The 109,962-nt window shown below is 71.5% G+C and carries 109 protein-coding genes and 1 tRNA gene (2 of these 110 only partly in view); 59 read left to right on the top strand and 51 right to left on the bottom strand.

Translation table 11 applies throughout. The features are described 5' to 3' along the window. On the bottom strand, positions 1-579 hold the 5' portion of the coding sequence (locus LH62_RS24955) for a tetratricopeptide repeat protein (RefSeq protein ID WP_043364780.1). 255 nt of this gene lie to the left of the window's left edge; only the first 579 of its 834 coding nucleotides appear in the window; it begins with the start codon at positions 577-579; its stop codon lies off the left edge, out of view. A 46-nt stretch (positions 580-625) separates the two neighbouring features. Here LH62_RS24955 and LH62_RS24950 point away from each other — a divergent pair, with 46 nt between their 5' ends. Continuing rightward, positions 626-1,474: an SDR family oxidoreductase gene (locus tag LH62_RS24950; protein WP_043364779.1), complete on the top strand. Its 849-nt coding sequence runs from the start codon at positions 626-628 to the stop codon at positions 1,472-1,474. 44 nt (positions 1,475-1,518) lie between these two features. Here the strand turns inward: LH62_RS24950 and LH62_RS24945 are convergent, their stop codons facing one another. The 5 genes from LH62_RS24945 to LH62_RS24930 form a co-directional block, all read right to left on the bottom strand. Then, on the bottom strand, positions 1,519-1,887 hold the full coding sequence (locus LH62_RS24945; RefSeq protein ID WP_043364778.1) for a type II toxin-antitoxin system RelE/ParE family toxin: 369 nt from the start codon (positions 1,885-1,887) through the stop codon (positions 1,519-1,521). Between the two features lie 128 nt (positions 1,888-2,015). After that, entirely contained in the window at positions 2,016-2,165 is a 150-nt protein-coding gene (locus LH62_RS31290) for a hypothetical protein (protein WP_160299887.1), read from the bottom strand. Between the two features lie 117 nt (positions 2,166-2,282). After that, entirely contained in the window at positions 2,283-2,756 is a 474-nt protein-coding gene (locus LH62_RS24940) for a hypothetical protein (RefSeq protein WP_144404620.1), read from the bottom strand. 313 nt (positions 2,757-3,069) lie between these two features. Next, positions 3,070-3,822, bottom strand: coding sequence for a carboxylesterase (locus LH62_RS24935; protein ID WP_043364776.1), 753 nt, complete (start codon positions 3,820-3,822; stop codon positions 3,070-3,072). Continuing rightward, positions 3,819-4,985, bottom strand: a complete 1,167-nt coding sequence (locus tag LH62_RS24930) for a fumarylacetoacetate hydrolase family protein (protein WP_144404691.1) — start codon at positions 4,983-4,985, stop codon at positions 3,819-3,821. Before LH62_RS24930 ends, LH62_RS24935 begins: the two co-directional genes overlap by 4 nt. Before the next feature lie 247 nt (positions 4,986-5,232). On the opposite strand from LH62_RS24930, the gene LH62_RS24925 reads away from it, so the two are divergent. From LH62_RS24925 to LH62_RS24915, 3 genes are all read left to right on the top strand, one after another. Continuing rightward, positions 5,233-6,510 (top strand): hypothetical protein, encoded by a 1,278-nt coding sequence (locus tag LH62_RS24925; protein ID WP_043364774.1) that lies wholly within the window; start codon positions 5,233-5,235, stop codon positions 6,508-6,510. Positions 6,511-6,592: 82 nt separating this feature from the next. Continuing rightward, positions 6,593-7,087 (top strand): GNAT family N-acetyltransferase, encoded by a 495-nt coding sequence (locus tag LH62_RS24920; RefSeq protein WP_043364773.1) that lies wholly within the window; start codon positions 6,593-6,595, stop codon positions 7,085-7,087. A gap of 86 nt (positions 7,088-7,173) precedes the next feature. Further along, the gene (locus tag LH62_RS24915; protein WP_043364772.1) at positions 7,174-8,649 is read left to right on the top strand and encodes an amidase; all 1,476 of its coding nucleotides are present in this window, start codon (positions 7,174-7,176) and stop codon (positions 8,647-8,649) included. Between the two features lie 23 nt (positions 8,650-8,672). Here the strand turns inward: LH62_RS24915 and pyp are convergent, their stop codons facing one another. Beyond that, on the bottom strand, positions 8,673-9,047 hold the full coding sequence (pyp, locus tag LH62_RS24910; protein WP_043366569.1) for a photoactive yellow protein: 375 nt from the start codon (positions 9,045-9,047) through the stop codon (positions 8,673-8,675). 134 nt (positions 9,048-9,181) lie between these two features. Here pyp and pcl point away from each other — a divergent pair, with 134 nt between their 5' ends. The 5 genes from pcl (at position 9,182) to LH62_RS24885 (ending at position 15,079) form a co-directional block, all read left to right on the top strand. Beyond that, on the top strand, positions 9,182-10,393 hold the full coding sequence (gene pcl, locus LH62_RS24905; protein WP_052214894.1) for a 4-coumarate--CoA ligase: 1,212 nt from the start codon (positions 9,182-9,184) through the stop codon (positions 10,391-10,393). Beyond that, positions 10,390-11,763 carry a methyl-accepting chemotaxis protein gene (locus LH62_RS24900; RefSeq protein WP_043364771.1) on the top strand — a complete coding sequence of 458 codons (1,374 nt, stop codon included), beginning with the start codon at positions 10,390-10,392 and terminating at the stop codon, positions 11,761-11,763. Before pcl ends, LH62_RS24900 begins: the two co-directional genes overlap by 4 nt. Positions 11,764-11,997: 234 nt before the next feature. Further along, positions 11,998-13,047, top strand: coding sequence for an Ldh family oxidoreductase (locus LH62_RS24895; protein ID WP_043364770.1), 1,050 nt, complete (start codon positions 11,998-12,000; stop codon positions 13,045-13,047). Next, positions 13,044-14,159: a glycosyltransferase family 4 protein gene (locus LH62_RS24890; RefSeq protein WP_043364769.1), complete on the top strand. Its 1,116-nt coding sequence runs from the start codon at positions 13,044-13,046 to the stop codon at positions 14,157-14,159. Before LH62_RS24895 ends, LH62_RS24890 begins: the two co-directional genes overlap by 4 nt. Further along, a complete protein-coding gene (locus tag LH62_RS24885; protein WP_043364768.1) occupies positions 14,156-15,079 on the top strand; it encodes a glycosyltransferase family 9 protein in 924 nt (307 codons plus the stop codon). The genes LH62_RS24890 and LH62_RS24885 overlap by 4 nt, the downstream gene beginning before the upstream one ends. Here LH62_RS24885 and LH62_RS24880 read toward each other — a convergent pair. Genes LH62_RS24880 through LH62_RS24870 form a run of 3 tightly spaced genes read right to left on the bottom strand, consistent with a single transcriptional unit; the run spans position 15,076 to position 17,018 of the window. Beyond that, positions 15,076-15,315 (bottom strand): DUF2188 domain-containing protein, encoded by a 240-nt coding sequence (locus LH62_RS24880; RefSeq protein ID WP_043364767.1) that lies wholly within the window; start codon positions 15,313-15,315, stop codon positions 15,076-15,078. The two genes, LH62_RS24885 and LH62_RS24880, sit on opposite strands and share 4 nt — an antisense overlap. A 6-nt stretch (positions 15,316-15,321) precedes the next feature. Then, complete coding sequence (locus tag LH62_RS24875; RefSeq protein WP_043366566.1) at positions 15,322-16,209, bottom strand: NAD(P)-dependent oxidoreductase; 888 nt, start codon at positions 16,207-16,209, stop codon at positions 15,322-15,324. Between the two features lie 53 nt (positions 16,210-16,262). Then, complete coding sequence (locus LH62_RS24870) at positions 16,263-17,018, bottom strand: SDR family NAD(P)-dependent oxidoreductase (RefSeq protein WP_043364766.1); 756 nt, start codon at positions 17,016-17,018, stop codon at positions 16,263-16,265. A gap of 128 nt (positions 17,019-17,146) precedes the next feature. Here LH62_RS24870 and LH62_RS24865 point away from each other — a divergent pair, with 128 nt between their 5' ends. The 3 genes from LH62_RS24865 to LH62_RS24855 are packed head-to-tail and all read left to right on the top strand — an operon-like array spanning position 17,147 to position 20,289. Further along, positions 17,147-18,355, top strand: a complete 1,209-nt coding sequence (locus tag LH62_RS24865) for an MFS transporter (RefSeq protein ID WP_043366565.1) — start codon at positions 17,147-17,149, stop codon at positions 18,353-18,355. Beyond that, positions 18,352-19,578, top strand: coding sequence for an anion transporter (locus LH62_RS24860; RefSeq protein ID WP_043364765.1), 1,227 nt, complete (start codon positions 18,352-18,354; stop codon positions 19,576-19,578). Before LH62_RS24865 ends, LH62_RS24860 begins: the two co-directional genes overlap by 4 nt. A gap of 21 nt (positions 19,579-19,599) precedes the next feature. Continuing rightward, positions 19,600-20,289, top strand: a complete 690-nt coding sequence (locus LH62_RS24855) for a glutathione S-transferase family protein (protein ID WP_043364764.1) — start codon at positions 19,600-19,602, stop codon at positions 20,287-20,289. Between the two features lie 218 nt (positions 20,290-20,507). Here the strand turns inward: LH62_RS24855 and LH62_RS24850 are convergent, their stop codons facing one another. Then, on the bottom strand, positions 20,508-21,407 hold the full coding sequence (locus tag LH62_RS24850; protein ID WP_043364763.1) for a LysR family transcriptional regulator: 900 nt from the start codon (positions 21,405-21,407) through the stop codon (positions 20,508-20,510). Positions 21,408-21,419: 12 nt separating this feature from the next. On the opposite strand from LH62_RS24850, the gene LH62_RS24845 reads away from it, so the two are divergent. Genes LH62_RS24845 through LH62_RS24820 form a run of 6 tightly spaced genes read left to right on the top strand, consistent with a single transcriptional unit; the run spans position 21,420 to position 27,571 of the window. Then, complete coding sequence (locus tag LH62_RS24845; RefSeq protein ID WP_201445581.1) at positions 21,420-22,361, top strand: CoA ester lyase; 942 nt, start codon at positions 21,420-21,422, stop codon at positions 22,359-22,361. After that, complete coding sequence (locus tag LH62_RS24840) at positions 22,358-23,563, top strand: CaiB/BaiF CoA-transferase family protein (protein ID WP_043364761.1); 1,206 nt, start codon at positions 22,358-22,360, stop codon at positions 23,561-23,563. The genes LH62_RS24845 and LH62_RS24840 overlap by 4 nt, the downstream gene beginning before the upstream one ends. 15 nt (positions 23,564-23,578) lie before the next feature. Continuing rightward, positions 23,579-24,934 carry an LLM class flavin-dependent oxidoreductase gene (locus LH62_RS24835; RefSeq protein WP_043364760.1) on the top strand — a complete coding sequence of 452 codons (1,356 nt, stop codon included), beginning with the start codon at positions 23,579-23,581 and terminating at the stop codon, positions 24,932-24,934. Then, positions 24,931-25,908 carry a tripartite tricarboxylate transporter substrate binding protein gene (locus LH62_RS24830; RefSeq protein ID WP_052214893.1) on the top strand — a complete coding sequence of 326 codons (978 nt, stop codon included), beginning with the start codon at positions 24,931-24,933 and terminating at the stop codon, positions 25,906-25,908. The genes LH62_RS24835 and LH62_RS24830 overlap by 4 nt, the downstream gene beginning before the upstream one ends. Continuing rightward, on the top strand, positions 25,905-27,260 hold the full coding sequence (locus LH62_RS24825) for an acyclic terpene utilization AtuA family protein (RefSeq protein ID WP_043364759.1): 1,356 nt from the start codon (positions 25,905-25,907) through the stop codon (positions 27,258-27,260). The genes LH62_RS24830 and LH62_RS24825 overlap by 4 nt, the downstream gene beginning before the upstream one ends. After that, positions 27,260-27,571, top strand: coding sequence for a DUF4387 domain-containing protein (locus LH62_RS24820; protein ID WP_043364757.1), 312 nt, complete (start codon positions 27,260-27,262; stop codon positions 27,569-27,571). The genes LH62_RS24825 and LH62_RS24820 overlap by 1 nt, the downstream gene beginning before the upstream one ends. Here LH62_RS24820 and LH62_RS24815 read toward each other — a convergent pair. The 6 genes from LH62_RS24815 to purL form a co-directional block, all read right to left on the bottom strand. Continuing rightward, positions 27,568-28,176 carry a cysteine hydrolase family protein gene (locus tag LH62_RS24815; RefSeq protein WP_043364756.1) on the bottom strand — a complete coding sequence of 203 codons (609 nt, stop codon included), beginning with the start codon at positions 28,174-28,176 and terminating at the stop codon, positions 27,568-27,570. The two genes, LH62_RS24820 and LH62_RS24815, sit on opposite strands and share 4 nt — an antisense overlap. Before the next feature lie 36 nt (positions 28,177-28,212). Then, the gene (locus LH62_RS24810; RefSeq protein ID WP_043364755.1) at positions 28,213-30,255 is read right to left on the bottom strand and encodes an NAD(+) synthase; all 2,043 of its coding nucleotides are present in this window, start codon (positions 30,253-30,255) and stop codon (positions 28,213-28,215) included. 33 nt (positions 30,256-30,288) lie between these two features. Then, a complete protein-coding gene (locus LH62_RS24805) occupies positions 30,289-31,791 on the bottom strand; it encodes an AAA family ATPase (RefSeq protein ID WP_043364754.1) in 1,503 nt (500 codons plus the stop codon). Positions 31,792-31,937: 146 nt separating this feature from the next. Next, a complete protein-coding gene (gene grxD / locus LH62_RS24800; protein WP_043364753.1) occupies positions 31,938-32,276 on the bottom strand; it encodes a Grx4 family monothiol glutaredoxin in 339 nt (112 codons plus the stop codon). Positions 32,277-32,294: 18 nt separating this feature from the next. Further along, positions 32,295-32,528, bottom strand: a complete 234-nt coding sequence (locus tag LH62_RS24795; protein ID WP_043337248.1) for a BolA family protein — start codon at positions 32,526-32,528, stop codon at positions 32,295-32,297. Positions 32,529-32,533: 5 nt separating this feature from the next. Further along, positions 32,534-34,738 carry a phosphoribosylformylglycinamidine synthase subunit PurL gene (gene purL, locus LH62_RS24790; RefSeq protein ID WP_369796813.1) on the bottom strand — a complete coding sequence of 735 codons (2,205 nt, stop codon included), beginning with the start codon at positions 34,736-34,738 and terminating at the stop codon, positions 32,534-32,536. Positions 34,739-34,834: 96 nt separating this feature from the next. On the opposite strand from purL, the gene LH62_RS28720 reads away from it, so the two are divergent. Then, the gene (locus LH62_RS28720; RefSeq protein WP_052214892.1) at positions 34,835-36,634 is read left to right on the top strand and encodes an LCCL domain-containing protein; all 1,800 of its coding nucleotides are present in this window, start codon (positions 34,835-34,837) and stop codon (positions 36,632-36,634) included. Between the two features lie 2 nt (positions 36,635-36,636). Here LH62_RS28720 and purQ read toward each other — a convergent pair whose 3' ends face one another. Genes purQ through purC form a run of 4 tightly spaced genes read right to left on the bottom strand, consistent with a single transcriptional unit; the run spans position 36,637 to position 38,635 of the window. Next, a complete protein-coding gene (gene purQ, locus LH62_RS24775; protein WP_043364752.1) occupies positions 36,637-37,335 on the bottom strand; it encodes a phosphoribosylformylglycinamidine synthase subunit PurQ in 699 nt (232 codons plus the stop codon). A 4-nt stretch (positions 37,336-37,339) separates the two neighbouring features. Further along, entirely contained in the window at positions 37,340-37,576 is a 237-nt protein-coding gene (locus LH62_RS24770; protein ID WP_236552624.1) for a hypothetical protein, read from the bottom strand. Between the two features lie 58 nt (positions 37,577-37,634). Then, entirely contained in the window at positions 37,635-37,874 is a 240-nt protein-coding gene (gene purS, locus LH62_RS24765) for a phosphoribosylformylglycinamidine synthase subunit PurS (RefSeq protein ID WP_043364750.1), read from the bottom strand. Further along, positions 37,871-38,635 (bottom strand): phosphoribosylaminoimidazolesuccinocarboxamide synthase, encoded by a 765-nt coding sequence (gene purC, locus LH62_RS24760; RefSeq protein ID WP_043364749.1) that lies wholly within the window; start codon positions 38,633-38,635, stop codon positions 37,871-37,873. Before purC ends, purS begins: the two co-directional genes overlap by 4 nt. 214 nt (positions 38,636-38,849) lie before the next feature. On the opposite strand from purC, the gene LH62_RS28715 reads away from it, so the two are divergent. Genes LH62_RS28715 through LH62_RS24745 form a run of 3 tightly spaced genes read left to right on the top strand, consistent with a single transcriptional unit; the run spans position 38,850 to position 45,451 of the window. Then, a complete protein-coding gene (locus tag LH62_RS28715) occupies positions 38,850-42,041 on the top strand; it encodes an Ig-like domain-containing protein (RefSeq protein ID WP_052214891.1) in 3,192 nt (1,063 codons plus the stop codon). 14 nt (positions 42,042-42,055) lie between these two features. Then, positions 42,056-43,336, top strand: a complete 1,281-nt coding sequence (locus LH62_RS24750) for a YcaO-like family protein (RefSeq protein ID WP_043364748.1) — start codon at positions 42,056-42,058, stop codon at positions 43,334-43,336. Positions 43,337-43,372: 36 nt separating this feature from the next. Continuing rightward, a complete protein-coding gene (locus LH62_RS24745; protein WP_052214890.1) occupies positions 43,373-45,451 on the top strand; it encodes a BTAD domain-containing putative transcriptional regulator in 2,079 nt (692 codons plus the stop codon). A gap of 7 nt (positions 45,452-45,458) precedes the next feature. Here LH62_RS24745 and LH62_RS24740 read toward each other — a convergent pair whose 3' ends face one another. Beyond that, the gene (locus LH62_RS24740; protein ID WP_043364747.1) at positions 45,459-45,881 is read right to left on the bottom strand and encodes a hypothetical protein; all 423 of its coding nucleotides are present in this window, start codon (positions 45,879-45,881) and stop codon (positions 45,459-45,461) included. Between the two features lie 21 nt (positions 45,882-45,902). Beyond that, positions 45,903-47,570, bottom strand: a complete 1,668-nt coding sequence (locus LH62_RS24735; RefSeq protein ID WP_043364746.1) for a peroxidase family protein — start codon at positions 47,568-47,570, stop codon at positions 45,903-45,905. A gap of 183 nt (positions 47,571-47,753) precedes the next feature. Between LH62_RS24735 and LH62_RS24730 the strand changes: the two genes are divergently transcribed. The 3 genes from LH62_RS24730 (at position 47,754) to LH62_RS24720 (ending at position 49,446) form a co-directional block, all read left to right on the top strand. Further along, a complete protein-coding gene (locus LH62_RS24730) occupies positions 47,754-48,776 on the top strand; it encodes a class I SAM-dependent methyltransferase (protein WP_052214889.1) in 1,023 nt (340 codons plus the stop codon). Next, positions 48,773-49,327 carry a hypothetical protein gene (locus tag LH62_RS24725; RefSeq protein ID WP_144404619.1) on the top strand — a complete coding sequence of 185 codons (555 nt, stop codon included), beginning with the start codon at positions 48,773-48,775 and terminating at the stop codon, positions 49,325-49,327. Before LH62_RS24730 ends, LH62_RS24725 begins: the two co-directional genes overlap by 4 nt. A gap of 37 nt (positions 49,328-49,364) precedes the next feature. Beyond that, positions 49,365-49,446, top strand: a tRNA-Tyr gene (locus tag LH62_RS24720). Positions 49,447-49,456: 10 nt separating this feature from the next. Here LH62_RS24720 and LH62_RS24715 read toward each other — a convergent pair. After that, positions 49,457-50,704 carry a Gfo/Idh/MocA family protein gene (locus LH62_RS24715; protein ID WP_052214888.1) on the bottom strand — a complete coding sequence of 416 codons (1,248 nt, stop codon included), beginning with the start codon at positions 50,702-50,704 and terminating at the stop codon, positions 49,457-49,459. 244 nt (positions 50,705-50,948) lie between these two features. Between LH62_RS24715 and LH62_RS28710 the strand changes: the two genes are divergently transcribed. Both LH62_RS28710 and LH62_RS31285 read left to right on the top strand, forming a co-directional pair. Then, positions 50,949-51,638: a calcium-binding protein gene (locus LH62_RS28710; protein WP_052214887.1), complete on the top strand. Its 690-nt coding sequence runs from the start codon at positions 50,949-50,951 to the stop codon at positions 51,636-51,638. Next, a complete protein-coding gene (locus tag LH62_RS31285) occupies positions 51,620-51,760 on the top strand; it encodes a hypothetical protein (RefSeq protein ID WP_160299886.1) in 141 nt (46 codons plus the stop codon). Before LH62_RS28710 ends, LH62_RS31285 begins: the two co-directional genes overlap by 19 nt. Before the next feature lie 15 nt (positions 51,761-51,775). Here the strand turns inward: LH62_RS31285 and LH62_RS24705 are convergent, their stop codons facing one another. The 4 genes from LH62_RS24705 to LH62_RS24690 are packed head-to-tail and all read right to left on the bottom strand — an operon-like array spanning position 51,776 to position 55,476. Next, a complete protein-coding gene (locus LH62_RS24705; protein WP_236552623.1) occupies positions 51,776-52,747 on the bottom strand; it encodes a tripartite tricarboxylate transporter substrate binding protein in 972 nt (323 codons plus the stop codon). Positions 52,748-52,799: 52 nt separating this feature from the next. Then, positions 52,800-53,162 (bottom strand): nuclear transport factor 2 family protein, encoded by a 363-nt coding sequence (locus tag LH62_RS24700; RefSeq protein WP_043364743.1) that lies wholly within the window; start codon positions 53,160-53,162, stop codon positions 52,800-52,802. Positions 53,163-53,196: 34 nt separating this feature from the next. Next, entirely contained in the window at positions 53,197-54,705 is a 1,509-nt protein-coding gene (locus LH62_RS24695) for an amidohydrolase family protein (RefSeq protein ID WP_043364742.1), read from the bottom strand. An 18-nt stretch (positions 54,706-54,723) separates the two neighbouring features. Continuing rightward, the gene (locus LH62_RS24690; protein WP_043364741.1) at positions 54,724-55,476 is read right to left on the bottom strand and encodes an SDR family NAD(P)-dependent oxidoreductase; all 753 of its coding nucleotides are present in this window, start codon (positions 55,474-55,476) and stop codon (positions 54,724-54,726) included. A gap of 144 nt (positions 55,477-55,620) precedes the next feature. Between LH62_RS24690 and rpmB the strand changes: the two genes are divergently transcribed. Continuing rightward, complete coding sequence (rpmB, locus tag LH62_RS24685; RefSeq protein WP_043337202.1) at positions 55,621-55,923, top strand: 50S ribosomal protein L28; 303 nt, start codon at positions 55,621-55,623, stop codon at positions 55,921-55,923. Positions 55,924-55,977: 54 nt separating this feature from the next. Here rpmB and LH62_RS24680 read toward each other — a convergent pair whose 3' ends face one another. Both LH62_RS24680 and LH62_RS24675 read right to left on the bottom strand, forming a co-directional pair. Then, positions 55,978-56,172 (bottom strand): hypothetical protein, encoded by a 195-nt coding sequence (locus LH62_RS24680; RefSeq protein ID WP_043364740.1) that lies wholly within the window; start codon positions 56,170-56,172, stop codon positions 55,978-55,980. Further along, positions 56,169-57,734 (bottom strand): FAD-dependent monooxygenase, encoded by a 1,566-nt coding sequence (locus LH62_RS24675; protein WP_052214886.1) that lies wholly within the window; start codon positions 57,732-57,734, stop codon positions 56,169-56,171. Before LH62_RS24675 ends, LH62_RS24680 begins: the two co-directional genes overlap by 4 nt. Positions 57,735-57,810: 76 nt before the next feature. Between LH62_RS24675 and LH62_RS24670 the strand changes: the two genes are divergently transcribed. The 9 genes from LH62_RS24670 to LH62_RS24630 all read left to right on the top strand — a co-directional run bounded on the left by LH62_RS24670 (position 57,811) and on the right by LH62_RS24630 (position 65,818). Then, positions 57,811-58,962: an aminotransferase class V-fold PLP-dependent enzyme gene (locus LH62_RS24670; RefSeq protein ID WP_043364739.1), complete on the top strand. Its 1,152-nt coding sequence runs from the start codon at positions 57,811-57,813 to the stop codon at positions 58,960-58,962. Next, entirely contained in the window at positions 58,959-59,924 is a 966-nt protein-coding gene (locus tag LH62_RS24665) for a tripartite tricarboxylate transporter substrate binding protein (RefSeq protein ID WP_160299885.1), read from the top strand. Before LH62_RS24670 ends, LH62_RS24665 begins: the two co-directional genes overlap by 4 nt. A 9-nt stretch (positions 59,925-59,933) precedes the next feature. Next, entirely contained in the window at positions 59,934-60,788 is an 855-nt protein-coding gene (locus LH62_RS24660; RefSeq protein ID WP_043364737.1) for a hypothetical protein, read from the top strand. Then, positions 60,785-61,978: a CaiB/BaiF CoA-transferase family protein gene (locus tag LH62_RS24655; RefSeq protein WP_043364736.1), complete on the top strand. Its 1,194-nt coding sequence runs from the start codon at positions 60,785-60,787 to the stop codon at positions 61,976-61,978. The genes LH62_RS24660 and LH62_RS24655 overlap by 4 nt, the downstream gene beginning before the upstream one ends. 73 nt (positions 61,979-62,051) lie before the next feature. Further along, positions 62,052-62,912, top strand: a complete 861-nt coding sequence (locus tag LH62_RS24650; RefSeq protein ID WP_043364735.1) for a CoA ester lyase — start codon at positions 62,052-62,054, stop codon at positions 62,910-62,912. Positions 62,913-63,006: 94 nt separating this feature from the next. Next, positions 63,007-63,354, top strand: coding sequence for a nuclear transport factor 2 family protein (locus LH62_RS24645; protein WP_043364734.1), 348 nt, complete (start codon positions 63,007-63,009; stop codon positions 63,352-63,354). A 3-nt stretch (positions 63,355-63,357) separates the two neighbouring features. Beyond that, positions 63,358-63,762, top strand: coding sequence for a hypothetical protein (locus tag LH62_RS24640; RefSeq protein WP_052214885.1), 405 nt, complete (start codon positions 63,358-63,360; stop codon positions 63,760-63,762). Positions 63,763-63,806: 44 nt separating this feature from the next. Next, positions 63,807-64,859: an Ldh family oxidoreductase gene (locus tag LH62_RS24635; RefSeq protein ID WP_043364733.1), complete on the top strand. Its 1,053-nt coding sequence runs from the start codon at positions 63,807-63,809 to the stop codon at positions 64,857-64,859. After that, entirely contained in the window at positions 64,856-65,818 is a 963-nt protein-coding gene (locus LH62_RS24630; protein ID WP_043364732.1) for a tripartite tricarboxylate transporter substrate binding protein, read from the top strand. The genes LH62_RS24635 and LH62_RS24630 overlap by 4 nt, the downstream gene beginning before the upstream one ends. A gap of 1 nt (position 65,819) precedes the next feature. On the opposite strand, the gene LH62_RS24625 is transcribed toward LH62_RS24630, so the two are convergent. Together LH62_RS24625 and LH62_RS24620 are read right to left on the bottom strand one after the other, a co-directional pair. Next, positions 65,820-66,140, bottom strand: coding sequence for a hypothetical protein (locus LH62_RS24625; protein WP_052214884.1), 321 nt, complete (start codon positions 66,138-66,140; stop codon positions 65,820-65,822). A 26-nt stretch (positions 66,141-66,166) separates the two neighbouring features. Beyond that, on the bottom strand, positions 66,167-66,622 hold the full coding sequence (locus LH62_RS24620; RefSeq protein ID WP_043364731.1) for a MaoC family dehydratase: 456 nt from the start codon (positions 66,620-66,622) through the stop codon (positions 66,167-66,169). Between the two features lie 96 nt (positions 66,623-66,718). Between LH62_RS24620 and LH62_RS24615 the strand changes: the two genes are divergently transcribed. From LH62_RS24615 to LH62_RS24575, 9 genes are all read left to right on the top strand, one after another. Next, a complete protein-coding gene (locus tag LH62_RS24615) occupies positions 66,719-68,299 on the top strand; it encodes an ABC transporter substrate-binding protein (RefSeq protein ID WP_043364730.1) in 1,581 nt (526 codons plus the stop codon). Positions 68,300-68,301: 2 nt separating this feature from the next. Continuing rightward, positions 68,302-69,021 carry a metallophosphoesterase family protein gene (locus LH62_RS24610; RefSeq protein WP_052215055.1) on the top strand — a complete coding sequence of 240 codons (720 nt, stop codon included), beginning with the start codon at positions 68,302-68,304 and terminating at the stop codon, positions 69,019-69,021. Between the two features lie 205 nt (positions 69,022-69,226). Next, positions 69,227-71,476, top strand: coding sequence for a hybrid sensor histidine kinase/response regulator (locus LH62_RS28705; RefSeq protein WP_052214883.1), 2,250 nt, complete (start codon positions 69,227-69,229; stop codon positions 71,474-71,476). A gap of 186 nt (positions 71,477-71,662) precedes the next feature. After that, positions 71,663-74,026 carry a helicase-related protein gene (locus LH62_RS24600; protein ID WP_043364728.1) on the top strand — a complete coding sequence of 788 codons (2,364 nt, stop codon included), beginning with the start codon at positions 71,663-71,665 and terminating at the stop codon, positions 74,024-74,026. A 75-nt stretch (positions 74,027-74,101) separates the two neighbouring features. Next, positions 74,102-75,766: a DEAD/DEAH box helicase gene (locus LH62_RS24595; protein WP_052214882.1), complete on the top strand. Its 1,665-nt coding sequence runs from the start codon at positions 74,102-74,104 to the stop codon at positions 75,764-75,766. Positions 75,767-75,807: 41 nt separating this feature from the next. After that, a complete protein-coding gene (locus tag LH62_RS28700) occupies positions 75,808-76,293 on the top strand; it encodes a HutD family protein (RefSeq protein ID WP_052214881.1) in 486 nt (161 codons plus the stop codon). Positions 76,294-76,342: 49 nt separating this feature from the next. After that, complete coding sequence (locus LH62_RS24585) at positions 76,343-77,401, top strand: LLM class flavin-dependent oxidoreductase (protein ID WP_043364727.1); 1,059 nt, start codon at positions 76,343-76,345, stop codon at positions 77,399-77,401. Then, complete coding sequence (locus LH62_RS24580; protein WP_043364726.1) at positions 77,398-79,074, top strand: M3 family oligoendopeptidase; 1,677 nt, start codon at positions 77,398-77,400, stop codon at positions 79,072-79,074. Before LH62_RS24585 ends, LH62_RS24580 begins: the two co-directional genes overlap by 4 nt. 121 nt (positions 79,075-79,195) lie before the next feature. Continuing rightward, entirely contained in the window at positions 79,196-79,699 is a 504-nt protein-coding gene (locus tag LH62_RS24575; protein ID WP_043364725.1) for a hypothetical protein, read from the top strand. Here LH62_RS24575 and mtnC read toward each other — a convergent pair. Genes mtnC through LH62_RS24555 form a run of 4 tightly spaced genes read right to left on the bottom strand, consistent with a single transcriptional unit; the run spans position 79,681 to position 81,800 of the window. Then, on the bottom strand, positions 79,681-80,397 hold the full coding sequence (mtnC, locus tag LH62_RS24570) for an acireductone synthase (protein WP_144404618.1): 717 nt from the start codon (positions 80,395-80,397) through the stop codon (positions 79,681-79,683). The genes LH62_RS24575 and mtnC overlap by 19 nt on opposite strands. After that, positions 80,387-80,923 (bottom strand): acireductone dioxygenase, encoded by a 537-nt coding sequence (locus LH62_RS24565; protein WP_043364723.1) that lies wholly within the window; start codon positions 80,921-80,923, stop codon positions 80,387-80,389. Before LH62_RS24565 ends, mtnC begins: the two co-directional genes overlap by 11 nt. Further along, entirely contained in the window at positions 80,920-81,531 is a 612-nt protein-coding gene (locus LH62_RS24560) for a methylthioribulose 1-phosphate dehydratase (protein ID WP_043364722.1), read from the bottom strand. The genes LH62_RS24565 and LH62_RS24560 overlap by 4 nt, the downstream gene beginning before the upstream one ends. Further along, complete coding sequence (locus LH62_RS24555) at positions 81,531-81,800, bottom strand: twin-arginine translocase TatA/TatE family subunit (RefSeq protein WP_043364721.1); 270 nt, start codon at positions 81,798-81,800, stop codon at positions 81,531-81,533. Before LH62_RS24555 ends, LH62_RS24560 begins: the two co-directional genes overlap by 1 nt. A gap of 300 nt (positions 81,801-82,100) precedes the next feature. Between LH62_RS24555 and LH62_RS24550 the strand changes: the two genes are divergently transcribed. Next, positions 82,101-83,063, top strand: coding sequence for a TerC family protein (locus tag LH62_RS24550; protein WP_043364720.1), 963 nt, complete (start codon positions 82,101-82,103; stop codon positions 83,061-83,063). 13 nt (positions 83,064-83,076) lie between these two features. On the opposite strand, the gene LH62_RS24545 is transcribed toward LH62_RS24550, so the two are convergent. Together LH62_RS24545 and LH62_RS24540 are read right to left on the bottom strand one after the other, a co-directional pair. Continuing rightward, positions 83,077-84,057 (bottom strand): tripartite tricarboxylate transporter substrate binding protein, encoded by a 981-nt coding sequence (locus LH62_RS24545; protein WP_043364719.1) that lies wholly within the window; start codon positions 84,055-84,057, stop codon positions 83,077-83,079. A gap of 71 nt (positions 84,058-84,128) precedes the next feature. Then, a complete protein-coding gene (locus LH62_RS24540) occupies positions 84,129-85,088 on the bottom strand; it encodes an AraC family transcriptional regulator (RefSeq protein WP_043364718.1) in 960 nt (319 codons plus the stop codon). A 160-nt stretch (positions 85,089-85,248) separates the two neighbouring features. Here LH62_RS24540 and LH62_RS24535 point away from each other — a divergent pair, with 160 nt between their 5' ends. Continuing rightward, a complete protein-coding gene (locus LH62_RS24535; protein WP_043364717.1) occupies positions 85,249-85,749 on the top strand; it encodes a cupin domain-containing protein in 501 nt (166 codons plus the stop codon). Positions 85,750-85,767: 18 nt separating this feature from the next. Here LH62_RS24535 and phnE (LH62_RS24530) read toward each other — a convergent pair whose 3' ends face one another. From phnE (LH62_RS24530) to phnD (LH62_RS24510), 5 genes are all read right to left on the bottom strand, one after another. Next, positions 85,768-86,598, bottom strand: a complete 831-nt coding sequence (gene phnE, locus LH62_RS24530) for a phosphonate ABC transporter, permease protein PhnE (RefSeq protein ID WP_043364715.1) — start codon at positions 86,596-86,598, stop codon at positions 85,768-85,770. After that, positions 86,595-87,398 carry a phosphonate ABC transporter, permease protein PhnE gene (gene phnE, locus LH62_RS24525; protein ID WP_255360029.1) on the bottom strand — a complete coding sequence of 268 codons (804 nt, stop codon included), beginning with the start codon at positions 87,396-87,398 and terminating at the stop codon, positions 86,595-86,597. The genes phnE (LH62_RS24530) and phnE (LH62_RS24525) overlap by 4 nt, the downstream gene beginning before the upstream one ends. A gap of 68 nt (positions 87,399-87,466) precedes the next feature. Next, a complete protein-coding gene (gene phnD / locus LH62_RS24520) occupies positions 87,467-88,447 on the bottom strand; it encodes a phosphate/phosphite/phosphonate ABC transporter substrate-binding protein (protein WP_052214879.1) in 981 nt (326 codons plus the stop codon). Between the two features lie 31 nt (positions 88,448-88,478). Continuing rightward, complete coding sequence (gene phnC / locus LH62_RS24515; RefSeq protein WP_236552622.1) at positions 88,479-89,363, bottom strand: phosphonate ABC transporter ATP-binding protein; 885 nt, start codon at positions 89,361-89,363, stop codon at positions 88,479-88,481. Positions 89,364-89,377: 14 nt separating this feature from the next. After that, the gene (gene phnD / locus LH62_RS24510; protein ID WP_052214878.1) at positions 89,378-90,364 is read right to left on the bottom strand and encodes a phosphate/phosphite/phosphonate ABC transporter substrate-binding protein; all 987 of its coding nucleotides are present in this window, start codon (positions 90,362-90,364) and stop codon (positions 89,378-89,380) included. A 152-nt stretch (positions 90,365-90,516) separates the two neighbouring features. Between phnD (LH62_RS24510) and LH62_RS24505 the strand changes: the two genes are divergently transcribed. From LH62_RS24505 to LH62_RS24495, 3 genes are all read left to right on the top strand, one after another. Continuing rightward, positions 90,517-91,482 (top strand): tripartite tricarboxylate transporter substrate binding protein, encoded by a 966-nt coding sequence (locus tag LH62_RS24505; protein ID WP_043364712.1) that lies wholly within the window; start codon positions 90,517-90,519, stop codon positions 91,480-91,482. Between the two features lie 231 nt (positions 91,483-91,713). Beyond that, positions 91,714-92,694, top strand: coding sequence for an ATP-grasp fold amidoligase family protein (locus LH62_RS24500; RefSeq protein ID WP_043364711.1), 981 nt, complete (start codon positions 91,714-91,716; stop codon positions 92,692-92,694). Between the two features lie 71 nt (positions 92,695-92,765). After that, positions 92,766-94,409, top strand: coding sequence for a long-chain fatty acid--CoA ligase (locus LH62_RS24495; RefSeq protein WP_082012759.1), 1,644 nt, complete (start codon positions 92,766-92,768; stop codon positions 94,407-94,409). Positions 94,410-94,418: 9 nt separating this feature from the next. Here LH62_RS24495 and LH62_RS24490 read toward each other — a convergent pair whose 3' ends face one another. Continuing rightward, entirely contained in the window at positions 94,419-94,892 is a 474-nt protein-coding gene (locus LH62_RS24490) for a GNAT family N-acetyltransferase (RefSeq protein ID WP_043366539.1), read from the bottom strand. A 121-nt stretch (positions 94,893-95,013) separates the two neighbouring features. On the opposite strand from LH62_RS24490, the gene LH62_RS28695 reads away from it, so the two are divergent. The 3 genes from LH62_RS28695 to LH62_RS24475 are packed head-to-tail and all read left to right on the top strand — an operon-like array spanning position 95,014 to position 97,387. Further along, positions 95,014-95,736: a transposase gene (locus tag LH62_RS28695; RefSeq protein WP_052214877.1), complete on the top strand. Its 723-nt coding sequence runs from the start codon at positions 95,014-95,016 to the stop codon at positions 95,734-95,736. Further along, on the top strand, positions 95,733-96,281 hold the full coding sequence (locus LH62_RS24480) for a nucleotidyltransferase family protein (protein WP_201445580.1): 549 nt from the start codon (positions 95,733-95,735) through the stop codon (positions 96,279-96,281). Before LH62_RS28695 ends, LH62_RS24480 begins: the two co-directional genes overlap by 4 nt. Next, on the top strand, positions 96,281-97,387 hold the full coding sequence (locus tag LH62_RS24475) for a DSD1 family PLP-dependent enzyme (protein ID WP_043364709.1): 1,107 nt from the start codon (positions 96,281-96,283) through the stop codon (positions 97,385-97,387). Before LH62_RS24480 ends, LH62_RS24475 begins: the two co-directional genes overlap by 1 nt. A gap of 53 nt (positions 97,388-97,440) precedes the next feature. Here the strand turns inward: LH62_RS24475 and LH62_RS24470 are convergent, their stop codons facing one another. Further along, on the bottom strand, positions 97,441-98,574 hold the full coding sequence (locus tag LH62_RS24470) for a D-alanyl-D-alanine carboxypeptidase family protein (RefSeq protein WP_236552621.1): 1,134 nt from the start codon (positions 98,572-98,574) through the stop codon (positions 97,441-97,443). A gap of 382 nt (positions 98,575-98,956) precedes the next feature. Here LH62_RS24470 and LH62_RS24465 point away from each other — a divergent pair, with 382 nt between their 5' ends. From LH62_RS24465 to LH62_RS24450, 4 genes are all read left to right on the top strand, one after another. Continuing rightward, the gene (locus tag LH62_RS24465) at positions 98,957-99,478 is read left to right on the top strand and encodes a phasin family protein (protein WP_043364708.1); all 522 of its coding nucleotides are present in this window, start codon (positions 98,957-98,959) and stop codon (positions 99,476-99,478) included. A 251-nt stretch (positions 99,479-99,729) separates the two neighbouring features. After that, on the top strand, positions 99,730-100,095 hold the full coding sequence (clpS, locus tag LH62_RS24460) for an ATP-dependent Clp protease adapter ClpS (RefSeq protein WP_043364707.1): 366 nt from the start codon (positions 99,730-99,732) through the stop codon (positions 100,093-100,095). A gap of 226 nt (positions 100,096-100,321) precedes the next feature. After that, a complete protein-coding gene (clpA, locus tag LH62_RS24455) occupies positions 100,322-102,676 on the top strand; it encodes an ATP-dependent Clp protease ATP-binding subunit ClpA (RefSeq protein ID WP_043364706.1) in 2,355 nt (784 codons plus the stop codon). Between the two features lie 88 nt (positions 102,677-102,764). Beyond that, entirely contained in the window at positions 102,765-103,103 is a 339-nt protein-coding gene (locus tag LH62_RS24450) for a carboxymuconolactone decarboxylase family protein (protein ID WP_043366533.1), read from the top strand. Here the strand turns inward: LH62_RS24450 and LH62_RS24445 are convergent, their stop codons facing one another. The 4 genes from LH62_RS24445 to LH62_RS24430 all read right to left on the bottom strand — a co-directional run bounded on the left by LH62_RS24445 (position 103,104) and on the right by LH62_RS24430 (position 106,658). Next, positions 103,104-103,544, bottom strand: a complete 441-nt coding sequence (locus tag LH62_RS24445; RefSeq protein WP_052214875.1) for an NUDIX hydrolase — start codon at positions 103,542-103,544, stop codon at positions 103,104-103,106. It abuts the gene before it with no gap. A 111-nt stretch (positions 103,545-103,655) separates the two neighbouring features. Then, positions 103,656-104,285 (bottom strand): uracil phosphoribosyltransferase, encoded by a 630-nt coding sequence (upp, locus tag LH62_RS24440; RefSeq protein ID WP_043364705.1) that lies wholly within the window; start codon positions 104,283-104,285, stop codon positions 103,656-103,658. A gap of 10 nt (positions 104,286-104,295) precedes the next feature. Next, a complete protein-coding gene (locus tag LH62_RS24435; RefSeq protein ID WP_043364704.1) occupies positions 104,296-105,411 on the bottom strand; it encodes a DUF1688 family protein in 1,116 nt (371 codons plus the stop codon). Beyond that, a complete protein-coding gene (locus LH62_RS24430; RefSeq protein ID WP_043364703.1) occupies positions 105,408-106,658 on the bottom strand; it encodes a GTP cyclohydrolase II in 1,251 nt (416 codons plus the stop codon). Before LH62_RS24430 ends, LH62_RS24435 begins: the two co-directional genes overlap by 4 nt. Positions 106,659-106,791: 133 nt before the next feature. Between LH62_RS24430 and LH62_RS24425 the strand changes: the two genes are divergently transcribed. After that, positions 106,792-107,883, top strand: coding sequence for a TRAP transporter substrate-binding protein (locus LH62_RS24425; protein WP_043364702.1), 1,092 nt, complete (start codon positions 106,792-106,794; stop codon positions 107,881-107,883). 9 nt (positions 107,884-107,892) lie between these two features. Here LH62_RS24425 and LH62_RS24420 read toward each other — a convergent pair whose 3' ends face one another. Both LH62_RS24420 and LH62_RS24415 read right to left on the bottom strand, forming a co-directional pair. Beyond that, positions 107,893-109,527 (bottom strand): GMC family oxidoreductase, encoded by a 1,635-nt coding sequence (locus LH62_RS24420; protein ID WP_043364701.1) that lies wholly within the window; start codon positions 109,525-109,527, stop codon positions 107,893-107,895. Between the two features lie 27 nt (positions 109,528-109,554). Next, positions 109,555-109,962, bottom strand: the 3' portion of a protein-coding gene (locus LH62_RS24415) for a 2-keto-4-pentenoate hydratase (protein ID WP_043364700.1). It continues 384 nt past the right edge of the window; 408 of the gene's 792 nt are visible here — the last part of the coding sequence; the start codon falls outside the window, past its right edge — the gene reads right to left on this strand; it ends in the stop codon at positions 109,555-109,557.

Here is a 109,962-nt window from a genome sequence, read left to right as displayed (position 1 = left end):
CCAGGCCTCTGCCCGCTGCGGATCGAGCACGACGATCCGGTTCAGGTCGTCCATCGCATCCGCGTAGCGCCTGAGCGTCCCGAGCGCGACGGCCCTGTCGAGCATCAGGTCCGCATCGTCCGGCGCCAGCGTCAGCCCCATGGTGGCGGCTCCATAGGCCCGCCCGGTCTCGCCCGCCATCATCCAGGCCTGCCCCGCCTGGGCGAAGACCGAGGCCCGCGTCGCCGCACTCGCCCGGCTCGCCCGGGCGAGCCCCTCCAGCCGCTCCGCCGCTCGCTCCGGCTCGTCCGCAGCCAGCAGGGCGAGGGCGCCGCAGTGCCGCGCCCCCTCGCCACCGCCGCCGATCTCCCAGCTCTCGGCGAAATTCCGCGCCGCGTCCGGGTCGGTCCGCACCAGACCGAGGCACCGTTCGTAATCCGGCCCCTCGGCGAGGCGCGGCACATCCGGCGGCAGGGGGAGGGGATCGCTCGCCGCCTCCGCCTCGGCCGGCGCCCGCAGGGCGACCCAGCCGACGCCGCCCGCACCCGCCACCAGGGCGGCGGCCGTCAGGGCCAGGAGAACGGGAGAGGCAGGCTTCACATTGCGTAGTCTAGCCGCCCGCCCCCAGCCACGCCAGATAAGCCACATGACCGAACCGACCCCGCCCCATCTCCTGATCGCCGGCCTCGGCTACACCGGCAAGGCTGTCGCGCGCGAGGCGTCGCGGCTCGGCTTCCGCGTCACCGGCACCAGCCGCACCGCTTCAGGCCCCGGCGTGATCTCCTTCGCCACGGCCGGCGAGGCCCTGGCGCAGGCCACCCACCTCCTCGTCACCGCCGCGCCGGGGGAGGGGGGCGACCCCGTCCTCGCCACCCACACCGATGCCCTAGCCGCCGCCCCCGCCCTCCGCTGGATCGGCTACCTTTCCACCACCGGCATCTATGGCGACCGAGCCGGCGCCTGGGTGGACGAGGCGACGCCCCCGGCCCCCGGCCAGGACCGCAGCCGCCGTCGCCTCGACGCGGAAGACGCCTGGCGCGCGGCCAGCACCGGCCGCGCCCTCGACATCTTCCGGGTGGGCGGCATCTACGGCCCCGGCCGCAGTGCCATCGAGGAGATGCGGGCCGGCACCGCCCGCCGCACGCTGAAGCCCGGCCACGCCTTCAGCCGCATCCACCGCGACGACATCGCACAGGCCGTCGCCGCCGCCCTCCGGCAATCCCCGCCGCCCGGCGTGCGCATCCTTCATCTGGTCGATGACGAACCCGCCGAAAGCGCCCTGGTGACGGAGGAAGCCGCCCGCCTCCTCGGCCTCTCCCCGCCGCCCGCCGTGCCCTACGAGGAAGCCGCCCGCACCATGTCCCCCATGGGCCGCAGCTTCTGGGCCGAGAACCGACGCGTGGCGAATGCCGCGACCAAGGCCGCGCTCGGCATCACTTGGCGCTACCCGACCTACCGCAAGGGCTTGGCGGCTATCTTGCGCGGCGAAGGTTGAGAGAGGGCAAGGTCGTTAGCCGCCTCAGCAGCCTCCTGCACCTCTCAGCCTTGGTCGGCTTCCCGGACGTTCCTACGAGCAGCACGGGAGAGCACCATGCGATCGTGAACCAGACCCAGGATCTCGACCATGCCGTCTGCTGCCAGACGGTAGATGACGAGGTGCCGGGGATTGGCGACACGCCGTGCGGGATCGGCGCGCCGCCGGCCGAGGCGGGTCGGAGAGGCACGGATGCCCGGGAGGCGGGCCACTTCGACCGAGCCTGTCATGAGCGGCTCCTCGCCGAGGGCCGCCATGACCGTCAGGATCAGATAGCCATACCGGTCCGCGGCCTCCAGGCCATGGTAGCGCGCGCTGTCGGGAAGAAGGGCGTCGATCTGCTGTTCCGCCGTCCTGGTGAGACGATAGGCCACTACTCGCTGGCAGGCAGGCGGGACCGGAGGCGTGCCATCATCTCCTCTCGCAGCCGCCGCTCGTCATCCGGCGTCGCTACCGTTCGATAGTGACCGGCCTCGATATCCGTCGAACCGGACTCGACGGTCTACCGGAGCGCCTCGTCCTCCGCCGTGGGTTCGTCCGCAAGGCGCATCACGGCCTCTTCCAGGAAGGCGGACGGGCTGGCGGCCCTGCCCTCGGCGACTTGTTGCTCGATTACGCGCTGCAACTCATTGGGTAGCTGAACCACGCCCATGAGGAACCTCCGAAGCCATTGTAGCGCTTGTGCGGGACAGGTGGCGCATCCCGAATGGGCCAGCGGCCCGTCGAAGCCGGGTCGGGCGAGCCAACCGGAGCGACACCCAAGCTTCGCCTACCGGGTTCGGGTGGGGGACGGTCGTCCGGATGCCGAACCTCCGTTCTGGAAGCGCTCAAAGGCCTCGGCAAATTCCGGCCGCATCCGCCAGCGGAAATGATCCTCCGAGCTGCGGTCGGGCGCCGCCGTCGCCAGGGTGTAGGTCCATGCGGACGGGTCCCGGGAGTCTGCCTTGACAGGCTGGTAGCCCAGCTCAAGCGACAGCTCCCTGGCGAAACTGCCGAGATGGGCATTCGCAGGCCCGTAGCTGTTCCATCCCGGCGCCTCCGCGAGTTCACCGGCGGTCAGGCTCCGTTCCGAAGCCTTGTGCAGGGCTGCAAGCATCGCTTTATGGTGCTTGCCGAATTCTTTCCTCCGCTCAAGCTGATGGAGTGCGTCGAGAAACTCATCGGCGGTCGGAACCCCATCCACCCGCGCTGCTTTCGCCGCCGCCATCCGCTCGGCCAAAGCGCGCTCGACGGTCGCCAGCACGTCCTGGAGTGTCTCACCCGCGGCATCCACGAAATCCCCTGGTCCGAGGATCGCTCGCCCCCGATATCCAGATGCGGTCCTCATCGTGCGGACCACATGACGTCCGAGGTTATGTGTCGCCGATATACTCACGAGGCATCTCCAACTCGTTCCGGACATACTACATGTCCGGTTCAGCGAGTGAAGAAGTATCGGACGCATTCGCAATGATGTTTCGGAGGGCAACAAAATGCGCGCCATCGCGGGCGCAAACCCTTCGGGCTGGGAACCGCCATCCTCGGCCGGCGCGCACTCCAAGGAAGGGCAGCGATCATCACCCAGGACTCGCCATGACCTCCTCCACCACCCGCCGCAACACCCGCAAATCCTCCGCCCGCGACAGCCGGTGATCCCCGTCCTTCACCAGCACCACCTGCACATCCCCGCCCGTCACCGCCTCCGCGATCCGTAGCGCCGTGTCCCACGGCACATCCGGGTCCTGCTGCCCCTGCAACAGCCGCACCGGCCCCTCGAACTCCAGCGCCCGGTCCAGCACCATCTGCCTGCGCCCATCCTCCAGCAGCCCCCGCGTGATGGGGTAGGGGTCGCCATAGGCACTTGGCCGATGCCACACCCCCTCTCGTTCGAGCGCCGCCCGCGCCTCCACCGTCAGTGCCGCCTCGATCCGCAGGGTGAAGTCTGGCGCCGCCGCGATGCCGACAAACCCCGCCACCATCTCTGGCCGCCGCCGCATCAGCAGCAGGCTGATCCACCCGCCCATCGACGATCCGACCAGTACCTGCGGCCCGGTGGTGAGCGCCCCGATCGCGGCCTCCGCATCCGCCGCCCAGCGCCCGATGCTCCCGGCTTCGAACGCGCCCCCGCTCGCCCCATGCCCCGAATAGTCGAAGCGCAGGAAGGCCCGCCCCGTCTCCGCGCAGAAGGCGGCGAGGTCCTCCGCCTTCGTCCCCGTCATGTCGCTGCGAAACCCGCCGAGGAAGACAACGCCGGGGCCACACCCGGCGACGCGCCGCCAGGCCAGCTCCACCCCGTCCCCGCGGTCGAGCCGCCCGCTCTCCTCCCTCACGCCCGCGGCAACCCGCGCCGCGCCAAGTTCCCCATCAGCGCGCCAGCGCCGAAGGTCCAGGGCGGGCAGGCATCCGTCCGGTCCACCTCGTTGACCAGCGCCCCGAGCCGCGCCGAGGCGATCCGCACCACGTCGCCCGGATGATGGGTGAAGCCCTGGCCCGCGACGCCACGGTCCTTGCTCGGCGAGAAGGGCGTGCCGAGGAACAGCACCGCGCCATCGGGGTACTGGTGATGCGGCCCGATCAGCTGGTCGACCACCTCCGTCGGGTCGCGGCTGATCGAGCCGACTGCCCCCGTCTCCTCGAGCCGGAAGCCGTCCCGCCCCTCGATGGTCAGCGCGATCTCCGCCCGCCTGACATCCTCCAGCGTGAACCCGCCATCGAACAGCCGCAGCACCGGCCCGAGCGCGCAGGCCGCGTTGTTGTCCTTGGCGCGGCCGAGCAGCAGCGCCGAGCGCCCCTCGACGTCGCGCAGGTTCACGTCGTTGCCGAGCATCGCGCCGAGAATTGCCCCGCGCGCATTGACCGCCAGCACCACCTCGGGCTCCGGGTTGCTCCACTCGCTTGTCGGATGGACGCCGATCTTCGCGCCCACGCCGACGGACGCCATCGGCTGGCACTTGCTGAAGATTTCCGCATCCGGCCCGATGCCGACCTCGAGATACTGGCTCCACCATCCGCGCTCGACCAGCGCCGCCTTCAGCCGCATCGCCTCCGCGCTGCCCGGCCTGACGGCGGAGAGCTCGTCGCCGATGATCCCCCGCACCTCGGCCCGCACCGCCTCCGCCTGGCTCGCATCGCCGCGGCAGCGCTCCTCGATCACCCGCTCCAGCATGCTCCGCACATAGGTCACGCCGCAGGCCTTCACCGCCTGCAGGTCGACCGGCGCCAGCAGCCACGGCTTCGCCGCGTCCCGCGCCGCATGGTGGCTGTTGGCAAGCACCGCCGGCAGGTCGAGCGGCACCGGCACGCCGCGGTTGCGGATCGCCGCCACCGGGTCCGCCTCGTTCAGCCAGGCGCTCACCGTGCCGAAGGCCGGCGTCATGTCGAAGGCCGCGCCGTTGAGCAGGCCGATGGCGCTCGGCCCCTCCGCCGTCATGATCCGCGCCGCATAGGCCCCGTTCGGCCAGTCCTGCGGCAGGGCCGTGTTGTCCAGGCGCATCATTCATCCTCTCCCTGATTGCCGGCCAGTCTAGCCGTCCCGGCGCCGACGCGAAGCCCCACCCGCGCAACGGGCCGGAACCCACGCCCTGCAAGTCTTTGCCGCCGGGGTGCATGGGTAGGCAGGGGGGCGTGACACACACGGCCCCGCTGCCCGGCCTCTGCCTGACGCGCCTGTCACCGTCCGGCCCGCAACCCGAACGACACGGCAGCGTTTCGGCCACGCTCAACCGACAGTCGAAGGACCGATGTCCGAATATCTGCGCCGCCTGTTCGCCCTCCTGGCCGCCATCCTGTTCTCGCTGAGCCTCGCCGCCTGCGGCACGGTCGACTTCACCCGCCCCGGCATCGCCGACCCGGAAGCCGGCTACGCCGCCGCCTTCCCCTGGTACGCCGAGTTCTGCGCCCTGTCCCAGATCAGGAAGCGCCCCGGCTTCGGCGCCGAGATCCGGGGCGATATCGGCGGCCATGCGGTGCTCTACCTCAACGGCGCCTGCCGCGGCCCCGACGGCACCCTCATCCCCTGCGACACGCCCGGCGCCGGGCTGGAAGGGGGCGTCGGCCTCTCGATGAACGCGCATTTCCGCAACGCCAAATGGGTCGCCATCCCCGGCCGCGACTTCTTCTTCGAGGGCAATCTCCGCCACGGCGAGACGCTGACCCGCGCCCGCTATGCCGAGGTCCTGGCCGAGGCCCGCAGCCTCGGCCTCTATGACGGCATCGCTTTCCATGACGCGGCCATGACCAAGGCGCCGCCCGGCCTGCCGCCCGAGATGGCGAAATACGAGGTGTCCATCGCCACCGACTATGCCGTCGGCCTCGGCCGCGGCCGGTACTGCGCGCGGGTGCCGATGACGCGGGCGCAGATGCTCTCGATGATCGCCTTCCTCAACGCCGAGAACGCGCCCTACCGCCGCGGCGAGCGTGAATTCCACTGGTCGCTCTTCCAGGACAACTGCATCCACCTGGCGCACAACGCCCTCGCCGCCGCCGGATTCTGGCGCCGCTGGCCGACGCACAGGCCGCTGCCGCTCGCCATCCTCGACTTCCCGGTGCCGAAGAACGAGTTCGTCAACCTCATGCGCCGCGGCAACGACGCTGCGCTGCTCAGCCCGGAAGCCGCCTTCGCGGACCCCGCCGCCCGCCGCGCCGTGCTGGATTTCGGCACGCTGCCCGTCCGCCCCGGCGCCATCGCCCTCAGCGCCCCCGCTTGGCCGGCGAACGAGGTCTACGAGACCGAACTCGGCCTCGTCTTCTACGACGAGCCGACCCTCGGCCCCTACCGCCACTGGCTCGCCGAGATCCTGGCGACGCCCCGCCAGCACGCGCTGGAGCCCAACCTCCACTGGTATGCCGCCCGCCTGCACCGGCTGCGGGAGGAGCGTCGCCCCCTGCCGCCGGAGATGGCCGATTTCGGCGACCGGTTCTACGCTGCCCTCGACCGCGAACTGGCCGGCATCGACAGGCGGCTCGAGCGCCTCCGCGCCGCGCGCACGACTCCGGCCACCGGCCTCGCGCTCCGCTGACAGGCTGCCCCAAGCGGAGTTGACGCCGCGCCCGGCACCGAGCCTTGTGCTGCCGGCGCCAGGGTCCAGCGGAGGGCACGACATGGAGATCAGGCCAGTGCGGGAGGGGGATGCCCTTGCCCTCGCCGAGCTGCTCAACACGATCATCTCGCGCGGCGGGACGACCGCCATGGAGGAGCCCTTCACCCCCGAGGCCCTGGCCAGCGCCCTGCTGACCGGCCCCGGCGTGATCTGCTGCTTCGTCGCCCAGGAGGAGGACGGCAGCCTGGCGGGCTTTCAATCCCTTCTCCGCTCCGACGACATGCCGGAGGGTGTCGGCGACATCGGTACCTTCAGCCGCGTCGGGCGGGTGCAGAGGGGAACGGGCTCGCTGCTCTTCGCGGCAACGCGGCGGGCCGCCGCGGAGCGGGGATTGTCCGCCATCAACGCGACCATCCGCGCCGACAACGCCGGCGGCCTCGCCTTCTATGCGCGACTGGGCTTCGAGGATCACGCCATCAGCCATGCGGTGCCCCTGCGTGACGGCACCCCCATCGACCGGGTCAGCAAGCGCTACAGCCTGGGGGCCGCAGCCTGACATCCGCCCGACAGGCTGCGCCATTCGCCCTGGCCCGGGCTTTGCCTTACCCTGTCCCCGCTGGGGCATGAGTTGGGGCACGGACGATGACGCTGAGCATGAGCTGGGACGAGTGGACGCAACAGGACGCCACGGGCCTCGCCGCCCTCGTCCGCCAGGGCGAGCTGACCCCCGGGGACCTCGCCGCCCAGGCCGCCGCCGGCATCGCCCGCCTCAACCCCACCCTCGCTGCCGTGGTCGAGGTCTTCGAGGATGCCGTCGCCGACCCTGCGACCGGCGGCACCGACCTCGCCGGCCCCTTCGCCGGCGTGCCCTGGCTGATGAAGGATCTCGGCCCCACCATCGCCGGCCGGCTGCAGGAAATGGGCTCCCGCCTCATGCGCGGAAACCGCCCGACGGCGGATGCCTACCTCACCACCCGCATCCGTCAGGCCGGCCTCAACATCATTGGCCGTACGACGACGCCCGAATTCGGCTGCTGCTCCTCCGCCGAGAACCCGGCGGTCTACGTCACCCGCAACCCCTGGAACCTCGAGCACACCACCAACGGGTCGTCCGCCGGCTGCGGCGCCATGATCGCCGCCGGCGTCCTGCCGCTGAGCCACGCGACCGATGGCGGCGGCTCCATCCGCATCCCCGCCGGCGCCTGCGGCAACCTCGGGCTGAAACCCTCGCGCGGCGTCTTCTCCACCGCCCCCTATGCCTCCGACATCAGCAGCCTGGTCTCGACGCAGGGCTGCCAGAGCCGCACCGTGCGCGACACGGCGGCCTTCCTCGACCACTGCCGCGGCGGCGCCCCCGGCGAGTTCATGCCCTACTGGACCGCGCCCGAGCCCTGCACCTCGCTGATCCAGCGCGACCCGAAGCCCCTGCGCATCGCCCTTTCCCATGAATGGGGCGACTACCGCGCCACGCCGCATTTCGTCGCCGAGCTGGAGCGGGCTGGCCGCCTGCTGGAAAGCCTTGGCCACCATGTCGACTGGGCGCTGCCCGCGGTCGATTTCCGCGCCGCCTTCGCGGCCCAGACCACCTGCTACATCTCCAACTTCGCCCAGACGGTGGCCAACCTCATCGCCGCCCGCGGCTTCGACCGTCCGCCGGAGGACTTGGTCGAGCCGATGAACATCCGCATCTGGGAGGCCGGGCTCCACACCACCTACACCGAGCGCGCCCGGATGCAGGCGGCGTTCAACGCCACCTCCCGCGCCTTCGGCGCCTTCTTCGAGGAGTGGGACGTGATCCTGACGCCGATCACCGCGCTCCCCACCCCCCGCCTCGGCACCACCGAATACCTGACGATCTCCGACAACCCGGATGTCCATGACTGGTTCGGCAATCTTTGGCGCAACTTCGCCTATACGCCGCTCGCCAATCTCTGCGGCATCCCCGGCCTGTCGATGCCGCTCGGCCAGCAGGAGAACGGCCTGCCGCTCGGCATCCAGGCCCAGGCGAAGCAGGCCGACGACGGCCTGTTGCTGCAACTGGCGGCGCAGATTGAGCGGGCCATCGGCGGACAATGGAACAGCGGTCGCCGCCCGCCCCTGCACGTGACGGCTCCCTGAAGGGAGCCGCCACCCACCCAGGCTCAGACCCGCTTCACGAAGATCCAGACGCCATCCTTCACCGAAGCCGACTTCATGTGCACCCGCACCTTGGCGGGCGCCATGTTGTGGTCGAAGACGTATTCGAACATCGTGTTCACCTGGCCCTTGGTGACGCCTTCCTGGAACTTGCCTTGGAAGAGGTGCCCGCGCGTGCAAGGTGCGACATCCGTGAAGAAGTTCTTGCCGACGACCTCTTCCGGCTTGCGTCCCGTGATCTCGCCCTCGGCGTTGTTGTACTTCATGATCTTGCCGCTCGCATCGACGAGGACCGCACCGAAGGGCAGGCGGTTCAGCCGCGACGGGTCCTGCGCAACCAGGTTCTCGAGGTTGTCCGCCCCGAACTTGATGAGCTCCATGCCGACCATTCCCTTGCTGTGGATGATGCGGCTCCTCTCTGCCACGCTTCTTCTGAAAATCCGGTAAACGCCCGTCCCGGCATCGCCCGCGCGGCATTTACCCAAAATTCAGCACGCGGGCGCATCCTCTGCCGATGATGACGCCGCGACAGCATCTCGACCTCTCCGAAAGCGCCGTGCTGCGCGTCCTGCGCTCGCTGCTTGCCGCCGAGCTCACCGCCGCCGGCCGCCGCATCCGGGCGGAGGAGGCCGCGCTCTGGCCCGCCGACCTGGCGCTCGACGAGTCCGGCCTCGGGCTCGACAGCCTCGAGCGCCTGACCTGCGCCGCCGCCGTCAACGCCTTCTTCCACCTGCATGAGACAGGGATCGAGGACTACCTCCTGGCCCGCCATACGCTTTCCGGCTGGGCCGAGGTGGTGCGTGCCGCCCTCGCCGAGGGCGTCTCGGGCCTTACCGTCACGACCTCCGGCAGCACGGGCGAGCGCCGCCCCTGCACACATTCCGCCGCCCGCCTCCTGGCCGAGGGCGCCCACTGGGCAGGGCGCTTCGCCGACCGCCGTCGCATCCTCGCCCTGGTCCCTGCGCACCATATCTATGGCTTCCTCTTCACCGCCCTGCTGCCGGACCTGCTCGGCCTGCCGGTGCAGGATGCGCGCGCCCTCGCCCCTGGCCGGTTGCTGCGGGAGGTTGCGCCTGGCGATCTCCTGGTCGGCTTCCCGACAGGGTTCTCGGGCCTGCTGCGCTCGATCGGCCCTGCCATCCTGCCCGCCGATGTCGAGGCCGTCTCCTCCACCGCGCCGCTGCCCGCCGGGATCCACCATGCGCTCCGCGGCGTCGGTTTCGGCCGTGTGACGGAAGTCTATGGCAGTTCCGAAACTGGTGGCATCGCCACCCGCATCGCGCCGGAGGAGAGCTTCCGCCTGCTGCCCTGGTGGCGCCCTGGCGAGGCGGGCAGCATCGTCGATGCCGAGACCGGCCAACCCGTCCCGCTGCCCGATAACGCCGTCTTCGACAAGCAGGGGGGGTTCCACCTGCATGGCCGCAAGGACCGAGCCGTGCAGGTCGGCGGGGTGAATGTCTACCCGGACCGCATCGCCGCCCGCCTGCGCGAGCATCCGCTGGTCGCCGATTGCGTGGTCCGGCTCGATTCCCGCCTGGCCGAACCGAGGTTGAAAGCCTTCGCCATCCCCGCCCCCGGGGCGGAGCCGCAGCGCCTTGCCGCCGAGCTGGAGGCTTGGTGCCGCAGCGCCCTCTCCGCCCCCGAGCGGCCGGTACGCATCGATTGCGGCCCCGCCTTGCCCGTATCCGAGCTTGGTAAACTCACCGATTGGGAGGCTGCTGCATGAAGCTCCACCCGCACCTCTTCCTCACCTTGGCGACGCTCGGCCTCGCGCCTGGCGGCCTTGCTCTCGGCAGCAGCATTCCCTGGCTCGGCCTGCCCCTGCTGGCGCTCGGGCTATTCGGCCTGCTGCGGCTTTGCCGTCAGCCTGTGCCGCCGCCCCAGCCCTTACCGGAGGCAGCGCCCACTTCGGCGCCGCCCCCACCCGTCGCGGACCGAACTTCGGCGGTCGAGGCGATGGCCACGCGCATTGAGGCGGAGGCGGGCGAGGCGGTCGCCGAGGTCAACGCCGCCGCGCGCGACCTGCAGGCGGAGCTTGACCAGCTCGAAACCTCGGGCATGGAGCTCGAGCATCAGATGCAGGCCGCCCGCGGCGACAGCGAGCGCGGCGCGGCCGAAGCCGCCATCGCCGCCGAGGCCACCGACGCGATCCTCAAGGTCGTGCAGGACCTGACCGGAGAGGTGTCGCGCGCTGCCGCCACCTCCCGCGCCATGGCCGAGCGGGGCGAGGAGGCGCAGCGCCTAGTCGCCGAGCTCTCGGTCGCCGCCGGCGAGATCAATGCCGTCACCCGGCTGATTGCGGGAATTGCCGGCCAGACCAACCTCCTGGCGTTGAACGCGACCATCGAGGCGGCGCGCGCAGGCGAGGCCGGCAAAGGCTTCGCCGTCGTCGCCGGCGAGGTGAAGCAGCTTGCCGCGGAGGCCGCCAAGGCCAATGCCGCCATCGCCGAGCGGATCGCCGCGGTGCTGGATCGCGTCACCCGGACCACCCAGGCCGTCGACACAATCCTCGCCGGCGTGCGCGATCTTGCCGGCATCTCCGCAACCGTCGAGCAGGCGATGTCCCTCCAGGCGGAAACCGCGGCCAGCGTCGCCCGCGCGGCGGAGGATGCCTCGCGGGCGGCACAGGCCGCGACCGCCAAGGTGGTCGGCGCGGCGGCGAAGCTCGACGACAACCGGATGTCCATTGGGATGATGCATGGCACCTCCGGCCAGGTGGCGGCCGCGATCGACGGGCTGCAGGGGCGGCTCGTCGGCCTGGTCCGCGCCACCCTGGAGGAGGGCGACCGGCGGCACTACCCGCGCATCCCGGTGCGGTGTCGCTGCACCGTCCTGCCGTCGGGCAGTGGAGAAGCGGTCGCCGGCCAGGTCGCCAACCTGTCCCTCGGCGGCGCCAAGGTCTACAGCCGGGCCGCAGTCGCATCCGGCGATCTGGTGCGTCTGACGATCGATGGCCTGCCCGATGTCGCCTGCCGCGTTGTTGGAATGAGCGACGGGCTGCAACTCGCCTTCGTCTTCCCTGATACCGAGACGGAGCGTGAACTTCAGAGCGGACTGAAGGCGTTCCTCTCCGCTCTGCAGAGCGAGGCGGCCTGAACTCCTGGACAGGACGTCCGCTCGTTTGGTATAGGAAAATTGTCAGAGCTTGGGTCGTGGTCTCGAACCAGGGACCTCCGCCTAAATCCTTCAAACATTCAATTTTCCTCTTGGTGCGCAGCCAAAACAAGACGTTGCGGCATCTCTGACTGAGGTTTTGAACCGCCTTACCCCCGCCTTGACGAATCCCCCCGCCGGCCCGAGGAACACCCCTCCATCGCGCCGAGGCCTCCGATGACCCGCTACGCCCATGCCGACCTCACCACCCTCGCCGCCGCCCTCTTCGCGGCCGGCGGCATGGATGCCGACAGGGCCGGGGTGGTGGCCGAGATCCTGGTCGAGGGCGACCTGATGGGCCATGACACCCACGGCCTCGCCCTGCTGCCGCCCTATCTCGACGGCCTCGCCAGCGGCGACATGCAGGGCAGGGGGGAGCCCACGGTCCTTTCCGGCACCCCGGTCGTCGAGACCTGGGACGGCGGCAAGCTCCCCGGTCCCTGGCTGGTCCGCCGCGCCGGCGACCTCGCCGCCGACCGTGCCGCGGAATACGGCCTCTCGGCCGTGGCCATCTGCCGTTGCCATCATATCGGCTGCCTCGCCGCCTACCTCCCGCGCCTGGTGCAGCGCGGCCTCGTCGCCCAGATCTGGTCCTCCGACCCGGCGACGGCCTCCGTCGCCCCCTGGGGCGGCACCCGCCGCATCATCACGCCGAACCCGCTCGCCGCCGGCTGGCCCGGCCCGGACGGGCCGGTGATGATCGACATCTCCATGTCCATCACCACCAACGGCATGACCGCCCGGCGCCGCGCCGAGGGTACCCGCTTCCCCTTTGATGCCCTGCTCACCGCCGAAGGCCAGCCCACGGACGACCCGGAAGCTTTCTTCGAGGACGGCACCCTGCTGCCGCTGGGCGGCATGGCCGCCGGCCACAAGGGCTTCGGCCTCGGGCTGCTGGTCGAGGCGCTGACCTCGGGCCTTGCCGGCCATGGCCGCGCCGAGGCGCCCAGCGGCTGGGGCGCCAATGTCCTGGTCCTGGTGATCGACCCGGCCCGCTTCGGCGGGGCGGAGGGCTTCCTTCGCGAGAGCGGCTGGCTCGCCGAGGCCGTCCGCACCAACCCGCCCGTCGCCGCCGGCCAACCGCCCCGCCTCCCCGGCGAGCGCGCCTGGCAGCGCCGCGCGGAGGCAATGGCGCAGGGCGTCGCCCTCCACCCCTCCATCCCGCCCGCGCTCGCCGCCCGCGCCGCCGCCGCCGGCCTCGCCATGCCGAGCCCCATCGCCGCGTGAGCCTGCCGCCCATCCTCCAAGTGCTGCCGAGCCTCGTCGCCGGCGGGGTGGAGCGCGGCACGCTCGAGATCGCCGAGGCCATCATCGCCGCCGGCGGCCGCGCCCTCGTCGCCTCGGCCGGCGGCCCACTGGTCGGGCCGCTGGAACGGCTCGGCGCCACCCACGTCACCCTGCCGCTGCGCACCAAGGCGCCCTGGGGCATCCTCCGCAATGCCGGCGCCCTGGCCCGGCTGGCGGCGGCGGAAGGCGTCGGCATCGTCCATGCCCGCTCGCGCGCACCCGCCTGGTCGGCGATGCTGGCGGCGCGGCGGGCGGGCGCCCACTTCGTCACCACCTATCACGGCACCTACAACGAGGGCGTCCCGGGCAAGCGGCTCTACAACTCGGTCATGGCGAAGGGCGAGCGTGTCATCGCCATCAGCCACTTCATCGCCGCCCATATCCGCGAGCGCCACGGCACCGACCCGGCGCGCATCCGCATCATCCCCCGTGGCGTCGATCCCCGCAGCTTCGATCCGGCGCTGGTCCCGCCCGGCCGCCTTGCCGCGCTTCGCGCCGAATGGCGCCTGCCGGAGGGCCGACCGGTGCTGATGCTCCCCGGCCGCATCACCCGCTGGAAAGGGCAGGGGGTGCTGCTCCGGGCCATGGCCCACCTGCCGCCCGAGGCCATTGCCGTGCTGGTCGGCGACGGCCCTCGCTACCGCCGCGAGCTGGAGGCGGAGGCGGCCCGCCTCGGCCTCGGTGACCGGCTGCGCTTCGCCGGCCATGTCGAGGACGTGCCGGCCGCCCTGCTGCTCGCCGACCTCGTCCTGCATTGCTCGACCGAGCCCGAGGCCTTCGGCCGCACGGTGATCGAGGCCCAGGCCATGGCCCGCCCGGTGATCGCCGCCGATCTCGGCGGCCCGCGCGAGACGGTGATGCAGAACGAGACCGGCTGGCGCGTCCCCCCCTGCGACCCGGAGGCCCTGGCCCGCGCCATCCGCCATGCGCTCGGCCTGCCGCTCGCCCGCCGTGCCGCGGTCGGCGAGGCCGCCCGCGCCCATGTGCTCGCCCACTACACCACGGCCGCGATGCAGGCGGCGACGCTCGCCGTCTACCGGGAATTGGCATGACGGCCGGCCGGATCCTCGTCATCAAGCTCGCCGCGCTCGGCGACGTGGTGCAGGCCTTCGGCCCCTTCGCCGCGATCCGCGCCCATCACCCGGGCGCCGAGGTCACCCTGCTGACGACGCCGCCCTATGCCGGCCTGCTGCGCCGCAGCCCCTGGTTCGACCGCATCTGGGAGGATGGCCGTCCTGCCTGGACCGACCTGCCTGCCGTCTGGCGCCTCGCCCGCCGCCTGCGCGCCGCCCGCTTCGGGCGGGTCTATGACCTGCAGACTTCGTCCCGTTCCTCACGCTACCGGCTGATGGTCGGCGGCGGCGCCGAATGGTCCGGCATCGCCCCCGGCGCCAGCCTTCCCCATGCCAACCCCGCACGGGACCTGATGCACACCGCCGAGCGCCAGCGCGAGCAGCTGGAGATGGCCGGCATCGCCGACTTCCCCGCCCCCGCCCTGGATTGGCTGGATGACGACATTTCCAGCCTCGGCCTGCCGGCACGCTTCGCCCTGCTGATCCCCGGCGCCTCGCCCGGCCGCCCCGGCAAGCGCTGGCCGGTGGAGCGCTTCGCCGCGCTCGCCGCCGGCCTCGACCTGCCCGTCGCCGTCATCGGCGGCCCGGCCGAGGCGCCGCTCGCCGCCGCCATCGCCGCCGCCCGGCCCGGGGCGGTGATCGACCTGACCGGCCGCACCAGCCTCGCCGGCCTCGGCGCCGTCGCCCGTCGCGCCGCCTTCGCCATCGGCAATGATACCGGCCCGACCCACCTGGCCGCCGCCGCCGGCTGCCCGACCCTCGCGCTGTTCGGCCCGGAGAGCGACCCGGCCCTCTGCGCCCCGCGCGGCCGCGTCGTGGCCGTCCTCCGCCACCCACGCCTCGCGGCGCTGGAGGTGGCCGAGGTCCGCACGGCGCTGGCAGCGCTGGTGGCTGCCTAGTCGGTCACATCCGCATCCGGCCGGTCACCGCCCGCCGAATACTCGGTGCGCCATTCGCCCGTCTCGTCCTGGTACTCGATGTAGGCGTCGTTGCCGGGGATGTGCTGCTCCTGCGCCACGCGCTTCGCCGCCCGCATCGCCGCGTCATGCGTGGGGAAGGACTCCGAGAAGACATCGCCGAGCTTGTAGGCCCAGCCGCCATCATGCTGGACGATCTTGTAGTGGATCTTTGCCATCCGCCGTCACTCCTTCCGGCTCCTGATCTCCGCCCCCGCCCAGCCTTCCACCAGCCGCGCCAGCGCCGAGATGTCCTCCCCCGCCATCCCATGCCCGGCGGCGAAGCGCCAGACCCGCGCCGCCTGCTCGATCGCCCACATCGGCACGTCGAGCGAGGCCGCCTCGGCGAGGCCAAGCTTCACATCCTTGTCCACCACCGCGATCGCCGCGCCGAAGGCGAAGCGCCCCGCTAGCACTTCCTCCGCCACGCGCTCGGTGACGACGCTGCGCCCCGTCCCGGCATTCAGCATCGCCAGCATGGTATCGGGGTCGAGCCCCGCCTTGGCGCCCATGGCGAGCCCCTCGAAGCCGGCGACCATGTTGGCGGCGAAGACCAGGTTGTTGACGAGCTTCATCACCTGCGCCTGCCCCGGCCGCTCGCCGAGGGTGAAGACCACGCGCCCGATCCGCTCCTGCCAGGGCCTGAGCCGCGCCACCGCCTCCGGCGCGCCAGCGGCGAGCATGGCGAGGGTCCCCGCCCGCGCGCCCGAGGGGCCGCCGCTGATCGGCGCATCCACCACGGCGATGCCGCGCTCCGCGAGCCGCGCCGCGATGCCCTCGACCATCGCGCGGCCGATGGTGGACATCTCGGCATAAAGTTTGACGGCGCCGCCACCGGCGACCTCGCCCGCGACTGCCTCGCTGACCTGGCCATTGGGCAGGCAGGCGAGGACGATCTCCGCCGCATCGGCGACGGCCCGCGCGCTGGCGCAGCCGATGGCGCCCTGCGCCGCGAGCCCCGCCACCGCCTCCGGCCGCGGGTCGAAGACATGCAGCGCCACATCCGGGCCGAGCAGCCGCGCCGCCATCGGCGCGCCCATCTGGCCGAGGCCGATGAAGCCAATGCTTGTCATGCTTGCTTCCTTCGCATGGTGGGCCAGTTCGGCGCTCCGGTCGTCGGGCAGCATCATGCCGCCACCGCCCCGCTATCGACCGGGATCACCTGGCCGGTGACGATCCGGCTCTCGTCGGAGGCGAGCCAGAGCGCCGCCTGCGCCATGTCCATCGGCTGGCCGAGACCGAGCAGGTGCCCCTCCGCCACCTGCCGCGCCGCCGCGTTGCCGGCCAGCAGCCGCTCGACCCTTGGGGTGAGGGTGACGCAGGGCGCGATGGCATTCACCCGCACCCGCTGCGCCGCGTATTCGACGGCGAGCGAGCGGGTCAGCGCCGCGACGCCGCCCTTGGCCGCCGTGTAGCAATCCCGCCCCGGGAAGCCCATCAGCGCCACGATGGACGCCATGTTGATCACCGCCCCGCCGCCCGAGGCGATGATCGCCGGGATGCCGAAGCGGCAGCCGAGGAAGGTGCCGAAGAGGTCGAGCGTGATGGCGCGCCAGAACTCGCCGATCGGCGCCTCGGTCACCGGGCCGTCCTCCAGCGTCGAGCCGCCGGCATTGTTGTGCAGCACGTCGAGCCGCCCCCAATGCTGCACGGTGTGGCGGATGGCGGCCTCCACCTGCGCCTCCTCCCGCACATCGGTGGGGATGGCGATGGCCTCGCCCCCGCTGGCTGCGACGCGCTGCGCCGTCTCCTCGCCTGCGGTGGCGTCGAGCTCGGCAATCGCCACCCGCGCCCCCTCGCGCGCGAAGAGTTCCGCCGTCGCCCGGCCGATGCCGGTGCCCGCGCCGGTGATGAGGGCGACCTTGCCCTGGAGCCTTGCCATTCGCCGTTTCCTTCCCCTGTACCGAGGACTATGGGCGCCGGCATTGCGATGCGGCAAGACGCCGGCCATTGCGGGAACCGGGCCAGCTCGTTGCTGTTCCGGCCCCGCTCCAGCAAAGTGGGACCGTGATGCCGATAACAGGAAGCCGGGGCCAGGACCGGGCGCTCGACGCCCTCAATTTCTGCCTCGCCGATGTGCGTGATGGGCTCGGCCCCTACCTGGCGATCTACCTGCTGGCCGTGCATCACTGGGACCAGGCGAGCATCGGCATCGCCCTCTCGGCCTCGGCCGTCGCCGGGCTCGTCGCGCAGACGCCGGGCGGGGCGCTGGTCGATGCGATCCGCGCCAAGCGCGGCCTCGTCGCCGCCGCCGCCTTGCTGGTGACGGCGACCTGCCTCGTCGTGCCCTTCGTGCCGGGCTTCTGGCCGGTGGTCGTCACCCAGGCGCTGGCGGGGGTGGCGCATTCCGTCTTCGCCCCGGCCATAGCCGCCATCACCCTCGGGCTCGCCGGCCGTGCCGCCTTCACCCGCCGCACCGGGCGGAACGAGGGCTTCAACCATGCGGGCAATGCCTTCGCCGCCGCGGCGGCGGGCGGCCTGTCCTACATGTTCGGCCCCATCGTCGTCTTCTGGCTGCTCTCGGCCATGGCGGTGGCGAGCGTCGTCGCCGTGCTCGCCATCCCGGCGGACGCCATCGACCACGACGTAGCGCGCGGCCTCGAGCCCGGCGAGGCGCGGAGCGCCCATGCCTCCGCCTGGAGCGTGCTGCTCGCCTGCCGGCCGCTGCTGGTCTTCGCCGCCTGCGTCACGCTCTTCCACTTCGCCAATGCGGCGATGCTGCCGCTGGTCGGGCAGAAGCTCGCCGAACGCGACGCCAACCAGGGGACGGCGCTGATGTCCGTCTGCATCGTCGCCGCGCAGCTGGTGATGGTGCCGATGGCGATGCTGGTCGGCACCCGCGCCGAGGCCTGGGGCCGCAAGCCCCTCTTCCTCGCCGGCTTCCTGGTGCTAACGGCGCGCGGCCTGCTCTACACCCTTTCCGACGACCCCTACTGGCTGGTCGCGGTGCAGTGCCTGGACGGCGTCGGAGCCGGGCTGTTCGGCGCGCTCTTCCCGATCATCACGGAAGACCTGACGCGCGGCACCGGCCATTTCAACATCAGCCTCGGCGCGATCGCGACCGCCCAGGGGATCGGCGCGAGCTTCAGCCAGGCGGCGGCCGGCTACGTGGTGGTGGCGGGCGGCTATTCCACCGCCTTCCTGCTGCTCGCCGCTGTGGCGGGGGTAGGCACGCTGCTCTTCTGGTCGATGATGCCCGAAACGAGGCCCGCCCGATGAGCCTCGCCGATGGAAGCCGCATCGCGGCCGTCCTTGTCTTCCTCGCCACCTATGCGGTGGTGGCGTTCGGTCGCGTGCCGGGGCTCAGGCTCGACCGCACCGGCGCCGCGGTGCTGGGCGCCGCGCTGATGGTCGCCTGCGGCGCCTTGACCGAGCGCCAGGCCTTCGAGGCCATCGATCTCGGCACGCTGTCGCTGCTGCTGGGGATGATGCTGCTGGTCGCCAACCTGCGCCTCGCCGGCTTCTTTCGCCTGGTGACGGTGATGGCGGCGGCGCGCGCGCGGCACCCGGCGACGTTGCTCGCCGCCGTCGTTCTGGTCAGCGGCGGGCTTTCCGCCGTGCTGGTGAACGACACGGTCTGCCTTGCCATCACGCCGCTGGTCGTGGCACTGGCGCGGCACCTGCGGCGGGACCCGCTGCCCTACCTGCTGGCGGTCGCCATGGCGGCGAATATCGGCAGCGCCGCGACCATCACCGGCAATCCGCAGAACATGATCGTCGGCGGCCTTTCCGGTCTTTCCTGGGGCGAATTCGCGCTGGCGCTTGCGCCGGTGGCGGCGCTCGGCCTCGTCGCCTGCTTCCTGCTGATCCTGGTGCTGCATCCCGGCGAATTCTTCGTCGCCCGGCTGCCGGCGCCGGCGCCGACGCGGCTGCCGCGCATCCATCGCCCGCTCGCGCTGAAATCGGCGCTGGTCGCGCTCGGCGTGGTCATCGCCTTCCTCGCGGGCGTGCCGGTGGCGCTGGCAAGCCTGCTCGGTGGCGCATTGCTGTTGCTGACGCGGCGGGTGAAGCCGGAGAAGGTCTGGCGCGAGGTGGATTGGCCGCTGCTGGCGATGTTCGCCGGCCTCTTCGTCGTCGTCGACGGGCTAGAGCAGGCGATGCTGACGCCCGAGGTGCTGGCTGCCGCCGCGCGGTTGCATCTGGACAACCCGTTCTCGCTCACCGCGGTGACGACGATCCTCTCGAGCCTCGTCAGCAACGTGCCGGCGGTGCTCGTGCTGAAGCCCTTCATCGAGCCGCTGGCCGACCCGCAGCGCGCCTGGCTGCTGGTCGCCATGGCGTCAACCATGGCGGGAAACCTGACGCTGGTCGGCTCCGTCGCCAACCTCATCGTCGCCCAACGCGCGAAGGCCGAGGGAGTGGAGCTTGGGTTCTGGCGTTATGCCCGCACGGGCATACCAATAACTTTGGTGACGCTTGCGATTGGGTTATGGTTGCGCTGAACGGTCAGGGGAAGGCGGACCATGGCGCGCAAGCTCTTCGAACTCTGCGGCACCGATCCGGCCCGCCGCTTCAGCCCCTACTGCTGGCGCAGCCGCATGGCGCTCGCCCATAAGGGGCTGGAGGCGGAGGTGGTGCCCTGGCGCTTCACGGAACGCGAGGCGCTCGCCTTCGCCGGCTCCGACAAGGTGCCGGTGCTGGTCGATGGCGCGAAGGTGGTGGCCGACAGCTGGGCCATCGCCGAGTACCTGGAGGAATGCTACCCGGAAGCACCGAACCTTTTCCAGGGCGCGCCGGCGGCGCAGCGCTTCCTCGCCACCTGGTCGGACTCGGTGCTGCTGCCCGCGCTGGCGAAGCTCATCGTGTCCGACATCCCGGCGCTGCTTGACGCGAAGGACCGGGCCTATTTCATCGAGAGCCGCGAGCGGCGCTTCGGCATGAAGCTCGCCCAGGTGACGGCGGGGCGCGAGGCGCGGCTGCCGGAATTCCGCGCGCTGCTGCTGCCGCTGCGGCACCTGCTGCGGCACCAGCCCTTTGTCGGTGGCCCGGCGCCGGATTACGGCGACTACTGCGTCTTCGGCACGCTGATGTGGCCGCGCGTGGTCAGCCCGCTGCCCCTGCTGGAGGCGGGCGATGCGGTGCATGACTGGCAGGAGCGGATGCTCGACCTGCATGGCGGCCTGGCGCGCGAGGTGCCGGCCCACGGCGCCTGACGCCAGGCCGGCAGCAAGGACCGGCCCCGCATCCGGCCCGTTGGCCGGGCCTGCCAGGCGGCACAGGAGGTAGCGCGTCAGGCATCGATCCTGCCGTTGCGGACGCCCCGGAACCGGGCGGCTGATCGCGAAATGCGATCAATCGCTTGCCGAAACTCGTTGGACGCGGTGCCCGGCTGCGGGCTTCGATCGGGAAAACGGGGTGGAAGCATGGCGTCCTATGCGGCGGGTCCGGTGAGGGCCGCCTCCAGCAGGCCGATGAAGGCCGTGGCCGCCGGCGAAAGCCGGCTGCCCCGCAGCTGCACGATGCCGACCTCGCGCAGCAGCGGCGGATCGGTAATGGGCAGTACGCGCAGCCCCGGCGGGCGGCGCCGCGGCAGGGCCAGTTCCGGGATCACCGCCACGCCCAGTCCCTCGGCGGCGAGCGCGATCGCCGTCGCCGGCATCTGCACCTCGCAGCACGGGTCGAAGGAGGTGCCGATGCTCGCCGCCGCCTCCTCCACCATCGCCCGCATGGTGTTCGCCCCGCTGGTGATGAGGATCGGCAGCCGGCCGAGCGCCGCCAGCGGCAGGCTCCGCGCACCTTTCGGCGCGAAGCGTGGCGCGGCCAGCGCCAGGATCGCCTCCTCCCGGAGCGGCGCGAAGCCGAGGCTCGGCGCATGGGCCGGGCGCGGGCCGATGCCGAATTCGAGGTCCTGCCGCCTGACGCCCTCCAGCACCGCCGCCTGCGGCATCTCCCTGACATGGATGGCGACGCGCGGATGTGCCCGGTGGAAGGCGGCGAGCAGCGGCGGCAGCACCGTCTCGGCGATATGCGGCGGGCAGCCGAGGGCAAGCCGCCCGGCCTCCATCGCCGCCGCGGCCCGCACCCGGCGCAGCCCCGCCTCCAGCTCCGCATTGGCGCGGCGGGCATGCGGCAGCAGCGCCTCGCCCTCCGGCGTCAGCCCGACCGCGCGGGTGGTGCGGTGGAAGAGGGGCGCGCCCAGCTGCCCCTCCAGCTCGCGCACCTGCAGGCTGAGCGCCGATTGCGAGCGGCCGGACAGCTCCGCCGCGCGGCGGAAGCTGCGGTGTTCGGCGACGAGCAGGAAGGCATTCAGCAGCTTGAGGTTGACGGACATGGAGGGCGCAGCGTGACACCGCAGGCGATGAGCGTCGAGGCCAGGTCGAGGCGGCCGCAGCGGAGCGAGCTCTCGGTGCCGGCCACCTCCACGCGTTTCTTCGCCAAGGCGGCGGCAAGCGCGGCGGATGCCATCGTGCTCGACCTCGAGGACGGCGTGGCGGCCGGCCGCAAGGACGAGGCGCGGGCGGCGGCCATCGCCGCGCTCAACGAGGTGGATTGGGGCCCGCGCATCATGTCCGTGCGGGTGAACGGCATCGGCACGCCCTGGTGCCACCGCGACATCGTCGAGGTCGCCGAGGCCTGCCCGCGCCTCGACCGCATCGTGCTGCCGAAGGCGGGCGAGAGTTTCGACATCCGCTTCCTCGCCGCCCTGCTCGATGGGGTGGAGGCGGCGATGGCGCGACCGCGCATCGGCATCGCCGCACTGGTGGAGACCGCGAAGGGCGTCGGCCGCGCCGAGGAGATCGCCGAGGCGCATCCGCGCGTCGAGACGGTGATCTTCGGCCTCGGCGACTACATGCGCGAGATGCGGACGCCGGACACGGTCGTCGGCCTGCCCAACCCGGACTACGCGCTTTCGGGCGCGGCCAACGACCAGTGGCACTACGCGCTCGCCCGCATCGCCAATGCCTGCCGGGGGGCGGGCGTGCGGCCGATCGACGCCGTCTATGCCGATTTCCGCGACGCGGCGGGGCTGCGCGCCTCGGCCATCCGCTCGCGGGCGCTCGGCTACGAAGGAAAGTGGGCGATCCACCCGGACCAGGTGGCGCCGATCAACGCGGTCTTTTCGCCGGACGAGGCGCGGATCGCATGGGCAAGGAAGGTCCTGGCGACGCTCGCCCGGGCGGAAGCAGCAGGGGCCGGAGCGGCCACGGAGGATGGGATGATGGTCGATGCGGTGCATGCGCTGATGGCGCGCGACATCCTGCGGCAGGCGGGGCTCGAGGCATGAGCGCCTTGCCGCAGCCCATGGCGGGCGTGAAGGTGCTCGACATCGCCACCTTCCTCGCCGCACCCTTCGCCGGGACGATCCTCGCCGATTTCGGCGCGACGGTGCTGAAGATCGAGCACCCGAAGCTCGGCGACCCGATGCGCGCCTTCGGCACCCCGACCGAATGCGGCGACACCCTCGCCTGGCTGAGCGAGGCGCGGAACAAGCAGTGCATGACGCTCGACCTGCGCCACTCGGACGGTGCCGCGGTGTTCCGCAGGCTGGTCGCGCAATCCGACGTGCTGCTCGAGAATTTCCGCCCCGGCACGCTGGAGAAATGGGGCCTCGGCCCAGATGCGCTGCGCGAGATCAACCCGCGCCTCGTCGTGCTGCGGGTCAGCGCCTATGGCCAGACCGGCCCGCGCCGCGGCCTGCCCGGCTTCGCCCGCGTGGCGCACGGCTTCGGCGGCCTCAGCTTCCTCGCCGGCGAGCCGGATGGGAAGCCCGTGGTGCCCGGCTCAACCTCGCTCGCCGACTACCTTTCCGGCATCTGGGGCGCGCTCGGCGTGCTGATGGCGCTGCGCGTCGCCGAGCGCACGGGGCAGGGGCAGGATGTCGATATCGGCCTCTATGAGAGCGTCTTCCGCCTGCTCGACGAGATCGCGCCGGCCTATGCGAAGACCGGCTTCGTCCGCGAGCGCATGGGCGCCGACGTGCCGACCGTGGTGCCGCACGGCCATTGGCAGACCAGCGAAGGCCGCTGGGTGGCGATCGCCTGCACCAGCGACAAGATCTTCGCCCGCCTCGCCGAGGCGATGGGGCGGCCGGAGCTGACGGCCCCGGACCGCTTCGAGAAGACGGCGCAGCGCATCGCCAACCGCTCGGAGGTGAACGGCATCGTCGCCGACTGGGCGGCGGGGATGACGATGGAGCAGCTCGGCGCCGCCTGCGACGCGGCGGATGTGCCCTGGGGGCCCATCAACAGCATCGCCGACATCTTCGCCGACCCGCATATCGCGGCGCGCGAGAACATCCTGCGCATCATCGACGAGCGGGCCGGGGAGCTGGCGCTGCCGGCGCCGGTGCCGCGGCTGACGGAGACGCCGCCGACCTTCCGCCATGCCGGGCGGGCGCGCGGTGCCGACACGCAGGACATCCTGGGCAATTGGCTGGGCATGGTGGCCGAGGACATCGCCGCGCTGCGGCAGTCCGGCGCCATCTAGGCCAGGGAGGAAACAATGAACCGCACGATCAAGATGGTGGGCTTCCTGCAGGCGCAGAACTGTTCCATCGCCCCCGGCTCCTGGCGGCATCCCGCCGCGGCGACGGACTTCCTGACGCCGGACTACTTCACCCGCGTCGCCCGCATCCTGGAGGAGGGCAAGTTCCATTTGGCCTTCTTCGACGACCGGCTGGCGATGCCCGACATCTACGGGCGCGACCATGTGGCGGCCGTCGAGAACGGCATCCGCGTCGTCAAGATGGACCCGGCGACGATTCTCGCCGTCATGTCGCAGGTGACGAGCCGGCTCGGCCTCGGCGGCACCTATTCGACGACCTATTACGAGCCGTTCCATGTGGCGCGGCTGTTCGGCACGCTCGACCTGATGACGCGGGGCCGCGCCGCCTGGAACGTCGTCACCTCGCTCAACGACAGCGAGGCGGCGAATTTCGGCCGCACCGAGCATCTGGAGCACGACCTCCGCTACGACCGCGCCGACGAGTTCATGGAGGCGGTCATGGGCCACTGGGACTCTTGGGACGACGACGCCATCCTGCTCGACAAGGAGAGCGGCCGCTTCGCCGATGCGTCCAAGGTCCGGCCTGTGCGCTACGAGGGCAAGTTCTTCCGCACCCATGGCCCGCTGCCGGTGCCGCGCAGCCCGCAGGGCCATCCGGTGCTGATCCAGGCCGGACAGTCCGGCCGCGGCCGCCGCTTCGCCGGCCGCTGGGGCGAGCTGATCTTCGTCATCTACCCGAACATTGAGGCGGGGAAGAAGCAGTATGCCGACCTCAAGCGCGCCGTCGCCGAATCCGGCCGCAACCCGGACCAGGTGACGGTTGCCCCCGCCGTCTATGTCAACGTCGCCGAGACTGAAGCCTTGGCCGAGGAGAAGCGCCGCTTCACCGAGGCGCTGGCGACGGCGGAGGATGGCGTCGTGCTGCTCTCCGAGGCACTGAACTTCGACTTCGCCTCGAAACCGATGGACGAGCCCTTCACCGATGCCGAGCTAGCCGGCCTCTCCTGGGGCGGCTTCAAGGACCGCATCGTCATGCTGAGCGGCAAGCAGAACCCGACGGTGCGCGACTTCGTCACCTTCTCCGGCCGCGGCACCACGCGCGAATTCCCCAACTTCACCGGCACGCCGAAGCAGGTGGTGGACCAGATGCAGGCCTGGTTCGAGGGCCGCGCCTGTGACGGCTTCGTCCTCGTCGCCTCGCAGAATCCCGGCTCCTTCGAGGATTTCACCCGGATGGTGGTGCCGGAGATGCAGCGGCGCGGCCTCTACCACAAGGACTACGCCGGCAGCACGCTGCGCGAGAATCTCGGCCTCGACAGGCCGCAACATGGCGAATGGAGGAAGGCGAAATGAGCAAGCTGCTACTCAGCCGGCGCGGGTTCGCCGCGGCGGGCATCGGCCTGCTGGCGGCACCCGCGGTGCGCGCGCAAGGCAACTGGCCTGAGCGCACGGTGCGCCTCGTCGTCGCCTATGCGCCAGGCGGCGGCACCGACCTCACCACCCGCGCCATGGCCGAGGCGCTGACCACGCGCCTCGGCCAGACCTTCGTCGTCGAGAACCGGCCGGGCGCCAATGGCATCGTCGGCAGCGAAGCCATCGCCCGCAGCCCGGCCGATGGCTACAATTTCGTCACCGTCACCAGCACCCATGTGATGAACCGCTACATGGTGCCGAACCTGCCCTTCGACCCGATGACGGACTTCACCCCCATTGCATTGATGGCGCGCTACCCGCTGGTGCTGATGGCGAATACCGACGCGCCCTTCAAGGACGTCCACAGCCTCATCGCCTATGCGAAGACGCGGCCGAAAGGCGAGATCGCGCAAGCAACCTCCGATGCGCAATCCTCCTACACCGCCAACCTCTTCGCCAAGATTGCCGGCATCGACCTGACCGAGGTGCCCTATCGCGGCAGCGGCGCCTATCTCGGCGACCTCACCGGCGGGCACCTCAAGCTCGCCTGGGGCAGCACGGCGACGGCGATGCCGCTGCTGCCGGGCGGCAAGGTGAAGGTGATCGCCGTCAGCTCGACGGAGCGCTCCACCTTCCTGCCGGACAGCCCGACCCTTGTCGAATGCGGGCTGAAGGACTGCGTCTTCACCGGCTGGGTCGGCATCTTCGGCCCCGCCAAGCTGCCGGTGGAGATCGCCCGCCGCTTCAACCGCGCCTGCGCCGAGGTCAGCGCGACGCCGGCCATGCAGGAGAAGTTCAACATCATGGCCTCCGACCCCGCGCCGATGGACCTCGAGGCGCTCGCCGCCGTGCTGCGCGAGGACGATGCCCGCTGGGCCAAGGCCGCCAAGGAAGGGTTGTTGCCCCGCCAATGAAGACCTTCACCATGCTCTCGACGAGCGGCATCCTCGGCTACGGCTATGCCGAGGAATCGCTCCGCATCGGGATGAGCCGCCAGCCGCAGGTCATCGGCTGCGACGGCGGCTCCACGGATCCCGGCCCGCACTATCTCGGCGCCGGCACCTCCTTTTGCTCGCGCCTCTCGGTCAAGCGCGACTTCCGGCTGATGTTGCAGGCGGCCGTCGCGGCCGGCATTCCCTGCATCATCGGCACCTCGGGCGGGGCAGGGGGCGAGCCGCATCTGCAGAGCATGGCGGCGCTGGCGCGCGAGATCGCGCGGGAGGACGGCCTCTCCTTCCGCATGGCGCTGATCCATGCCGAGCAGGACAAGGCGATGCTCGGCAGCCGGCTCGACCGTACAAAGCCGCTGGCCAAGCTGCCGCCGCTCGACGCGGCGACTGTCGACCGCGCCACGCGCATCGTCGGCATGATGGGGCCGGAGCCGATCGCCAAGGCCCTCGACGGCGACGCGCAGGTGATCCTCGCCGGCCGCAGCAGCGACCCGGCGCAATGGGCTGCACCCGCCATCCGCGCCGGCATGGCCCCGGCCCCCTCCTGGTATGCCGGCAAGATGCTGGAATGCGGCGCGGAACCCACCACGCCGAAGGAGCCGGACTGCCTGCTGGTGACGATCGAGGACGACCACCTGGTCTGCGAGCCGCCCAACCCGATCCGCCGCTGCACACCCCTCTCGGTCGCCAATTTCGCGCTGCATGAGAATTCCAGCCCGACCCACCATGTCGAGCCGGGCGGGCTGCTCGATACCTCGGACGTCACCTTCACCCCCGTCTCCGACCGGGCCGTGAAGGTCGCCGGCATGCGCTGGACGCCGGCCGAGACCTATACGGTGAAGCTGGAGGGGGTGGAGCTCGCCGGCTACCGCGCCATCACCATCTGCGCCACGCGGGACCCGGTGCTGATCGGCCAGATCGACGACTACCTCGCCACCCACCGCGCCAAGGTGGAGGCGAAGGCCGCCTCCTTCGGCGTCTCCGCCGAGCGCTACCGCATGGCCGTCCGCGTCATCGGGCGGGATGCGGTGATGGCGGGGTGGGAGCCGGTTAAATCCGTCACCTCGCACGAGCTCGGCTTCGTCATCGAGGTGCTGGCCGACGACCAGGAAGTGGCGAATGCCGTCCTCGCCATGGCCCGCACCAGCCTGCTGCATGCCGACTTCCCCGGCCGGCTCTGCAAGGAGGGCAACATGGCCTTTCCCTTCTCGCCCTCCGACATCCCGCTCGGCGAGCTCTACCGGTTCAGCATCTTCCACACCCTCGCGGTGGACGACCCCTGCGCCCTCTTCCCCATCGAATACGAGAGCGTGTGATGCCCCGGATCCGCGACATCGCCCAGATCTGCAAGAGCAAGAATGCCGGGCCCTTCATGGTCACCATCGACGTGCTGTTCGAGGACCCGGCGCTGTACCGCCGGGTCAAGGCGACCGGCGTACTGAACGCGGCGCTCTTCGCCCGGCTCTACGGCGTGGCGGAGGGGGACGTGCTCTTCGCCCCCTACGACACCGCCTCCGCCTTCAAGGCGACGCTGCCGCGCCTGGTGCCGGCCGGCGACTTCGGCGACACGGATGTCTATGGCGCCCAGCAGCACGCGCCGCTGCTGGACGTGGAGGTGCCGGTCTAGCGCCACTCCCGCAGGATCAGCTCCGTCGTCACCGCTTCCACCTGCTGGCCATAGCGCTCGTTGTAGAGGGCCAGCATCGCATCATGCGTATGGTCGGAGGAGCTGCAGATCGCATCTGTCGGCACCACCACCCGGTAGCCGAGATCGACGGCGCCCAGCACGGCGGCGAGGACGCAGACATCCGTCTCCGCGCCGCTGATGATGAGCGTCTCGATCCCCCGCTCCTGCAGCCGCGGATGCAGCGTGCCGCAGACCCAGGGCGAATAGACCTTCTTGTCGAATAGCTCCGCCGGCGGCACCAGCCGTTGCAGCGGCGGCAGCAGGTCCACGGCGCCCTCCGGCAGCTGCTCCCGCGTCAGGGAGGGCCAGCGCTCCCAATAGCGCCGCCAGGTGCCGGTTCCCTCGCCAGGCCGGTCGGCGGGGATGAAGCGGGTGAAGATGGTGCGCTCCGGATGGGCGACGGCCAGCCGCTCCACCATTGGCGCTACCCGCGTCATCCAGGGGGTGTGCCATTCGGTATGCCCGGCGAAGAGGTTCTGCATGTCGATGCAGAGATGCAGGCATCGCTCGTCCAGCGGGCCGTGATGCAGTTCGTCTTGTGCCATGCTGCGTGAACGACGCAGGCATGGCAGGGATGCAATCTACTCCGGCACGTTCCGGCGTAATTCCTCCACCCAGGCGCGGGCATTGCCATCCGAGGGGGCCCGCCAATCGCCGCGCGGCGAGAGCGAGCCGCCGGCCGCCACCTTCGGCCCGTTCGGCATGGCGCTGCGCTTGAACTGGCTGAAGCCGAAGAAGCGGTTGAGGAAGACTTCCAGCCAGTGCCGGATGGTCGGCAGGTCATAGGCGTTCCGCTTCGCCTTGGGGAAATGCGGTGGCCAGTGGCGGGCGGCCGCATCGCCCCAGGCATGCAGCGCCAGGAAGGCGATCTTCGACGGGCGGAAGCCGTAGCGCAGCGTGTAGTAGAGGTTGAAGTCCTGCAGCGCATAGGGCCCGACCTTGGCCTCGGTGCTCTGCAGCGCCTGGCCATCCTCCGCCGGGACGAGCTCGGGCGAGATCTCGGTGTCGAGGATGGCGCCCAGTACCTCACCCACCTCGGAGCTGAACTGCTCCGAGGCAATGACCCAGCGGATGAGATGCTGGATCAGCGTCTTCGGCACGCCGGAATTGACGTTGTAGTGCGACATCTGGTCGCCGACGCCATAGGTGCACCAGCCCAGCGCCAGCTCCGACAGGTCGCCAGTGCCAAGCACGATGCCGTCATGGAAATTCGCGGCGCGGAACAGGTAGTCGGTGCGCAGCCCGGCCTGCACGTTCTCGAAGGTAATGTCGTAGACCGGCTTGCCCTCGGCGAAGGGGTGGCCGAGATCGCCCAGCATCTGCCGCGCCGCAGGCCGGATATCCAGCTCCCGCGCCTCGACCCCAAGCGAGGCCATCAGCCGGTGCGCATTGCCCTTGGTGCCCTCCGAGGTGCCGAAGCCCGGCATGGTGAAGGCGACGATATCGGTGCGCGGCCGTCCCAGCAGGTCCATCGCCTTGGCGGCCACGATCAGCGCCTGGGTGCTGTCGAGCCCGCCCGAGACGCCGATGACGATGCGCTTGATCCGCGCCGCCTCCAGCCGCTGCACGAGGCCGGCGACCTGGATGTTGTAGGCCTCGTAGCAGTCCTGGGCGAGGCGCTCGGGGTTGGCCGGGACGAAGGGGAAGCGCTCGATCGGTCGCTCCAGCCCGAGATCGGCGCCGGGCGGGTCGAGGCGGAAAGGGACGCGACGGAAGCCCGCGGCGGCCGGCGTGTTGCGCCGGTTGTCGTCGAAGGTGCCTTGGCGCATCCGCTCCTGCCGCAGCAGGTCGAGGTCGACATCGGCGACGGCCATCTGCGCCGCCATGGGGAAGCGCTCCGTCTCGGCCAGCAGGGCGCCGTTCTCGAAGATCTCGGCCTGGCCGTCCCAGGCGACCTCGGTAGTCGATTCGCCGGCGCCGGCGGCGGTGTAGACATAGGCCGCGAGGCAGCGCGCCGATTGCGACTGGCAGAGCAGCCGCCGCGTTTCCGCCTTGCCGATGGTGATCGGGCTGCCGCTGATGTTCAGCAGCACCGTGGCCCCCGCCAGCGCCGCCGCGCCGCTCGGCGGGATTGGCACCCAGAAATCCTCGCAGATCTCCGTGTGCAGCACGAGGCCCGGCACATCCTCCGCCTCGAAGAGCAGGCCGGCGGTGAAGGGCGCCGATTGCCCGGCGAGGCGGATATCGCCCGGCGGTGCGCCATGGCCCTCGGCGACCTGCCGCTTCTCGTAAAACTCCCGGTAGTTGGGCAGGTAGGTCTTCGGCACCACGCCGAGCAGCCGCCCGCGATGGATGACGAGCGCCGTGTTGTAGACCCGCCCGGCATGGCGGAGCGGCGCGCCGACCACCAGCACCGGCAGCAGCGCGCGAGACGCCTCGATCAGATCGGCGGCCGCCTCCTCCACGGCATCGAGCAGCGCGTCCTGCAACAGCAGGTCCTCGATCGAGTAGGCGGAGAGGGCGAGTTCGGGGAAGACGGCGACGGCCGCCCCGCGCCCGTGCGCCTCCCGCGCCATTCGGAGGATTTCCGCCGCATTACTGGCCGGGTCGGCCAGCGCGGAGCGGATGGTGCAGGCGGCGACCCGGGCGAAGCCGTGCCGGTAGAGCGAGTGAAAGGGCGTCATCCTGTGGAGGATAACGCCGCTTCCGGCCTTTCGTCAGCAGCGCGGGACGGAAAGAGCCGCTTCGGCCGCGATGCCGAGGCATTCCTCCATCTGTGCCCGCAGGCGCCGCAGGTTGCGGTGCCCGGCGAAGCCCCGCCGCAGCGCCGCCCGCGTCTCGCCCTCCAGCACCGGCAGGTCGGCCGCCCGGCAGCCCATGTCCTCGGCGATGCCGGCGAGCAGCCCGGCATAGGTGCCGTCGAAGGCGCTGGCCGGCGGCGGGTCGATGTGATGCACCGAAAGTCGGGAAAGCAGCGGCGCGCTGATCCCCCGCGTCTCGTTCGCCGCCATGATCCAGATGGCATGGCGCAGATCGGCCGCCGTGCGGAGGCATTCGTCGAACCAGGCGGAGGCGCTCTCCGGCTCGATCATCGCCAGCAGCGTGTCATGCGCCCGGCCGTTGCTGTCGCGCTGGCCGCCGGCCTTCTCGATCTCGTCGAGGAAGAAGACCGGGTTCGGGGCGGCGAGCCGCGCCATCTCGGCGATCGGCCAGGCCGGGGTGGTTGCGGACCAGCCCCGCGCCGTGCCCTGGAGGCAGCGGTTGTCCGTCGCCCCGCCGAGGTTGAGGCTGGCGAAGGGCAGCTCCAGCGCCGCGGCCAGCCGCCGGGCGAACCAGGTCTTGCCGACGCCGGGCGGCCCGACGAGCAGGATCGGCCGCAGCCGCGGCGAGGGCCGCCCGGCATGGGCGGCCAGCGCCAGGGTCCGGCGGATCTCGGCCAGCGGCGCGGCGAAGCCCGGCGCCGCCTCGGCCAGCGCACCGAGCCGGGCGAGTGCATCGCGCGGCACCCGGCGCAGCGGCAGCGGCGTGGTCAGCGGCTGGTAGCTCTGCCACTCGCCCCGCTCGTTCGGCGCGGTGAAGGGCTGCAAGACCACGGCCTGGCTGCCGGTGGCGACGGGCGCGGGCGGCGGCGGCGGCGCGGCGGCCGGGGCAGGGGCCTGCGCCGGGAGGTTCAGCGACTCGGCCAGCCGGCCGGGCAGCGGCCGGGCGCCTTCCGGCCCGGGCAGGAAGCGCAGCCAGAGATCGGCCGAGAGCCGGGCCGCCAGCACGAAATGCCGCAAACGTCCCGAATCGCCGCCGAGGCCGCGTGCCTCGCCATGCAGGCGGTAGTGCAGCGCCTCGATGCAGGCCAGTGCGCCCTGTCGGCAGAGCGGCCCGCCACGCTCGGCGACGATGCGCGTTGCGGCCAGCACCAGGGCCGAGCCCTCGGCGAAGCGGGCGGCGATCGCCCCGAAGCGGGTGGCGAAGTCGAGCAGCGCCGCGTCATCGCCAGGCCGCACCGCATCCTCGCCAATGCGGGAGGGGAAGAGGGGCGAGCGGAGATGCCGCAGCAGCGCCGCCTCCAGCGCGGTGAGCTCGGCTGGCTCGATGGTCAGCCAGAGCCAGAGCGGCGGGCTGGCGGCAGTGCCGAAGAGCAGGGCGGCATCGGAGACGCCATCCTCGCTGCTCTGCCCGGCCGCGGGCGCGACGAGGGAGTCGGTCTGCAGATTGGTGTCGGGCAATGGACGGCCTCGCTCACGCAGTTCACGGATGAGCGAGTACACAACACCGTCATATTATTTTTGTGAATATAATTCGTCAAAGCATGGGCGGAATGAAACCGGGCGTGTCGGGGATGCCGTCGCCGGCACCCCCATGGCGAAGGGGCTCAGGCCTCGGCGGAGACCGCGATGCCCTTCTCCTTCAGCATCGACTGCAGCTCGCCCGCCTGGAACATTTCCATGATGATGTCGCAGCCGCCAACGAACTCGCCCTGCACATAGAGCTGCGGAATGGTCGGCCAGTTGGCGTAGGCCTTGATGCCCTCGCGGATTTCCATGTCCTCGAGCACGTTCACGCCTTTGAACGGCACGCCGACATGGCTGAGGATCTGCACCACGCGGGCGGAGAAGCCGCATTGCGGGAAGACGGGCGTGCCCTTCATGTAAAGGACGACCGGGTTGGCTTTGATCTCGCTCTCGATGCGCTCGAAGACGGGATTGGTCATGATCTGTGCTCCGTTGGCTCAGGCAGGGGCGGAGGTCTGCAGGGCGAGGGCGTGCAGCTCGCCCCCCATGCGGCCGCGCAGGGCGGCATAAACGAGCTGGTGCTGCTGGACCCGGCTGCGGCCACGGAAGGCTTCCGAGACCACGGTGGCGGCGTAGTGGTCGCCGTCCCCCGCCAGATCCTCGATGGTGACCACGGCATCGGGGAGCGCCGCCTTGATCAGCGCCTCGATCTCCGCAGGTTGCATCGCCATCCCGGTCAGCCCTCCATCAAGGCGGGCAGGGTCGCCTCATGCGCCTGCCGCAACTCGGCGACGGATATGGATCGGCAATCGGGCAGAACCAAGGCCTCCCCGCCGCTGCGGCCGAGGCGCGTGGCCGGCACGCCGGCGGCCTTGGCCGCGTCGAGCAGGGGGGCGGCATCCGTCACCGCCAGAACATAGCGCGCCTGGTCCTCGCCGAACCAGAAGGCGTGGGCGGGGCAGTCGGCGGGGCCGGGGAGGAGGGTGGCGCCGGTGCCGCTCGCCATCGCCATCTCGGCGACGGTCACCAGCAGCCCGCCATCGGCGCAGTCATGGCAGGCCCGCACCGCGCCGGCGAGGATCTGGGCGCGGACGAAATCGCCGTTGCGGCGTTCGGCGGCGAGGTCGACGGGCGGCGGCGCCCCTTCCTCGCGCCCGGCGATCTCGCGCAGCCAGAGCGACTGGCCGAGCCAGCCCCGCGTCTCGCCAACCAGCACCAGCTCGGCGCCTGCGGGCAAGGCGAGGCCGATCGCCTGGGCCACATCCTCCAGCACGCCGACGCCGCCGATGGCGGGGGTGGGAAGGATGCCCCGGCCCTCCGTTTCGTTGTAGAGCGAGACATTGCCGGAAACGACGGGGAAGTCGAGCGCGGTGCAGGCGCTCGCCATGCCGCGCACGGCGGCGGCGAACTGCCCCATGATCTCCGGCTTCTCGGGGTTGCCAAAATTCATGTTGTCGGTGATGGCGAGCGGCAGCGCGCCGACCGCTGACAGGTTCCGCCAGGCCTCTGCCACCGCCTGGCGGCCACCCTCCTCCGGGTCGGCCAGGCAGTAACGCGGCGTGGTGTCGGTCGTCATGGCGAGCGCGCGACGGTGGTCCTCGATCCGCACCACGGCGGCATCCGCCGCGCCCGGGCGCTTCGCGGTCTGGCCGCCGACCATGCTGTCATACTGATCCCAGATCCAGCGGCGGGAGCAGAGGTCGGGGCAGGCGACAAGCGTCACCAGCGCCCGCTCCAACCCCACCGGGTCGGCAACCGAGGCCGGGTCGAGCACCGGCTGCTTCGGCGTCTCGGCGGTCGGCCGGCGGTAGAGCGGTGCCTCGCTCTCGAGCGGGGCGAGGGGGATGTCGGCCTCCACCACCCCGTTGTGGCGGATGACGATGTGGCCGGTCTCGGTCAGCCGGCCGATGACGGCGAAGTCCAGCTCCCACTTGGTGAAGATGCGCTCGGCGATGTGCTCGGCGCCGGGGCGGAGCACCATCAGCATCCGCTCCTGGCTCTCCGACAGCATCATCTCATAGGCGGACATGCCCTGCTCGCGTTGGGGGACATTCTCCATGTCGAGCTCGATGCCGACGCCGCCCTTGCCCGCCATCTCGACCGAGGAGGAGGTGAGGCCGGCCGCGCCCATGTCCTGGATGGCGACGATGGCATCCGTCGCCATCAGCTCCATGCAGGCCTCGATCAGCAGCTTCTCGGCGAAGGGGTCGCCGATCTGCACGGTCGGGCGCTTCTCCTCGCTGTCCGCGCTGAACTCGGTGCTGGCCATGGTCGCGCCATGGATGCCGTCGCGCCCGGTCTTGGAGCCGACATAGACGACCGGGTTGCCGATGCCGGCCGCGGCGCTGAGGAAGATCCGGTCCTTGTGGGCGATGCCCACCGTCATCGCATTGACCAGCGGGTTGCCGTTGTAGCGTGGGTGGAAGTTCACCTCGCCACCCACGGTCGGCACGCCGACGCAGTTGCCGTAGCCGCCGATGCCGCGCACCACGCCGTCGATCACCTGCCGCATTCGCGGTGCGTCGGGGCTGCCGAAGCGGAGCGCGTTGAGGTTGGCGATGGGCCGCGCACCCATGGTGAAGACATCGCGCAGGATACCGCCCACCCCCGTCGCCGCGCCCTGGTAGGGTTCGATGAAGGAGGGGTGGTTGTGGCTCTCCATCTTGAAGACGGCGGCGAGGCCATCCCCGATATCGATGACGCCGGCATTCTCGCCCGGCCCGTGGATCACCCAGGGGGCCTTGGTCGGCAGCTCCCGCAGCCAGACCCGGCTCGATTTGTAGGAGCAGTGCTCCGACCACATCACGCTGAAGATGCCGAGCTCCGTCAGCGAGGGCTCGCGGCCGAGGATGGCCAGCGCACGCTCATACTCGTCCGGCTTCAGGCCGAATTCGGCGGCCAGCTGGCGGGCTTTCTCGGGGGCGAGTGTAACGATTGTCACGCGGTCGGGATTCCCATGCGGCCGTGATGTGGGTGGTTATAGCAGGAAAGGCGCGGCTGGCAGGGGGCCGGCGCGCTCCAGCCGGGAAGACCTGCCATGCCGCGTGCGCTGCTGTCGCTGCTCCTGCCCTTGCTGATCGCCATCGCGCCGGCCCTCGCCCAGCCGCTCGACGGCGCCGCCAAGGCCCCGGCCGCGCCGAGCCAGTGCCCCGACAACATGGATGCCTTCGCCGACAGCGACGAGGTGCTGACCTGCACCTGCCCGGCCGAGCAGATGGGCCAGGGCTCCGTCTGGGGCACCGATACCTACACGGCCGACAGCGCCACCTGCCGCGCCGCCCAGCATGCCGGGCTGCTCGGGCGCCGCGGCGGCACGGTGACGGTGGAGATGCAGCCCGGCCAGCCGCGCTATCCCGGCACCACCCGCAACGGCGTGCAAAGCCAGAATTACGGCAGCTACCGCGCCAGCTACCGCTTCCAGGGCACGCCGCAGCAGGCGGAGGAGGGAAGAAGCCAGGCCGCCGCCGCCCAGCCTGCCACCCTCAGCCAATGCCCCGACAACATGATGGCCTATGCCAACAGCAGCGAAATCATCACCTGCACCTGCCCGGCGGCGCAGGTTGGCCGGGGCTCGGTCTGGGGTACCGACACCTACGCCGCCGACAGCGCCACCTGCCGTGCAGCCCTCCACGCCGGCATCCTCGGCCGCCAAGGCGGCACCGTCACGCTGGAGATGTTGCCCGGCGCCGCCCGCTACCCCGGCACCACCCGCAACGGGGTGCAAAGCCAGAATTACGGGGCCTACGGAGCCAGCTACCGCTTCCAAGGCGTCGCCGGCCCAGCCCCGGCCCAGGCCGACGCCACGCCGGCCAAGCCCGCCGGCGCACCAGCCCAATGCCCGGACAACATGACCGCCTTCGCCGACAGTGCCGAGGTCGTTACCTGCATCTGCCCGGCGGCACAGCTCGGCCGGGGCTCGGTCTGGGGTACCGACACCTATACGGCCGACAGCGCCACCTGCCGTGCGGCGCTTCATGCCGGGATGGTCGCCCGCCAGGGTGGCACCGTGACGCTGGAGATGCTTCCCGGCGCCGCCCGTTATCCGGGGACGACCCGCAACGGCGTGCAAAGCCAGAATTACGGCAGCTACGGCGCCAGCTACCGCTTCCAGGGCGCGGCCCGCCAGCAAGCCGCAGCCGCCCCGAGCACCTCGCAGCTCTGCCCCGACAACATGAGCAGCTATGCCGACAGCGACGAGGCCGTCACCTGCCTCTGCCCCGGCGAGGCGACGCTCCGCGGCTCCGTCTGGGGCACCGATACCTATACGGCCGACAGCGCCACCTGCCGCGCCGCCGTCCATGCCGGGATGATCGCCCAGACCGGCGGCAGCGTCTCGATGCAGATGCTTCCCGGCGCTCCGCGCTACCCGGGTACCACCCGCAACGGCGTGCAGAGCCAGAATTACGGCGCCTACAATGCCAGCTTCCGCTTCACCGGCGACCCACGCGCGGCAAAGGCGGCCGCCCCCGTCCAGGCGCCCGTCGCCGAGACCTTGCAGCCCACCGGCCAGGTGCAGCTCTACATCACCTTCCGCACCAACTCGGCCGATCTCGACATCGCCGCCGCACCGGTGCTGACCCAGCTGCGCGACGCCCTGGCGGCCGATCCGGCGCTCCGCCTGCGCCTCACCGGCCACACCGATGCGACGGGGACGGCGGCGATCAACATCCCGCTGTCCCAGCGCCGGGCAGAGAGCGTTAGGCAATGGCTGGCGGCGAACGGCATCGCCGCCGAGCGGCTCACGGCGGAAGGGCGGGGCCCGAACGAACCGATCGCCGACAATGCCAGCGAGAGCGGCCGGTCGCTGAACCGCCGGGTGCAGGCGGCGAGGCTGTAGCCTCAGGCGGGGGCCAGCGCCTCCGCCAGCCCCTCGAACAGCGGCAGCCCGTCCGTCCCGTCGATCAGCGGATCGACCTGGTTCTCCGGATGAGGCATCAGCCCCAGAACCCGCAGGTTGGGCGAGAGGATGCCGGCAATGTTCCGTGCGCTGCCGTTCCGGTTCGCGGCCTCGGTCACCTGGCCGTCCTCGGTCGCATAGCGCAGCGCGACTAGGCCCTCGCCCTCCAGCCGGTCGAGCGTTGCCGCATCGGCGAAGTAATTGCCGTCGCCATGCGCCATGGTGGCGCGGAAGACTTGGCCGCGCTGGAAGCGGCCGGTATAGGCCGTATCCGTCCGCTCGACGCGCATGTGGCAGTCCATCGACAGGAAGCGGAGCGAGGCGTTGCGCAGCAGCGCGCCCTGCAGCAGCCCGGCCTCCACCAGCATCTGGAAGCCGTTGCAGACGCCGAGCACATGCCCGCCCCGCCCGGCGAAGTCGTGGATCGCTCGCATGATCGGGCTCTGTGCGGCCATCGCCCCGCAGCGGAGGTAGTCGCCATAGGAGAAGCCGCCCGGCAGCACGACGAGGTCGGTGCCCTGCGGCAGCTCGGTGTCGCGGTGCCAGAGGATCGCCGGCTTCCGCCCCGTCGCGCGCTGGAGGGCCAGCGCCATGTCGCGCTCCCGGTTGGTGCCGGGGAACATCACGATTGCTGCCTGCATCCGCCTAACTCCCTTGCCAGACGCGCAGCCAATGCAGCCCGCCCAGCACCAGCATCGTCGTCAGCGCCGCGAGGGTCGCGGCGGTCAGCCAGCGGTTGAGCCGGCGCTTCTGCCCGGCGAGGAAGCCCATCCGCCGCGCGGGCGCCGCCGGCCGCAGCACCGCCACCCGCTCCTCCCGCCAGCGCAGGCCGATCGAGATCAGCACCGTCAGCCCCAGCATGATGAAAAGCGAGGTCTTCACGATATGGCCTCCGTCACCGGCCGGTTCAGCCCTGCGGCGCTCCGGCCACCGGGCCGCATCAGTCCAGCGTCACGCTGAAGCTCTCGATCACCGTATTCGCCAGCAGCTTCCGCGCCATGGCCTCGGCCTCGGCCCTGGCCTTGGCGGGGTCGGTCTCGGCCAGCTCCAGCTCGATCACCTTGCCCGCCCGCACCTCGCCGACACCCGCGAAGCCGAGCCCGGCCAGCGCATGGCCGATCGCCTTGCCCTGCGGGTCGAGAACGCCGGCCTTCGGCATCACAACGACCTTCGCCTTCATTGCATCATCTCCGGCCCCTTGAGGTCCCGCACCCCCGCCTCGGGCAGGATGCCGAGCCGCCTCGCCACTTCCTGATAGCCTTCCTCGACCTTGCCGAGATCGCGGCGGAAACGGTCCTTGTCCATCTTCTCGCCGGTCTTGGCGTCCCAGAGCCGGCAATTGTCCGGGCTGATCTCGTCGGCGAGGACGATTCGCATCTCCTCGTTCTCGTAGAGCCGGCCGAATTCCACCTTGAAGTCGACCAGCGTGATCCCGACCCCGAGCATCAGCCCGGTGAGGAAGTCGTTCACCCGGAGCGCCAGCGCCACCATGTCGTCGAGGTCCTGGGTCGCCGCCCAGCCGAAGGCGGTGATGTGCTCCTCGCAGACCAACGGGTCGTTCAGAGTGTCGTTCTTGTAATAATATTCGATGATGGAGCGAGGCAACCTGGTCCCCTCGGCGATGCCGAGCCGGGTCGACAGGCTCCCCGCCGCCACGTTCCGCACCACGATCTCGAGCGGGATGATCTCGACCTCGCGGATCAGCTGCTCCCGCATGTTGAGCCGGCGGATGAAATGGGTCGGCACGCCGATCTCCATCAGCCGGCTCATCAGGTACTCGCTGATGCGGTTGTTGAGCACGCCCTTGCCGGTGATGGTGCCCTTCTTCTGGCTGTTGAAGGCGGTGGCGTCGTCCTTGAAGTACTGCACCAGCGTCCCGGGCTCGGGCCCCTCGAACAGGATCTTGGCCTTGCCCTCATAAAGCTGACGGCGTCGCGCCATGGTGACAGATATCCTTCTTCCGGCGACTTCCCGCCGCGCCTCGGGCAGCGGGGCGCGGCGGCCCCGCCTCCGGGTGCTCCGGCGGGTGCGGTATAGCAAGGGGTTGCCGAGACCGCCACGGCCCCCCTTCCATCGAAATTCTACCCCCGTGGCCACCCTTCCTTTACCTCCGCCTCCGATCCTGTCGCGGTCTCGCAACAGGACCAGGATGGCCATGGCCCCCGTCATCATCGGGTTGCTCAACGATACCGGCACCCCGGGGGACGGCATCACCGCCGATCCCAACCCCCAGCTCCACGGCACGGCCACGCCCGGCACGCTGGTCCGGCTCATGCTCGGCAACACCCAGATCGGCAGCGCCACCGCGAACGCCGAGGGGAACTGGCAGGCGCTGGCCAACATCATCGGCGAGCAGAACGTCCTCCTCGTCGCGCGCGGTCCGGATGGCGACAGCGCCCCCTTCCGCCTCGCCGTGGACCAGTCCGCCCCGGCCGCCCCGGTCCTGACCGGCTTCGCCGGCGACACGATCGGCAACCGCAGCCAGCCCATCTGGCAGACGGTGGATAGCACCCCTGCCGTTTCCGGCACCGCCGAGGCCGGGGCCGTCATCCGCGCCTATGACGGCACCAGGCTCCTTGCCACCACCCAGGCCGACACGGCCGGTGCCTGGCAGCTCGCCCTCGGCACCCTGCCGCTCGGGCAGTATTACGCCATCGGCCTCGATGCCGAGGACGGCGCCGGCAATGTCTCGGCCCGTGCTACGCTGGACCTCCGCGTCGGCGAGACGACCCATCCCGTCGTCACCGCCGTGGCCGGCCCGGCTGCGGGCAATTACCAGGCCGGCCAGACGCTGGACTTCACCATCCAGTTCAACAAGCCGGTGGTGGTGGCCACTCCGCCCGGCGGCGCCGGCCCGCTGCTGGAGGTGCTGGTCGGCGACCAGGTGCTGACCGCCAGCCATGTCGCCAGCCCGGCGGCGCACCGGCTGACCTTCCGCCTCACCCTGCCGGCCGGCGCCTCGGACCAGGACGGCATCGCCCTCGGCCAGATCATCCAGGCCGGCGGGACGATCAAGGACAGCTCGAACAATCTCCTCTCCGGCGGCCTGGTGGGCGTGCCGGACCTGTCCGGCGTTCTGGTCCGGGCCGACCTCGCCCCGCCGGCGCTTGCCGGCATCACCGGCCCCGCCCCCGGCAACCACCCGGCGGGCGACACCCTCGTCTTCACTCTCGCCTTCGACGAAGCGGTGCAGCTGCAGCTCGGCGCCCCCGCTCCGGTGCTGGAGGTGATGATCGGCGGCACCACCTGGCAGGCGGCGCTGCTCGGCCATCCGGCGGCGAACAAGCTCTCCTTCGGCCTGGTCGTCGAGGCCGATGCGAAGGCCCAGGCAGGCATCGCCCTCGGCCGGCTGATCGGTGGCGAAGCCATCACCGACAGGGTCGGCAACGCCTGGTCCGGCGCGCTCGGCACCGTGCCGGATTTCTCCAACGTCCTTGTCCAGGCCGATCACACCCCGCCCGCCATCCGCGCCGTGGCGCCGCGGAGCCCCGGCCCGGTCGGGCTCGGCGGCAGCCTCGTCATCGACCTGCAGATGAGCGAGGCCGTCGTCGTCGCGGGCGGCAAGCCGCCGCCCGTGCTCAACCTTTCGATCGGCGGCCAGGCGATGCAGGCAACCCTGCTGGCCGGCACCGACCCCAGCCTGCTCCGCTTCGCCCTCGCCATGCCCGGCGGGCTGCAGGGGCATGCCGTCACCGTCACCGGCCTCGGCGACCCCGGCAGCGCCGTCACCGACCTCGCCGGCAATGCGCTGGCGCCGGCCCTGCCGGCCTCTCCCGGCCTTGCCGCCCTGCTGATCGACACCGTTGCGCCGACGGCGAGCTTCCTCGCCCCCGCCGATGGCCGCTACATCCCAGGCCAGCTGCTGCGCTTCACCCTGTCAGCCAGCGAGGCGATGCATCTCGCCGACGGGCAGGTCCTGCCGAGCCTGCTGATCGATGTCGGCGGCACCGTCCGCCATGCATCGTTCGACCCCTTCCGTAGCACCCCGACCAGCCTCGCCTTCACCCTTCGCGTGCAGGAGGGCGACCTGGCACGGGGCGGCATCCGCGTCACCGCCCTCGGGGATCCCGAACAGCGGCTCCAGGATGCTGCCGGCAACCCGCTGCATCTCACCCTGCCCGGCACCACGCTCGGCGTCAGCCTTTGGCCGGCCGACCAGGCGCCGCCCGTCTTCCGTCACCTGGACGGCACGGCCCATGGCGGCGCCATAGACCTCGCCCTGGTCTTCTCCGAAGCCATCCGCCTGGCGGGCGGGACGCCGGTGCTCAACCTGATGGTGGACGGCACGCCGATGCAGGCGACGTTCGGCCCCGGGTCCGACGGGCCGCGCCTGCCCTTCCACCTCGACCTGCCGGATGGCACCGCGCCGCAGACGATCCTGCTCACCGGCCTCGATCTCGGCGGCGGCCAGCTCGCCGACCTGGCCGGCAATGCCTGGGGCGGCACGGGCATCCCAACCGGGACGGCGCTGCATCTCGGCGCCGGCACCGGCGGGGCGGGTGATGACCTCTACCTCCTCGGCAGCCGCGGCCCGCTTCCGCAGGAGGCGGCGAATGGCGGCCATGACACGGTGGTCAGCACGGTCAGCATCGCCCTGCCGGCGCATCTGGAGGCACTTGTCCTCGCCGCCGGGGCCGGGGCCATCAACGGCAGCGGCAATGCCGCGGCCAATGCCATCACCGGCAACGAGAGCGCCAACTTCCTTTCCAGCGGCGCGGGCGACGATACGCTGACCGGCGGCGCCGGGCCGGATCGGCTGGCCGGCGGCGCCGGCGATGACGTGCTCGACGGCGCCTCCGGCCTTGGCGAGGTGGACTGGCTGAGCGGCGGGCCGGGCAACGACGCCTATGTCGTCGACGCCCCCGGTGACATCGTTCTCGAGATTTCGGGCGGCGGCCGGGACACGGTCTTCGCCGCCATCCCCGGCGGCGGCTACACCCTGGCGGCCCATCTCGAAGCCCTGGTGCTGCTCGGCACCATGCGCACCGGCCAGGGCAACGGCCTCGCCAACGCCATCACCGGCAATGCCGGAGCGAATTGGCTGAATGGCGCGGCGGGCGACGACACGCTCGACGGCGGCGCGGGAAATGACGCGCTGCTGGGCGGGGCGGGGGCCGATCTCTTCCTTTTCGGCCGCGGCGGCGGCGCCGACCGCATCGGCGACTTCATCCCGGGCACCGACCAGATCCGCCTCGCCGGCTTCGGCCTCGGCAGCTTCGCCGGCGTGCTGGCGGCCACGGCGGACCGGCCTGGCGGGGCGGTGGTCGATCTCGGTGACGGCGACGGCATCACCCTCGCAGGGGTGCAGAAATCGGCGCTCTCGGCGGCGGATTTCCTCTTTGCCTAGGCTAGGCTCGGCGGATGCACGAGACCGCCGCGCTGTGCGAGGCCGCCGCCCGCCACCTGCTCGATCCATCCGGCCCGGCCGCGCCGGACCTGCGGGATTTCCTCGACTGGCTCGGCTGCCCCGTCCCCGCCACGCCCGGCCCGGCGGAGCGCAACCGCGCCCTGCTGTTCCGCGCCGCCGGCCGCTTCACCCGGCTCTTCACCCTCGATTGCCCGACCGCCCCCGGCCTCGCCGTCTTCGGGGCGGAAATAGCCACGGGCGCAGGCCAGGCAGGTGTCTCCGGCGTCGGGGCCAGCCTGATCGAGGCCTTCGAGGGCTGCGTGGGGGAGGGGGTGGAGCTGCTCTCCGCGCTCGAGGCGCCCGCGGATCGCGCCCGCCTCGGCCCGCCGCCATCCTACTCGGGCCATGCGGAATGGCTCGCCGCCATCCTGCCCGAGGGTGCCGCCCCCGAAGCCTGGATCGAGCTCCTCCGCCTCGATGCGCCGGGCACCGCCTGGCTGCCCGCCGGCCTTTGCCTGCGCCGCCCGCAGCCTGCCTTCCCCCCGCCCTGGCCGCTCAGCATCGGCTGCGCAGCCGGGCCGACGCCGGAGGCCGCCGCGCTGCATGCGCTGCTGGAGCTGGTCGAGCGCGACGCCGCCGCCCTCTGGTGGCGCGGCGGCCAGCGCGGCCGCCCGGTTGCGCTGGAGGATCCGGCCATGGCCGTCGCCGCCCCGCTCCTCGCCCGGCTGCGCGGGGGCGAGGCGCGGCGGCAGAGCTGGCTGCTCGACCTCACCACCGATCTCGGCGTCCCCGTCATCGCCGCCCTCTCGACCGGGCCGGAGGGGGAGGGCTTCTGCTGCGGCCTCGCCGCGCGCACCTCCCGGGCCGCGGCCGCCCGCGCCGCCATCCTCGAGATGGCGCAGATGGAGATGGCCCATGCCGTCGTCCTGGCGAAGCAGGAGGAGGCCGGGCCGGGCGCGCTCAACGCCCATGACCGGGCGCTGCTCCGCCGCTACCACGGCATCCGGGCTGAGGGCTGCGCCCTGCTCCATCCCGCGGGGGCCGCCGCACCCGGCGCTGGCCTGCCCGCCGATCCCGCCGCGGCCATGGCGGTGCTGATCGGCCGGCTCGGCGCCCGGGGCCTGCCCGTGCTCGCCCTCGACCTGACGCGGCCGGAGCTTGGCCTCCCCGCCATGCGCCTCGTCGTCCCGGGGCTGGAGGCCGAACCTTCCCGAACCATAGGTGGAAGGCTTCGCGCGGCCATCGCCCGCACCGGCGGCGGCGATTGCCATACCGGCGGAATTGCGTTGATGTGACGCTGGTTCAGCCTACAGCATCCAGGCCCGGAGTTGATGGAGCAGTCACCGCAGCAGGCCATCACGTCGGAGGGCCAGGCCGCATCGGTGGCGCCGGGGCTGCTCAATGCCTCGCTCTTCGGCCCGTTGCGGGCCAGCTTCTCCGGCCAGGAGGTGCGCCTGCGCAGCCGCAAGGCCCGCGCCCTGCTCGGCTACCTGCTGTTGAGCGAGAGCGGCGAGGAAAGCCGCGAGCGCCTGGTCGGCCTGCTCTGGAGCGAGACCGGCGAGGAGAAGGCCCGCGCCTCGCTCCGCCAGGTGGTCCACGAACTGCGCGAGGCGATGGAGGCCGCCGGCTGCAACGCGCTGCGCGCCGGCCGCCTCACCGTCACCCTCGACCTCGCCATTGCCCGGCCCGATGCGCGCGACGTGCTGCAATCCGCCGAACGCGGCGTCGCCCATCCGCTGCTGCTGTCGACGCCGCGGCTGAGCGAGGCGCTGCTGCAAGGCCTTGACGACCTCGACCCGGCCTTCCGCGGCTGGCTGACCGTCACCCGCCAGGCCTTCCATGACCAGCTGATCCGCGCCCTCGAATCGGCTCTGCGCGTCAAGAGCCAGCCACGCAGCCTGCTTCAGCGCCTGGCCGAAGCGATCCTGATGCTCGACCCGACGCATGAGGAGGCCTGCCGCGCCTTGATGCGCGGCTGCGCCGAGGCGGGCGACACCGTCGCCGCGCTTCGCGCCTATGAGCAGATCTGGCGCCTTCTGGAGGAGGAGTACGACACCGAGCCCTCCGCCGCGACCCAGGCGCTCGTCGCCGAGATCAAGCTCGGCACCATCGGCCTCGCCGAGCCTGTCCCGTTGCCCGCGGCCCAGCTCGAGGCGCTGACTCCCGCGCCGGTGCCGCGCCCCAGCGGCACCCCGGCCCGCATCGCCCTCCTCGTCGAGCCCTTCGCGGTCAATGGCGTCGGCCAGGACCAGATGCACCTGGCACTCGGCTTCCGCCACGACCTCATCGCCTGCCTGGTGCGCTTCCGCGAATGGTTCGTCGTCGACGGCCCCTCGATGCCGAGCGCCGAGCAGACCGGCAGCCGCGTCTCCGCCCGCTACCGCGTCAGCGCGACGGCCTACCAGGTCGGCGACCGCATCAGCCTCGTCCTCACCCTGGCCGAGCAGGACAGCGGCATCTTCATCTGGTCGGAGCGGATGGAGCTTCGCCTCGACGGCTGGTTCGAGGCGCACCGCGACATTGTCCGTCGCATCGCCATCGCGCTGAACCTGCAGATCTCCTCGGCGCGGCTGCAACGCCTCGCGGTCGAATCCGACATCTCGCTCGAGGCCTATGACCGCTGGCTGCGCGCGACGGCGATGATCCGCAGCTTCAGCCCGCAGAACTGGGCCCGCGCCGGACAGCTCTTCCGCGAATGCATCGAGCGCACGCCGGGCTTCTCCTCGGCCTATAGCGGCCTCGCGCAGATGGAGAATTCGGTCCACATCATCCATCCCGGCGAGCGCCGCAGCCGCGAGCGCGAGGCCCGGGCGGTGGAGCTCGCCCGCCGCGCCGTGCATCTCGACCCGACGGATTCGCGTGCCCAGCTGACGCTCGGCTGGTCGCTGGCGATGAGCGGACACCACGCCCAGGCCGAGGTGCCGATGCGCCTCGCCTGCGAGCTCAACCCGAACGACAGCTGGACGCTGATCTCGGCCGCGCTGTTCCACAGCTTCGCCGGCAACCACGAGCGGGCGGCGGAACTCTCCGCCCAGTCGCTCGAGATGTCGCTGATGCCGAGCCTGACCCATTGGGGCTACCAGGTGACGATCGCCTACCTCGCCGGCGACGACGACGGCACGCTCGAGGCCTGCGACCGCGCGCAGGACGTGATCCGCACCCTGCCGGCCTGGCGCGCCGCGGCGCTCGCCCGGCTCGGCCGCATCGAGGAGGCGGAGGAGGCCGCCGCGCGCTACCTCGATGGCGTGCGCGGCAGCTGGTTCGCCGAGGCGCCGCCGAGCGACCTCGACATGGTGCGCTGGCTGCTGCACCTCTACCCGATCCGCCGTGCCGAGGAGTGGAACCGCCTGCGCGACGGCATCGCCGCCGCCGGGCTGCCGACCTACGGCGCCCGGCACGGCGACTGGTAGGCCGGCGCTACTGGCAGTTGGCGATCGAGTAGTCGCCGATGCGCTGCGCATGGAATTTCATCCGTGCATCCTTGTCTGGCAGCACTGGTGCGACGCCGCCGAAGTGGTCGTTGTAGAAGCCCGGCAGAGCGTAGTCCTTCTTCGCCAGCCGCTTTTCCGAAGCCTTGACCAGGTCGGGCGGCGGCAGGCGCAGCAGCAGCGTGTCGCTCCGCCCGACGACGACCTGCAGCTTCTGGATGCGCTCTGGCAGGGTCAGCCCGGTATTTGCCGCGGCCAGCTGCCGCTTCACCTCATCGAGGGTCTTCGGCACCGGGTATTCATGGCCGTTTCTGACATAGTCCTCGCCGGTTGCCCAGGTTTTGATGAGCTTGCCCCAGTTCTCGTAGTTTATCGGGGTCATGTTGACGGGTTCGGTCGGGTCCAGGGCCATCGCGTGTCTCCTTCGTGGGAATCAGATGAATGCGGGGTCCGCCGCCTCCAGGCCGAGCCTTCGGGCGATGAAGGTCACCAGGCCCGGCATGTCCTCGACGAGCGGCGGATCAGGGAAGCGGGTGTCGCCAAGCCAGGCGGCGCAGAGCCGGTCGAAGGCGGCGCCGAGGTCGCCTTCGCCCTCGGAGGCCAGCCGCTCCCGCGCCAGCGCGCCATAGACCGTCTCGGCGACCAGCAGCGAACCCAGCCTGCCAAGCCGCTCGCCCCCCGCCTCGTGCTCCGCCTCGAACAGGATGTAGAAGGGCAGGGGCGGCTCGGCGGCGAGCGCCGCGACATCCTCCGGCGTCAGCAGGCTGACGGCGCTGTCGCGCCCGATCCAGGCGGCGAGCGCCGCCTCCCGTGCCGCCGGGTCGGCCAGCAGCGCCGACCGCGCGGCGAGCCCCGGCCGCAGCGCCGCCGCCCGCGCACAGAGGTCGCGCACCGAGCGCATGCCGGTGAGGGAGGCGCTCATCAGGTCGCGGAAGGCGACCCCCACCGGGTCGCCCGGCTCGATCGGGTCGAAGAATCCGTCGCCCATCAGCATCGCGGTGTAGCGCGGACCGAGCGTCATGGAGAGATTCGGCGCCGGCTTGCCCGGCATCTGGAAGAATTGCGACCAGCGCACCAGCCAGTCCCGCGTCAGCGGCACGGAATTCGGCCCGCGCGTGGAGTTCTGCCGCAGCAGGTCGGCGAGCGTCGCATCATCGAAGCTGCCGATGCGGTAGGTGTCGCGCAGCATCGCATGGCCGAAGCGGAAGGCGCCGTGCGAGAACTCCAACGGCAGGCCGGGCTCCGGCTGCGGCTCCAGCCATTCGGGCGCCGGGTTGTCGTAGAGCGCATGGACCTCCGGGTCGAGCAGCCGCGGCAGCAGGTCGCGGCGCAGCACCTGGCGGAAGACGAGGGTCGTTGCCTCCCGCGCCACGGCGAAGCGCGCCGCCGTCCGCTCCCGCAGGGCGCGCGCCGGCAGCGTCCCGGGCTTCGGGATCATCTCGAGCAGCGCGTTGTGCAGCATCTGGAACAGGCAGGTGAGCTGCGAGAGCGGCGCGCTCTGGTCATTCCTCGAATCGGCGATCAGCGCCTCGCCCCGCCCGGCGCCGCCGAAGCCGCCGCGGTTGCCGAGCGTCCCCGGCGTCGCCGCGCGCGCGATGTCGCGGAAGCAGGAGGCATCGCCCTTCGCCCCGGCATGGGCCGATAGGCGGAAGCGGCTGCGGTTCTGGTCGCGCGCATCGTCGGGGGCGAAGGCGTGGGGGCAGGCGCCCGGCCCGCCGCCATACAGCGTCCTGAGGCGGAGCGGCGCGCCATGCACGTTGGCGACGCCCGGATCGGGCCCACCCGCCGACCAGAAGGCCAGGCTGGTCGAGACCATGTCATGCGCGGCGAGCTGGGCGAGATAGGTATAGCCGGATGGCAGGTTCGGATTCTCGGCGGCGCCCGGCGGCCGCGTGCCCATCAGCGTGGCGAGGCCGCGCAGCCGCCGCCGCAGCGTGGCGAGCGCGGCGGGCGAGCTGCGCGGGTCCTCGCCATCCACCTGGAAGCGCTCCGCCGCCGCGGGCGGGCCGAAGACGTGGCGGAAGCCCGGCAGCGGTCCGAGGATGCCGCTTCCCGCCGCGCCACCGAAGGGGCAGCCCCCCCCAGAACCGCTGTCCGTCATCCCTGGCCTCCCCTCGCATCGTCCCGGGCATGCTGCGTGCGCCTGCGTGAGCCTAGCGTGATTTCTCCCACCCCAGCGAAGCGGCAGGCGCAATCACGCTGGGGTCACGCTGGCCCTGCCATGGTCCGGTCATGCGATGGCCACCCCCGCTGATCGGTGGCCCAGAAGTGTAGCGAGGCAACCATGACCCATATGCCGATGCAGGCCTCCGCCAAGGGCGCCCCGCTCGCCCAGGCCTTCCGCCCGGCGGCGCCCGCCCCACTGGCCTCCGCACCGCCCGACCCGCGCCACCTGCTGGACGAGGCGCTGGTCCGGCTGCGGGGCGCAGAGCCGGCGGCGCCGGTGCTGGACGCATTGGCAGACGGGTTGCGTTGGCTGCGCAACACCGCCGCCCCCGCCGCATGGCAGCGCAGCGTCGCCGCGCTCCGTACCCATCCGCTGATTTCGCTGCTGCACGAAAATCCCTTCGCCCGGCGCGGCTTCCGCAAGCCCCGCGGCTATGCCGGCGACGCGCCGATGCTCGACATGCTGTATCGCGGCGAGGCGGCGCTGGAGAACGAGCAGGTCAGCGCCCTCGGCCTCACCCTGTTTCGCCGCGATCTCGCCGCGCCTGCCGCCGCCGCCGCCCGCGCCCGCCTCACCACCATCGCCGGGCGGATCGACCAGGTGGCCGAGACGCGGCGCAACCCGCACGTGCTCGCCCTCGGCTGCGGCCATCTGCGCGAGGCGGAACTCTCCAGCGCCGTGCAGGCCGGGCAGATCGGCCGCTTCGTCGCCCTCGACCAGGACGCCGCCTCCCTCGCCATGGTGCAGATGGAGCATGCCGCGCGCGGCATCGAGACGCTGCACCGCAGCCCGAAGGCGACCTTCGACGGCACCCTGCCGCGCGGCGGCTTCGATCTGATCTACGCGACGACGCTCTACGACGACCTCACCGACCGCTTGGCCCATACCGTCACCGCCGCCTGCTTCGCCCTGCTGCGGCCGGGCGGGCGGCTGGTGGTGCTGAATGCCGACCGTGACATGGCCGATGCCGGCTACCTGGAGGCCTGCTGCGATTGGGTGCGCTTCCTCCGCGATGCGCCGGGGGTGATGCGCCTCGCCCATGGCATCCCGCCGGCCGAGACCGCCCTCTGCCGGGTGATCCAGGGCGGCCACCACGAGACCCAGATGCTCGAGATCATCCGCAGGGGAGAGCGCGCGTGAGACATGTGCCGCCGCGGGCGATGGTGCCGCAAGGCTTCGTGATGGCGATGCGGGCGAGCCTCGCCGAGGCGCCCTACGACGCGCCGCACCGCCAGGGCCTGCCGCTTGCCGAATGGCTGATCCTCTGCCGCTGGGGCGCGGAGGGCGAATACCTCACCATCGCCCAGGCCGGCGCCGCCGAGGGACCGGCCGATGCGCCGCCACCCCTCGGCCTCCGGCCCCGCACCACCTTCCTCGGCCTACGGCTGGCCGGGGGCGGGGATGGGGACAATTTTCTTCTCGCCCGCCACCTGCCGGCCGGGATGACGGTCGCCGGCACCTTCCAGCCGAGCGACGGCATCGCCCGCCTGTTCGGCCCGGCGAGCGCGCTGCGGCTGGAGGCGGCCGGCCGCTCCGCATTCCGCCGCGGCCTCGGCGAGGCGGGGGAGGTGCGGATCGACGTGCCCGACCCGGCCCTCGGCGGCGCAGAGGCCCTGTCCTGGCGGATGGAGGGCTGGCGCGCTCCCTGGCTCGGCGAATTCCTGGCGCCCGGGGAGGCCCCGGCGCATTGACAGGGCAGGGTGAAGCCGGATATCCCCCCGGCTCCCCGGAGGGGTGCCCGAGTGGCTAAAGGGGGCGGACTGTAAATCCGCTGGCTTCGCCTACGTTGGTTCGAATCCAACCCCCTCCATTTCCCTTCCTCAGGCCGGATCGGAGCCTCGCGTCGGCCCCGGCGGCGGCTCGAGCCGCATCGGCTTTCCCTCCTTCGCCGAGCGGTACAGCGCCTCCATCAGCGCCTGGTCCTGCACGCCCTCCTCGCCCGGCGTATGCGGCCGTCTTCCGTCCCGCACGCAGGTGGCGAAGTGGTCGATCTCCTGCGCGAACTGGTTCTTCGGCTTGATGATCCGCTCCTCCTCCGCCCCGACCTCGCCGACCCGGCGCTGCACCACGAGGCGCTGGCCCTGATAGGCGAAGGCGTGCGGCATCTCGATGCTGCCCCGCTCGAAATGCAGCCGCAGACTGCGGTTCTCATAGGTCCCGTAGCTGCTCAGCGCGTTGGCGATCACGCCCGAGGGGAAGCGGAGCTGGAAGGCGATGCTTTCCTCCACCTCAGCGAAGCGCGCGTCCCCGGCCGGGCTGTAGGTGGTGGCGAAGGCCTCCACCGGCTCCTCTCCGGTCAGGTAGCGTGCCGCGTTCAGGCAGTAGAGGCCGATATCCGGCAGCGCCCCGCCGCCGGCCATCTGCCGGTTGTAGCGCCATTGCGGCCCGGGCCCGTTGGCCTGGGTATTGGCCGCCTCGATGAAGCGCAGCCGCCCCAGCTCGCCGCTGCGGATCAGGGCGATCGTCGCCCGGTGATGCGGCTGGTATTGCGAGCGATAGGCGATCATCAGCCGCACGCCCGCGCGCTCGCAGGCGGCGGTCATGGCCTGGCAGTCGGCGAGGCTGTTCGCCATCGGCTTCTCGCAGAGCACATGGAGGCCGATGGCCGCGGCCCGCTCGGTGAACTCGCGGTGCATGGCGTTGGGCAGGGCGATGTAGACGGCCTGCACCGCCGGGTTCTCCCGCAGCCGCTCGAACTCGCCATAGCCGTGGACGGCCGTGTCCGGGATGCCGTGCTGGGCCGCAACCACCTGCGCCTTCTCCGGGCTGCCGCTGACGAGGGCGACCGGCCGTGCCTCCTTGCATTCGGCGAAGGCGGGCAGCACCTCCTCCAGCGAGATGCGGCCGAGGCCGACCACGGCAAAGCCGATCCGTTCGCCCGGCGGCCGCGGCTGCGGGGCGGCGCCGCCGGGCGGGTCGGCCGGCGCGCGCCAGTCGGGGAATTGCACCCGCCCGTTCTCCACGCGGCCGCTGTCGATGGGCGAGGGTGGGGGATAACCGGCGCCGCCGGCTCCGAGCGCGGCGGCGGCTAGGACGAGGCCGCGGCGCGGCAGGTCATGATCGGCCATGGAGGAGGCTCCTTGCGTCCCGGCCGAACGGGCGGCCCTGCCGCGGGTTGCCATGCGGCCGGCGCCGTCACGGAAGCAGCGCCAGGGCCGGATCAATACGGACAGCCTATCCAGAATGAAGTATCCGGAAACATCTATCGGACGACCGTGATTTTCTAAGCATGTATTAGCATGCTTCAACGCTCCGGCGGCCGGTGGCAGTACCGGCGAAGACCCTGCCCGCCCGGCCGCCAGAGGAGCTACCATGTCGCCATTCAATCTGAATTCCGGAACCGCCGCCGCTGACCGCCTCTTCGGCACTTTCCGGGCCGAAACGCTGAACGGGCTGGCCGGCAACGACACCATCCTGGCCGGCGGCGGCCATGACCTGATCTACGGCAACGGCCGCGAAGGCGGCTTCGGCGACGACTTGGCCGGCCGTGGCAACAACCTGATCTTCGCCGGCCTCGGCAATGACACCATCTTCGCCGGCTACCAGGCCGACACGGTCCATGGCGGCGACGGCAACGACAGCATCGACGGCGCCGGCGTCTTTGCCTCCAGCGGGGCGGGCGGCTCCATCACCGCGGCGCGCGACTTCGGCGACCTGCTCGATGGCGGCGCAGGGCAGGACCGCATCGACGGCGAGGGCGGCAACGACACCTTGATCGGCGGCACAGGGAACGACACCTTGATCGGCAACCTCGGCCGCGAGGAGATGGCCGGCGGCCGGGGCCACGACGTCTTCGAATTCGCCTTCCGCACGGCCCCCGGCGTCTTCGCCTCCGACACCGGCACCAATGCCGCGACGCGCGACGTGATCCTCGATTTCGCCCGGACCAGGACCGGATCGACCTGCACGCCTATGCCAACCGGACCGACGGGGCGCATGCGCCGGTCTTCCTCGGCTCCAAAGACTTCACCGGAGACGACGCGATGCAGGTCCGCGCGGTGACCGAGGGCGACCACACGGTCGTGCAGTTCTACGTGCCCTTCGCCTATGCCCCGCAGCCGACCACCTATGAAATCGAACTGGCCGGCCACCACGTCCTGCAGGCCAGCGACTTCATCCTCTGACCGGCAGGCGGCGGGTCAGTCGGGCTTCACCCCGGCCTCCTCGATGACCCGCCGCCACCGCGCCTGCTCGCCGCTGACGAGGGCGGTGTACTCCGCCGGCCCCATCCGGCCGGGGATCACGCCGATGCCGGCGAAGCGCTCCCGCACTCGCGCATCCGCCAGCGCCGCCTCGATCGCCGCCTGCCAGCGCGCGGCGACGGCCGGCGGCAGCCCGGCCGTCGTCGAGAAGCCGAACCAGTTGGTGCTCTGCACTGCCGGGAAGCCCGCCTCGGCGAAGCTCGGCACCTCCGGCAGGGCGGCATCCCGCCCTGGCTCGCTGGTGGCCAGCGCGCGCAGCCGCCCGGCGCGGAGGTGCGGCAGGGCGATCGGCAGGCTCTCCATCACCGCCGGGATCTGCCCGCCCATCGCATCTGCCAGCGCCGGCGCCGAGCCGCGATAAGGCACATGCGTCAGCTCCACCCCGGCGGCGCGGGCCAGCAGCACGCCGGTCAGGTGATTCATCGTGCCGTTGCCGCCGGTGCCGAAGGCGAGCCCGCCCGGCCGCCCTCGCGCCAGGGCCAGGAACTCGCCGAGGCTCTGCGCCGGCACGCCCGGATTGACGACGAGCACGCTCGGGAAGGTGCCGACCAGCGCGACATGGGTGAAATCCGCGACCGGATCATAGGGGACGGAGGGATAAAGCACCGGCCCGATCCCGTGGGAGGCCGCGCTCGACATCATCACCAGATGCGCGTCGCCCCGCGCCTTGGCCAGGATCTCGGCACCCACCATCCCGCCGGCGCCCGGCCGGTTCTCGACGACGATGGGTTGGCCGAGCCCGGTGCCGACCTGCTCGGCGAGGATGCGCGAGAGCGTGTCCGCCGCCCCGCCGGGCGGGAAATTCACCACCCAGCGGATCGGCCGCTCGGGCCAGGCGGGTTGCGCAGGGGCAGCCCGCCCGACGAGCAGGGCGGGCAGGGCAAGCAGGGCACGGCGGGGGAGGGGCATGCGGCTCATCCAGGCAGGTTTCCATCCGCCATGCCAATCCCGTGCCATTCTCTCATCCCATGCGGATGAGGAAGCGCTCCTCCACCACCTTGCCCTCGCGGACCGTGTAGAGGCCGATCTCCTCCATCTGCATCCGCTGGCCGGAAGCCTTCTGGGTGACGTCGAGGTGGAAGCGGAGCGCGAACTGGTCGTCGTTCACATAGGGGCCGTGGGTTTCGGCGCTGTGGATCTCGTGATTGGCGTACCACCACTCGCCCTTGCCCTTCACCGCGGCCTTGCCGCGGAGCACGGCCATCTCACCCTGCATTGGCTCGATGCTGACGACCTCCTCCGCCCAGAAGCGCTCGCCCGCCTCCTCGAACCGGCCGGCCTTGCACAGCGCGGCGAACTCCGCCGCGACGGCTTGCGTGTCCATGCCCTGTCCCTCCCGTTCGGATCGGGGAAGGATATCAGCCCGGCGCGTCGCACAGATAGCGCCTTGCGTGGTAGGGCTGCGCCGCGATGGCTGGGCAGAAGCTCGCCACCACCGGCTCGAGCTTGAGGTACAGCTCGTGCCATTCGGCATTCAGCGCCTCGAGCCTCGCCCGCGCCGCCTCCGCCTCCCGCGCCAGCCGCGCCATGTCGATCCCGGCATGCCGCCCGTCGCGGAAGATCAGGCGGCCGCCCGTCATCACGTGCCGCACCCCGCCGCCATCCTCGCTGTGGACGATCTGGTTGGTGGACCAATGGTGCGGCACCCAGTTGATGCTGCCGAGGTCGAGGAAGACGATGTCCGCCTTGTAGCCCGGCGCGATCAGTCCGATGTCGGTGAAGCCCAGCGCCCGCGCCGAGCCGACCGTCGCCGCCCGGTACACCTCGTCGCTCGTCGCCCAATGGCGCGGGTCGGGCGTCTGCACCTTGGACAGCATGGAGGCGTAGCGCATCGCCTCGTACATGTTCTGGTTGTCGGCGCTGCTCGCCCCGTCGGTGCCGATGCCGACATTGCAGCCGGCATCGAGCGCCCGCCGCAGCGGGAACATGCCGTTGCCGAGCCGCATGTTGCTGCCCGGGTTGTGCGCGATGGAGGCGCCGTGGTCGGCCATCCGCCTGAGGTCGTCGTCATCCATCCAGACGGCATGCGCCGCGGTGAAATCCGGCCCGAGCAGCCCGAGCGCATCGAGATGCGCCACCAGCGTCTTCCCGTATCGCTGCCGGCCCACCACCGCCTGCACCTTGCTTTCGCCGACATGGCTGTGCAGGCCGACGCCATGCTCGCGCGCCAGCCGGGCGCAGCCGCAGAGGAATTCGTCGGCGCAATGCAGCGGGATGGTCGGCGCGACGGCGGGGCGGATGTCCTGCCCCGACCAGCGCCAGTGCTTCAGAACCTCGCCGATGGCGCCAAGCGTCTGCTCGGCCGGCATCGCCCGCAGCCGCGCCGCCTGGCCTTGCAAGGCGTCGGGCAGCGCGTCCATCAGCCCGGGGATCGCCTCGTAGAGGGTCCGGTCGGCGACCATCGGCGCGATCACCGCGCGCATCCCCGCCTCGGCATAGGCCGCGGCCGCCGCATCCAGCCCGTCGCGGGAGGGCAGGGGGAATTCGTAGTAGAGGTCATAGGCCGCGGTGCAGCCCTTCGCCACCATCTCGGCGGCGCAGATCAGCGTGGTGAGCTTCTTGTCCTCGACGCTCCGCCCGCCGCCGATCCAGGGCGAGGCGGCGAGCAGCAGCTCCAGCGTCCACCGGTCGCCCATCCCCTTGGAGAGGCCGCTATGGCCATGGGTATGGGCGTTGACGAGGCCGGGATGCATCAGCAACCCCGCGGCGTCGAAGACCGGCGTGCCCTCCGGCGCCGCGAGCCCGATGCCGACCGCGCGGATCACCCCGTCCTCGATCAGCACATCCGCCGGCGCGCCCCGTCGCCGTGCCGGATCGGCCAGCAGCGCGCCGCGGACAAGCAGGAACCCCTTTTCGCTGATGGCCATCCGGTCCCCCTGTCGATGCTAGGATGCCAGGTAGCCGCCATCCACATGCAGCTCGGCCCCGGTGACGTAGGAGGACTCGTCCGAGGCGAGGAACAGGATGGCCCGCGCCACCTCGTCGACCTCGCCCGAGCGCCCGAGCGGCACATGCCCCAGCATCTTCGCCCGGAACACCGGATCGGCCGTCGCCCCCGATGTCCGCATCGGCGGCATCAGCCCGGGATGCACGGTATTGACCCGGATCTTCGCCGCACCCTCCTGCACCGCGACCGACTTGGTCAGCAGCCGCACTGCGGCCTTCGAGGCATTGTAGGCGCAGTGGATCCGCTCCTGCCCCACATTCCCAGAGATGGAGGAGAGGTTGACGATGGAGCCGCCGCCCCGCCGCCGCATGGCCGCCACGCCATGCTTCACCCCGAGGAAGGTGCCGCGGGCGTTGACGGCCATGATCCGGTCCCAGAGGCCGGTGTCGTAGAGGTCGTTGGTCGCACTGCCCGAGATGCCGGCATTGTTGACGAGGATGTCGAGCCCGCCCCATTCATTGGTGACGGCGGCAAGGGCCGCCTCCCACTCCGCCTCCTCGGCGACGTCGAGGCGGAGGAAGCGCGCCGCGCCGCCCGCCGCCCTGATCCCGGCGGCGACGGCCTCGCCCTCCGCCTCCAGCATGTCGGCGACAGCGACCTTCGCCCCCTCGGCGGCCATCAGCCGCGCCGTCGCCGCCCCCATGCCGGAGGCAGCCCCCGTGACGAGGGCGATCTTGTTGGCAAGGCGCATCGGACTTCCTTTCCCTGGTCTTTCGGGCAGCCTTGCGCAACCGCGGCCTTGACGCCACCCCCGGCGCGGGGCATATCGCCCCACCTTCCACACCACCGCGCGCGGGGTCCGTCCTGCGCGCCCCTACGCTTGGGATTTTGCATCATGGCCCGCCGCTGCGGCATCACCGGCAAGGGCGTCCTGACGGGTAACAACGTCAGCCACGCCAACAACAAGACGCGGCGTCGCTTCCTGCCCAACCTGCAGGAAACGTCCTTCTTCTCGGACGTGCTGGCCACCAGCATCCAGCTGCGCCTGACGACCAACGGCATCCGCACCATCGAGCACAATGGCGGCCTCGACGCCTTCCTGCTCGGCACGCCGAACCGCCGCCTGCCGGAAGAGGCGCAGGTGCTGAAGCGCCGCATCATCCGCGCCCAGGCGAAGAAGGCCGGCGCCGCCGCCTGAGCCGCCTGCCAGTGCGGTGACGAGGAAGCCGGGCGAGAGCCCGGCTTTTTTGCGTCAGCGGAGATCCCTGAGCGCCACCCCGATCGCCGCCGCCACCCGCGCCGTGTCGCCAAGCTCCCGCCCCAGCAGCAGGGCGAGCTTCGCCAGGAACAGCGCCTCCCGCTCCGGCCCCGCCGCGGCGATGGCCTCGGCGAGCTGCTCCCAGAGCCGCTCCGCCATTTCCTCCGGGCTCATCGTCTCCGGGCTCATCGTCCCAGCATCCGCCGCAGCGCCGCGGCCAGGCCGGCCGCATCCCAATCCTGCCAGCGCCAGGCGACATGCCCGTCCGGCCGGACGAGATAGCCCGCCCCCGGCCGCGCCAGGCCGAGCCTCGCCAGCACCGCCGGTTCCTCGATCGCCACCAGCCTCACCCCTTGCGGTACATCGACCTCGCCGGCGGCGAGGATGGTCGGCCAGGGACCGATCATCGCCTGCACATGCCCCGCGCCCATCGGCAGGCTCGGCAGCGTCGCCCCGACCGCAGGCCCCGCCACCCATGCCCCCTGCTCCGGCGTCTGCAGGCGCGAGTCAGGGAAGGCGATGGCACTGCTCTGCCGCGGGTTGACCAGCGCCCGGGCGAAATCCTGCGAGACGGCGAGGCTCAGCGCCGCCTCCCGCATCAGCGCATGCCCCCGCGTCGGCGGCGTCATGAACAGCGTCGATTTCCGCGCCGCCCGGATGTTCTCCCGCGCCGCGTACACCCGTTCCTCGGAATAGCTGTCGAGCAGCGCCTCGCCTCCCTCGCCGTGCAGCACGGCGGCCAGCTTCCAGGCCAGGTTCCCGGCATCGTCGAAGCCCGAATTGAGCCCCCGCACGCCGAAGATCGGCACCAGATGCGCCGCGTCGCCGGCAAACAGCACCCGCCCGTGCCGGTAGGCGTCGAGCGTCAGGCAATGCGCCCGGTAGAGGCTGATCAGCACCAGATCATACTCGGCGGGCTCGCCGATCGCCGCCAGATGCGCGTCGATGCGCGCCCTGACGGCCTCCTCGCGCTGCGCCGCCTCGGCATCCTCCGCTTCGCCAAGCTGGTAGTCGATCCGCCAGATATCCCCCGGCTGCCGGTGCATCAGCAGGGTGGAGCCGGGATTGGAAGGCGGGTCGAACCAGGCCCGCCGCTCCGTCGGGCTCCCCGACCTCAGCCGGATATCCGCGATCAGGTACCGCCCTTCGTAGGAGTTCCCCCGGAGGGACAGGCCGAGCGCCGCCCGCGCCGGGCTCCGCGCCCCATCCGCCGCAACCACCCGGTCGGCCGCGAGGTCGTATTCCCCCTCCGGCGTCCCAATCCGGAGCGTGACGCCCTCATCGCCCGGCACCAGCCCCAGCATCCGGCTGTGCCAGCGGATCTCCACCTTGGGCCGCTCCGCCAGGGCATCGACCAGCAACTGCTCGGTGAAGCACTGCTGCAGGTTGAGCATCGGCGGATGCCGCTGCTCCGGCCCGTCCGGCATCTCGAATTCCAGCACCTGGTGCCGCCGCCAGAAGCTCCGCCCCCGGCGCCAGGGCAGCCCGGCCCGCAGCAGCGGCGCCGCGACGCCAAAGCCCTCGAGGATCTCGAGCGAGCGCCGGCTGAGGCAGATCGCCCGGCTGCCGAAGCTCACCGCCCCGCGCGGCTCGACGACGACGCAGCGCACCCCATGCCGCGCCAGCCCCGCGGCCAGGGCCAGCCCCACCGGCCCGGCCCCCAGCACCGCCACCGGTACCCGCTGCGGCCCGCTCACCGGCCGGTAGGGAAATCGGGGCAGGTCCTCATAGACCGCCTGGTCCAGCCCCATGCCGCCTTCGCCCCCCTTGGCTTGCCGAAACCCGGCATCGGCCTATCATCCGCCGCAATCCGGGAGGAACCAAGCCATGTCCAGCGTAGCGGAGGCCGTGCGCCCCGCGGCCAGCGCCGCGCCGCTTTTCGACCCGCAGGATTTCCGCATCCCCGCCGGCATCACCCATGTCTGCGCCGGGGGTGAGACCGCCTTCCTCCGCCGCCATGACGCGGCGCTGGCCCGCTACGCCGCCGACAAGAGCCGCGGCCCCCATGGCCGCCACGCCCAAGATGCCGAGGTGATGCGCGCCCGCAGCCTGGCCGCCGCCGCCTGGGGCGTCGCGCGCGAGGATATCGGCCTCGTCGCCAATGTCGCCGAGGGCATGTCCATGCTGGTCGAGAGCCTCGACTGGCAGCCAGGCGACAACATCGTCGTCGATCCCGACGAGTATCCCTCCCTCGTCGCCCCGGTCGCGCTCCAGCGCCACCCGCACATCGCCATCCGCTACGCCCGCGCCAGCGACGCCGCCGCGCTCGCGGCCACGGTGACCGAGCGGACGCGGATGATCGCCGTCTCCCACGTCTCCTACCTGACCGGCGAGCGCTACGACCTCGCCGCGCTGCGCCGCGTGGCGGACGCCGTCGGCGCCCTGCTCGTCGTCGACCACACCCAGGCCGCGGGCTACCTGCCCATCGACCCGCGCCTCGCCGATTTCGCCTTCGCCGCCAGCTACAAATGGCTGCTTGGCATGACCGGCACCGCCATCGCCTACTGGAACCGCGCCCGCCAGCCGGACTGGGCGCCGAGCACCGCCGGCTGGCACTCGATCGACGACATGGGCCGTCCCGACTACGCCGCCGGCCTCAGGCTGCTGCCGGATGCCATGCGCTTCTCCCGCGGCAACCCCGCCCATGGCGCCGTCTATGTGCTGGCCGAGGCGCTCGACTACCTCGCCGCCTTCCCGCCCGGCGCGGCGCAAGCGCATGTCCAGCGCCTGACGACCGCGCTGCTCGACCGGCTGCAGGAGGCCGGCATCCCCAGCACGACGCCGCGCGACCCCGCCCGCCACGGCGCCAGCGTCTGCATCGCCAGCCCCGGCGCCGCCGCGCTGACCGAGGCGCTGGTGCAGCGCGGCGTCTGGGCCTGGAATGGCCGTGGCCGCATCCGCTTCAGCTTCCACGGCTACAATTCCATGGCGGATGTCGACCGCATCATGGAGGCGCTGCTCACCGAGTGGCGGCCGTGAGGCTCGGCCGCCGAGGCATCGCGGCGCTCGGCCTCGCCATCCCGTCGCTCGCCCGCGCCGCCTGGCCCGACCGCCCCGTCCGCCTCGTCGTGCCCTTCGGCGGCGGTGGCCAGACCGACATCGTCAGCCGAGTGACGGCTGAGGCGCTGTCCGCCCGCCTCGGCCAGCCGGTGCTGGCCGACAACCGCCCCGGCGGCAACGGCAACCTTGCCGCCGAGACCGTGGCCCGCGCCGCGCCCGACGGCTATACGGTGCTGGTCGCCGGCGGCGGCACCACCAGCGGGCTGAACGCGCTGCTCTACCGCAGCCTCACCTATGACGGGATGCGGGATTTCCTGCCCGTCGGCCTCTTCTGCACCACCGCCAACATGCTGCTGGTGCACAACTCGATCCCCGGCCAGGGCTTCGCCGAGGTGGTCTCCTGGATCCGCGCCAATCCCGGCCGTTTCACCTATGCCTCGGCCAGCGTCGGCGCCATCACCCACCTCATCATGGAGGATCTCGGCGCCCGGCTCGGCCTCGACATGGTCCACGTCCCCTACCGCCAGAGCACGCAAGCGATGGCGGACCTGCTCGCCGGCCGCATCCATTGCCGCGCCCTCGGCCTGCCGGAGGGCGAAGCGGTGCGCGGCACGTCCTCCGTCCGCCCGGTGGCGCTGACGACGCCCACGCGCCGGCCGGAATGGCCCGGCGTGCCCGCCATTGCCGAGACCATCCCGGGCTTCGAGGCGGATGCCTATTTCGGCCTTGCCGTCCCGCGCGGCACCCCGCCCGAGCCGGTGCAGCGGCTGAGCGAGGCGCTGAACGACGCCCTCCGCGACGAGGCGGTGCGCGCCGCCTATGCCAGGGTCGGCGCCGATGCCGCCCCGCCCAATACCCCGGCGCAATTCGCCGAGCGCTGCCGCGCCGATGCCGAGCGCTGGGCGCCGCTGATCCGCCGCCTCAACCTTTCCGCCGAATAGGATTTCCCGATGGAGCTGAGCAAGGAGCTGCAAGCCTGGGTCGGCCGCCGCCGCGTGGTCGAGGAGGACATCTCCCTCGGCACCGCCCGCCGCATCGCCGCCATGCTGGACATGGACCCGGCCGGCTTCCGCCCGGGCGAGGCCCTGCCGCCCCACTGGTTCGGCTTCTTCTGCAACGAGGCGCCGCGCCAGTCCGATATCGGCACGGACGGACACCCGAATCCCGGCGTCGTCCTGCCGCCCATCCCGCTGCCCCGCCGCATGGGCGCCGGCCGGCGCGTGACGATCCCCGGCACGCTCCGCATCGGCGACATGGCCGAGCGCACCGCGGAAGTCGCCGCCATCGTCCCGAAGCAGGCGCGCACCGGCTTCATCACCGTGCTCACCATGCGCCACACCTATCGCGTCGCCGGCCAGGTCGTCGCCGAGGAGGAGTTCGACGCCGTCTACCGCGAGGCCCCGAAGCCCGGCGAGGCGAGCCCCGTCGCCCCGCCGAACCCGGCGCCGACGGACGCCGCTTGGCGCGTCGAGAAGCACCTGTCCTCGCCGCTGGTCTTCCGCTACTCGGCGCTGACCTGGAACGCCCACCGCATCCACTACGACGCCGACTACGCCCGCGGCGAGGAGGGCTACCCCGCCACCGTGCAGAATGGCGGGCTGACCATGCAGCTCCTGCTTGACGCCGCCGTCGCGCATACGCCCGGCCGCCTCGCCGCCTTTACCGCCCGGCTGACCCGGCCGATCTATGTCGGCGACACCATCACCCTCTGCGGCCGTGCGCCGGAGGCGGGCAAGACCGCCACCTGGGTGCAGGACCGCGACGGCAACCTCTGCGGCCAGCTCGACTGCGAGTTCGCGGCGTGAGCGGCGGGCCGCTCGAGGGCATCAAGGTCGTCGACCTCACCACCGTCGTCGTCGGCCCGATCTGCACCCGCACCCTCGGCGACCAGGGCGCCGAGGTCATCAAGGTGGAGGCGCCCGGCGGCGACATCCTGCGCTACCTCGCCGCCGGCAGCCGCTCGCCCGCCATGTCCGGCAAGTTCATCAATTTCAACCGCAACAAGCGCAGCATCGTCCTCGACATCAAGCAGCCCGAGGGCCTCGCCGCGCTGCGGCGCCTGATCGCCGAGGCCGATGTCTTCGTCTCCAATGTCCGTCCCGCGGCGCTGGCCCGCGCCGGGCTCGACCACGCCTCGCTCGCACCCTCGAACCCGCGCCTGATCCACTGCGGCATCGTCGCCTTCGGCACGGATGGCCGCTACGCCAACCGGCCGGCCTATGACCCGATCATCCAGTCCCTCTCCGGCGTCGCCGGCACCTTCGAGCGCGCGGTCGGCGAGCCGCGCTTCGTCCCCATGGTGATGACCGACCACATCACCGGCCTCGTCGCCGCGCAGAGCATCGGCTTCGCCCTCTACCGCCGCGAGCGGACCGGGCAGGGCGAGGCGATCGAGGTGCCGATGTTCGAGACCATGGCGAGCTTCGTCGCCTCGGAGCACCTGGGTGCGGCCACCTTCGACCCGCCCGAGGGCCCGAGCGGCGATGCCCGCCTGCTCTCGCCCGACTACCGCCCGCTGCCGACGCGGGACGGCTTCATCACCATCCGCCCGAACGACAACCGCCAGGCCTTCGCCTTCTTCGACGCCATCGGCCGCCCCGAGCTGAAGACCGACCCGCGCTTCGCCACGCCCATCACCCGCACGCAGAACGCCGCCGACTACTTCACCCTCCAGGTCGAGGCGCTGGCGCAGCGGACGACGGCGGAGTGGCTGGCGATCTTCGCCGCCGCCGACGTCCCCGCCGCCCGCTACAACTCCATCGACGACCTGCTCGAGGACCCGCATCTCGGCGATGTCGGCTTCTGGCAGGATGACGACCACCCGACCGAGGGCCGCATCCGCCGCACCCGCACCCCCGTCACCTTTCGCGGCGGCATGCGCGAGGAAACAAGGCCCGCCCCCCGCCTCGGCGCCCAGACGCGGGAGGTGCTGGCCGAGGCCGGCTACTCCGCGGCCGAGATCGACGCCATGCTGCAATCCGGCGCCGCTGCCTAAGGATGCGGTCCGATGGCCGGAGCGCCGAGGGGCGCGGAGGTTTGAATCGGCCCGCCCAACGAAGGACCTTCCGATGACCCTGCCGAACTGGCGCTCCCTGCTCTTCGTCCCCGTCACCGCCGAGCGCTTCGTCGCCCGCGCCCACACGCGCGGCGCAGACGTGATCATCCTCGACCTCGAGGACAGCATCCCGCCAGCCGAGAAGGAGGCCGCCCGCGCCGCGCTCCCCGCCGCGGCCGCCGCGTTGCATGCCGAGGGCCAGGCGCTCGCCGTCCGCATCAATCGGCCCCTCGACCTCGCCGTGCCCGACATCGCCGCCGCCATCCGGCCCGAGGTCTCGGCGCTGATGCTGCCCAAGGTGATGGGGCCGGAGCATGTGAAGCTGCTTTCCGAAGTGGTCGCCACGCGTGAGGCCGCGCTCGGTCTGCCGCAGGGCCATACCCGCTTCATCGGCATCGTCGAGACGCCGCAGGCCCTGCCTCACCTCGCCGCCATCGCGCTCGCCGATCCGCGCATGGCAGCGCTCGGCCTCGGCGCCGAGGATCTCTCGACCGAGCTGGAGGCCGTGCCCGGCGCCGACATGCTCTACCCCTTCGGCATGATGGTGGTGGCGGCGGCGCGCGGCGCCGGCATCCTGCCCCTCGGCTCGATCGGCGCCTTCGCCGATTTCCGCGATCTCGAGGGCTACCGCGCCAGCCTGCAACGCTCGCGGAAGCTCGGCTTCGCCTGCACCGCCTGCATCCACCCGGCGCATGTGCCGATCATCAACGAGGAATACGGCGTCCCGCCCGCCGAGGCGGACCGCGCCCGCCGCCTCATCGCCGCCTTCGAGGCGGCGCTGGCGGCAGGGCAGGGGGCCGTCGCCTTCGAGGGCGCGATGATCGACCTGCCCGTCGTGGAACGCGCCCGCCGCCTCCTCGCCCGCGCCCGCTGATTATGACCTGCGGCGTCATCGCGCCGCGCCCGCTGCCCCTGCATCTTCCCTGCGCCGGCGGGATCCTCCCCGCCGCCGCAAAGGAGCCACCACGATGCAGGACCAGCTGATCGACACCACCATCGCCTGCTGGAACGAGGCCGCGGCCAGGCGCCGCGCCGCCCTCGCCGCCGAAGCCTTCGCAGCCGACGCGACCTATGTCGACCCCTTGATGGAAGGCCGCGGCCCCGACGGGATCGGCGCGGGCCAGGCGCGGTTTCCGGGCCTCCGCTTCCGCCGCAGCGGCAGGGTGGATGCGCATCACGGCCCGCTCCGCTTCTGCTGGGAACCCGCCGCCGGGGATGGCCCCGCCGTCGCCGCCGGCACCGACGTCGCCGAGCTTGCCGCCGATGGGCGTTTCGCCCGCGTCCCCGGCTTCATCGACCTCGCGCCGGAGGCCTGAGCCATGACGCGCATGATCATCCCCTCCGCGTTCCTCCGCCGCGCCCTCCTGCTCGACGCGGTGAGCTGCGCCGCCCTCGGCCTGCTGCTGGCGGTCGGCGCCGCCCCGCTCGGCTGGTGGTTCCACCTGCCGCTGCCCCTGCTGCGCGAGGCGGGTCTCGTCCTGCTGGCCTTCGCTGCCTTTCTCGCCTGGACCTGCACCCGGCCACAGCTGCCGCGCCTGCTGGTGCTCGGCATCGTCGCCGGCAACGCGCTCTGGGCGCTCGACAGCGTGCTGCTGCTGCCCGGCTGGATCGCGCCGAACGGGCTCGGCGCCTGCTTCATCCTCGTGCAGGCCATCGCCACGGCGCTGATCGCGGAGCTCGAATATGTCGGGCTGAAGCGTTGCGCGACGGCGGCCATGGCCTGAGCCCCGGCACCGGTCTAGCCTCGGCCGCAAAGGGAGAGACGCCGATGCCAGACCAGATCCCCGCCGAGGCGCTGCGCCGCTTCATGACCGGCATCCACCAGGCGGCGGGCGTCCCCGCCGCCGATGCCGATCTCGTCGCCGGGCTGATGACCGAGGCCGACCTGATCGGCGCCGACGGCCACGGCGTCTTCCGCCTCGCCCAGTATGTGCGCCGCATGCGCGCCGGAGGCATGAACCCCTGCGCCACGCCGCGCATCGTCGAGGAACGCCCGGCCTCCGCGCTGATCGACGGCGACAACGGCCTCGGGCACCTCGCCACCACCATGGCCGCGCACACCGCCATCGCCAAGGCTCGCACCCAGGGCGTCGCCTGGTGCGGCGTGCGCCACGGCAACCATGCCGGCCCCGCCAGCCTCTATGCGCGGATGGTGATGGAGGCGGGAATGATCGGCCTCTACCTCGCGGTCGGCAGCGCCAACCACCTGCCGCCCTGGGGCGGGCTGGAGCTGCTGCTCTCCACCAACCCCATCGCCGTCGCCGTACCCACCCAGGACGAGCCGCCCATCGTCCTTGACATGGCGACGACGGTCGCCGCCTACGGCAAGGTCAAGGTGAAGGCGCAGCGCGGCGAGGCCATGCCGGAGGGCTGGATGATCGACCGCCAGGGCCAGCCGCTCACCGACCCGAAGCGGGCGGGGGAGGGGCTGTTGCTGCCCATCGGCGGCTACAAGGGCTACGGCCTCGCGCTGATCTTCGGCCTGCTCGCCGGCACGCTGAACGGCGCGGCGATGGGCCGCGACGTCGTCGACTTCAACGCCGACGACACCACGGTGACGAATACCGGCCAAGCCATCCTCGCCATCGACCTCGCCGCCTTCGGCGACCCAGGCGAGTTCCGGCGCCGCGTCGATGCGCTCGCGCGCGAGATCCGCGGCAGCGCCCGTCTGCCGGGCGTCGACCGCATCTTCCTCCCCGGCGAGCAGAGCACCGCGACCCGCGCCCGCCGCGCGGCGGAGGGCGTGCCGGTCCCGCCCCCGCTCCGCGCCCAGCTCGACGCGCTGGCCGACGAGCTGGGCGCGCCGAGACTCGGCGCGTGATCCCGCGCCGGGCGCTGCCCGCGCTCCTCCTCCCCGTCACGGCGGCGGCGCAGGAGCCGGCCTTCCCGGCGCGGCCCGTCACCCTGCTCGTCGGCTTCGCGCCCGGCGGCGGCACCGACATCCTCGCCCGCCTGCTGGCCGCCCGGCTTGCGGAGGAGTTCGGCCAGCCGGTCGCCGTCGAGAACCGCACCGGCGGGGGAGGGACCATCGCCGCCCTCGCCACGGCCCGCGCCCGGCCGGACGGGCATGCCGCGACACTCGGCACGGTCAGCAACATGGTGCAGGTGCCGCTCGCCATGCGCACCCCACCCTTCGACCCGGCCCGCGACGTGACGCCGATCGCGCTCGTCGCCGCCGTGCCGATGGTCGTCACCGTCCCGGCGGCCTCCCCCGCGCGGAACCTCGCCGGCCTCATCGCGCTCGCCAAGGCGCAGCCCGGCCGGCTCAACTTTGCCAGCAACGGCGTCGGCACCAGCCAGCACCTCGCCGCCGAGCTCTTCATGCAGGCGACGGGGGTGCGGATGGTCCATGTCCCCTACCGCGGCAGCGGCCAGGTGGTGATGGATCTCGCCCAGGGCGTGGTCGACGTGAATTTCGACACGCTTTCCTCCGTCCTCCCCGGCATCCGCCAGGGCCTGCTGCGCGGCCTTGCCGTCACCACCGCCCGCCGCGCCGCCGCCCTGCCGGAGCTGCCGACGGTGATGGAAAGCGGCGTTCTCGGCTACGACCTCGATGTCTGGTACATGCTCTACGGACCCGCTGGGCTGGCGGAGCCCGCGCTCCGCCGCTGGTCCGCCGCGGCGATGCGGGTACTCGCCGACCCTGCCTTGCAGGCCCGCCTGCGCGAGTCCGGCTTCCAACCCGCCGGCGGCACCCCGGACGAGGCCGCCTCCCTCGTCCGCGCCGAGATCGCCCGCTATGGCGAGGCGATCCGGCGGGCGGGGATCGAGCTCGACTGAGCTACCGCTTGTATCCCCCATCCGCCCCGGCGGGCGGATAGGGGTTGGCGCCGGGGAACACCACCGGCGGCGGCGCCAGGATCACTGGCGGCGCGTAGCCATAGCCGTATCCGTAGTAGCGCCGCCCGTAATGACGCGGCCCGTAGAATCCGGCCCGCGGCCCGACGCGGGAGCCGAAGCCTCCGCGATAGCCGTAGCCACCATGGTAGCCATAGCCGCCGTGATGGCCGTAGCCGCCGCCATGATAACCCCGCGCCGCGGCCTGCCCCGACCCCAGCGCGAGGAACGCGGCCAGCCCGGCCGCAAGACAGGCAAAGCGCACCGAGGGGCCTCCCTTGCCGTCAGCGCCTACTCATACACCAGGGACAGCGTCTCGGCGACGAGGGCCGGCCGGCTGGACCCCTCCACCTCCACCGTCGCCTCCATGGTGAGCCGCGCCCCGCCCTCGACCGGCTCGACCGCCTTCAGCGTCAGGTGTCCGCGCACGCGCGAGCCCGCCGGCACCGGCGCCGTGAACCGCACCTTGTTCGAGCCGTAATTCACCCCCCGGCTCCGCCGCTTCACCCGGAAGATGCTCTGGTTCAGCCGCGGCAGCAGCGACAGCGTCAGGTAGCCATGGGCGATCGTCTTGCCGCCCGGCATCTCCCGCTTCGCCCGCTCCACATCGACATGGATCCACTGGTGGTCGCCCGTCGCCTCGGCGAACTGGTCGATCATCCGCTGGTCCACCGTCACCCACTCCCCGGCGCCGAGGCTCTTGCCGATATGGGCCTGCAGATCCCCGATGGTTTCGATCTCCAGCATGCGTCTCTCTCCCTTGTTGCGCGTGACGGCTGGAATTCCTGGCACACAAGGCTAGGCTTGCCCATCACCGAACCGAGGAGGAACCGCGTGGCGCCCATGCTCCGGGCCCTGGCCCTGATGGGGCTCGCCGCCATGGCGCCCAGCTCCCCGGCGCAGGCCCAGCGCCCGGCCGATGCGGCGACCATCGGCGTCGCCGCGCCCGCCACCTCGGTCGATCCGCATTTCTTCAACGCCGCGCCGAATGCCCAGCTCGCCGCCCATGTCTTCTCCCGGCTGATCGAGCGCGATGCCCGCGTTCAGCTCCAGCCCGGCCTCGCCGAGAGCTGGCGGGCGCTTTCGCCAACCCTTTGGGAATTCCGCCTCCGCGCCGGCGTCACCTGGCATGACGGCCGCCCTTTCACCGCCGAGGACGTCGCCTTCTCCCTCGCCCGCGCGCCCAACGTGCCGAACAGCCCGGGCGGCTACGGCAGCTTTCTCCGCATGGTGAAGCAGGTGGAGGTGGCCGACCCGCTGACCATCCGCCTGCACACGAAGCAGCCGCATTCCCTGCTGCCGACCGAGGTCGCCTATATTGCGATCATCGCCCGCCACGCCGCGCAGGGCGCTGCGACGGAGGATTTCAACAGCGGCCGCGCCGCCATCGGCACCGGCCCCTACCGCCTGCTGTCCCACACGGCCAACGACCGCACCGAGCTCGCCCGCAACGAGGCCTATTGGGGCCCGCGCGAGCCCTGGAGCCGCGTCACCCTCCGCTTCCTCGGCAACGACGCCGCCCGCACCGCCGCCATCCTCGCCGGCGACGTGGACATGATCGACCAGGTCCCCTCCGCCGACCTCGCCCGGCTGCGCGGCGACGGCCGCGTCGGCCTGTTCGAGATCCAGGGCCTCCGCCTCATTTTCCTCCAGGCCGATTTCTCGCACGACGCGGGGATGCCCTTCGTCACCGACGCCGCGGGCCAGCCGCTGCCGCGTAACCCCTTCAAGGATGTTCGCGTCCGCCGCGCCCTCTCCATCGCCATCGATCGCCAGGCGCTCGCCGAGCGGGTGATGGAGGGCGCCGCCCGCCCCGCCGGCCAATGGCTGCCACCGGGGGTCTATTCCTACGACCCCGGCACGCCCGTTCCCGCCTTCGACCCGGAAGGAGCCCGCCGCCTCCTCGCCGAGGCCGGCTACCCGGACGGCTTCCGCCTCACGCTGCACAGCCCCAACGACCGCTACCCGAACGACGCCCGCACCGCCCAGGCCGTCGCCCAGATGTGGAGCCGCGCCGGCATCCGCACCGAGGTCGCGGCGCTGCCCTGGTCGGCCTTCTCCGCCCGCGCCGCCCGGCAGGAATTCGCCATGCGCCTGTCCGGCTGGGGCAGCACCACGGGGGAGGCGAGCTACCTCCTCGCCAATGTGCTCGGCACCTACGACCCTGCCGCCCGGCGTGGCGCCTCGAATGCCGGCCGCTACTCCAACCCCGCCCTCGACACCCTCGCCGACCGCGCCACCGCCACCCTCGACCCGGAGGAGCGGGAGGCCCTGCTCCGCCAGGCGGTCCACATGGCGAGCGAGGATGTGGCGCTGATCCCGCTCTTTCACCTGGTCAACAGCTGGGCGACCCGCGCCGGCCTCCGCTACGATGCCCGGATGGACGAGCGGAGCCTCGCCATGGGCCTCCGCCGGGCCCAATGAAGATGATGCCTGAATTCCAGCCAGCCCCCGCCAGCCTCCCGCCCGGCCAGCGCGTCTATGCCGTGGGCGACGTCCACGGCCATGACGCGAAGCTCGCCGCCCTGCATGCGCAGATCGCCGCCGACCTGGCCGCCCGGCCGGCCGAGTCGCCGTTGCTGGTGCATCTCGGCGACTATATCGACCGCGGCCCCGACAGCCGCGGCGTCATCGCCCGCCTCGTCGCCGGACCGCCCGTCGATGGCCTGCCGGTGGTGAACCTCCTCGGCAACCACGAGCGCAGCATGATCGACGCCCTGGCCGGCGAGCGCGCCGCCGTCACCGACTGGCGGATGCACGGTGGCCCGGAGGCGCTGGCGAGCTGGGACATCGACCCGGACAGCGACCCGGCCAGCTGGGCCGCCCTGATTCCGGCCGCTCACCGCCGCTTCGTCGAGGATCTCGCCCTCATGCACCGGGCCGGCGGCTACCTCTTCGTCCATGCCGGCATCCGCCCGGGTGTCCCGCTCGAGGCGCAGTCGCCCGACGACCTCATCCGCATCCGTGGCGGCTTCCTGGATTCCGGGGCCGATTTCGGCCTCGTCGTCATCCATGGCCATACCCCGACCCAAGGCCCCGTCCTCCGCCGCAACCGCATCGGCATCGACACCGGCGCCGCCTATGGCCGGGAACTGACCTGCCTGGTGCTGGAGGGCGACCGCATGGCCTTCCTGCACGCCCCATAGGCTCATCCCCCGACTTCATCATCTTTTGGTTGTGTAACGGCCGGATTCGCCTCGAATTGCGCGGGTCGGGGCGGCGAGGAGCGTCGTTGCGGCCTCAGGGACTTGGTTCGCGTGCAAAAATGAGCCGTGTCCTAACTTTAAGTTGATCGCGCCGGAGGCATGCTTATTGTCATGCCTGCCAAACCATCGGGTGCGCAAGTTGCCGTTGCCTTCCACCATCACGCCCTGGCTGGGCCGGCTTCGGGTGCGCCTTCTGGCGCTCGTCCTGATCGCCGTGCTGCCGCCCGCGCTCCTCACCGTGTGGGAACAGGAGCGCAATGCGGAGGCGCAGCTGCAGGAGGCCGCCCGCGCGCTGGAGGATCTCGCGGTCAACACCGCCCGCGAGCAGGCGGCCCTGGTCGGCCATGTCCGGACGCTGCTCGCCACGCTTTCCCGCCTGCCCGACCTCGCTGGCGACGCGTCCGGGCGCTGCGGCCCGCTGCTGCGGACCCTCGCCGGCAGCGCGCCCTGGCTGCGCGGCCTCAGCCTGCATGACGCCGAGGGCGCTCCGCTCTGCACCGATGGCCGCCCCACCGGCCCGATCGCCGGCGGGGACGTCCTGCGCGAGGCGCGGGCCAGCGGCGGCTTCGCCCTTTCCGACCTGGTGGCCGATGCGCAGGGCCCGATGCTGCTCGCCGTCCAGCCCCTGCCGGACAACCAGGGCCGGGTGCTCGTCGCCGGGTTGGACCCGGCCCGCCTCGGCGACCGCACCCAACTCCCCGCCGGCGTCGATGCGATGGCGCTGATCGACAGCACCGGCACCGTGCTCGCCCGCCTGCCGCCCGTGCCCGGCCTCGTCGGCCGCAGCCTCGACGGCCCGGTGATCGACCGGGCGCTGCGCGGCGGCAGCGGCCATACCCGCGGGATCGGCCATGGCGGCGTGGAGCGCCTCTTCGGCTACGCCCCGATTCCCGGCACCCGCGCCACCTTGCTGCTCGGTCGCAACCCCGCGGCGCTGCTGGCGCCGATCCATGCCCTGCACGACCAGATCCTCCAGCTCGCCGCCGGCGCCGCGGCCCTTGCACTGTCCCTCGCCCTGCTGGCCGGCCGGCTGATGCTGCTGCGGCCCATGGCCCGCTTCTCCACCGCCGTCCGCCGCATCGCCGGCGGCGACCTTGCCGCCCGCGTCGAGACCGGCCACCTCGCCGGCGAGTTCGGCAGCCTCGCCGCCGAGGTGAACGGCATGGCCACCCGCCTCGCCGCCCACCAGGCCGCGCTGGAGGCGAAGAATGCCGAACTTGCCCGGCTTGCCGGGCAGCTTGCCGCCGCCCGCGACACCGCCGAGGCTGCCAGCGCCGCCAAGACCCGCTTCGTCCGCATGCTGAGCCATGAGCTGCGCACCCCGCTCAACGGCATCTTCGGCCATGCGCAGATCCTCACGGCCGATACCGGGCTCACCTCCGGCCAGCGCCGCTGCGCCGAGCAGATCACCGAGAGCGGCGAGCACCTGATGTCGATGATCCGCGAATTGCTGGACCTTGCCGCCATCGAGGCGGGGAAGGTGGCTCTGGCCCCGGCCCCGGTCCGCCTTGCCGCCCTGGCGGAGTCCTGCGCCGCCCTCATCCGCCCGGCCGCCGCGACCAAGGGCCTCGCCTTTGGGGTGGAGGTCGCCCCCGCCGCCGCCGGCTGGGTTTCGGCCGACCCGGTGCGCCTCCGCCAGGTGCTGCTCAACCTGCTCGGCAATGCGGTGAAATTCACCGCCCGCGGCGAGGTCGTGCTGCGCATCCGCCCCGCCGCCGCGGGCCTGACCCGCTTCGAGGTGAGCGACACCGGCCCCGGCATGACCGAGGCCGAACGCGCGTCCCTTTTCCAGGAATTCTTTCGCCTGGCCGGCGCCGAGCAGGCCGAGGGCAGCGGCCTTGGCCTCGCAATCACCGCGAAGCTCGCCCAGCTGATGGGCGGCAGCATCGGCTGCGAGAGCGTGAAAGGGCAGGGGAGCCTGTTCTGGGTCGAGCTGCCCCTGCCACCCGCCATCCCCGCTACCGACCCGGCGCCTGCGGCCACCGCGCTGCCGCTCGGCAAGCCGCTCCGCCTGCTGCTGGCCGACGACGTGCTGGTCAACCGCGAGGTCGCCCGCGCCCTGCTGAGCGCCGCCGGCCATGAGGTGGAGCTGGTGGCCGACGGCGCCGCCGCGCTCGAGGCCGCCCTCGCCCGCGACTGGGACGCCGTGCTGCTCGATGTCCACATGCCGGTGATGGACGGACTCACCGCCGCGCGCGGCATCCGCGCCGCCGTGGGGCCGCGGGGTGCCGTTCCCATCCTGGCCGTCACCGCCAGCGCCAACCGGGCCGAGGTCGAGGAATGCCTCGCCGCCGGCATGGACGCCCATGTCGAGAAGCCGCTCCGCGCCTGGGAGCTGCACAACGCCCTGGCCCATATCCGCGCCCGCGGCCGCGACCTCGCCATGGCGAAGTAGCCGGCAGCCCCTGGCAAAGCGGGCGCGCATGCCCCATATGCAACTGGAAGGCCTGCAACACGTTGCCAAGCCGTGTCCGCTGGGCGATACCCGGCCGGACAGCCCGGCCCGATAAGGCGGCAGGCCCGATCCCCCGCTTCGTTTCATGGCGCGGCCTCCCATCGGGCGGGCCGCGGAGTTCCTGATTTGACCGATACCGATGGCGCCCCCTCCGCATACGCCGAGAGCCCCGCGCCACGCCATTCCCCCGCCGAGGCCGCGATCCTCGCCTCCGGCCTCGCCGTTGCCCCACGCGAGATGCCGGCCCTCGTCCGCCGCGTCGAGCGCCGCCTGCCGGCCGATGCCGAGGCTGTCCGCGCTGCCCTTATCGAGACGCGGCGCCGCGCCTGGATCGCCCGGCTGAACGACCTCGCCAACCGCACCGGCCGCGTCTGGGTCCGCCGCGCGGAGGTCGAGACCGCCGCCGGCACCATCACCGAGCTGGAGCCGGAGGACGACACCCTGCTCGCCGCCCTCGGCGATGCCGTTGCCCGCCGGCTGCGCGGCCTCGGACCGACGGCCGAGGCGGCGCTGGATGCGATCGCGGCGGAGCTGGTGGAGACCGGCTCCGGCAGCCTCTCCGCCGACCGCCACGCCATGCTGGCCCGCGAGGTCGCCGCTGCCTTCGGCCTCCAGGGCGAGGCCGAGCTGGCCTTCCTCGATTCCGTCGCCGCCATCGAATCCCGCCGCCGCCGCGACCTCCGCGAGGCCGAGACCGCGACCCGCGCGAAGCGCCGCGAGGAGGTCCAGCGCCTCCGCGCCTGGGAACGCAGCCTCGTCGAGTTCCGCGCCCTCTCCAACCTCCTCGGCGCCACCGAGAAGGAAATCCTGCGCTGGATCGGCGCCGGCCTGATCCCCGTCGCCCGCCGCATCCCGACCCGCAACAAGGGCCAGGAGAAGTGGGAGTTCGACCCGAAGGAGATCACCGCCCTCCGCCCCCAGGTCCCGGCCTGGCGCGAGCAGGAGGCGCCCGATCTCCGCAGCCGCCCTGCCAGTCCCGCCGTGGCGAAGCCGACCCGCGCCGGCAATGCCGCCGTGGCCCGCGTCGCCGCGCTCGACCGCTATGCCGGCCACTTCGCCACCGCCCGCGCGCTGAACCGCCGCATCACCCTCGTCACCGGCCCGACCAATTCCGGCAAGAGCCACACCGCCCTCGACCGCCTGGCGCGGTCGGAGAGCGGCATGGCCCTCGCCCCCCTCCGCCTCCTCGCCCATGAGTTCCGCGAGGCCCTGGCGACCCGTGGCGTCCTCGCCTCCCTTTCCACCGGCGAGGAGCGCCTGCCCGTCCCCGGCAGCCGCCACCTGGCCGCGACGGTCGAGATGTGCCCCTTCCACAACCCCGTGGACGTGGCCCTGATCGACGAGGCGCAGATGCTCGGCGACCGCGACCGCGGCGCCGCCTGGACGGCAGCCATCATGGGAGCCCCCGCCCGCGAGGTCTTTGTCCTCGGCGCCCCGGAATGCGCGACGCTCGTCCGCCGCATCGCCCGCCTGTGCGACGACGACATGGAGGAGGTGAAGCTTCAGCGGAAGAACCCGCTGGTCGCCGCCTCGAAGCCTGTCGCCCTTGGCGACCTCCGCGCCGGCGATGCCCTCGTCGCCTTCTCCCGCCGCGACGTGCTCGACCTCCGGGCCGAGCTGGTGAAGCGCGGCCGCCGCGTCGCCGTCGTCTATGGCGCCCTCAGCCCCGAGGTCCGCCGCGCCGAGGCCGCCCGCTTCCGCAACGGCGATGCCGATGTGCTGGTGGCGACGGATGCCATCGGCATGGGCCTCAACCTCCCCATCCGCCGCGTCGTCTTCTCGACGCTCCGCAAGTTCGACGGCGAATCCCGCCGCGAGTTGAACACCCAGGAGGTGAAGCAGATCGGCGGCCGCGCCGGCCGCTTCGGCCAGCATGAGGAGGGCGTCGTCGCGGTCCTCGCCGGCGGCGGCAGCCCCGACTTCGTCAAGATGATGCTGAACGCGGTACCCGAGACGCCGGAGGACCTCCGCCCCCAGGTGCAGCCCGATGCCGACATCGTCGCCGCCGTCGCCGCCGAGATCGGCTCCGACAGCCTGTTCGGCGTGCTCGCCCGCATCAAGCGCGCCGTGCTTCGCGCCGACGACCCGAACTACCGCCTCGCCGACCTGACCCAGGCCATGGCAGTTGCCTCCGCCATCGACGGCGTCCCCGGCCTCTCCCTGCTCGACCGCTGGACCTACGCCCTCTGCCCGGTCGATGAGCGCGACAACGGCGTCTCCCGCCTCGCCCGCTGGGCGGTGGAGCACGGCGCCGGCCGCCCCGTCCCGCCGCCCATGGCCGGCCGCCTGCCCGCACCCGAGCGCGCGGCGCGGGAGGAGCTGGAGCGCGCCGAGAAGGTCCACAAGCGCCTTGTCGCCTGGCGCTGGCTGTCGCTCCGCTTCGAACTCGCCTATCCCGCCCGCGCCGAGGCCGAGGCCGAAACCATTCGCCTCGACCGCTGGATCGAGGATGTGCTGCGGCAGCAGAGGCGCTCCAAGCTCGTCATGTAACGGGGGCTCTGCCCCCGTAGCCCCCCGCCGGGGCCAAAGCTTGGCCCCGGACCCCGCCTATAGTTTGGATTTCAGATGCCCTTTCCCCCGCTTCCCGCTCCGTTGCAGGCCGCGCTCGCCGAGCGTGGCTATGCCGAGCCGACCCCCGTCCAGGCCGCCGTCCTTGAAGGCGAGACCGAAGGGCGCGACCTGCTCGTCTCCGCCCAGACCGGCTCCGGCAAGACCGTCGCCTATGGCCTCGCCATGGCCCACCTGCTGATGGGCGGCACCGACCGCCTGCCCGCACCCGGCCAGCCGCTGGCCCTCATCGTTGCCCCGACCCGCGAACTCGCACTTCAGGTCCAGGGCGAGCTCGCCTGGCTTTACGCCAAGGCCGGCGGCCGCGTCGTCACCTGCGTCGGCGGCACGGACCCGATCGCCGAGCGCCGCGCCCTCGAACGCGGCGCCCATCTCGTCGTCGGCACCCCCGGGCGGCTCCGCGACCACCTGGAGCGCGGCAACCTCCGCCCGCAATCCCTCCGCGCCGTGGTCCTCGACGAGGCCGACGAGATGCTCGACCTCGGCTTCCGCGAGGAGCTGGAAGCCATCCTCGAGACCACCCCCGAGGACCGCCGCACCTTCCTCTTCTCGGCGACCGTCCCCGCCGGCATCGCCGCCATCGCCCGCACCTACCAGAAGGATGCGCTGCGCATCGCCGCCGGCGATGCCGGCGCCCAGCACGGCGACATCGAGTACCGCGCCCTGCTCATCGCCCCGCACGAGATCGAGCGTGCCGTCGTCAACAGCCTCCGCTTCTTCGAGGCGCGCTCGGCCATGGTCTTCTGCCGCACCCGCGCTACGGTGACGCGCCTGCACGGCAACCTCGCCGAGCGCGGCTTCGCCGCCGTGGCGCTGTCCGGCGAGCTGTCCCAGGCCGAGCGCAACCGCGCCATGCAGAGCCTCCGCGACGGCCGCGCCCGCGTCTGCGTGGCGACCGACGTGGCGGCCCGCGGCATCGACCTGCCCGACCTCGGCCTCGTCATCCACGCCGAGCTGCCCAACGACCCGGATACGCTGCTCCACCGCAGCGGCCGCACCGGCCGCGCCGGCCGCAAGGGCATCAGCGCGCTGCTCGTCCCGCACAACCGCCGCCGCGCCGCCGAGCGCCTGCTTCAGGCCGCCCGCGTCCAGGCCGCCTGGGGGCCGGCCCCCTCCGCCGAGGCCATCCGCGAGAAGGACGACGCCCGCATCCTCGCCCAGGCGACCGAGCTCGCCGCCGAGGAGCCGATCGATGGCGATCTCGCCCTCGCCCGCCAGCTCCTCGCCGCCCAGCCGGCCGAGGCGCTCGCCGCGGCGCTGATGCGCACCCTCCGCGCCCCCCTCCCGGCGCCCGAGGAACTGGCCGAGCTGAGCGACCGCCCGCCGCCCCGCGAGCCGCGCCCCGCGGGGGCCGGCAATGCCCCCGGCGCCTGGTTCCGCATGAATCTCGGCCGCAACGGCAATGCCGACCCGCGCTGGGTGCTGCCCTTCCTTTGCCGCCGCGGCAATGTCACGCGCCAGGAGATCGGCCGTATCCAGGTGCAGGAGCGGGAAACGCGCTTCGAGGTCGCTCCCTGGGCGGCCGACCGCTTCGCCTCGGCGGTCCGCCGCCCGGGCGACGCCAAGGACGCGCATATCCGCATCCAGCCCTCCGAGCCGCCGCTGGCCGATACGCCCCGCCCGCGCCCGTCGGCCCCCCGGCGGCAATACGACAAACGGTAGCGGACGGGAGGCGATCTCCGGTCCCTGAAAGGCCAAGGCCCATGCATCTCCACCACGCCGACCTCACCGTCTCTCCCTGGCGCAACGGCGCCGGCCGCAAGGCGGATGTGGTCGGCGGCCCGGGCTGGCTCGTCACCTTCGCCTGGGTGGACAAGGATGCCGACTTCTCCGACTTCGCCGGCCAGGACCGCACCATCACCCTGATCGAGGGCGAGGGCTTCACCCTCGACTTCCAGGAGCAGCCACCGCTCGTCCTCGGCACACCGCTCCAGCCGCGCTGGTTCGACGGCGGCTGGCGCGCCCGCTGCCGCCTGCATGGCAGTCCGAGCATGGTCCTCAACGCCATCTCGGACCGCGCCCAATGGCGCCACTCGGTCGAGATTCGCGCCCCCCGCCCGGAGGACACCGGCTTCGCCGTGCTGCTGGGGGAGGGCGGCCCCGGCTACCGTCGGCTCGATACGGTCAGCCTGCCCGCACCCGCCGTCACCGTGCCCTGCGCCGTCATCCGTTTCGACCGAAAGGCTTGAGGCGCCGGCGCCATGGGCCGACACTCCCCGCAAAAGCGGGAGGCGCCCCATGGATTTCGGCCAGTTCAACCTGATGGGCTATCGCGCGCCAGGCACCGACCTGGCCAGCCTCTATGACGGCGCCGTCGCCCAGGTGAAAGCGGCGGAGGGCGCCGGCTTCGCCATTTCCTGGTTCGCCGAGCACCATTTCTCGAATTACTGCGTCTGCCCCTCGCCGCTGATGATGGTGGCCCGCTGCGCCGGCGAGACCAGCCGCATCAGGCTCGGCAGCGGCGTGGTCATCGTCCCGCTCTACCATCCCTCCCGCCTCCTGGCGGAGATCGGCATGGTGGACCAGATGACGCATGGCCGCCTCGTGCTCGGCATCGGCAGCGGCTACCAGCCCTTCGAGTTCGAGCGCTTCGGCGCCGACCTTGCCGAGAACACGCTCCGCACCCTGGAATTCATGGAGATGCTGGAACAGGCGGTGGCGAACGAGACCTTCAGCTTCGACGGCCGCTTCCACCGCCTGCCCGAGACCCATATCGCCGCCCGCCCGGTCAACGGCGTGCCCGAGGTCTGGGTCGCCGGCGACAACCCGGAGCTCCACCGCATGGCGGCCCGACGTGGCTATGTCGTCATGGTGACGCCCCGCCACTACACCGCCGAGCTTCTCGCCAAGGCCCGCGCCCGCTTCGAGGCCACATACCGCGAGGCCGGGCAGGACCCGGCGCGGATGCGCTTCGGCGCGCTCCGCCATATGTGCGTCACCGACAGCAAGGCGGAGGCGGAGGGCTTCCTCGAGAACATCCGCTACCAGATCCGCCTGTCGCAGAGCCTTCGCCACCGCGAGCAGCACATGCAGGGCGGCATGCTGCTGGAGAAGCCCTGGCCCGGCGAGATGAGCCTCGAGGACATGGCCCGCCACATGCTCGTCGGCGATGCCGAGACCATCGCCGAGCGCATGCTGGCCGAGATCAGGGCCGCGCAGCCCTGCCACTACCTCCTGCAATTCCAGGCCGGCGCCTCGACGACCGCGCTCGCCCTCCGCAGCATCGAGGGCTTCGCCACCAGGGTGCGTCCCCTGCTGGAACGCGCCCTCGGCCCGCTCGAAAGCCTCGCCGCATGACGACACCCCAGTTCGCCGATCTCCGCTTCCCGGCGCCGACGCGCGACAGCCTCGCCGCCGGGCATGCCGCGCTCGACGCCAGGCTTGATGCAGGCGCCCTCGGCGACGCACTCGCCGCCTGGGACCGGGAGCGACGCGACTACGAAAGCTGGTCGAGCCTCGTCCATCTCCGCTTCTCCCAGGACACGCAGAACGCCGAGGCCAAGGCTGCCCGCGAATATGCCGATGCCCTTTCCCCGGAGGCGACGGCGCATGAGGTGGCGCTCAAGCGCCGCCTCCTTGCCTGGCCCGACCGCGCGGCGCTGGAGGCCGCGGTCGGCCCGCATGTGCTCCGCCTCTGGGAGACCGACATCACCACCTTCGACCCGGCGATCGCCGGCGACCTGGAGGAGGAGGCGAAGCTCACCGCCCGCTACACCGAGCTGATGGCCTCGGCGCAGATCGCCATCCGCGGCACCACGACGAACCTGTCCGGCCTCGCCCCCTTTGCCGAGGACCCGGACCGCAGCACTCGGCACGAGGCCGAGGCGCTGCGCTGGGGCTTCTTTGCAGCGCATGGCGAGGAGCTGGACGCGATCTATGATTCGCTCGTCCGCCTCCGCCACGGCATGGCCCGGAAGCTGGGCTACGAGAACTACCTCCCCCTCGGCTATCGCCGCCTCCGCCGCACCGACTACGACGCCGGGGATGTCGCCCGCTACCGCGACCAGGTGGCCGAGCATGTCGTCCCGCTCGTCGGCCGCCTGCTGGAGGCCCGCCGCCAGCGCTTCGGCTGGGACCGCCTGCACTATTGGGACGAGGCGCTGATCGACCCGGAAGGCAACCCGAAGCCCATCGGCGACCACGACACCCTCGTCGCCGCGGCGCAGACCATGTTCGACCGCATGGACCCGCGCCTCGCCGCCTTCTACCGGCTGATGGAGGAGGGGGGCTTCCTCGACATGCGCAACCGGCCGGGCAAGGCGGGCGGCGGCTTCTGCACGTCGTTCCCCTCCGTCGGCGTCCCCTTCATCTTCGCCAATTTCAACGGCACGCATCACGACATCGGCGTCTTCACCCATGAGATGGGCCACGCCTTCCAGAACTGGGAAAGCCGGAACCTGCCCGGCATCGACCAGCTCTGGCCGACCATGGAGGCCGCCGAGATCCACTCCATGGGCCTCGAATTCCTGACCTACCCGCATATGGCGCTGCTGGTAGGGGAGGGGGCGGCGGAGCGCTTCCGCCGCATGCATCTCGAGACCTCGCTCGCCTTCCTCCCCTACGGCGTCTGCGTCGACCACTTCCAGCACGAGGTCTACGAGAACCCGGAGGCGACGCCCGCCGAGCGCCACGCCATCTGGCAGCGGCTGGAGCGCCGTTACATGCCCTGGACCGACTACGGCGACCTGGCCTACCCCGCGAAGGGCGGCCGCTGGCAAGCGAAGCAGCACATCTACAACTCGCCGCTCTACTACATCGACTACACGCTGGCCCTCTGCTGCGCGATGCAGTTCTGGGTGAAGTCCCGCCACGATGCCCCGGCAGCGCTGGCCGACTACGTGGCGCTCTGCGCCCGCGGCGGCAGCGCGCCTTTCCAGGACCTCGTCCGCTCGGCCGGCCTCGTCTCGCCCTTCGCACCGGGCGCACTCGCCGATGTGGCGCGCGAGGCGGAGGCGGTGCTGGCGGCCTGATCCTGGGCCGTCCTGCCCAGGCATCGGGGCAGGGCGGCCACAGGCGTGACCTGGCTGCCTGATTGACAATGAGAGTCATTCGCATCTATGCGGCGGGGACAGCCAGCATCCGGATGCCGTCATGGGCCATATCCAGCTTCCCGCCGCCACCTACGCCACCGGCAGCTACGCCAGCACGCCGCAGGCGATGGCCGATCTCTGGCCATCCGAAACCCTCATCCTGACCGGGCTGCGGGACTGGCTGGACGCGGTGCGGCAGGGCGAGAGCCCGCTGCCCCGGCTCCGCCGGCTGATGGCCGGGCCCGGCATCCCGGATGCGGCGCTCTCCGTCGATCACCTGCTGCGGGTCATCGCCCGCAGCGCCCGCTGGCAGGTGGATATCCGCTGTGCCCGCTGCCCCTATCTCTCACGCGACGAGCAGCGCCTGCTCTGCGCCGCCGCGGAGGCCCAGGCCGGCCTGTCCGCCCGCGCCCGGGCCACGCTGCAATCCGGCCTGCTGCCCCGCCAGGGCGCGGAGTTCGCCCTGGCCTCGCTGGAAGGGCTGGGCCGGCTGATGCGCTCCGCCGGCCTCATCCTGCCGCGGCGCTTCGCCGGGCAAGGGGCGGATCAGCCGGCCTGGCTGTGAGCCGGCAGGCCGAACCGCCGGGCCACCTCGGGGAAGTCCCGCGCCTCCGGGTGCCGTCCGGCGGCAAGGGTCCCGTCCTCCGGCCGGACGAGCTGGCACCCCCGCATCCCGGCCGCGCCGGCCGCGTCCAGCTCCTCGGCGACATCGGAGAGGAACAGCACCTCCCCCGGCGCCACCCCGAGCGCCCCGGCGATGGCGTCGTAGCTGGCCCGCTCCCGCTTCCCGCCGACCCGCGTATCGAAGAAGCCCGAGAACAGCGGCGCCAGATCCCCCGCCACCGAATGGCCGAAGATCAGCCGCTGCGCCTCCTCGGAGCCCGAGGAATAGACCGCAAGCCGGACGCCGCCCGCCGCCCAGGCCTGGAGGCACGGCGCCACATCCGGCCAGAGATGTCCCTTCAGCCGCCCATCCGCATAGCCCTGCCGCCAGATCAGCCCCTGCAAGGCCTTGAGCGGCGTTACCTTGGCATCCGCCGCCATCCAGCTGCGCAACACGGCGACGGGCTCCCGCCCCGGCTCCGCCTGCCGGACCTCGTCGAGGATCGCCGCCACGGCCGGCTCCCCGCCATGTGCCGCGAGGAACCCTTCCAGCGCCTCCGCGGCAAAGGGGAACAACTCCTCCTTGACGAATGCGATGGCGGTGGTGGTGCCCTCGATATCCGTCAGCACCACGCGCGGCGGCACGGCCTCAGGCAACAACGGGGAAGCGCTGCGCCATGTCGGTGCCGGTGAACTGCGCCACCCAGCCGGAGGGGTCGGTGAAGACCCGCAGCGCGCAGAAATCGGGCCGCTCGCCCGCGTCGAACCAGTGCCGCGTATTCGCCGGCACGCTGATCAGGTCGCCCTGCTCGCAGCGCGCATCCCACACGCGGCCGTCGACATGCATGACGAAATGCCCGGCGCCACGGACGAAGAAGCGCACCTCGTCCTCGGTATGGATGTGCTCGTTGAGGAATTTCTCGCGCATGGCCTGCGCCTGCGGATGATCCGGCGTGAGGGCCACCACATCCGCGCTGCCGGCACCCGTCACGCCCATCAGCGCGTCGAGATGCGGGCGATAGGCCTCGAGGATCTGCTCGTTGGTCGCGCCCTCGGGGACGGTCACGCCCTCCCAGCGCTCGAAGCGCACGCCGATGCCGCGCAACGCCTCGGCGATCCGCCCGGCATCCTCGGTCTTCAGAACCTCGCGGCCACCCTCGGCCTCCCACACCGTCAGACGGCTCATGACAGCCTCCTTGCTTCCAGCTCGCAGCGGAGCATGAACTCGACAGCCTCCAGCCGCATCAGGGCCTGCGGCATGTCGGCGCCCCAGACATAGATACCATGGCCCCGCAGCAGATAGCCCGGCAACACGCTCGCCGCCCCGGCCCAGCGCGTCTCCACGGCATCCTGCAGCCGGCCGATATCCTGATCGTTGTCGAAAACCGGCAGCTCGACCGCGGCTGCATGGGTGGCGAGGCCCGGGAAGGCCTTCAGCAACTCATAGCCTTCGAGGCGGATGCTCTCCCCTGCCAGCCGCGACAGCACCGTCACCGGCACCGAATGCCCGTGCAGCACCGCCCCCGCCTCCGGGAAGCGCCGATAGATCCCGCAATGCAGCCCGGTCTCGGCGGAAGGCCGGTCGCCCTCGCGCAGCGGCCGCCCATCGAGCCCGACGCGGATCACCCCATCGGCGTCGAGGAAGCCCTTATGCCCGCCGGAGCGGGTGATCGCCACCGTCCCGTCCCGCAGCCGGACCGAGATGTTCCCGGCCGTCGCCGGGACCCAACCGAAGCGGTCCAGCCGCTGCCCGGCGGCGACGATCGCCTCCCGGGCCTCGGCCAGCTCCGGCATCAGGCCGCCGGGCGGCTCGTCGTCGTGGTGGTCGTGGCGTGCGGCGTGGTCGTCGCGGCCGGGCCCTGGATCGTCCCGGTCGGGTGGGTGCCCGGCGCCGGCGGCGCGCCCTCGGCAAGCGAGGCGTCATCTTCCTCCTTCATGTTCTTCTTGAAGGACTTGATGCCGGTGGCGAGGTCACCCATGAGGGTGCTGATCTTGCCGCTGCCGAAAAGCAGGAGCACGACCAGCAGCACGATGAGCCAATGCCAGATGCTGAAGGAACCCATGTGACGCCCCGATAAACCTTTGTTGCAGGCCGCGCCGGGCGGCCCTTGCCGGGCCGGACACTAATGCGCCGGCCCCCGTAGAGCAAACCCGGAGATGGCCCGCCGCCGCAGGCGGCACAACGGGGTTGACACCGCTTTTCGGCTAGACCATATCGGCATCGATCCGGGCCCCTCTGGCCGTCGGGCGCCAGGCTCCCGCCTGCCGCCCGGCGAGCGATGTCGGATCGCGTGCAACGCGCGCGATCGGGCCTGTCGATATCCACAAGGCCAGCCCGTCGCGCCCATAGGGAGCTTTCGGCGATGGCGCCGTCGATCTGGTTCTGGGTTTGGTTCAACGCGGCCGTGCTCGGCCTGCTGCTGCTCGATCTGGGCGTCTTCGCCCGCCGCGGCCCGGACGGCCAGCCGGCCCCCGTGCCGGTCCGCACCGCGCTCTGGAAATCCGCTGCCTATGTCGGCCTGGCGCTCGGCTTCTTCGCCTGGCTCTGGACCGGCTACGGGCCGGAGGAGGGGCGGCAGGCCCGCGCCCTCGAATTCATCACCGGCTATGTCATCGAGTGGTCGCTCTCGGTCGACAACATCTTCGTCTTCGTCCTGATCTTCGCCAAATTCGGCGTCCCCGCCGCCTACCAGCACCGGGTGCTGTTCTGGGGCATCCTCGGGGCGCTGGCGATGCGGGCGGCGATGATCCTGCTCGGCACCAGCCTGCTCCGCGAATTCGACTGGCTGATGGTGGTCTTCGGCCTGTTCCTCGTCTTCAGCGGCTGGAAGATGCTGCAATCGGTCAACGCGCCCGAGGGCGACCCGCGCGACAATCCCGTTCTCCGCTTCCTCCAGCGCCGCCTGCCGGTGACCGAGGGCTTCCGCGGCAGCGCCTTCACCGCGCGCGAGGCGGGGAAGTGGATGCTGACCCCGCTCGCCCTGGTGCTGATCCTGGTCGAGCTGACCGACCTCGTCTTCGCCCTCGACAGCATCCCGGCGATCTTCGCCGTCACCACCGACCCGTTCATCGTCTACACCGCGAACGTCTTCGCCATCCTCGGCCTGCGCGCGATGTACTTCGCCCTCGCCGGCATCATCCACCGCTTCCGCTACCTGAAGCACGGGCTGTCGGTCGTGCTGATGATCGTGGGCGTGAAGATGCTGGCGAACTGGTGGGCGGGCGGCAAGGCGGTGCCGGTCGAATGGGCGCTGCTGCTGACCGGCAGCATCATCGGCGGCTCCATCGCGCTGAGCCTCTGGCGCACCCGCCCCACCGCCGCCTGAGTGGGGAAGGGGATCAGGCCTCGGCCCTGATCCCCAGCCGCCGGATCAGCCCGCCCCAGCGCGCCGCCTCGGCCGCCATGTACCCGCGCATCACTTCCGGCGAACTCGCCACCACCTCGAATCCCGCCGCCTCCAGCGCCGTCCGCGCCTCCGGCGCCGCCAGCGCCCGCTGCGCCTCGGCCGAAAGCCGCGCCACCCGTTCGCCCGGCGTCGAGGCCGGCGCGATCAGCCCGATCCAGGCATAGCTCGCCGCATCCGCGATCCCTGCCTCCGCCAGCGTCGGCACCTCCGGCGCCTGGCGGATGCGTGCCTCGGCGGTGACCGCCAGCGCCCGCACCTGCCCCTCGCGCAGCTGCGGCAGGATGCCGGCCGCGATGATGACCATCGCGTCGATTCGCCCGGCCACCAGGTCGATCACCGCCGGCGGGAAGCCGCGATAGGGGACGTGCAGCATCTCCCCGCGCGCCCGCGCCAGCAGGTCCATCATGGCGAGGTGCCCGCCCGAGCCCGACCCCACCGAGCCGAAGGAGTACCGCCCCGGCTCCGCCTTCACCCGCGCGAGGAACTCGCCGAGATCCTTCACCGGCAGATCCGCCCGGACGACCAGCAGCTGCGCCCCGCGCATTAGCAGCGAGACCGGCGCCAGGTCCCGCACCGGGTCGTAGGGCAGGTTCGGAAAGAGCGCCGGCGCCGTCGTCAGCGGTCCGTTGATCGAGACGCCGATGGTATGCCCGTCCGTGGCCTTCGCCACCGCATCGGTGCCGATATTGCCGCCCGCGCCGGGCCGGTTGTCGACCACACAGGGCTGCCCCAGCGCCTGGCTGTAATGGGTCGCCACCGCCCGCCCCGCGATATCCGGCGTCGAGCCGCCGGGGAAGGGGACGATCAGCCGCAGCGGCCGCTCCGGCCAGGACGCCTGGGCGACGGCAGGGGATGCCCGCCCGGCCGCGAGCAGGGCAGGGGCGGCCAGCAGCAGGCGGCGCGGGATGAGCATGGGCGGCGTTTCCCTCGGCGAGATTCGCCCCGCTTCCAGCACGAACCCGCCCGGCCCGTAAAGCCGCCGGACTACGGGTGCGGCCGCTGCAGCCGCCACTCCCGCGGCGAGAGCCCGTACTGCCGCTTGAAGGCGCGGCTGAACGCCTCCTCCGAGGCATAGCCCACCGCATGCGTCACCTGCCCGACGGTCCGCCCGCCCTCGCGCAGCTGCTGCCCGGCGCGGTGCAGCCGCCAGGCGGCCAGGTAGCGCATCGGCGGCATGCCGATCAGCGCGCAGAACCGCTTGACGAAGGCGCTGCGCGACATCCCCACGGCCCGCGCCAGGCCGGCCACCGACCAGCGCAGGGTGATGTCGCCATGGATCAGCCCCAGCGCCCGGCCGATGCAGGGGTCGCCGAGCCCCCGCAGCCAGCCCGGCCCCGTCGGCCCCGGCGCGGCGAGGTAGTGCCGCATCGCCTCCAGCAGCAGCGTCTCCGACAGCCGCGACACCACATCCGAGGTCGGCAGCCGCCCCGCCGCCAGCTCGGCCGCGGCGAAGCGCACCGAGGCCTCGACCCAGCCCCAGGCGGGCCCCTGCCGCAGGTCGAGCCGCAGCACCGGCGGCAGGCTGGCGATCAGCGGGTTGGCCGCACCCTCGCTGCCGAGGAAGCCGCAGACGAGATGCGTCGCCGCGCCGTCGCCGCCATGGCGGATGCGCAGCAGGCCGCCCTCCGCCGTCGGCTGCAGCAGCGCATCCGCCCGGACCGGCGCGAGCCCCGGCCCGCTCGACAGCTCATGCCCGTCGTTCCGCGGGAACAGCACGACCTCGCCGGCCCGGACGAGGAAGTCCGGCGCCTCCGCCAGGCCGACCCGCATCTCCCCCTCCAGCACCACGTGATAGGCGATCAGATGGGAAGGGGCCGCCAGCAGCTCGGCCCAGAGGCCGGGCGGCACCTGCGCGGTCACGCACCAGGGCGCGGTGAAATGCGCCTCGACGAAAAGGCCGCCGGTCAGCCGCACGGATCGCAGCACATCCGAGAGCGGGTCCATCGGCCGGGCTCCCTCGTCCTGCCGGACGCCCGGCTAGATCATCCGGCCGGCCGGTCATTCGCCTTCGCCGGCGGATTGTCTAATTGCAACCCGTCGCGGGGCAACGCCGGCGGGAGGCCGGCTGCCCCCGGCCCGATCACGACCACGGGGAGGACAAGCGATGAGGAAACGCGAATTTGCAGCCGCCGCGCTGGCCGCCGCGGTGGCGCCGCTCGCCGCCCGGGCCCAGGGCGGGGGGCCAGGCACAGCGCAAGGCGCGCACGGCCATGGGCCGCACGCCACGGTGCAGCCCAATGCGCTCCGCTGGTCGGCGCCGGCCGCCTATGCCCGCGGCGCCCAGCTCGCCGTGCTGCACGGCGACCCATCGAAGGAGGGCATGTATGTCGTCCGCCTGCGCGTGCCCGCCGGCTTCCGTATCGCCGCCCATACCCATCCGAACGACGAGAACGTCACCGTCCTCTCCGGCAGCTTCAACATCGGGACCGGTGACCGGCTGGACGAGGCGAAGGGCGAGCGGGTGGCCGCCGGCGGCTATTCCTTCGTGGCGAAGGGGATGACCCACTACGCCTGGTTCACCGAGGATACCGAGCTCCAGCTCCACGGCATGGGGCCGCAGGGCATCCGCTACGTGAACCCCGCCGACGACCCGCGCAACCAGTAGCGCCGGCCCCGGCGCGGCTCAGCCGCCGATCAGCCGCCGCCTGAGCCGCGCCGAGAGCCAGTCGATCGCCGCGACGGTCGCCACCATCAGCAGGATGATGAAGGCGACCTCGTCCCAGTGCCTGACGCGGATGCGCTCCGAGATCTGCAGCCCGATCCCGCCCGCGCCCACCACGCCGAGGATCGCCGCCGAGCGCGTGTTGCTCTCGAAGAAGTAGAGCGCCTGGGCCAGCATCACCGGCAGCACCTGCGGCAGCACGCCGAAGCGCAGCCGCGCCAGGAAGCCGCCGCCCGCCGCGGTGATGCCCTCCACCTGCCGCCGCTCGGCATTCTCGATCGCCTCGGCATTCAGCTTCGCCAGCACCGCGACATCCGCCGTGGCGATCGCCAGCACCCCGGCCAGCGGCCCGAGCCCCACCGCGCGCACGAAGGCCAGCGCCCAGATCAGCTGGTCGATGCCGCGGAACCCGTCGAAGACCCGCCGCAGCGAGAAGCGGAACAGCGTGTTGGTGACGACATTCCCCGCGCCGAGGAAGCCGAGCGGCACGGCGATCACCGCCGCGATGAAGGTGCCGAGGAAGGCCATGGCGACGCTCTCGGCGAGGCCCTGGAGGATGTCCACCCACAACTCGCCCGGCGAGGGCGGCACCATCAGCCGGAGGATCGTCGCCAGCCCCGCGAGCCCGTTCCACAGCCGCTGCGGCGAGACGTCGAAATGCCAGAGCGCCCAGCCGAGCCAGAGCAGGAAGCCCAGCCAGCCGAGCCCCGCCAGCACCCGCCCGCGCGGGCCGCCGCCGAAGGCGCCCGGCATCCGCGCCCGCCAGGCCGCCACATCCGGTGCCGCGCTCATTGCATCCCCCCAATCACGCGGTGCCGCAGCCGCTCCGAGAGCAGGTCGATGGCGAAGACGGCGAGGATGACCAGCAGCAGGATGGCGCTGATCTCCTCGTAGTAGTTGAAGGCGATCACCTTGTAGAGTTCCTCGCCGATGCCGCCCGCGCCGACGAAGCCGATGACGCTCGCCGAGCGCAGGTTGATCTCGAAGCGGAGCAGGGCATAGGACAGCAGGCTCGGCGCCACCTGCGGCAGGATGGCGAAGCGGCAGGCCTGCGTCCAGCTGCCGCCTGCCGAGCGCACGCCGGCCCAGGCGCCGAGCCCGGTATTCTCGATGCTTTCGGCGAAGAGCTTGCCGCAGGCGCCGGCCGTGTGCACCGCGATGGCGAGGATGCCCGCCAGCGGCCCGACGCCGAAGGCCCAGACGAAGATCAGCGCGAAGACGATCTCGGGCACCGTCCGCATCGCCTCCAGCAGCCGCCGCGCCAGCGGGTTCAGCACCCGCCCGGCGCCGAGGTTGCGCGCCGCCGGGAAGGCCAGCAGCAGCGCCGCCCCGGCCCCCGCCAGGGTCGCCAGCGCCGCCATGTTGGCCGTCTCGAAGAGCAGCCAGGCCCAGCTGTCCAGCCGGTACATCCAGAAGGCGAGGCTGCCCTCCATTTCCACCCCGGCCAGCAGCGCGTCCCAGCGCAGCGCCGGCGTGATGCGCGAGAAGTACTCGCCGATGCGCGGCAGCCCCGCGAGCAGCGTCGCCGGATAGGCCTCGCTGATCCGCGCCGAGGCCAGAAGGCAAAGGGCGAGGATGACGAGGCCGAGCAGCGTCGCCCGCCACTTCTGCCGCCGCGCCGCGCGATAGGCGGCATCGCCCTGATGGATGACGGAAGTGCTCAGTTGCGTCGCCGGCGTTCCGCCGCCTCCTGCCGCCGCATGTCGATCATGAACTGGTAGTCGGCGGCCGAGACCTCGCGGTAGCCCGCCCCGCCGCCGCGCTCGATCTGGCGGTAGATGTCCGGATGGGCCTTCGGCAGCGCCAGGTGGAAGAGCCTCATGTCCTCCTTGAAGGCCGCCGGCAGCTCGCTCCGCACCGTCTGCGGCCCGTTGATGATCGGCTCGGAGCGCCAGATCACCCGGAGCTGCCGCATGTCGACCAGCCCCTTCTCGACCATCGCGCGCAGCGCCCCGCGGGTGAAGCCCTGCGCCTCGTCGCCCTGGCCGCTCGCCCAGGTGACGGCGGCGTCGTATTGCCGCTGCAACACGGCGACGACTGCCTGCTCATGCCCGCCGGCAAAGCCCGTCCGCCCGAAGAACTGCTCCGGGTTGATCCCCTGCCGCCGGAGCGAGAAGCGCGGGATCAGGTAGCCGCTGGCGGAATTGGGGTCCGACCAGGCCATCGCCTTGCCCCGCATCCCCTCGATGGAGGCGATGCCGCTATCCGCCCGCACCAGCATCACCGCGACATAGGAGACGGAGCCGTCCGCCTCCTCCGTCGTCACCAGCGGCTCGACGCCGCCATTGGTGTCGAGCCAGGCTCCGGCATAGGCCGCTGGCGACATGTTGGCGATGTCGAGCTGTTTCGCGCCGAAGGCCTGGATCACCCCCGCATAGTCGCTGGCCGGGAACAGCCGCACCGGAAGCTCGAAGGTCCGCTCCAGCAACGCGCTGTAGGCGTCGAACCGCCCCAGCCGGTCCGCCTCGTTCTCGCCGCCGAGCAGCCCGACGCGGAGCTGCGGCAGCTGCGCCTTCCAGGCCCGCGCCCCGGCGTTGGGGAATTCGATCCCCGCATCCACCGAGCGCCGCTGCGCCAGGGCAGGGCAGGGGAGCAGCGGGAGGGCCAGCAGGCCGGCCAGGGCAGCGCGTCGCGTCGGCATCGGGGTGCTCCGTCCAGGGTCGAACCCCGGACTATGCCACCGCCAGGGTGGCCGGGGCAGGCTCGGCGGCCCGCCGCCGCGCCTCCGCCTCGGCGGCGAATTCCTGCTCGGTGATGCCGTAGACCGCCCGCACCCGCTCGGGCGTGAGCGCCGCCGGCGTCCCGTCGAAGACGACCTTGCCCGCCTGCATCGCGACAATCCGGTCGCAATACTGCCGCGCCGTGTCGAGATGGTGCAGGTTGACCAGCACCGTCAGCCCGTCGCGGCGGTTCACGTCGCGCAGCGCATCCATCACCAGCTGCGCGTTGCGCGGGTCGAGCGAGGCGATCGGCTCGTCGGCCAGCACCAGCCGCGGCTGCTGCAACAGCGCCCGGCACAGCGCGACGCGCTGCTGCTGCCCGCCCGAAAGCGTCTCAGCCCGCTGCAGCGCCGTCTCGGCCAGGCCGAAGCGGTCGAGCGCCGCCAGCGCCATCGCCCGCTCCTCCGCGGTGAAGCGCGCCCCCACCAGCACCATCAGCGAGCGCCAGCCGCGCTGCCAGGCGAGCCGCCCGATCAGCACGTTGGTCAGCACGTCGAGCCTTTGGACGAGGTTGAATTGCTGGAAGACCATGGCGCAGTCGCGCCGCCATTCGCGCAGGCCCCGCCCCTCGAGCGCCGTCACGTCCCGTCCGCCCGAAAGGATCTGCCCCGAGGAGGGCGTCTCGAGCCGGTTGATCATCCGCAGCAGGGTGGACTTGCCCGCGCCCGACCGCCCGATGATGCCGACCATCTGCCCGGCGGGCACATCGAGGTCCACATGGTCGACGGCGACCGTCGCGCCGAAGCGCCGGGTCAGCCCCCTCAGTTCCAGCATGCCGCGCGCACCCATCCAGGCCGCGACATCCTGTTCCAGCGCCGCCACTTGCCGCAACCCCACGACCGCCCCTCCGGTCAGGACCGCCGCCGGCGCTCGTTCGCCTCCTCCCGCCGCATCTCGACGAGGAACTGGAACTGCGCGTGCGTCACCTCGCGGTAGCCGGTGCCGCCGCCACGCTCGATCTGCTCGTAGACCTGCGGGTTGCTCGTCGGCAGCGCCAGGTGGAAGGCCTTCATGTCCTCCTTAAACTCCGCCGGCAGCGTGGTGCGGACGGTAAGCGGACCGTTGATGATCGGCTCCGAGGTCCAGATGATGCGGAGATCGGACATGTTCAGCATGCCCTTCTCCACCATCGCCCGCAGGTTGCCGCGGGAATAGCCCTGCGCCGGGTCGCCCTGGCCGGAGGCCCAGGTCATCGCCCCGTCGTACTGCTTCTGCTGCACGGCGACGACACCCTGCTCGTGCCCGCCGGCGAAGCCGGTGCGGCTGAAATACTGCCCGCTCTCGACGCCGATCCCCGCCTTCCGGAGCGCGAAGCGCGGGATGAGGTAGCCCGAGGTGGAGTTCGGGTCCGCCCAGGCCAGCGACTTGCCGCGCATCTGCTCGAGCGAGGTGATGCCGCTGTCGGCACGCACCACCAGCACCGAGACATAGGAGATGGAGCCGTCCTTCTCCTCGGGCACCAGCAGTGGCTCGACGCCGCCATTGGTGTCGAGCCAGGCGCCCGCATAGCCGGAGGGGCCCATCGAGGCCATCTCGATCTGCCCCGCGCTGAAGGCCTGCAGCACGCCCGCATAGTCGGAGGCCGGGAACAGCCGCACCGGGAGCTTGAAGGTCTCCTCCAGCAGCTTCTGGTAGGCGCCGAACCGCCCCATCCGGTCGCTCTCGTTCTCGCCGCCGAGCAGGCCGATTCGCAGCATCGGCACCTGCGCCTTCCAGGCGCGCTCGCCCGCCTGCGGCATCGCCACGCCGGAATCGAGGGTGCGGCGCGCCGCGCGGGCGGCGGCAGGCAACAGCACGGCGCCGGCCAGGAGGCCGGCAAGATGGCGGCGAGCGAGCATCGGGGGCCTCTCCCATTCGGATTGGCCGGGCCTCTACCAATATCCCGTGACGGACTGATGATGGAACGATGACATCCCCATGTCCCTTGCCGGGTCCCTTGCCAGCGCGGCCCCGCCGCCGCAGCCTCCGCGCAACCCGAGGAAGGAAGCCGATGCCTGATCGCCGCGCCCTGCTGGCCCTGCCCCTGCTGCTCGCCCCGCGCCTGGCGCGCGCCCAGGAATCCTTCCCCGCCCGTCCCATCGCCGTCTATTCCGGCTACGCCCCGGGCGGCCTCACCGACGTCACCTCCCGCGCCGTCGTCGAGCGGATGTCCCGCGAACTCGGCGTCCCCGTCGTGGTCGAGAACCGCGTCGGCGGCGCCACCGCCGTTGCCAACACGGCGGCCGCCCAGGCCCGGCCGGACGGCCACACCCTGCTGATGGGCACCTCCTCGCTTGCCATCAACCCGGGCCTCCAGCCCAACCTCACCCCGCGCGAGCCGATGCGGGAACTGGCGCCGGTCGGCATGGTCTTCCGCAGCGCCTTCGTCCTCCACATCCACCCCAGCCTGCCGGTGAAGACCACCGCGGAGCTGATCGCCTGGTGCCGCGCCAATCCGGGCCGGCTGAACTTCGGCAGCAGCGGCACCGGCGCGGTGAACCACCTGTCGCTCGCCCTCTTCGCCCAGCGCGCCGGCATCGAGGTGACGCATGTGCCCTATCGCGGCGGCGCTCCGGCGCTGATCGACCTTCGCGCCGGCCGCATCGGGGCGATGTTCCAGGCCGTGCTCGAAGCCCTGCCCGCCCTGCAGGAGGGCGCCACCCGCGGCCTCGCCATCTCATCCGCCGCCCGCGAGCCGCTGCTGCCGGAGATCCCGCCCGTCGCCGACACGCTCCCCGGCTTCGACGCCGTGTTCTGGCAGGGCCTCTTCGCGCCCGCCGGCACGCCGGCGCCGATCCTCGCCCGCCTCGGCACCGCCCTCCGCGCCGCGACCGAGGATGCCGACCTCCGCGCCCGCCTTGCCCAGCAGGGCGTGGCGCTGACCACCGGCGACGCGGTGGCGCTGACCGACCTGCTCGCCCGCGAGACAGCCCTTTGGGGCCGCCTCATCCGCGAAGCCGATATCAAGCCGGATTAATGCGAATGCAGGAGTTGCAACCATGTAATTCCGGAACTATTCGACAAAGCAACAGCGGACGCTCTGGCCGGCCCGCAAGGCCCCAGCGCCAACCAGATTGAAACACGGGGTAACGGAGGTTGAAGACATGTCAGCTTTGTAGTGGCGATAAAATCCAGGACATTTCCAATCAAAGAGACTGCCCGGCCCGTCCCCCCATGATTAAGGTCCGGCAAGAACCGAGGTGCGTCCATGTCCGCCATCCTCCATCCCGCCGGACTCCAGGCCGAGCCCCCGCTCGGTCCGGCGGATGTCGCTGCCCCCGCCCGCGCCGCCGTCGAAGGATTGCGTCACACCATTCCCGCCTCCCTTCGCCGTGCGGCCGATGCGCTGCCTTTCCTCGACCGCCCCCGCGCTGCCCGGCGTTTGGCCCGCCGCATGGAGGCCGCGCTCGGCTACACCCCCAACCTCCGCCACCCCCGCACCTTCAACGAGCACGTCGCCTGGAAAATCCTCAACGACCGTAGCCCGCTGATCCCGCTCACGACGGACAAGGTCACCGCCCGCGACTACGTCGCTTCGAAGGGCGGCGCGGACCTGCTGATCCCCCTCCACGGCATCTGGGACCGCGCCGAGGACATCGCCTGGGACGACCTCCCCGACCAGTTCGCGCTGAAGGCCGCGCATGGCTGGCAGATGAACCTGCTGGTCCGCGACAAGGCCCGGCTCGACCGCGCCACCGCCGTCCACCAGGCCAATGCCTGGCTCGCCGAGGATCACTACCAGCGCACCGGGGAGTGGGGCTACTACAAGCTCCCCCACCGCCTGCTGGCCGAATCCCTCATCGCCGGCGACCGCCCGAGCGGCGTGCCCGAGGACTTCAAATTCTACGTCTTCCGCGGCCGCGCCCGGCTGCTCTCCATCCATCTCGACCGCGGCACGGAGCAGTACGGCTACCGCTTCTACACGCCGGACGACCTCCGCCCGCTGCCCTTCATGGGCGGCGGCTGGCGCGGCCCCGTCCCCTACACCCCGCCGCCGGAGGCCCGGCAGCTGGCCGCCATCGCCTCCCGCCTCGGCGAGGATTTCGACTTCGTCCGCGTCGACCTCTACCTCGCCGGCGGCAAGCCCTGGTTCGGCGAGCTGACCCACTACCCCGCCAGCGCCTGCATCCGCTTCCCGAGCATGGTCCAGGACCGCTTCATGGGCGACATGTGGTCCGGCCGCATCTGAACCCGCGGCTTGCACCGGGGCGCCGGCACCGTCGATAGTCTCTCTCAAGCAACCAAGGGGAGACATCCACGATGCTGGGCCTGATGCAGGACCGACCGCTGCTGATCTCGAGCCTGCTGGAGCACGCCGCCCGCAACCATGCCGGCGCCAAGGTCGTCTCCGCCCGCCCCGACGGCACCCTCGTCCGCCACACCTGGCCCGAGATCGCCGCCCGCGCCGCCCAGCTTGCCCATGCCCTCGCGGCCCGCGGCGTCAAGCGCGGCGACCGCATCGCGACGCTGGCCTGGAACGAGCACCGCCACCTCGAGGCCTACTACGCCATCTCCGCCATGGGGGCCGTCCTCCACACGGTGAACCCGCGCCTCTTCCCCGGCCAGATCGCCTTCATCCTCGCCGATGCCGAGGACACCCACCTCCTGGTGGACCCGACCCTCCTCGCCGGCGCCGAGGCCCTGGCCGACAAGCTCCCCGCCAGCCTCCGCACCGTCATCGTCATGGGGACCGAGGCCGACCTCCCCGCCGAATGCCCGCTCCGCGGCCGCTGCGAGCTGGTGGCGCAGGAAAGCCTGATCGCCGGCCAGCCCACCAGCTTCCCCTGGCCCGAGCTCGACGAGCGCAGCGCCTCCTCGCTCTGCTACACCTCCGGCACCACGGGCGAGCCGAAGGGCGTGCTCTACTCCCACCGCTCGACGGTGATCCACGCCATCAGCACCCTGCAGAAGGACTGCTTCAACATCGGTGCGCAGGACGTGGTGATGCCCGTCGTGCCGATGTTCCACGTCAATGCCTGGGGCATCCCCTATTCCAGCGCCGCCGCCGGCGCCTCCCTCGTCCTGCCGGGGCCCAAGCTCGATCCCGCCAGCCTCCACCGCCTCATCGAGGAGGAAGGCGTCACCTTCTCCGCCGGCGTCCCCACGATCTGGACCGCGCTGCTGAACTGGCTCCGCGCCGACCCCGCCCGCCGCTTCGCCAATCCGCCGCGCCTCGTCGTCGGCGGCACCGCCCTGCCGACCGCCATCAACGCCGGCTTCCTGAAGGAATACGGCGTCCCCATCCTCCACGCCTGGGGCATGACCGAGACGAGCCCCCTCGGCACCACCAATGCCCGCAAGCCCGAGAACGCGGACTGGGACGCCGACCGCTTCCTCGACTACGCCCGCAAGCAGGGCCGCCCGCTCTTCGGCATCGAGCTCCGCGTCCGCGACGGCAACGGCCAGGAAGTCGCCCCTGACGGCGTGGCCTTCGGCGAGCTGGAGGTCCGCGGCCCCTGGGTCGCTGGCCAGTACTTCAACCGGCCCGGCGACGCCGCCTTCACCGAGGATGGCTGGTTCCGCACCGGCGACGTGGTGACGGTGGATGAGTTGGGCTGCATCGAGATCGTCGACCGCGCCAAGGACGTCATCAAGTCGGGTGGCGAGTGGATCAGCTCCATCACCCTCGAAAACCTCATCATGGGCCACCCCGCGGTGCAGGAGGCGGCGGTGATCGCCATGGCCCACCCGAAATGGGACGAGCGCCCCCTGCTGCTCGTCCAGCCCAAGCCCGGCGCCGCCCCGACAGCCGAGGAGATTCTCGCCTTCTACGACGGCAAGGTGGCGAAGTGGTGGATCCCGGACGCGGTGGAGTTCGTCGACAGCCTGCCCCACACCGCGACGGGCAAGCTGTGGAAGGCCGACCTCAAGACCCGCTACAAGGACGCCCGCCGCGCCGGGTGAGGGGAGGGGTCACGCTCCCTCCCGCCGCATCTCCATGTGCAGGAACTGGTTGAACGGGCTCGCCTGATAGGCGCCGAAGGCCCCGCCATCCCGGAAGCCGCGCCGCCGGTACAGGGCGAGCGCCGGCTCGAAGGCCGGACCGCTCCCCGTCTCCAGGCTGAGCCGCGCGAGCCCGCGCGCCCGCGCCTCGGCGATGATGCGCTCCAGCAGCGCCGCCGCCACGCCCTTGCGGAGATGGTCGGGATGCGTCCGCATGGACTTCACCTCGCCCGTGCCGTCGCCGAGCGACTTGAGCGCGCCGATTCCGGCGATTTCGCCCCCCTCCCAGGCCGACCAGACCGTCATCCCCGGCGCCGTCAGCCCCGACAGGTCGAGGGCATGGACGCTTCCGGGCGGCGAATTGGCGTGCATCCCTGCCAGATGAAGGGCCAGTAGCCGCCGGGTCGGCTCGCCCGAGAGGTCGTCTTCGCGGATGTCCAGCATGTGCACCTGCATCGATCCCGTCGCGGAGTATGCCGGTGCCGCGGCGCCAGGGAAGCCCGCCGGACTTGCCTTTCCACTACGTTCCTGTTATGTTCCGATTCCCCGCCGGGAGCCGCCCGCCATGCCCCTCCACCGCCGCAAGCCGCGCCGCCCCGACCCCATCCCCGCCGGCCTCTTCCCTGCCGACTTCCTCGCGCGGCACGACATCCTCCGCCGCATCTACCTCGACCCGCTCACCTGCCTGACGCCGCCCCGACCCTGGGCGCCCATGACCGACCGCGAATGGGCCGAGATGGAACCGCTCATGGCCGCCATGGGCTGCGGCGGACTGCACGAGCGCGGCCGGCCGCTCGACGGCACCCCGCGCGCCCGGCTCGACGCCATCTTCCGCTGGGCCACCACCAAGCACCAGGGCGGCCGCGCGCCCTGGCGCCTGCTGCCGCCCGGGCACGGCAAGCCGGACACCGTCTCGCGCTCCTACCGCCGCTGGGCCCGCGCCGGCCTCTGGCCCCGCCTGCTCGTGGCGCTGGCCATGCACCCGCGGCGCCTCGCAACCCTGGCGCACCGCATCTGCGCCTTCCGCCGCGCCATCCGCCTTTGCGGCAATCTCCACGCCATCGTCCTCGCCCGCCGCCTGAAGCTGTTCTCCGCGCTGCCTGCGCCGTCGCAGTTCCTCCCCGACCCGGATTTGTCCGAAACCTACCAACCCGTCTTCACCCGCTTCGCCCAGTCCATGCTGGAGCGCCCCTGGCACCCGCCCAGGCAGCTCTGGCGCACGCTGCACTCGATGCACCGCTTCGTCGCAGGCCGCGCCCGCATCCCGCGATGGATGGAGCCGGCATGACCCTCGGCGATATCGTCGACCGCGCCGGCCTGGCGGCCGCGCTCGGCAGCCTCGCCAGCCTCGGCCTCCCCGATGCCTGGATCGGCGCCGGCGCGTTGCGCAACCCGGCCTGGGACGCGCTGTCCGGCTTCGCCCCCGGTAGCAACCCGCCGGAGGACATCGACGTCGTCTGGTTCGACCCCGCCCGCGCCACGCCCGAGGCCGATGCCGCCATCGAGGCCCGCCTCCACGCCCTCCACCCCGGCCTCCCCTGGTCGGTCCACAACCAGGCCCGCATGGCCGCCCGCAACGGCGACGCCCCCTATGTCTCGACGCTGGATGCCATCGCTCACTGGCCGGAGACCGCGACCGCCATCGCCGCCCGCTGGACCGCGAACGGGGTCGAGACCATCGCCCCGCCCGGCACCGCGGACCTGCTCGGCCTCATCCTCCGCCCGACCTCGCCCAGCAAGGTGGCGGCGATGGCGGCTCGCGCCGCCGCCAAGGGCTGGACGCGCCGCTGGCCCCGCCTGACCATGGCCCCGATCAACCGGAGCCACCCGTGATGCTGCAACCCCCGCCCGCCGAACCCGGCATGCACGAGCAGGAGATCGACACGCCCGCCCTGGTGCTCGACCTCGACGCCTTCGAGGCCAATCTCGACCGCATGGCCGGCCTGCTGGAAGGCACCGGCGTGAAGCTCCGCGCCCATGCCAAGACCCACAAGTCGCCGGTGATCGCCCGTCTGCAGATGCAGCGCGGCGCCGTCGGCCAATGCGTCCAGAAGGTCGCCGAGGCCGAGATCCTGGCCTGGGGCGGCATCCCCGACATCCTGGTGAGCAACCAGGTGGTCGGCCACCGCAAGCTCGCCCGCCTCGCCGCCCTCCAGCGCATCAGCCAGGTCGCCATCTGCGTCGACGGGCCGGAGCAGGTCGACAGCCTGGAAGCCGCCGCCGCGGCGGCCGGCACCCGCATCACCGCCCTGGTCGAGATCGATTGCGGCGCCTCCCGCTGCGGCGTCGAGGCCGGCCCGCCCACCGTGGCCCTCGCCCGGCGCATCGCGGAGAGCCCCCACCTGATCTTCGGCGGCCTGCAGAGCTATCACGGCAGCGCCCAGCACATCCGCGCCCCGGAGGCCCGCGCCGCCGCCATCGCCCATGCGGTGGACCTCACCCGCCGCAGCGTCGAGCAGCTGCGCCAGCAGGGCCTCGACTGCGCCATCGTCGGCGGCGGCGGCACCGGCACCTTCGGCCATGAGCTGGCGAGCGGCGTCTATACCGAGATCCAGGCCGGCTCCTACGCCTTCATGGATGCCGACTACGCCCGCAACGCCGAGCCGCCGCCCTTCCGCCACGCCCTCTTCGTGCTGTCGACGGTGATGAGCCGCGCCATCCCCGGCGTCGCCGTGCTCGATGCCGGGCACAAGGCGGTGGCGATCGACAGCGGCCTGCCGCTCGTGCAGGGCCGCCCCGGCCTTCGCTACGCTGGCGCCTCGGATGAGCACGGCAAGCTGCTGGTGGAGGACGGCGCCCCGCCAGCGCTCGGGGAGAAGCTGCGCCTCATCCCCGGCCATTGCGACCCGACGATCGACCGCTACGACTGGTATGTCGGCGTGCGGGGAGGCCGGGTGGAATGCCTCTGGCCGGTCGCCTCGCGTGGGGCGATGGCCTAAGACCTAGGCGTGATCAGCGGCCCGGCGACCGCGGATCACACCTCGCGCCCTGTTCAGCGCGTCCGGCGATGCGGTCGCGCCGCCGGCGCCGCCGCCTTGGCCGGGCGCGCCATCGGCCGCACCACTGCCCGGCCGTCGCTGTCGCCCTGTTCGATCCGCGCCGCCGGTCGCAGCGTCGTCCGCGTGCCGACGGTTCGCAGCAGCGACGGCCTTGCTGCGGACATCGCCGCCCGCGCCGGGCGGACCTCCGGCTTGGCCGCCGCCGCCGCGACGGCTGTCCGTCGCGCGGCCCGCAGCGGCGCTGCATGGGCCGCCGCAAGCACATGTCGTCCGCGCAGCGAGGTCGCCTGGGCCGCGGCCAGGAAGGTCGGCGCCCGCCGTGCCGCGACGGCAACGCCCATCTGCCCGAAGCCCTGATCGAGCAGGGCCATCATGTGCCGGTCCCGCTCCCGGCCCGTCTGCCCGCCGAAGACGGCCGCGATCAGCCGCACCCCGTCCCGCTGGGCGCTGGCGACGAGGTTGAAGCCGCTGTCGTTGACGTAGCCGGTCTTGATGCCGTCCGCCCCGTCGTACTCCTGGAGCAGGCGGTTGTGGTTCCAATGGGTCCGGCCACGGAAGACGAAATGCGGTGTCGAGAAGAAGCTGTAACGCTCCGGGAAGTCGATCATCAGCCGGCGGCCGAGCAGCGCCATGTCGCGCGCCGTCGTCACCTGGTCGAGATCGGGAAGGCCGGATGCGTTGCGGAAGGTGGTGCGGGTCATCCCCAACGCTCGGGCCTTCATCGTCATGATCTGGGCGAAGCGGTCCTCGCTCCCGCCGCCGAGGAACTCGCCGAGCGCCGAGGCCGCGTCATTGGCCGACTTGGTGACCAGGGCGAGGATCGCCTCCTCCACCGTCAGCGTCATCCCCGAGGTGAGGCCCAGCCGCGACGGCGCCATGGAGGCCGAGTTGCCCGAGACGCGGATCGGGGTGTCGAGGGTGACGCGGCCGTCGCGCAGCGCCTCGAAGGCGAGGTAGACGGTCATCATCTTGGTGAGCGAGGCGGGGTAGCGCTGCTCGTCCGGGCTGGCGGCGATCAGCACATTGCCGGAGCGGGCATCGGTGACGATGGCGGCGTACCGCTCGCTGCCGATCTGCGCCTGGGCTGGAAGGGTTGTGGCGGTGCCACACGTGACGGCAAGGGCCATGACGGCCCCGAAGCGCGATGCGCAGGTCCCCAACATACCAATCCCCCGATGCGCGGCCCATGCCCCCCGGCTGACCTACGAATCGAGCATAAGCTACGCCTCTGTAAGGCTCTCTGTCCACCGGAATGGAATAAGAACCCCGAAAAAGCAGAGGGTTAACACTATTGTTCTGATTTCTTTACGAAAATCCCGCGACCCGGCCGCCGGGCTGACCTCGCCGCGCTGAAATTAGGTCGTGAAAGCGTGATGTTGCAGCGCAAAAAAATCTTGCTAAAGCCGTCGGCACCGCTCTACATACGCTTATGTTGCAGTGCAGCAAATGGCGTGGTCCTCACGCTGCCCGTGACACGGGCTGCGCCCTTACCCGTTGAGGAGCAAGGCGATGGCGGTTGTTTCCGAGGCCAAGCTGGCCGACGTGAAGAAGCTGGTGAACGAGGCGGCCGCGACCGGCCCCGCGAAGGCCCAGAGGATTGTTCAAGACAGCGCCGCTCCGGCGCAAGCGACGATGGAGAAGACCATGGAGCAGGCAACGAAGGCCACCGAGGGCATGATGAAGGCCGCCGAGCAGGCGACCGAGTTCAGCCGCGGCAATGCCGAGGCGATGGCGAAGGCCGCGCAGGTCTACATGACCGGCGTACAGGACCTTTCCAAGCAGACCCTCGCCATGATGCAGGGCTTCAGCGAGCACGCCATCGCCAGCGCCCGCGCGCTCGCCACGGTGAAGAGCCTGAAGGAGGCGACCGAGATCCAGACCTCCTTCGCCCGCACCGCCATGGAGAAGGCCGTGGCCGAGACCACGAAGCTGCAGGAGGCCTCGCTGAAGCTGGCCGAGGCCACCTTCGCGCCGCTGACCGCCCGCATGCAGGTTGCGGTCGAGACGATGTCGAAGCCGATCGCGGCCTGATCGCGCCCGGCCCTTCGGGGCCGGACGGTCTCGGGGCCCGGCCCCGGCATCCCCTCTGCGGGGGTGCCGGGCCGGGCCCTTCACGTTTCAGGGCTTTTTCCCTGGGCCCGGCTGACCATATCCTGGGCCCGAGCCCCGGTTGGCCCTTCACCTGGCGCCATCCGGGGCGATATCCTGTCCAGCAGGCCGGGCCGGTTGCCCGGTCGGCCCGGATGCCCGAAGGCAGGCGAGGCCTGACCACCAGGAAGCCCATGATCGCTCAGGACAAGCCGTTGATCGAAGGGGCCACCCCGCCCGGCAACAACACCCCCGGGGACACCACGCCGAACACCGGCGTCGTCGTGAAGACCCGGCCGCGCACCAAGAAGCCGGCCATGTACAAGGTCTTGATGCTGAACGACGACTACACGCCGATGGAATTCGTCGTCCATGTCCTCGAACGCTTCTTCCAGAAGAACCGGGAGGAGGCGACGCGGATCATGCTCCACGTCCACCGGCGCGGCGTCGGCGTCTGCGGCGTCTATACATATGAGGTCGCCGAAACCAAGGTCACCCAGGTGATGGACCTCGCTCGGCAGAACCAGCACCCCTTGCAGTGCACGATCGAAAAGGAATGATCGCGCAAAGGTGCCGTTTCGACGCGGCATCGGGTGATGGCATCCTGCGTTGCCGTCACCAGCCTGCCACCCCGCCGAATGGCGGGCTCGTCCGGACTGGCCGGACGACCCAGATCATGACTACGCCCATCGCCGGTTTTCGGACCGGCGCAGAGTTGAGCGGAAACCCACCCGCAGGCCCGGATGTTCCAGGCTTGTTGGGTTTCATCGGGGAGCGTCGCTAAGCATGTTGTCCCGCAATCTTGAGCAGACGCTCCACCGCGCCCTCGGCCTGGCCAATGAGCGCCGGCACGAATACGCGACCCTGGAGCATCTGCTACTCGCCCTGACCGACGACGCCGACGCGGCCACCGTGCTGCGTGCCTGCGGCGTCGACAATGACAAGCTGAAGCGCGACCTGACCGAGTTCCTCGACAAGGACCTCGCGGGCCTCGTGACGGAGCGCGCCGGCGACCCGAAGCCGACTGCCGGCTTCCAGCGCGTGGTTCAGCGCGCCGCCATCCATGTCCAGTCCTCCGGCCGGGACGAGGTGACGGGGGCCAATGTGCTCGTCGCCCTGTTCTCCGAGCGGGAAAGCCATGCCGTCTACTTCCTGCAGCTGCAGGACATGACGCGGCTGGATGCGGTGAACTTCATCTCCCACGGCATCGCCAAGGCGCCCGGCCGCGCGGCCAACCGCCCCGTCCAGGGCACGCCAACGGCCAACCAGGCGCCCGAGGAGCCGGAGAAGGAGGAGAAGCCGCGCGGCGGCCGTGGCCAGGACGCGCTCTCCAACTACTGCGTCAACCTCAACAAGAAGGCGCAGCAGGGCAAGATCGACCCGCTGATCGGCCGCGACCACGAGATCGAGCGGACGATCCAAATCCTCTGCCGCCGCACCAAGAACAACCCGCTTTATGTGGGTGACCCGGGCGTCGGCAAGACGGCGATCGCCGAGGGGCTGGCGAAGCGCATCATCGAGGGCGACGTGCCCGAGGTGCTTGCCAAGTCGACCATCTACGCGCTCGACATGGGCAGCCTGCTGGCCGGCACCCGCTACCGCGGCGACTTCGAGGAGCGGCTGAAGGCCGTCGTCAACGAGCTTGAGCAGCAGCCCGGCTCCATCCTCTTCATCGACGAGATCCACACCGTCATCGGTGCGGGCGCGACCTCGGGCGGGGCGATGGATGCCTCGAACCTGCTGAAGCCGGCGCTCGCCCAGGGCACGCTGCGCTGCGTCGGCTCGACCACCTACAAGGAGTACCGCAACTACTTCGAGAAGGACCGGGCCCTCGTCCGGCGCTTCCAGAAGATCGACGTCAACGAGCCGAACATCGAGGATGCGGTCAAGATCCTCCAGGGGCTCAAGACCAACTACGAGAAGCACCACAAGGTCCGCTACACGCCGGAGGCCATCCGCGCCGCCGTCGAGCTCTCGGCCAAGTACATCCATGACCGGAAGCTGCCGGACAAGGCGATCGACGTGATCGACGAGGTCGGCGCCTCCCGCATGCTGCAGCCCGAGGGCAAGCGGAAGAAGACCGTCACGCTGAAGGACGTCGAGGAGATCGTGGCGAAGATCGCCCGCATCCCACCGAAGACCGTCAGCAACGACGACAAGGAGACGCTCAGGACGCTCGAGCGCGACCTGAAGTCGATGGTCTTCGGCCAGGAGAAGGCGATCGAGGCCCTGTCGGCCGCCATCAAGCTGTCCCGCGCGGGGCTGCGCGATGCGGAGAAGCCGATCGGCAACTACCTCTTCTCCGGCCCCACGGGCGTCGGCAAGACCGAGGTGGCGAAGCAGCTGGCCAAGACGCTCGGCATCGAGCTGATCCGCTTCGACATGTCGGAGTACATGGAGCGGCATTCGATCTCGCGGCTCATCGGCGCGCCCCCGGGCTATGTCGGCTTCGACCAGGGTGGGCTGCTGACCGACAGCATCGACCAGCATCCGCATGCGGTGCTGCTGCTCGATGAAATCGAGAAGGCGCACCAGGATCTCTACAACATCCTGTTGCAGGTGATGGACCACGGGAAGCTGACCGACCACAACGGCAAGACGGTCGACTTCCGCAACGTGATCCTGATCATGACCACCAATGCCGGCGCGGCCGACATGGCGAAGCCCGCCATCGGCTTCGGCAGCAGCGTCCGGGTGGGCGAGGATACGGAGGCCATCCAGCGGATGTTCACCCCCGAATTCCGCAACCGGCTCGATGCGGTGGTGCCCTTCTCGGGGCTGACGCAGGAGATCGTCGGCCAGGTGGTCGAGAAGTTCGTGATGCAGCTGGAGGCCCAGCTCGCCGACCGCAACGTCACCATCGAGCTCAGCTCGGCGGCGAAGGAGTGGCTGGCCGAGAAGGGCTACGACCCGCTCTACGGCGCACGGCCGCTGGCCCGCGTCATCCAGGAGCACATCAAGAAGCCGCTCGCCGAGGAGCTGCTCTTCGGCAAGCTCGCCAAGGGCGGCTCGGTGAAGGTGAACCTGCGCGACGGCACGCTCGGCTTCGACTACCAGGAAGCCGCGCCGCCAGCCCTGCCGAAGCCGGAGGAAGGCCCCGGCGACGGCGAGGCGGAGAAGGAGCCGGAGGCGGTGGAGTAGCGCTCCATCTCATCCTGACGGAAACTGGGCGGGCGCGGGGGCAACCTCCGCGCCCGCTTCGATTCAGGGGAGACGCGCCGTGAGCGCCATCAAAGACTGGGATGCCTACAACGCCGCCGAGCGGGTGCGCGGCAAGGAAATGAACGCCCTCCATCCGGAGCTGGTGAAGGGCTTCGGCGCGCTCAGCCGCGGCGCCGCCACCACCCAGCACCTGGATTCGAAGACGCGGGAGCTGATCGCGCTCGCGGTCGCCATCACCACGCGATGCGACGGCTGCATCGACGCGCATGTGCGGAAGGCGAAGGTGGCGGGGGCGACGAAGGCTGAGATCGCCGAAGCGCTTGGCGTAGCGATCGCCCTGAATGCGGGCGCTGCCTTCACCTATGCGCTTCACGCGCTGGACGCGGTGGAGGAAACCGGCGGCTGATCAGGCTTCGGGCTGGGCGAGGTTCAGCATCAGCGTGACGAGGCCGCCTTCATCCACCGCCATGGCGGCCTGGGGGAGGGTGAACCAGCGGCGCTCGCGCTGCGACTTCTCCGGCCAATCCTCCAGCAACTCGTCAACGGCGAGGGGGAAGACCTCCACCTTGCAGGTCACGGTGGCGCCGTCCGCCAGGCGCTTCGGATAGGCGTAGGCGCCGATCGGCACGGGGGTGATTCGGCCGCGGATGCCGGCTTCCTCGAAGGCTTCGCGCTCGGCCTGCTTCGCGCCGCCGCATTTCTCGGTCCAGCCCTTGGGCAGTACCCAACGCCGCGTCTCGCGGCTGGTAACGAGCATCACCTGCGTTTCGCCATCCGCCTGCCGGAAGGGCAGGGCGGCGCATTGGCGACCGCGGCGGATGGTTTGGCGCTTGGCTTTGCGTGGCATTGTCCTGGGTATACTTCTACCGCAAAGAGGTTGTGCATCTATGTATGCATTCTCAATGGCAGATTGAACCCGATTGGTCCAGATGACTGGTCCGGAACCGGATGCTTCGCGCTAACGTGTCCCGAACATGCGATCGCCGGCATCGCCGAGGCCGGGGACGATGTAGCCATGGCTGTCGAGATGGCTGTCGATGGCGGCCGTCCAGACCGGCACCTCGGGATGGGCGCCGTGGAAGCGCTCGATGCCCTCCGGCGCCGCCAACAGGCAAACCAGGCGAAGCTCGCGGCAGCCGCGCTCCTTCAAACGATCCACGGCGGCCACGGCGCTGTTGGCGGTCGCCAGCATCGGGTCGAGCACCACGACCAGGCGTTCGGCCACGTCGGGCGGCGCCTTGAAGTAGTACTCGACGGCCTGGAGCGTCTTCGGGTCGCGGTAGAGGCCGATATGGGCGATGCGGGCGGAGGGGACGAGGTCCAGCATCCCGTCCACGAAGCCCATCCCTGCGCGGAGGATCGGGGCGAAGACCAGCTTCTTGCCGGAAAGGATCGGCGTCTTCATCCGCGCCAGCGGCGTCTCGATCTCGACCTCCTCGAGGGGAAGGTCGCGCGTCACCTCATAGGCCAGCAGCATGCCGATCTCGTTCAGCAGGCGGCGGAAGCCCTGGGTGGAGCGCTCGGCGCTGCGCATCAGCGAGAGCTTGTGCTGCACCAGCGGGTGGCGGACGACATGGACCTGGCGCATAGGGAGTTTCCTAAAAGACGGTGCCATCGCTGGCGATGCGGAGCGGCGGGCCGCCATCGGCGCGGCGCTCGGCGGCGAGGCGCCGACCGGCCCACCAGGTGCCGCCTTCCAGCACGCGGGCGAGGGGGAAGGCCTTCGCGCTGACGCCCAGGCGCTCCCTTACCAGGGGCGCGATCCGGTCGAGCAGGGCGACGGTCAGCGCCCGCCACCCGACGATCAGCGGCGAGCCCGGCGCGTGCTCCCGCGCGGCATCGGCTGGATCGGCGAGGCGGATGACGCCCATGTCGAGGAAGAGGCCGCCATTGCGATATTCCGGCAGGCCAGTCAGCGCGTCGATTCCGGTGACGCGGATCCCGGCCTCCTCCAGCGGCTCGATCAGCGAATAGGCGAGCCATTGGGAGAGCTTGTGGAAGGGCACCGGCCCGTCCGGGATGGCCGGGTGCGGCCAGATATCGAGACCGTTCGGCCAGATGGGGCCGAGATGATGCAGGAGGGCGATGAGGATCGCGCGCGCCGGAAGCGCGCCACCCTCTGCCTGCGCCGCCAGATGGTCGAAAAGCGCGCCGGGCCGGCCGGGGACGGCCTCGCCGAGGCGGCGGAGCAGCGCGGCGCGGCCTTCAAGGCCGACCAGCGGGTTGTCGGTACCGACCTGGAAGCCGGCGGCGAGGTCCGCGGCGGTGATGGCGGCGAGGCGTGCGGCATCGGCGCGGGGGATACGTCCATCGACCGCGAATGCGCCGGCCTCGAACATGCGGAAGCTGGCCACGGCCAATCCCTCGGAGCGGGCGAAGACCTGGCCCGTCTCCGCCTCGCGGTAGCGCCAGGCCATGCCGGCGCCGGCATCGAGCAGGACGGAGGTGATGGCGAGGTCGAAACCCATCCGCGGGTCGCGCGAGGGCAGGGCGGCCCAGCGATCGACGCCGCCCACGCTGAAATGCCGCCAGCGGGCGTGGAAGGGGACGGCGAGGTCCGGGTAGTTCTGCCGCACCACCTGCGCGACAAGGTTGGCGGTGGCGGGCAGGCGGCTGAGGTCGAGCTGCCAGCCTTCCAGCCGCCCCGCCTCGGCGAGCGCGAACAGCGCCTCGCACCGCTCCCGCACCGCCTCGGGCGTCAGCAGATCGCTCACATGCTCTCCAACGGCCGGCCGACGGTGCGGGCGAGGTCAGCGGCGCTCGGCGTCTCGGGAGCGAAGTAGCCGGCGGCCTTCTTCGCCTCCATCTCGACGGCCGCATCGGGCGGGATGCGGTCGGGCGGGATGGGCACGCGCTCCAGCACCTCGATGCCCTGCTCGACCATGGCGTCGTACTTCATGTTGGACATGGAGACGAGGCGGTGGATGCGCGTGACGCCGAGCCAGTGCAGCACGTCGGGCATGAGCTGCTGGAAGCGCGCATCCTGCACACCGGCGACGCATTCCGTCCGCTCGAAATAGGTGGCGGCCTGGTCGCCGCCCTCCTGCCGCTTGCGGGCATTGTAGACGAGGAATTTGGTCACCTCGCCGAGCGCGCGGCCCTCTTTACGGTTGTAGACGACGAGGCCGACGCCGCCCTGCTGGGCCGCGCGCACCCCCTCCTCGATGCCTTGAATGAGATAGGGCCGGCAGGTGCAGATGTCGGAGCCGAAGACATCGGAGCCGTTGCACTCGTCATGCACCCGGCAGGCGAGGCGTGTGTGCCGGTCGGCCAGCGCCCGCGGATCGCCGAATATATAGGCGGTGATCCCGCCGATGGGGGGGAGGAAGACCGAGAGGTCCGGCCGCGTCACCAGCTCCGGGTACATCCCCCCGGTCTGCTCGAAGAGCGTGCGGCGGAGGTCGTGCTCGGCCACGCCGAAGCGCTCGGCAATCCCCGGCAGCCACCAGACCGGGTCGATCGCCGCCTTGGTGACGGAGACATCGCCATTGGCGTGTAGCACCTGCCCATCTGGGGCCAACTCGCCCGTGCCCATCAGCGCATTCAGCTCGGCCATGTTCAGCCGGGCGCGGGTGATGGCGATGGTCGGGCGGATGTCGATACCCTCGCCGATCGCCTGGCCGAAGACCTGGCCGGCGACATGGCCCCAGGGGTCGAGCGAGACGATGCGCCCCGGCTCGGTCCATTGTGGATGAGGGCCGATCTCCGTCACCGGGTGGGTATTGGCGAGGTCCGGCCGCTGCAAGGGCGAGAGCGCGCCGGCCGAGACGGCGAGCGCCCGGTAGAGCGAGTAGGAGCCGCCATGGGTGCCGATGACGTTGCGGTCGGACGGCCGGGTGACGGAGCCGATGACCGGCCCTCGCTCCGCCGGCGTCGGCGCCGCCCAGCGCAGCGGCCACCGGTGCGCCTGGGGTTCCGGGTGAGAGGTCAGGCGGATATGGCGCGGGGCGTTGCTGCTCATGCGAAGAAGTTTGCCAGGATGCGCGCCCGGATCAAAGCGCCGCTTCCGCCGTAGCAACGGAAGGTGTTGCCGCCCTATCCTCCGCCCATGCCCCCGGCATGAGGGGCGGGACCTGGGAAGGAACAGCCACACGATGCAACGCCGCCGCGCCCTCGCGGGTGGGATCGCCGGATTTGCCGGCACCGCCACGCTCGCCGCCCCCAACCTCGCCAGCGCCCAGCCACGCATCCGCTGGCGCTGCCCCAACAGCTTCCCGAAGACGCTCGACACGCTCTACGGCGCCGCCGAAATCGTGGCGCGGCGGGTGCGGGAGATGTCGGACGGCGCCTTCGAGATCAGCGTCTCCGGCCCAGGCGAGATCGTGCCCGGCCTGCAGATCCTGGATGCGGTGGGGCAGGGCTCGGTCGAGTGCGGATTCACCTCCAGCCTCTTCTACTTCGGCAAGGACCCGAGCCTCGCCATCAGCACGACGCTGCCCTGGGGCATGTCGAGCCGGGCGATGTTCGCCTGGCTCAACTACGGCGGCGGCCGCGACCTGCTGAAAGAGGTGTTCCGCGACCAGGGCGTCGTCGCCATCCCCGCTGCCTGCACCGGCGCCCAGATGGGCGGCTGGCTGAAGCGGGAGATCAAGGCGCCGGAGGATCTGAAGGGCCTGAAATTCCGCATCGCCGGGCTCGGCGGCAGCGTGATGGCGAAGCTCGGCGTCATCCCCCAGCAGATCGCGCCCTCCGACATCTACCCGGCGCTGGAACGGGGCGTGATCGATGGCGCCGAGTATATCGGCCCCTATGACGACGAGAAGCTCGGCTTCGGCCAGGTGGCGAAATACTACTACTACCCCGGCTTCCAGGAGATCGCCCCGAGCACCGACCTGCTGATCAACCAGCGGGCCTGGGATGGGCTGCCGAAAGCCTACCAGTCCATGCTGGAGACCGCCTCGGCGGAAGCCTGGGCTGCGACGGCGGCGAAGTACGATGTCCTGAACCCGCCCGCGCTGCGGCGCCTGCTGGCGGGCGGCACCCAGCTCCGGCCCTATCCGCGGGAAGTGATGGCGGCGCTGTATAAGGCAGCGCAGGAGCTCTATGCCGAACTCGGCGCGCAGAATGCGCGGTTCAAGCGCATCCACGAGCATTGGGACAAGTTCCGCCTGGAGCAGATCCAGTGGTTCCGCGTGGCGGAGGACAGCGCCTCGAATTTCGTCGCGGTGACGACCTCGCAGCGCTGACCGGGACTGTCAGGCGGCCTCCTCGGCCGCCTGACGCCCGAGGATGAAGTCGGCCGCCCGCTCCGCGATCATCAGCGTCGTCGCATAGGTGTTGGCCGATGGCATGCTCGGCATGATCGAGGCATCGACCACGCGCAGCCCCTGCATGCCATGCACCAGCAGCCGGTCGCTGACGACGGCGGACGGGTCCGTCTCCGGCCCCATGCGGGCGGTGCCGATCAGGTGGTAGGTGGTGCTGCCGTTGCGCTTGGCGAAGTCGAGCAACTCGTCATCGGTCTGCGCCTGGGGGCCGGGCAGGGTCTCGGCTTCCAAATATCGCGCCAGCTCCGGCGTGTTCAGCATCCGCCGCACCAGCCGCATGCCGCCGAGATGGACGCGCACATCCATCGGGTCGGAAAGGTAGTTGGGGTTGATCGCCGGATCCTCGAAGACGTCCGTGCTGCGGGCGGTGACCCAGCCGGTGCTCTCCGGCCGATGCTGCCAGGCGCCGGCCGTTACGCCCGGATAGTCGTCGAGCACGTAGTTCTTGCCCTCGACATAGGAGCCGGGGGTGAATACGCATTGCAGGTCCGGCACGTCGAGCCCCTCGAAGCTCTTCCAGAAGACATGCACATGCGACGGCGCGGTGGCGAGGATGCTGGGCTTGCGCAGCCCCCAGCGGGCGATCTGCATCCCGAGCTTCACGCCGCGGCCGAGCTGGTTCAGCGTCTCGACGCCTGGCTTGGCCCGCATGACGAAGCGCGAGGCGTAGTGGTCGCGGAAATTGGCGCCGACGCCGCGCAGCGCATGCACCACGGGGACGCCGAGCCGTTCCAGCAGGTCCACCGGCCCGACGCCCGAGACCTGCAGCAGCCGCGCCGTGTTCACCGTGCCGGCGGAAAGGATGACCTCGCGCCGCGCCCGCACCTCGCGCGGCGGGGCGCCGCGGGCGGCGAGGTAGCGGATGCCGACGGCGCGCTTGCCCTCGAAGAGGATGGCGCTGGCCCGCGCATTGGTCCGCACCTCGAGATTCGGCCGCCGCATCGCCGGCTTGAGAAAGGCCCGCGCCGCCGAGACGCGCCGCCCGTTGCGGATCGCTCGTTGGAAATAGCCGACACCCGCTTGGTCGCCGCTGTTGTAGTCGAGGGCACGAGGAATCCCGAGGCCCACGCAGCCCTCGATGAAGGCTTCCGAGACCGGGTTGATCCAGTCCATGTCGGTGACCGGAATGCCGTCCTCGTTCCGCCCGCGCGAATCTCCACCCTCGCCGATGCGGTTCTCGCTGCGCCGGTAGTAGGGCAGGCAATCGGCATAGCCCCAGCCGCGGTTGCCGCGTTGCGCCCAGTTGTTGAGATCGGCCGGCTGCCCGCGGTTGTAGACCATGCCGTTCACCGAGGAGGAGCCGCCCAGCGTCCGCCCCTGGGTCGTGCTGATGCGCCGGCCGCCGGTCATCGGCAGCGGCTCGGTCTTGAACTGCCAGGTGACGCCGGGGTCCACCAGCGTCTTGATGAAGCCGGCGGGGATATGGATGAAGGGGTTGCGGTCCGGCGGCCCTGCCTCCAGCACGCAGACGGTGACGCGCGGGTCGGCGCTCAGCCGGTTGGCCAGCACCGAGCCGGCGGCGCCCGACCCCACGATCACATAGTCGAAGCTGTCGGCGTCCATGTCCGGCGTCCTGCTGATCCCTGGCCCTCAGGCTATAAACCGAACGGCGACGCTGCCAAGCCGCCCGAACTCCGCCCGGACCGCATCGCCCGCCCGGATCTCGAGCGGCACCATGCAGGTGCCGGTGGTGACGTACTGCCCGGAGGCGAGGCCAGGCCCATGGGCGGAGAGCTCGTTCGCAAGCCAAGTGAGGGCGATGCGCGGGTCGCCCAGCACATTGGCGCCGATGCCTTCGCGGCCGTAGCGCTTGCCGACCTGCGCACTGACCGGATGAGCGGCGAGGTCGATCCCACGCCACTCGGCCGGCGCCTCTGGGCCGAGGACGAATTGATGGGCGCAGGCATTGTCGGCGATGAGCTGCGGCCCGCCGGCCCGGGCAAAATCCCCGAAGCGGCTGTCCGGCACCTCGATGCCGAGATGCAGCGCGCCGACCGC

This window comes from Belnapia sp. F-4-1, assembly GCF_000802185.1.
Classification (GTDB): Bacteria; Pseudomonadota; Alphaproteobacteria; order Acetobacterales; family Acetobacteraceae; genus Belnapia.
Note: the sequence above shows the minus strand (reverse complement) of the source record. Positions and strands in the feature narration are given on the sequence as shown.

What these genes read in the sequence shown, in the direction of transcription:
- LH62_RS24950 (WP_043364779.1), top strand. Translation starts at nt 626, where the DNA reads ATGACCGAACCGACCCCGCCCCATCTCCTGATCGCCGGCCTCGGCTAC.
- LH62_RS31290 (WP_160299887.1), bottom strand. Translation starts at nt 2,165, where the DNA reads ATGGGCGTGGTTCAGCTACCCAATGAGTTGCAGCGCGTAATCGAGCAA.
- LH62_RS24930 (WP_144404691.1), bottom strand. Translation starts at nt 4,985, where the DNA reads ATGCGCCTGGACAACACGGCCCTGCCGCAGGACTGGCCGAACGGGGCC.
- LH62_RS24925 (WP_043364774.1), top strand. Translation starts at nt 5,233, where the DNA reads ATGTCCGAATATCTGCGCCGCCTGTTCGCCCTCCTGGCCGCCATCCTG.
- LH62_RS24920 (WP_043364773.1), top strand. Translation starts at nt 6,593, where the DNA reads ATGGAGATCAGGCCAGTGCGGGAGGGGGATGCCCTTGCCCTCGCCGAG.
- LH62_RS24915 (WP_043364772.1), top strand. Translation starts at nt 7,174, where the DNA reads ATGACGCTGAGCATGAGCTGGGACGAGTGGACGCAACAGGACGCCACG.
- pyp (WP_043366569.1), bottom strand. Translation starts at nt 9,047, where the DNA reads ATGGAGCTCATCAAGTTCGGGGCGGACAACCTCGAGAACCTGGTTGCG.
- pcl (WP_052214894.1), top strand. Translation starts at nt 9,182, where the DNA reads ATGATGACGCCGCGACAGCATCTCGACCTCTCCGAAAGCGCCGTGCTG.
- LH62_RS24900 (WP_043364771.1), top strand. Translation starts at nt 10,390, where the DNA reads ATGAAGCTCCACCCGCACCTCTTCCTCACCTTGGCGACGCTCGGCCTC.
- LH62_RS24895 (WP_043364770.1), top strand. Translation starts at nt 11,998, where the DNA reads ATGACCCGCTACGCCCATGCCGACCTCACCACCCTCGCCGCCGCCCTC.
- LH62_RS24885 (WP_043364768.1), top strand. Translation starts at nt 14,156, where the DNA reads ATGACGGCCGGCCGGATCCTCGTCATCAAGCTCGCCGCGCTCGGCGAC.
- LH62_RS24880 (WP_043364767.1), bottom strand. Translation starts at nt 15,315, where the DNA reads ATGGCAAAGATCCACTACAAGATCGTCCAGCATGATGGCGGCTGGGCC.
- LH62_RS24875 (WP_043366566.1), bottom strand. Translation starts at nt 16,209, where the DNA reads ATGACAAGCATTGGCTTCATCGGCCTCGGCCAGATGGGCGCGCCGATG.
- LH62_RS24870 (WP_043364766.1), bottom strand. Translation starts at nt 17,018, where the DNA reads ATGGCAAGGCTCCAGGGCAAGGTCGCCCTCATCACCGGCGCGGGCACC.
- LH62_RS24865 (WP_043366565.1), top strand. Translation starts at nt 17,147, where the DNA reads ATGCCGATAACAGGAAGCCGGGGCCAGGACCGGGCGCTCGACGCCCTC.
- LH62_RS24860 (WP_043364765.1), top strand. Translation starts at nt 18,352, where the DNA reads ATGAGCCTCGCCGATGGAAGCCGCATCGCGGCCGTCCTTGTCTTCCTC.
- LH62_RS24855 (WP_043364764.1), top strand. Translation starts at nt 19,600, where the DNA reads ATGGCGCGCAAGCTCTTCGAACTCTGCGGCACCGATCCGGCCCGCCGC.
- LH62_RS24850 (WP_043364763.1), bottom strand. Translation starts at nt 21,407, where the DNA reads ATGTCCGTCAACCTCAAGCTGCTGAATGCCTTCCTGCTCGTCGCCGAA.
- LH62_RS24840 (WP_043364761.1), top strand. Translation starts at nt 22,358, where the DNA reads ATGAGCGCCTTGCCGCAGCCCATGGCGGGCGTGAAGGTGCTCGACATC.
- LH62_RS24835 (WP_043364760.1), top strand. Translation starts at nt 23,579, where the DNA reads ATGAACCGCACGATCAAGATGGTGGGCTTCCTGCAGGCGCAGAACTGT.
- LH62_RS24830 (WP_052214893.1), top strand. Translation starts at nt 24,931, where the DNA reads ATGAGCAAGCTGCTACTCAGCCGGCGCGGGTTCGCCGCGGCGGGCATC.
- LH62_RS24825 (WP_043364759.1), top strand. Translation starts at nt 25,905, where the DNA reads ATGAAGACCTTCACCATGCTCTCGACGAGCGGCATCCTCGGCTACGGC.
- LH62_RS24820 (WP_043364757.1), top strand. Translation starts at nt 27,260, where the DNA reads ATGCCCCGGATCCGCGACATCGCCCAGATCTGCAAGAGCAAGAATGCC.
- LH62_RS24815 (WP_043364756.1), bottom strand. Translation starts at nt 28,176, where the DNA reads ATGGCACAAGACGAACTGCATCACGGCCCGCTGGACGAGCGATGCCTG.
- LH62_RS24810 (WP_043364755.1), bottom strand. Translation starts at nt 30,255, where the DNA reads ATGACGCCCTTTCACTCGCTCTACCGGCACGGCTTCGCCCGGGTCGCC.
- grxD (WP_043364753.1), bottom strand. Translation starts at nt 32,276, where the DNA reads ATGACCAATCCCGTCTTCGAGCGCATCGAGAGCGAGATCAAAGCCAAC.
- LH62_RS24795 (WP_043337248.1), bottom strand. Translation starts at nt 32,528, where the DNA reads ATGGCGATGCAACCTGCGGAGATCGAGGCGCTGATCAAGGCGGCGCTC.
- LH62_RS28720 (WP_052214892.1), top strand. Translation starts at nt 34,835, where the DNA reads ATGCCGCGTGCGCTGCTGTCGCTGCTCCTGCCCTTGCTGATCGCCATC.
- purQ (WP_043364752.1), bottom strand. Translation starts at nt 37,335, where the DNA reads ATGCAGGCAGCAATCGTGATGTTCCCCGGCACCAACCGGGAGCGCGAC.
- purS (WP_043364750.1), bottom strand. Translation starts at nt 37,874, where the DNA reads ATGAAGGCGAAGGTCGTTGTGATGCCGAAGGCCGGCGTTCTCGACCCG.
- purC (WP_043364749.1), bottom strand. Translation starts at nt 38,635, where the DNA reads ATGGCGCGACGCCGTCAGCTTTATGAGGGCAAGGCCAAGATCCTGTTC.
- LH62_RS28715 (WP_052214891.1), top strand. Translation starts at nt 38,850, where the DNA reads ATGGCCCCCGTCATCATCGGGTTGCTCAACGATACCGGCACCCCGGGG.
- LH62_RS24750 (WP_043364748.1), top strand. Translation starts at nt 42,056, where the DNA reads ATGCACGAGACCGCCGCGCTGTGCGAGGCCGCCGCCCGCCACCTGCTC.
- LH62_RS24745 (WP_052214890.1), top strand. Translation starts at nt 43,373, where the DNA reads ATGGAGCAGTCACCGCAGCAGGCCATCACGTCGGAGGGCCAGGCCGCA.
- LH62_RS24740 (WP_043364747.1), bottom strand. Translation starts at nt 45,881, where the DNA reads ATGGCCCTGGACCCGACCGAACCCGTCAACATGACCCCGATAAACTAC.
- LH62_RS24735 (WP_043364746.1), bottom strand. Translation starts at nt 47,570, where the DNA reads ATGACGGACAGCGGTTCTGGGGGGGGCTGCCCCTTCGGTGGCGCGGCG.
- LH62_RS24730 (WP_052214889.1), top strand. Translation starts at nt 47,754, where the DNA reads ATGACCCATATGCCGATGCAGGCCTCCGCCAAGGGCGCCCCGCTCGCC.
- LH62_RS24715 (WP_052214888.1), bottom strand. Translation starts at nt 50,704, where the DNA reads ATGGCCGATCATGACCTGCCGCGCCGCGGCCTCGTCCTAGCCGCCGCC.
- LH62_RS28710 (WP_052214887.1), top strand. Translation starts at nt 50,949, where the DNA reads ATGTCGCCATTCAATCTGAATTCCGGAACCGCCGCCGCTGACCGCCTC.
- LH62_RS31285 (WP_160299886.1), top strand. Translation starts at nt 51,620, where the DNA reads ATGCAGGTCCGCGCGGTGACCGAGGGCGACCACACGGTCGTGCAGTTC.
- LH62_RS24705 (WP_236552623.1), bottom strand. Translation starts at nt 52,747, where the DNA reads ATGCCCCTCCCCCGCCGTGCCCTGCTTGCCCTGCCCGCCCTGCTCGTC.
- LH62_RS24700 (WP_043364743.1), bottom strand. Translation starts at nt 53,162, where the DNA reads ATGGACACGCAAGCCGTCGCGGCGGAGTTCGCCGCGCTGTGCAAGGCC.
- LH62_RS24695 (WP_043364742.1), bottom strand. Translation starts at nt 54,705, where the DNA reads ATGGCCATCAGCGAAAAGGGGTTCCTGCTTGTCCGCGGCGCGCTGCTG.
- LH62_RS24690 (WP_043364741.1), bottom strand. Translation starts at nt 55,476, where the DNA reads ATGCGCCTTGCCAACAAGATCGCCCTCGTCACGGGGGCTGCCTCCGGC.
- rpmB (WP_043337202.1), top strand. Translation starts at nt 55,621, where the DNA reads ATGGCCCGCCGCTGCGGCATCACCGGCAAGGGCGTCCTGACGGGTAAC.
- LH62_RS24680 (WP_043364740.1), bottom strand. Translation starts at nt 56,172, where the DNA reads ATGAGCCCGGAGACGATGAGCCCGGAGGAAATGGCGGAGCGGCTCTGG.
- LH62_RS24675 (WP_052214886.1), bottom strand. Translation starts at nt 57,734, where the DNA reads ATGGGGCTGGACCAGGCGGTCTATGAGGACCTGCCCCGATTTCCCTAC.
- LH62_RS24670 (WP_043364739.1), top strand. Translation starts at nt 57,811, where the DNA reads ATGTCCAGCGTAGCGGAGGCCGTGCGCCCCGCGGCCAGCGCCGCGCCG.
- LH62_RS24660 (WP_043364737.1), top strand. Translation starts at nt 59,934, where the DNA reads ATGGAGCTGAGCAAGGAGCTGCAAGCCTGGGTCGGCCGCCGCCGCGTG.
- LH62_RS24650 (WP_043364735.1), top strand. Translation starts at nt 62,052, where the DNA reads ATGACCCTGCCGAACTGGCGCTCCCTGCTCTTCGTCCCCGTCACCGCC.
- LH62_RS24645 (WP_043364734.1), top strand. Translation starts at nt 63,007, where the DNA reads ATGCAGGACCAGCTGATCGACACCACCATCGCCTGCTGGAACGAGGCC.
- LH62_RS24640 (WP_052214885.1), top strand. Translation starts at nt 63,358, where the DNA reads ATGACGCGCATGATCATCCCCTCCGCGTTCCTCCGCCGCGCCCTCCTG.
- LH62_RS24635 (WP_043364733.1), top strand. Translation starts at nt 63,807, where the DNA reads ATGCCAGACCAGATCCCCGCCGAGGCGCTGCGCCGCTTCATGACCGGC.
- LH62_RS24620 (WP_043364731.1), bottom strand. Translation starts at nt 66,622, where the DNA reads ATGCTGGAGATCGAAACCATCGGGGATCTGCAGGCCCATATCGGCAAG.
- LH62_RS24615 (WP_043364730.1), top strand. Translation starts at nt 66,719, where the DNA reads ATGCTCCGGGCCCTGGCCCTGATGGGGCTCGCCGCCATGGCGCCCAGC.
- LH62_RS24610 (WP_052215055.1), top strand. Translation starts at nt 68,302, where the DNA reads ATGATGCCTGAATTCCAGCCAGCCCCCGCCAGCCTCCCGCCCGGCCAG.
- LH62_RS24595 (WP_052214882.1), top strand. Translation starts at nt 74,102, where the DNA reads ATGCCCTTTCCCCCGCTTCCCGCTCCGTTGCAGGCCGCGCTCGCCGAG.
- LH62_RS28700 (WP_052214881.1), top strand. Translation starts at nt 75,808, where the DNA reads ATGCATCTCCACCACGCCGACCTCACCGTCTCTCCCTGGCGCAACGGC.
- LH62_RS24585 (WP_043364727.1), top strand. Translation starts at nt 76,343, where the DNA reads ATGGATTTCGGCCAGTTCAACCTGATGGGCTATCGCGCGCCAGGCACC.
- LH62_RS24580 (WP_043364726.1), top strand. Translation starts at nt 77,398, where the DNA reads ATGACGACACCCCAGTTCGCCGATCTCCGCTTCCCGGCGCCGACGCGC.
- LH62_RS24575 (WP_043364725.1), top strand. Translation starts at nt 79,196, where the DNA reads ATGGGCCATATCCAGCTTCCCGCCGCCACCTACGCCACCGGCAGCTAC.
- LH62_RS24565 (WP_043364723.1), bottom strand. Translation starts at nt 80,923, where the DNA reads ATGAGCCGTCTGACGGTGTGGGAGGCCGAGGGTGGCCGCGAGGTTCTG.
- LH62_RS24560 (WP_043364722.1), bottom strand. Translation starts at nt 81,531, where the DNA reads ATGCCGGAGCTGGCCGAGGCCCGGGAGGCGATCGTCGCCGCCGGGCAG.
- LH62_RS24555 (WP_043364721.1), bottom strand. Translation starts at nt 81,800, where the DNA reads ATGGGTTCCTTCAGCATCTGGCATTGGCTCATCGTGCTGCTGGTCGTG.
- LH62_RS24550 (WP_043364720.1), top strand. Translation starts at nt 82,101, where the DNA reads ATGGCGCCGTCGATCTGGTTCTGGGTTTGGTTCAACGCGGCCGTGCTC.
- LH62_RS24545 (WP_043364719.1), bottom strand. Translation starts at nt 84,057, where the DNA reads ATGCTCATCCCGCGCCGCCTGCTGCTGGCCGCCCCTGCCCTGCTCGCG.
- LH62_RS24540 (WP_043364718.1), bottom strand. Translation starts at nt 85,088, where the DNA reads ATGGACCCGCTCTCGGATGTGCTGCGATCCGTGCGGCTGACCGGCGGC.
- LH62_RS24535 (WP_043364717.1), top strand. Translation starts at nt 85,249, where the DNA reads ATGAGGAAACGCGAATTTGCAGCCGCCGCGCTGGCCGCCGCGGTGGCG.
- phnE (WP_043364715.1), bottom strand. Translation starts at nt 86,598, where the DNA reads ATGAGCGCGGCACCGGATGTGGCGGCCTGGCGGGCGCGGATGCCGGGC.
- phnD (WP_052214879.1), bottom strand. Translation starts at nt 88,447, where the DNA reads ATGCCGACGCGACGCGCTGCCCTGGCCGGCCTGCTGGCCCTCCCGCTG.
- phnD (WP_052214878.1), bottom strand. Translation starts at nt 90,364, where the DNA reads ATGCTCGCTCGCCGCCATCTTGCCGGCCTCCTGGCCGGCGCCGTGCTG.
- LH62_RS24505 (WP_043364712.1), top strand. Translation starts at nt 90,517, where the DNA reads ATGCCTGATCGCCGCGCCCTGCTGGCCCTGCCCCTGCTGCTCGCCCCG.
- LH62_RS24500 (WP_043364711.1), top strand. Translation starts at nt 91,714, where the DNA reads ATGTCCGCCATCCTCCATCCCGCCGGACTCCAGGCCGAGCCCCCGCTC.
- LH62_RS24495 (WP_082012759.1), top strand. Translation starts at nt 92,766, where the DNA reads ATGCTGGGCCTGATGCAGGACCGACCGCTGCTGATCTCGAGCCTGCTG.
- LH62_RS24490 (WP_043366539.1), bottom strand. Translation starts at nt 94,892, where the DNA reads ATGCTGGACATCCGCGAAGACGACCTCTCGGGCGAGCCGACCCGGCGG.
- LH62_RS28695 (WP_052214877.1), top strand. Translation starts at nt 95,014, where the DNA reads ATGCCCCTCCACCGCCGCAAGCCGCGCCGCCCCGACCCCATCCCCGCC.
- LH62_RS24480 (WP_201445580.1), top strand. Translation starts at nt 95,733, where the DNA reads ATGACCCTCGGCGATATCGTCGACCGCGCCGGCCTGGCGGCCGCGCTC.
- LH62_RS24475 (WP_043364709.1), top strand. Translation starts at nt 96,281, where the DNA reads ATGCTGCAACCCCCGCCCGCCGAACCCGGCATGCACGAGCAGGAGATC.
- LH62_RS24470 (WP_236552621.1), bottom strand. Translation starts at nt 98,574, where the DNA reads ATGGCCCTTGCCGTCACGTGTGGCACCGCCACAACCCTTCCAGCCCAG.
- LH62_RS24465 (WP_043364708.1), top strand. Translation starts at nt 98,957, where the DNA reads ATGGCGGTTGTTTCCGAGGCCAAGCTGGCCGACGTGAAGAAGCTGGTG.
- clpS (WP_043364707.1), top strand. Translation starts at nt 99,730, where the DNA reads ATGATCGCTCAGGACAAGCCGTTGATCGAAGGGGCCACCCCGCCCGGC.
- clpA (WP_043364706.1), top strand. Translation starts at nt 100,322, where the DNA reads ATGTTGTCCCGCAATCTTGAGCAGACGCTCCACCGCGCCCTCGGCCTG.
- LH62_RS24445 (WP_052214875.1), bottom strand. Translation starts at nt 103,544, where the DNA reads ATGCCACGCAAAGCCAAGCGCCAAACCATCCGCCGCGGTCGCCAATGC.
- upp (WP_043364705.1), bottom strand. Translation starts at nt 104,285, where the DNA reads ATGCGCCAGGTCCATGTCGTCCGCCACCCGCTGGTGCAGCACAAGCTC.
- LH62_RS24430 (WP_043364703.1), bottom strand. Translation starts at nt 106,658, where the DNA reads ATGAGCAGCAACGCCCCGCGCCATATCCGCCTGACCTCTCACCCGGAA.
- LH62_RS24425 (WP_043364702.1), top strand. Translation starts at nt 106,792, where the DNA reads ATGCAACGCCGCCGCGCCCTCGCGGGTGGGATCGCCGGATTTGCCGGC.
- LH62_RS24420 (WP_043364701.1), bottom strand. Translation starts at nt 109,527, where the DNA reads ATGGACGCCGACAGCTTCGACTATGTGATCGTGGGGTCGGGCGCCGCC.